Here is a 112,723-nt window from a genome sequence, read left to right as displayed (position 1 = left end):
TTCCTGGGCGAAGGCCGTGGTGGCCAGAGCGAAGACGAAGGACGCGAGGACGATCTTGTTGTACTTGGTCATGATGAACACTCCTGGGGTTATTTGGCCGACCCGCTGCCGTTCTGGGCAGCCGGGCTGAGGCGACGAAGGGGGTTGTAGACGGGGCTGGTCTCGTTGTTGAACCCGGTGGGGTTCAGGAACTCCACCATGTGCAGACGGAGCGGCTGGACGATGTGGCCGATCAGGGTCAGCGCCAGCACGAAGAAGTGCAGCGCCGCGCCCAGCAGGACGCCGAGCAGGATGCCGATCACACCGATGTTCTCGTACAGGCTCCAGCCCAGATCCGTGCACAGTTTCGCCAGGATGGCGGACACCAGGCCGACCGCGAAGATACGGGCGTAGCTCATGACCGCGCCGCCCTGGGACAGCAGTTCGATGGGAAGCATGGGGTACTTGCTGATGATGCGCAGGTACCCGATCAGGAAGGCGGCGAAGCCGGCGTACATCAGCAGGACGCGGGGGTCGCTGAAGTTGGAGAACGCGGCCCCGATGTCCTTGCCCGCACGGCTGGTGAAGGCCAGCATGATCAGGGCAAAGACGCCGCCGAACAGCGCGATGCCTTCCCAGGTGTGGACGGAATCACGGTGCCGGATGCCCTGCTGGATGCGGATGGCCCAGCCCCACAGCACCTGGAGGATGCCGAAGAGCAGCGCGAACACCAGCGCGACGTTGCTGAAGTAGCCGGTCTCCAGACGCGGGAACAGGATGGGGATCAGGCCATAGTGCTTGACGCCCTCCTCTTCCGGGTAGCGGATACCGGTCCAGCTCCACAGGTTGTTGAGCAGTTCGGGATTGATGTAGAAGACGTGCAGGTGCTCGAGCAGGGTGCCGAAGAACTCGCCGGTCAGGACACCCCACACGATGCTCCACGCCGCCATGACCAGCGTGACGAAGCTGAGATCCCGCAGGGTGGCGGGCGGCACGTACGCGCCGAAGAAACTCAGATCCCAGCCCTCGTTGCGGCGGGCCTTGCCGCCCAGCCACAGGCCGAACAGCGCGAACAGCAGGCCGTAGCCGATGTCCGCGATGATGATCCCGAAGAACAGCGGGAAGAACAGCGCGATCACCCACGTGGGGTCGAAGGTACCGTAGCGGGGCGGACTCATCAGCCCCATCACGGTCTGGAACGGCCGCACATAGCCGTTGTTCTTCAACTGCACCGGAATGCGGTCGTCGTGGTGCTCGTCGACCGGATGCACCTCGAAGGTCACGGCGTCCCCGAAGGTCGCCAGGCTGCGGCGCAGGGCGTCGAGCCGCTCGGCGGGCACGTAGCCGGCGAGCGCCATGCTGTACTTGCCCCGCGCCGAGATGGCCCGGACATCGTGGATCGCCACGCGGTCTTTCAGGGCGTCGCGCACGGCGTACAGCTGCGGGCCGTGTTCCTGGGCCAGCCGGTCGCGCTGGGCATTCAGCTCACGCTGCCGCGCCTCGCCGCCGCGCTGGATCTCCTGCATCTGGGCCGCCGCGTCCGACAGGGCCATGCCGTCGAAGCGGCCCGGCAGGCGCAGTTCGCCCAGCCGCGCCTTGCTCAGGGCCGCGCGGGCCGCGTCGCGCTCGCCGCGCATCGTGGCGATCACGCCCACCCGGTTCTGCCCCACGCTCTGGGTTGCCAGGGCATGGCGCTCGGGCAGCGTCGCGGCAAGCGCAGCCTCCAGCTCGCCCGGCGTGTCGGTGGGCTGGAGCAGGAAGGGCACGACACTCAGCCGGCGGCTGCGGTCCAGCCCACCGGTCAGTCCGGCCAGCGCCCGCACGGCGTCGCCGTAGGTCGACTCGGCATCGAGATCCGCCTGGAGTTCCTGCCGCTGCCGCGCCAGCACCGAGACGGGCTGGGCCGCACGCTCGATCACCTCGGCCCAGTCCGCTGCGGCGGGCAGGGTCGCGGGGCCAGGACGGTACGCTCCCAGTTCGGCGATGGTGCTCTCGGCGCGGGCCAGCAGCCGCTCGTCTTCCCGGCGCGACTGGGCGTCGTCGCCGGCCACCGCACCCGCCGTCAGGGGGCTGTCGGTGATCGGCCGCAGGTGCAGCACCCCGACGTCCTGCAGCGCCGCGATGACCGTCTCGCTGTCGCGGCGGCGCAGGGCGATCACGACCTGCTGCATGGGGTTGATCACGGAAGCACCGCCCTCATGATGGTTTCCACCGCCTGATCCAGCCGGGCCTGCGCCCGGTTCCGCGTCTGCTCGGCATGGGCACCGGCCTCGGCGTGCGCGCGCTGGCGGATCTGCTGCATCTCGGCGGCCAGCTTCTGCTCGTGTTCGGTCTGCATGGCCCGGACCTGGGCTTCCGCATCCCGGATGATGTCGGCAGCCTGCGCCTGCGCAGCGTCCACGGTCGCCTTCGCCTGTTCGCGAGCCGCTTCGATCTGCGCGTCCAGCGCCGCCTCGCGGCTGGCCAGTTCACTTAAGACTCGACTTGAGACGTCCAAAACCCACTCCTCCTTTCCCGACTGTCTCCCTGATTCCGCTCCAAAATCCTCATCCTTGGGGGATGAGGTCAGGGTGGGGACTCAGGGTTTCCGGTGGCCCGACCTACTTGTAATAATTGCGTCAGACTCAGCACCCATCGTAACACAGCACCGAAATGGAACCGCCGGGGCAAGGGTCCCTGTGTGCACGTGCCCCGGCGTCACCCGGCGCGGTACGGCGACCGCAGCACCTGGGCCGGGCCGAACCTCCCCCTCCGATCTGCCCGTATGCTCGTGCCATGAAAGACGTCATCCAGACCCCGGACGCTCCCGCTGCCATCGGCCCGTACAGCCAAGCTGTCACTTTCGGCAACCTGGTCGTGACCAGTGGCCAGATTCCCCTGACCCCGGCCGGCGATGTCGTCGCGGGGGGGATCACGGAGCAGACCGAGCAGGTGATGGCCAACCTCCGGGCAGTGCTGGCCGCCGCCGGAACGGATCTCGACCGGGTCGTGAAGACCACGGTGTTCCTCGCCGACATGGCCGAGTTCGCTGCCATGAACGCCGTCTACGAGGCGCACTTCCAGGCCCCCTACCCGGCGCGCAGCACCGTGCAGGTCGCCCGCCTGCCCCGCGACGTGCGCGTGGAGATCGAGGTGCTGGCCGAGCGGCACTGAGAGGATGCGGAGCAGACGTCAGAGAGCGGAGCAGTACAGGCCCTGTGCCCTCGGCGTCTTTTGTGCCCCACCTCTCGACGCTCCCGTTCGGCGCGTGCCATGCTGCACCCCATGGTCGTCCTGCCCGTCCGCTTCGAGCGCAGCCCGCGCCTCCACTCCATGCAGAGTGAGGAGGCCCACGCGGTCGGCACGAAGGTCGTGGTGCAGGGCAAACGCGGCCCGGAGGTGGCCACCGTACGCGGAGAGCCCAGCGCCCCGCGCCCGACGGAACGGTACGGAGCCGTCCTGCGGGCTGCCACGACAGAGGATCTGGAGCGCTGGGAGGAACTGCACCGCGCCGGCGAGGATCTGAAGTGGCTGCTGCGGGCCCGGGCCCGGGAGCGGCAGCTGCCGGTCAAGCTCGTGGCCGTGGAATTCACGCTGGACGAGAGTCTGGTCACGGTCAGCTACAGCGCCGATGAGCGCATCGAGCTGACCGGCCTGATCGGCGAGGTGAGGGCCCACACCCGGGCCCGCGTGAATTTCGCGGCGATCGGCCCGCGCGAGCAGGCGCAGATGCTGGGCACGCTGGGGGCGTGCGGGCGGGAGAACTGTTCCAGCACGCATCTTCAGGAATTCGCCCCGGTCAGTATCCGCATGGCACGTGACCAGCAGTTGCCCCTGAATCCAGAAAAACTGTCGGGGCCGTGCGGTCGGCTGCTGTGCTGCCTGCAGTTCGAGCACACGCAGTATGTGGACCTGCTCAAGAACCTGCCGCGCAAGAACGCCAAGGTGTGTCATGACGGCAGCGGGGCGTGTGGCAAGGTCACGAAGCTGCATCCCCTGTCGGGCACGGTGGACGTGTTCACGGAGCAGGGCATGTTGCTGGGCGTGCCCGCGACCGAGCTGCGCCGGGCGCCGGACGAGGGAAGCACCCGCGCTGCGGGCGAGCGGGGCCACAAGTCCGCCCGCCCCCCCGGCCCAGACGCCTGAGCGTCTCCGGGGGGCGGCGCGGGAACCGGTACACTCCGGGCATGACTGCCACCGTGGACGCCGTCGAAGTCAAGCTTGCCGTGCCGGAGCGCGCGGGCCACTGGGACGCCTACGCGGCCCGCTTTCAGGCCCTGCTGGACACGCCGCTGACGCCGGCAGACGTGCCGGAGTGGCTCCGCCGCTGGAGTGCGCTGGCCTCCGAACTGGCCGAGGTGGGCGGAAAACTCGCCACCCACTCGGATCTCCACACGGATCAGCCGGACGTCCAGGAGCGCTACCAGACGTTCCTCGCCAGCGTGATGCCCCACGCGGAGCGGGCCGACCAGGCGCTGCGGGAGAAACTGCTGGCCGTGGAGGGGTATGTGCCGGACGACAGCTTCGCCCTGACCTACCGCCGCTTCCGGGACGCGGCGGCGCTGTACCGCGAGGCGAATGTCGAGCTGGCCGTCGTGCACGAGCAGCAGAAGAACCGGCACTCGGTGATCACCGGCAACCAGACCGTGAGTCTCGAGGGCGAATCCCTGACCATCCCCCACGCACGGCAACGGCTGGACAGTCCGGACCGTGCCGTGCGCGAGGCCGCGTGGCGGGCGCTGGCGACCAGCAACATGAGCGTGTCGGGGGCGCTGGACGGGGTCATGCTGGATCTGCTCGGCACCCGCCGGCAGCTGGCGCGCAACGCTGACGAGCCGGACTTCAGGGCGTACCAGTGGAAGGCCCTCGACCGCGTGGACTACACCCCCCAGGACTGCCGGGACTTCCATGACGCCGTGCGCGATGAAGTCGTACCGGTGCTGACCCGGATGGTGCAGGACGTCGCGGACACGCTGGGGCTGGACACCGTGCGGCCGTGGGACTACAGCCGCACGGCCCTGCTTGACCCGGAGGGCGGGGCCGCCCTGGCCCCCTTCAACGGGGCCGCCGAGCTGGAGGCGCTGGCCGCCGGTGTGTTCGGGCAGCTGGACGCCGATCTGGCGGCCCGCTTCAACTACATGCGTGGCCATGGCCTGCTGGATCTGGAATCCCGGCCGGGCAAGATGACGCACGCGTACTGCCAGTACTTCCCCACCCACAACGAGCCCTTCGTCCTGATGAACGTGGTGGGCAGCGCCGAGGACGTCCGCGTGCTGTTCCACGAGGTCGGGCACGCCTTCCATGGGTTCTACAGCGGTGAGAGCCAGGAGCTCGTGTGGAACCGCTGGAGTCCCACGGAGTTCGTGGAGATTCCCAGCATGGCCATGGAGTTCCTGACGCTCGACCACCTGGAGGGGGCCTTCGGGCCGGCCGGACTGGCCCGCTACCGGCGCACGCAGCTCCAGGGGGTGGTCGCGTTCCTGCCGTGGGCCGCGCAGATGGACGCCTTTCAGCACTGGCTGTACCACGAGGCCCCGCAGGACGTGACAATCCCCGATCTGGACGCGAAATGGCTCGAACTCGACCGCACCTTCCACCCCTTCGTGAACTGGGATGGCCTGGACGAGCGTGTCCGCGCCAAGGGCTGGCAGTACTACCACATCTTCCAGGTGCCCTTCTATTACATCGAGTACGCCATGTGTTACCTCGCGGCGGTCGGCATCTGGCGGGCCGCCCGCACGGACGCGGCGGCGGCCCTCACCGCCTACAGGGCAGCCCTGCGGCTGGGCAGCGCCACGAGCATACCGGAGCTGTACCGTGCGTCGGGTGTGGAATTCCGCTTCGACCGCGAGTACATCCGGGGTTTGACCGCCTTCCTGGACGGTCAGCTCCGCCAGGACGCGGCGGACTGACCGTGGACACGCCGGCGACTCCTGTGCGTGGGAGTCGCCGGCGTATCCGACCCTGCGGCAGCCTCAGTACTGGTAGGTGGTCGTCTCGCTGACGTTCACGCGCACCGTGCGGCCCACGCCACGCTCGACGGTGACGGTCACGCTGCTAGATCCCTTAACCAGCACGCCCTGGAAGCCGCTGGGCGTGGTCACGCTCTGCTGGAGCGCGTAGCCCTGGCGCTGGAGATCCGCGACCTTCTGGTCGTAGGCGCTGCGGGCCGGATCCTGCATCTGGGTACCGGCGATGGCCCCCAGCAGGCTGCCGATGAAGTCCAGCACCGGCGTGGCGCTGCCAGCAGGCGTGACGGGCGGCACCGGGCGGGGCTGCGGTACGGGCGCCGAGATCTGCTGGGCCAGGTCGATATTCAGCGTGCTGGTGGTGCCGCCACGGATCGAGACGGTGGTGGTGTAGTCCCGGAAGCCGGGGGCCTGCACCCGGATCGGGAAGTTCCCGGCCCGCAGGTTGGAGTACGTGACGTTCGCCCCGCCCAGCCGCTGGCCGTTCAGGATCACGGTCGCGTTGGCCACGTTGGTGCCGATGAACAGGCTGCCGGTCGCGACCGGGTTCACGGCCGCCACGGTGTAGAACGCCGTGTCGCTGACCCAGCTGTTCTGCGGCAGCGGCGTGACCACGATGCTCAGCGCCTGCGCGAGGCCAGCCTGGGTCTTGGCGTTCACGGTGGCGAACTGATCCTGCTGGGTCTTGAAGGAGCTGAGCTGGTCGAGGTTCAGCGGCGTCAGGCTGGCCAGGGCCAGCACCTTGTTCTGCCCGATGGGGCCGGCGACGGTGTACTTGAAGTTGTCGCCCTCGGCCGGGAAGGACTTGGTGGTGTTGGCCTTGACGAGGTTCTCGGCACTCAGGCGGTTGGGGAGGATCTGGTCGACGGTGCCGTCGGGGTTCACGTTGAACAGGTAGACGTAGGCGTCACGGTTCACGGTGGCGCTCACGGTGATGCCGTCCCCGACCTTGTACGCGGGGTTCTGGGCACCGCTGGCGTCCCGGTCGACCTGCACATTCACGCTCAGATCCGGCGTGACGGGGTTGACGATGATGCTCTGGGCGCTGACCCTCGGCTGGGCACCGGCGGTCGAGAGGGCGGAGGCGGCGGTCAGAACCAGCACGGAGGACAGGGTCGTCTTCATGGGTCGCAGTGTGCCGGCCCCGGTTGACGGCGTGCTGATTGTTCCTGACGACACACTCATCATCCGGGGGTGGTTCAGGCCGGAGTGGACGACAGCCCCTGCAGCCACGCAGCGGTGAGTTCCGCGTCCTGGGCGGTGAGTTCATGTCCGGCGTCCAGCACCTGCTCCTGCACGGCCGCGCCCACTGACCGCAGGTACGGCACGACCGGCGCGGCGAATTCGTGGTACGGATCGCGGGCACCGCTGGTCACGAGCACCGGCAGGCCCCTGACGTCCAGCCCTGGCGGCTCGTCCATGGGCATGACCGGGCGCAGCAGCACCGCCCCGGCCCACGCCCCCGGATGATGCGCGAGGCTTGCCAGCGCGATATTCGCCCCATTGCTGTAGCCCAGGGCCACGACCCGCTTCGCGTCCAAGCCGTACTCCTGGGCCGCCTCGGTCACGAACTGCGCCAGGGCCTCGCCCTCGGCCAGCAGGTGGGGCTGGTCGTATTTGGTGGCCGTGAAGCGCCGGAAGAAGCGCGGCGAGCCCTCCTCCAGCGAGCGGCCGCGCACGCCCAGCAGCGTGGCCGTGGGCGCGACCTGCCGCCCGAACTCCATGAGCTGCATCTCGTTCCCGCCGGTGCCGTGCAGCAGCAGCAGGGTCAGGGAATCGGTACCGCGTTCGATGTGGTGAATCCAGTTCATGGGGTCTCCTTTGGAGAGGCAGAGGGCAGAGAGCAGAGGGCTGAACATCGTCTGGCTCTCTGCTCTCTGCGCTGTGCATCAGTCGATGGGCTTCAGGTTCGCCACGATCTGCTCGCGGCGGGGTTCGAGGAAGGGCGCGAGGACGATCTTGTCGCCCAGGGTGGCCATGTCCTCGTCGACGCCGAAGCCGGGGCCGTCGGTGGCGATCTCGTACAGGATGCCGCCGGGCTCGCGGACGTACAGGCTGCGGAACCAGTAGCGGTCGACCTCGCCGCTCGTCTGCAACCCGAAGTGCCGGAAGTGCTCCGTCCAGCCGTGGTATTCCTCCTCGTTCGGGGTGCGGAACGCGACGTGGTGCACGCCACCCGCGCCGGGCGTGGCGGGGGCCAGGTCGGGGCGCACGGCCACATGCAGTTCCGCGTGCGGGCCGTCGCCCGCGCCCATGGCGTACACGTGCACGGTGTGCGCAGGGCTCTCCGGATCCGGGTACGTGCGCACGGGGCGCAGGTTCATGACCTTCTGGAGCACCAGGTCGGTGTTGCGCAGGTTCGCCACCGTCATGGTGATCGCCCCCAGCCCGCGGATCTGGTGCTCGGCGGGCACGGGGCTCTCCGGCCAGGGGGTCGGCGGGTCGCCCGCGCCGCCGTCGGTCACGAGCATCAGGCGCTGGCCCTCGTGATCCTCGAAGTCCAGCACGTGCCGGCCGTCACGCTCCACGATCTCGCCGTGCGTCACGTTCAGGGACGTCAGACGATCTTTCCAGTACGTCAGGCTGGCGTCGTCCCGGACGCGCAGGCCGGTGCGGGTCACGGTGTGGTTGCCGCGTCGCTCGCGCGGCACGTTCCAGTCGAAGAACGTGATGTCCGTGCCAGGGTGCCCCACGTTGTCGGCGTAGAAGAGGTGGTACGCGCTGACGTCGTCCTGGTTCACGCTGCGCTTGACGAGGCGCATGCCCAGATCCTGCGTATAGAAGCGCTTGTTCTCGCGGATGTTGCCGGACACGGCGGTGAGGTGGTGGAAGCCGGTGAGGTTCAGGGTCACGGGAAGCTCCTTTGGGGTCGGACGCGATCAGACGGTGAGGGGGCGGAGGTGCGCCTCGATGGTGGCGCGGCGCGGTTCGAGGAAGGGCGGCAGGGCCAGCCCCGCGCCGAGGTCGTCTACCGACTCGTCGGTGGCGAAGCCGGGGCCGTCCGTGGCGATTTCGATCACGAGGCCGTTGCCGTCGCGCAGGTAGATGGAGCGGAAGTAGTGCCGGTCGACCAGACCGCTGTTCCCGAAGCCCTGCGCGGCGAGGTGCAGCAGCCAGCGGGGCATGTCGGCCTGCTCGTGGACGCGCAGGGCCACGTGGTGCACGCCCCCGGCTCCGGGTTTCGCGCGCGGCAGGTCGTCGCGGACGGTCACGTGCAGTTCCGCGTGCGGGCCGCCCGCGCCGAGCTCGTAGACGTGGGTGGGGAAGCCGCCGTCGTCGTACACCCGGCCCTCGGTCAGGCCCAGGCCGCGCGTCAGGAGGTCGTGCGTGGGGGCCAGGTCGGCGACCGTGAACGCGCTGTACCCGAGGCCCTGGATCTGGTCGTCCTCGGGCACGTCGGTGTGCGGGTTCGGCTCGCCGCGCGGGCCGTCTCCCCCGTCGTCGATGAGGGACAGGCGGGTGCCGTCCACGTCCTCCAGATCGAGGTGCAGGCGGCCGTCCCGGACGTGCACGTCGCCGTGCGGCACGGCGTGGTCGTCGAGCCGGGCGGCCCACGCGCTCAGGGCGGCCGCGCCGGTCAAGCGGAAGGTGGTGCGCGTGATCGCGTCGGTGCCGCGGTGCTCGCGGGCGGCGCGGGGGAAGTCGAAGAAGGTCATGTCGGTACCGGGGCTGCCCACGCCGTCGGCGTAGAACAGGTGGTACATGCCGGGCGAGTCCTGGTTCACGGTCTTCTTCACGAGCCGCAGCCCGAGCACCCGCGTGTAGAAGTCGTGGTTCGCGGCGATGTCGGCGCTCAGCGCGCTGACGTGGTGGAGGCCGCCGAGGGGAGCGGGAATCATACGGGATCCTCCTGGAACCGCGGCCACAGGCCGGCGAGCAGTTCGGTCTCCTGCGGAGACAGCTTGTCAAGGAAGCGGCGGCGCACCTCGCGCAGGTGCCGGGCGTGGATGCGGCGCAGTTTCTCCTCGCCCACCGACGTCAGGTAGACCTCCCACCCGCGCCCGTCGTCGGGACAGCGGCGGCGGCCGATCAGGCCCTGCTGCCGGAGCTTGTCGGCCAGCCGGGTCAGACCCCCGCCGGAAAAGCGCAGGGTGCGCGCGAGCTCGGTCATGCGCATGCCGCTCAGGCCCGCCTCCTGCAGCGCGGTCAGCAGTTCGTACGCCGGAAGGTTCAGGTCGTCGCGGCCGAGCTCGGCGTCCAGGCCCTTCCACAGCGTGTCGTGGGCGTGCAGGAAACCGCGCCAGGCGAGTTTTTCGGTGGGGGTGAGGTTCAGCATCGGGGCACTCCTGGCCGGGGCAGAGGGGTCGTCCCGGCAGTGATCCGATAGTACTTGCTTTGCAAAGCAATTTGATGAGTAAACGTCGAACGGTTGGGCAATGGGTTGACATCCACACGTCGTTTGTCGCATTGTCTCAATGGTATGAGACAAGATGACGCGCGACAGCAGGGCCTGCTTCTGTGGCTCAGCACGACCATCGATCCGCATAGCGGTCTGCCCGTGTCGCTCCAGCTCCAGTCGGCCCTTGAGCGCGCCATTGAGCGCGGCACCCTCCGACCCGGCGACGCCCTGCCCACCATTCGCACCCTGGCAGCCCACCTGCGCCTGGCCCCCAACACGGTCAGCAAGGCCTACGCCGCCCTCCAGCGCAACGGGTATACCGAGAACCGGGCCGGAGCCGGCACCACAGTCATCTCCCTCCCCCAGACCGCGACCCCAGGGCAGGCAGGTGCCCTGGGAGAGCTGCGAACCCTGCTGCTGGAGCTGCTCCGTGCCGGCGTCTCTCCTGCCGACCTCCACGCGACCCTCGAAGAGGTGCTGCACGGCGACAGGCTCTCGGAGAACGCCCAGTGAACGCCCTCGATGTGCTCGATGTCCATGCCAGCCGGGGCCGCCAGACGGTACTGAGCGGCGTTTCGCTGAACCTTCCCACAGGTTCCATCACCGCTCTGCTTGGCCCCAACGGCAGCGGCAAGACCACCCTGATGCGTGTCCTGGCCGGCCTGTTGACACCGGATCGAGGTCAGATCCGCAGTCCTGGGATCGGTGACCCCACCACAGCGCACTGGCGCAGGCACGTGGCGTATGTCCCCACGGGCGGAACCTTTCTGGAACAGGAGACCGGCCACGCCCACTTCGCGTTCGGTGCCCGCGCCTACCCCGCGTGGTCTCAGTCGCACGCCCTGGAGGCGGCGCACGAACTCCACGTCCCGCTCCAGGCCCGTGCCTCGCGCCTGAGCACCGGGCAGAGGATGGGGCTCGCCCTGGCCTACGCCTTCGGCTGCCGCGCCCCCCTCCTGTTGCTCGACGAGCCCAGCAACGGCCTCGATCCCGAGCACCGTGCCCTGCTCGCCCGCGCCGTGGCCCTGTTCGCCGCCGACGGCGGCACGGTACTGCTCAGCTCCCACGTCCTGCCGGAGATCGAGGGGCTGGCCGACCGGGGCGTCTTTCTCCAGCGCGGCGCGGTAAAACTCCAGGCCGATCTGGATGATCTGCGGGCGGCCTCGACCACCCTTCAGGTCATCCTCCCAGACGTGCTGCCCGCCAACGTGCTGGACGACCTACGGGCACTGCCCGGTGTCAAGGGTATGGGTCTGGACGGCCGCACCCTGAGCCTGCACCTGAGCGGTGCTCACGGCCCGGTGCTGGCCGCGCTCCAGACACTGCGCCCGCTCGACATCCAGTCCCGGCCCTGCCCCCTGGCACAGACGTACGCCGAGCTGATGACCGCCTCCGATATCCGGGGGGCGGCGTGACGCGCTGGCCCGTCTCCCGCTCTGCGCTGGGCTGGCTGGAGTGGCGCTCCCTGCGGGCCGCCCTGCCGATCACTGTGGGCCTGACTGCGGCGGCAGGATTCTTCGCGGGTGCCACCATGAAAACCCTGGGGCCGACGGCATGTGGTGGCTGGGCCGTGAGTATCGGCCAGCCCTACCACGTCAGCGTCGATCTGGCCGGGTTCTGGTTCGGCAGCGTGGGTGCCCTGCTGATCCCGGCAGTGGGCGCGTGGGCCGGGTCACGCTTCCGGCAGGACGAGGCATTTCTGACCCTGGCTCCGCTGTCACCGTGGGCGGTGTTCCGTGCACGCCTGACCAGCGGCCTGAGCCTCGTGCTGTTGGCCGTCGCGTGCTCGGGCATCGTGCTGGCGCTGCAAGGACTGAACACCGTGGACTGGTGGCTGGAACGCGACCTCTGGGCCAGCTACGGCGCGGCCCTGGGCCTGCTGTGGCTGCGCGGGGTCGCCACACTGGCGGTGGCCGCCGCGCTGCGCCGGTGGCTGTCGCCCGTCCTGAGCCTGCTCGGTGCCCTGGGCCTCAGCGTCGGTCTGGGCTTCGTGTGGCAGGCCGGTGGAGCCGGAGGCGCACGATTCATCGCAGATCCGTTCCTGCTGCAGTTCCAGGCACTGTATTCCAGAGAGACCTTCCAGCCGGTGGCACAGACGGGCCTGGACTGCGCCGCGATGCAGAACTTCGTGGCGACCCACACGCCGGATGCCCTGCTCAGCGCCCCCGATCCTGCCCGTCTGACGGTTGCTGTGCTCGCCACGGCGATTCTGCTGGGTCTGGCGGCGTGGCGATGGAGTCCTGGACATCGTTCACACGCCGTATCGGCGTCGAAGTAGGTCTGGAACGGACGACGGAGGCGCAGCCCACTGGCGGCCATATGCCCTACCACTACACCCGCTGCCCGCGGCTCGACCCGCGCGTCGTGCCGCCCGCGATGAGGTGCGCGGCGCGCAGCGGTTCGGGGATACGGCCGGTGACGGTCAGGGCCGTGAGCGCCTGCGCGGCGTCCTCCAGATTCAGGCCCGCGCGCTGCACCCACACGCCCGCGCACGCTTCCATCTCCCCCGCCGCCTGCACCAGCCGCCACTTCTGGGCACCCCCAGGCACATGCGTCAGCAGGGCCGTCCTCACCGCGTCCAGCCGGGGCGCGCGGCGGGCGACGACGAGCACCGGGCGGCCGGTCGCCGCGTGCAGGGCGTGGATGTCCACGACGTTGAAGCCCGCGAGCGCGATGCCCTGGAGCAGCACGAGGCGCACGTGCTCTCCCGCCGCGGTGGTCAGCCGCGCGAGTTCGGCGGTGCTGTTGCGGCCGTCCCGCCGCACCCGGCCGGACACCACGCCGTGCAGCGTGCGGCCCGCGTAGGCGGCACCGAACACAGGCACGTCGCCCCGCCACGCCCGGTCGAAGGGCGCGTCGTCGAAGCCGAGTGCGTGCAGGCCGGTCATGTGCGCAGGGTATCCGCCACGTGGCCGATGCGCCGCAGACGTGCGGAGGTCACACTGCGTCCATGATGACGATTCCCGACGTGACCCGGGTGGACGTGACGCCCTTCGATCCGCGCTCAGCCACGCCGGAGCAGCGTCTGGCGGTGGGGCAGCTGCTGGCCGACGCCTTCGCCTTCGCAAACCCGGACGACCCGCCCCTGCTGCCGCAGCACGAGGCGGTCAACCTGGGACAGCTGAATCCGGACGAACGTGCGGATCACGTCGTCGTGTGGGATGGCGGGCGGGCGCTCGCGTGGGGCCGGATCGGGTACGACCTGAAACAGAACACGCACGCCGCGTCGGTGCGGCTCTACGTGCATCCGCAGGCCCGCCGCCGGGGCCTGGGCACCCGCGTGTGGGCGGCGCTGCGGGTGGTCGCAGAGCGTGAGGGCCGGCGGGTGGTCATGGCCGGCACGTCCAGCCGCAGCCCGGCCGGCGAGGCCTTCGCCCGCTCCCTGGGAGCCGAGGCGGCGCTGCCCAACCGCCAGAGCCAGCTCGACCTGAGCGCCCTGGACGAGGAGCTGCTGGCCCGCTGGCAGATCCGCCCGGACGGCGACCCGTACCGGCTGCACGTGTGGCGCACCATTCCCGACATGTACCTGGACCGCATGGCGGACATGATGATGGTCATGAATACCGCGCCCCGCGGCGACCTGGACGTGGAGGACTGGACGATCACGCCTGGGATGATCCGCGCGTGGGACGCCATGCTCGACGAATCCGGCGAGGTGCGCTGGCTGATGTCCGTCGAGGACACCCGCAGCGGGCAGCTGGACGCGTTCACCGAGGTGTTCTGGCAGCCGGAACGGGCCACCCTGCTGTACCAGGGCGCCACCGGCGTGCGCCCGATGGCCCGGGGCCTGGGGCTGGGCAAGTGGGTCAAGGCGGCCATGCTGGATCACGTGCGGGCCGCGTGTCCGGGAACCCGGTTTGTCCGCACCAACAACGCCAGCGTGAACGAGGCCATGCTGGGCATCAACGTGGCGCTCGGCTTCACCGAATGGGCGACCTTCATGGAGTGGCAGCTCAGGCTGCAGTGAGCGTGGATGCCGGTGCCTGTGGCCGGGCGGCTCAGCCGGGCGGCCGGCGCCCGAGCAGCCGCGCCACCGACGTGATCAGCGACGGCGCCGCCCGGGGCGCGTCGTCCTCTTCGACCACAAACACGGAACCATGGGTCAGGTCGACCGGTGCCCTCAGCACGGGTTCGTCGAGGGTGACCTCGTCCCATTCCATGACCCGACGGACATGTCGGCCATACTCCATGCTGGTCATGCCTCAGCTTGGACACCACGACCTGTCTTAATTCTTACACCGGCGCCGGTCGCCTCCCCGGTCTCGCTGTGACAGCGCTGTCAGACGTGGCAGTTCCGGAGTGCCCGGCGAACGCGAGAGCAAAAAAAAGCCGCTCTGAGGCGACGTTCTGGGTAATTCTGGATCACTGCATGGTGGAGTGTGCTCAGCCGGCCCAGCTCAGGTGGCTGCCGCCACTGAAGGGCCGGGGACGGGACGCGGCCGGCCGCCCGGCCGCCGGGACAGGCTCCACGCGGAGCGCGGAGGTCGTCGGGAGCAGCGGGGAGCGGGGGACGTTCATGCCTCCAAGTGTGAAGGAGCACGCCGACGGGTGGATGATCCCCCCCTTTAGGTAGCGCCCAGTGAGGATTTAGGAACGGGTCAGAAATCGGGGGCGTGTCCCCCCCCATGGAGGCCCGGAAGGCGGCAGGCCGGCCCCGGCGCCGGCACACAGCAGCCGGGCTCAGTTCAGGATCTCGATGAAATCGTCGTCCTCGGCATCGGCGGCCAGAGGAAGGTTGAAGTAGAAGGTGGCGCCCTTGCCACGCTCGGACTCGACCCAGATGGTGCCGCCGTGTTCCTCGATGGCGAGCTTGCAGAACGCGAGGCCCATGCCCGTGTCGAAGCGGCCGTGCAGCGTCAGGCGGGACTGCTCGAAGGCCGCGAACAGGTTGGGGATGTCCTCGGCGGGAATGCCCTCGCCGTCGTCGCGGACGGCCACCTGCACGCCGTCGGGGACGGCACGCACCAGCAGGCTGATGACCCCGCCGGTGGTGGTGTGTTTCATGGCGTTGCTGAGCAGGTTCGCCAGCACGCGCCGCAGGATCTCCGGATCCACGCTGGCCGGCGACAGATCCTGTTCGACCTCCACCCGCACATGCCGGTCGCGCAGGCCACTGCCCACATCGCCGCGCGCCTGCTCCATGATCTCCTCGAACATCGGGCTGAACACCAGTTCCCGCCGCAGGTTCATCTTGCCCGCCTGGATCTTGCGGACATCGAGCATGTTCACGGCCAGATGCAGCAGGTGCTGGGTCTCGTCGCGGGCGACCTTGATCAGCTCACGGCTGTCCTCGGGCACGCGGTGATCCTCGTACACGATCTCCAGCAGGCCCATCACGGCTGCGATGGGATTTTTCAGGTCATGGACGAGCATGTGCACCAGCTGGTCGCGCACCCGCTCCTCGTGCTCCCAGGTGTCCATCCGGCGTTGCAGGGACGCGATCCGCCCGTGCATGTCGTGGTGCTGCGTGGCGCGGCCCAGCATGGTGCGGATCTGCAGCACCAGCGCAGCGGTGGGCGTGGTGTCGCCGATCAGGGCGTCCGCGCCGGCACTGAGCATCTCGCCCAGACCGGTCGACCCCACCGCCAGCCAGCGTGTGCCGGCCAGTTCGGCCCGCTGCCGCAGCATGGGCAGCACCTGCCACAGCGGCACGCCGGGGGTGTCGGTGTACAGCAGCACCACGTCGGGCGGGGTCACGTGGGCCTCGCGCAGCAGGGTCTCGGCGTCGGGGACGGGAATGACCGTCACCTGCGGCAACGCCGGGACGAGCGTGGCTGAGCGGGCCGGGTCGGCCGCGACAACAAAAACCGTGGGGGGATGTGCGCTCGCCATGCTTGGATCGTCAGTCTACCCCGCATGGCGGGCGGTGTTCCTTCACCCACTGTGGGCCGGGCCGCAATGACCGTGCGCCGTGGCGAAAGTCACGGCGCACGGTCTACAGCTTGGGGATGCCTACCAGACTGGAGGAGCGGATCGTCCCGGCCGGGTTCAGCCCTTGACGCTCCCGGCCAGCAGGCCACGCACGAAGTAGCGGCCCAGCAGGATGTACACCAGCAGCGTGGGCAGCGCGGCCAGGATCGCCCCGGCCATCGGCAGGTTCCACGACACGGCCTGCCCGCCCGACAGCTGCGACAGCGCGTAGGTCACGGGCTGCGACGAGGTGTTGGTCAGGGTGGCGGCGAACAGGAACTCGTTCCACACCTGCGTGAACTGCCAGATGATCACGACCACGAAGCCCGGAATCGAGATCGGGAAGATGACCTTGCCGTAGATGCTCCAGAAGCCCGCGCCGTCGATGGTCGCCGCCTCGATCAGGGCGTCGGGCACGTCGGCGTAGAAGTTCCGGAAGATGAGTGTGGTGATCGGGATGCCGTACACGACATGCGCCAGGATCAGGCCCCAGATCGAGCCGTACAGGCCCAGCGATTTGATGAACTGGAACAGCGGGATCAGCACGGCCTGATACGGAATGAACATCCCGAACAGCATCAGCGCGAACAGGGTGTTGGCGCCCCGGAACTTCCACTTGCTCAGGGCGTAGCCGTTCACGCTGCCGAGCATGGCGCTCAGGATCGTAGCGGTCACGGCCAGGAACAGGGAGTTGCCCAGGTTGCCGCCGATCTTGGCCCACGCCTCGGAGAAGCTCGCCCAGTTCAGGGCGGCGGGCCAGTGCCACGACGTGGCGAGGTTGATCGCGTCCGGGCTCTTGAGCGCCGTGGCGAACAGCAGGTACACCGGCACCAGGAAGAACAGCGCGGCCACGACCAGCAGGAGGTACATCAGCACACGGCCAGGGGTCACGGGGGCGCGGGGCACGGTGGTGGGGGCGGTCTGTGCGGGCGTGGCCGTCATGCGTGGCCCTCCTCGGTGCGGAACTGCGAGGCCAGGTACGGCACGATGATGAACGCCACCAGGATCAGCAGCACCGTGCCGATCGCGGCCCCCAGTGCGAACTGGTTCTGCCGGAAGCTGGTCAGGTACATGTTCAGCGCGGGCACGCTGGTGTTGATGTTGTCCGGGCCAGCCATGGCGTACACCAGATCGAAGATCTTCAGGCTGATGTGCCCCAGGATGATCATGGCTGACAGCGTGATCGGCGAGAGCAGCGGGAAGATGACGTGGCGGTACATGCCGTAGTCGTTCGCGCCGTCCACCTTGGCGGCCTCGCGCAGTTCCTCGGGGATGCCGCGCAGGCCCGCGAGGTACAGCGCCATGGTGTAGCCGCTCATCTGCCACACCGCCGCGATGATGATGCCGATCAGGGCGAGGTTGAAGCCGTGCAGCTCGGGAGCGGGCAGCATCTTGACGTTCGGGCCGACGAACAGGGCCCACACGAACAGCAGGGCCGCGCACACGCCCGCGACCAGGGTGCGCCGGCGGTCACCAGACTGCGCGGCGCGAACGGCCAGCACGGTCAGCACCACGCCGACGACCCCGGCGGTGAGCAGCGGCAGCACGTTCCAGTCGAACTTCAGCACGCTGTCGGTGCTGCTCAGCCACCCGAAGGTGCTGGGGGGCGCACCGGCCAGCGTGGGGGCCATGTTCACGCCGCCCGCCGGCTGCAGCATCCAGCGCCAGATGGTGCCGGTCACGATGAACGACAGGCTCATGGGGAACAGGAAGATCGTGCGCCACAGCCCCTCCCCTTTCGGGTTGCGGTCGAGCACCAGCGCGAGGCCCAGCCCCAGCCCCAGGCAGCCCAGGATGAAGAACACGGTGAAGAAGATGGTGCTGACGAGCTCCTGCCGGAAGCGGCCCTGCAGGAAGCCCGTGAACAGCTCCTGGTAATTGGCGAGGCCCACCCAGCGGATGATGGGATCCAGGGCCAGCGCCTGCGCCGGGTCGTTGCCCCAGTCGGTCATGCTGACGTACACGCTGCGGGCGATGAAGCCGTACACGAACACCGCGATCAGGATGATGCTGGGTGTCAGGACGGCGATCGACCACAGGCGGTCTTTGCTCAGGCCTTTCATGGTGCCGGCCTCCTTTCTTGGTCAAGGGGAGAGGTGTGGGTGTGGGGCCCGGCCCCACCACCCACACCCCACATCAGGTGCGGCCCGGTTACTTGCCGATGCCGGCGCGCACGGCGAGCTGCTGCGCGGCAGCGGCCGCAGCAGCGCTGTTCTTGCTGGCGACGAAGCCGTCGATCACCGCGCCGAAGGCGCTGGTGAAGCTCTCGGGAGCCACGGCGCCGTGCACCAGCGAGCCCACGATCTTGCTGGACTTCCAGTCGGTCGCGGCGCTCTTGGAGTAGACGCTGTACTTGCTCAGGTCAGAGTCCGTGCGCGCGGCGATGGAGCCCTTCAGGGGATTGAAGGCGTCCTGGCCTTCCTTGCTGCCCAGCAGCTTGAGCCAGTTCATGGTCTCGGTCGAGTTCTTGATGCCCTTGGGCAGACCGAAGGAGTCGGCGAGCATCACGAAGGTCTTGGTGGTACCGGGGGCGGCGGCCCAGCCGAAGCCGGTGCCGGGGGCGAGCTTCTTGGTGGTCGTGAAGTACCCGGCCGCCCAGTCGCCCATGACGTTGAAGGCGCTGGTGCCGTCGATCACGCGGTCCGTGGCCTGCTGCCAGCTCAGGCCCGAGGCGTCCTTGTTGGCGCAGTCCATGACCTTGCCGTAGGTGGTGAAGGCACCGACCACACGGGGATCGGTGAACTTCAGCTTGCCGCTCCACAGGTTCTCCCAGCTCTGGGCACCCAGCGTGCCGATCATGACGCTCTCCCACAGGTGCTGCTGGGTCCAGTTCTCACCGACGACCAGCGGCGCGGCCACGCCCTTGGCCTTCAGGGTGGCGCAGGTGGTCAGGAACTCGGGCCAGGTCTTGGGCACGCTAACGCCCCAGGCCTTGAGCTTGGCGGGGTTGTACCACAGGACGTTGGAGCGGTGAACGTTGACGGGCACGCTCCAGATGCCGCCCTTGCTGGAGATCAGCTTGACGAGGTCCGCCGGGAAGACCTTGCTCCAGCCCTGGCTCTTGAACAGCGGGGTCAGGTCCTGCATGCGGTTCGCGACGACCCACGTGCCGATCAGTTCCTGGCCGGCGTGCGCCTGGAAGGAGTCGGGGGGCGTGCCGCCGAGCATGCGGGTCTTCAGGACGGCCTTGGCGTTCGTGCCGGCGCCGCCGGACACCGTGGCGTTGTCCACGACGACGCTGGGGTACTTGGCCTTGTACAGCTTGACCAGGGCCTCCAGAGCGGGACCCTCGTCGCCGGACCACCACGAGAAGATCTCGAGCTTGCCGGCGGCAAGGGCGCTGGAGGAGACGGCAAGGGCAGTGGCAATCATCAGGGCTTTCTTCATGGTGATCCTCCGAAAGGAACGGGATGGTGCGGGGTCTGGGTAACGCCAGGAGCAGGTTTATTAAGCGAAGGTGATGATAGTCCTCCGGGAGGCGGGGCGCGACTCTCCACCCCCGGTGGGTCAACCAGCCTGGACACGCGGTACAGCTGGGGCAGGCCGCGCGGGGTGAGCAGGGCCCCCAGCATCATCGCGCCGGCCCCCAGCACGCCGGCGTGCCCACCCAGCGTGCCCAGGTCGATGCGGGCACGGTCGGCATTGATCCGCATGGTGCGCCGGTCGGCGCTGGCGCGGATGGCACCGATCAGCACGTCGCCCGCCTGCGCGAGCCGGCCGCCGATCACCACCGCATGGGGGTTGAAGAGGTTCAGGGTCGTGCTGACGGCCACGCCCAGGTGGTGGCCCACCGTCTCCCAGACGGCCCGGGCCAGTGGGTCGGTGTTGGCATGCCGGATCAGATCCTCGACGGTCAGGGCGTGCATGGTGGTGGGTGTGCCCTCGGCGTGCAGCCGCGTGGCCAGTGGCACCAGCACCTGCGCGGCAGCGTAGCTCTCCAGGCTGCCGGGGTTGCCACTGCGACCGACCGGCCCGTGCTCGTTGATGCTGATATGCCCGATCTCGCCGGCCCCGCCCCGGGCCCCACGGTGCAGCCGGCCGCCCAGCAGCACGCCCGCGCCGATCCCGGTGGCGAGCTTCACATAGATCAGGTCGCTCACGCCCCGGTGGGTGCCGAACCTCGCCTCGGCCAGGGCACCCAGATTGGCGTCGTTCTCGACTAGGACATCCACGCCCAGCAGGTCGCGCAGGTGGGCCCCCACGTTCTCTCCGTCCCAGCCGGGCATGTTGGGCGGCTGCACCACGCGGCCGGACTCGTGATCCACCGGGCCGGGCACCCCCACCCCGGCGATGGCCACGTGGGCGATGGGCACGCCGGCGTCGTGCAGCACATGCCGGGCGAGTTCGCACAGCAGCGCGTACGTGGCCTGCGGGCCGGCCTGGATGTCGTGCGGTACGGTCGTGGTCGCCAGCGTGCGGCAGCGCAGGTCGAGCACGTCCACGCGGGCGTGACTGGCCCCCAGGTCGATGGCGAGCATGGCCGCCGCGCGGGCGTTCAGGTGCAGCAGGGTGGCGCGGCGGCCCACACCGGTACCGCTGCGTGCGCCGGCCTCCTGCACCAGCCCGACCTCCATGAGTTCGGCCACGATGTTGCTGATCGCGCTGCGCGACAGCCCCAGGTCGCGGGCGATGTCCACGCGGGCCCGGTCGTCCTCCCACAGCAGCCCCAGCAGCAGCAGGGTGTGGCGGCACCGGATGGCCGCCAGATCCAGCGTGTCGTGGCTGTGCAGGGTCTGGTTCACGGGTCGTCCTGTCCCTGCCTTCAGGGAGCCGCCTGCCGCTGCGGGCAGGGTCAAGGGAGCATCACGGTGTCCGCGCCGGGACATTGAGAGGGAGGTGCGAGGGCCATGCTGCACCACCCGATATTTGTTTGTCAAATGGACGAATGAACTGAAACGATACACATGCGGCGGCGACGGCGTCGTCCTGCACTGTCATTTTCAGGCCATGACCACCAGAGCCGGCCAGGTCACCCCGGCCGGCCCAGCGGCGGACGCTGCGGACGCTCAGGTCGTCGCGGCCGTGTCCTCCGTGCTCGCGGCACCTTCGGGGCGCAGCAGCGGGAACAGCAGGACGTCTCGGATGCTGTCACTGTCGGTCAGCAGCATGGCCAGCCGGTCGATCCCGATGCCCAGCCCCCCCGCCGGGGGCATCCCGTACTCCAGCGCCAGCAGGAAGTCCTCGTCCTGCGGGTGGGCCTCGTCGTCGCCGGCGGCCTGACGCGCACTCTGGGCCTCGAAGCGCTCGCGCTGGTCGAAGGCGTCGTTGAGTTCCGAGAAGGCGTTCGCCAGCTCGAAGCCCGAGCAGAACACCTCGAAACGCTCGGTCACGGCGTCGGTGCGGGTGCGGTGGCGCTTGGCGAGCGGGCTGATCACCGCCGGGTGATCCATCACGAACGTCGGGTTGGTCAGCAGCGGTTCCACATACTCGCCAAACAGCTTGTCCAGCAGCTTGTACGCCGGCACCCCCTTCCACTGGGGATAGCGGGCGTCGCAGAAGGCCCGCAGCCGATCCAGATCCAGCGGGTCGAAGTCCAGCTCCGGCACGTGCTCGCGCAGCCCGCCGATGTAGTCCACCCGCGCGAAGGGCGGCGTGAAGTCCAGCGCCTTGCCCTGGTACTCGAAGGTGTACGAGCCGTGCACTTCCATCGCCAGACCGCTGAGCAGATCCTCGACCAGCTGCGCGATATCGCTGTAGTCCACGTAGGCCCAGTACAGCTCCAGCATGGTGAATTCCGGGTTGTGTGTCCGGTCGATACCCTCGTTGCGGTACACCCGGCCGACCTCGTAGACCTTCTCGAAGCCGCCGACCAGCAGCCGCTTGAGGTACAGCTCCAGGCTGATCCGCAGCTTGAAGTCATGCGACAGCGCGTTGTGGTGCGTCATGAACGGCCGGGCCTCGGCCCCGCCGGCCGTGACCTGAAGGGTCGGCCCCTCGACCTCCATGAAGCCCCGGTCGTCCAGTTCGCGGCGGATGAAACGGATCATGCGGCTGCGGGCCTGGAACTTCTCGCGGGCACCGTCGGTGACCATCAGGTCGAGGTAGCGCCGCCGGGCCCGCAGTTCCTCGTCCTGGAGGCCGTGGAACTTGCTCGGCAGCGGGTGCAGGCTCTTGACCAGCGGCTGCCACCCCGTGACCTTCAGCGTGAGCTGCCCGGTCTTGGTCACGAAGGGATGCCCGGTCACGCCGATGATGTCGCCCAGGTCGATCTTCTTCGTGGGATCGAAATTCTCGGTGTCCTGCTTGCTGAAAAACAGCTGCAGCTTGCCGAACTCGTCCTGAAGGTCGAGGAAGGCCGCCTTGCCCATGTGGCGCAGCAGCGTCACGCGGCCCGCCAGGGCGTACACCTCGTCCGGCCATTCCTGCCCCGGCTCCAGCCTTCCCTCGGCGTCGGCCGGATGGGCGGCGAGCACGTCGCGGGCGTGGTGGGTGCGCGGGTACGAGTAGGGGTGTGCCTCGAAGCCGGCCGCCACCTGCGCGTCCAGGTTGTTCAGTCGGGCGACGGTCTGCTCGTGCAGGCCCTCGGGGCGCGGGGAACGGGGGGAACCGTCGGTCATGGGGGGAAGTATAGGGATGCAGAGGGCAGAGAGCAGAAGGCAGACGGCTAAACATCTCTTGCCGTCTGCCCTCTGCTCTCTGCGATCAGTACTCGATGCTCTTGACCTTGTATTTCATCTGCTTGCCGTTGTCGAGGTTCACCACGAAGGCGTCGCCCTTCTTGCGGCCCATCAGCTCCTTGCCCACCGGGCTGTCCTCGCTGACGCGCGGCAGGCTGCCGCCGGTGACGGTCGCCTCGGGGGCGGACACGACCTGCACCTTCATGTCCTTTTTCGTGGTCTCGTTGCCCAGCACGACGATCGCGCCCAGCTCCACGCGGCCCTCGTTCTCGTGATCCTCGATGACGGTGGCACGCGCCAGGGTGTCCTCGAGTTCATCGATGCGCGCCTCGATGTTCATCTTCTCGCGCTTGGCGTCCTCGAGGCCCGTGTCCTCGGTGTCGGAGCTGGTCTCCATCTGCTCCTGGAGGATGCGGGTGGCCTCGGCCAGACGGGCCTGCTCCTGCGCCAGCGTCTTCTGGAGGCGTTCGAAGCCCTCCCGTGTGAGTTTCACCTGTCTGCTCATCGCTTGCGCCACTTCGGCCTCCGAACCTGCTTGGGTGTCCCTGTGGGGACGGGTGTGGGTAGATTGGTGAGAATCAGCGCGCATTCTGCCACACGCCCCACCGGCTGGCAACGCACACCCACCGGCTCATGCCGGAAAACGGGCGTCCGTGCCGACACGCACGCGCCGCACGCGCAGCGTCACCATGACCAGCACGCACAGGGCGATGCCCAGTCCGGTCAGGATCACGGGCACGGCGACCGGCCCACTGCGGGCAAAGCCCAGCCCGATCCCCCACGGCACCAGGATGCCGCCCACGCTGCCCGACACCAGCAGGAACGGCACGAACCGCACCGGCAGCACCTGAGCGGCCCAGACCATCGCCGTGCCGAAGACCGGCCCCAGAGCCAGACCCGCCAGCGGGTACGTGTACGGTGCCAGCGCCGGAACCGTGCCCAGCACGGCCGCCACGGTCGCCAGGGCCGCACAGCCCAGCACCAGCGGCCCCGGCTGGAAGCGGGCCCCGAAGGCGCTGGCCAGGGCCCGGCCCAGCGTGAATCCGCCCCAGTACAGGCTGACGATCAGCGCCGCCTGCCCCACGCCGATGCCGGTCATGTGCTTGCCGCCCCACGCACCGAAGCCCACTTCCAGCCCCACGTAACAGATCAGCATGACCACGAACAGGGTCATGGAGCGGCCCACCCGGTGCATGGGGGCCTGCGCCTCCGGGCGGGGCATGGCCGGCACGCCCCAGATCCGCGCCGCCAGCAGCGACACCGTCGCCAGCCCGGCCACGACGACAAAGGGCCACATCAGGCCCTGCGGCGCGAGCCACGCCGCGACCAGCGGCGAGAGCATGCTGGCCAGCCCGAACAGGGCGTTGGCAAAGTTGATGGCCCGCGTGCCGGCGGCAGCCAGGTACGCGTTCACGGCGCTGGACAGGCCACCCTGCGCCACCCCGCCCACCACCGCCGCACCGACGGCCAGCGGCCAGCTGGGCGCAAAGCCCACCAGCAGCGCCGCCACGGCCAGCAGCAGCAGGCATGCGACCACGACGCGGCGCGTGCTGATCCGCGTGAGGATCACGCCAGCCAGCGGCGGTGAGATGGCCGAGCCCACGAAATGGGCGCTGGCGATCACGCCGACCGACGCGGTGCTCACCCCGAACTGCTGCTGGAAGAAGGGAAACAGGGGGCCGTACATGGGTTGCAGCACGCCCAGCGCGAAGAACGCCGCACCACCGGCCCCCAGCAGACGCAGCGAGAGTGGGGCCGGCGCGACAGTCACGCCTGGGACGCTAGCACCTGTGCCGCCCTCCTGCATGGGACTGTCCACCGGCCGTCCAGACGTTGTTCAGCCGGGCAGGACGAAGGTCAGGGTGCTGCCCTGTCCCGGCGTGCTGGCGACCTCCAGCTCCCCACCCGCCAGTTCCACGCGCTCGCGCAGGCCGAGCAGGCCCAGGTGACCCGCCTGGGCCTGCGCCTCGGCCTGCTCGGCCGTGAATCCCCGGCCGTCGTCGCTGACCGCCACGCGCACGTGATCCTCCCGGAAGGCCACGCGGATCGCGGCGGTGTGCGCCTGCGCATGCTTGTCGACGTTGTTCAGCGCCTCCTGCGACAGCCGGAACACCGTGAGCTCCGCTGTCGGACTCAGGCGGCGCTCCTGTCCGCTGATCTCCAGGCGGGTCTCGGTCTGGGCCTGCGAGGCCAGCCACTCCAGCGCGGGCAGCAGCCCCAGGTCGTCGAGCACGCTGGGGCGCAGGTTGCGGGCAAAGCGCCGCACGCTCTCGATGGCGGCGTTCAGGTCACCCAGGATGTCGTCGGCGCGGTCACGCTGCTCACCACCCAGATCACGGGCCAGCCTCGCCACGCGGCGGGTCGTGGCCGTCAGCACCTGCGCGGTGTCGTCGTGCAGCTCCCGGCTGATGCGCCGGCGTTCCTCCTCCTGCGCCTGGGTGAACAGCGTCAGGTAGGTGCGCAGCTCGGTCTGGCGACTGGTCGCGGCCTCCAGGGCCTGCCCACGCCGCGTGATCTCCTCGGCCAAGGTCTGGAGTTCCGACAGGTCGCGGGCGACCAGCAGGACGCCCTCGCCGGCCCCCACGGCACTCAGGCGCACTTCCAGGCGGTATGGGCCGACCTGGATCTCGGCGCGTCCCCCCGCCAGACTGGTCGCCGCCGCCATCCACGCCACGCGCAGCACGTCCTGGGTCGCCGGGGTGGGCAGCGCCAGCACCGGCGACCCCACCAGCGGCCCCGTCAGCGGCTGGAGCAGCCGCACTGCTGCCGGGTTCGCGTAGGTGATCCGCCCACGCACGTCGGCGCTCAGGATCAGGTCGTGTGCACCCTCGGCCAGCTGGCGGTAGCGGGCTTCCTCGCGCTCCAGAGCGGCCAGCAGGCGCTCGCGGGTCAGGGTCAGGGCCATCTGGTCGGCCACCGAGCGGGCCAGCGCCAGCACCCGGTCGCTGGGCGGATCGGTGCCGGGATCGTCGGCGTACAGGAAGCCCAGCACCCCACGGCCGTCACCCTCGCCGCCGTGCAGCGGCACGATCAGGCCGCTGCCCGCCACCGGCAGACATGCCCGGCGCGTCAGCGGGCGCGGCCCCCGCCCCAGCTGCGACAGCAACGATGCCAGCTCCTCGGGGCGGGGCGGGTGGAGGTTGTACGTCGCGCAGCGCACCACCACGCCGTATTCATCGGTCAGGGCGATCAGGCCGCGCCCCCCGTTCATGGCCAGGGTCGCCAGCCGCGCCGCCTCGGCCAGGGTCTCGTCGCCCTGATCCTCGCCCAGCAGACGGCCCACGTTCAGCAGCACCGCCGATTCGCGCTCGCGGCGCAGCTCTTCCTCGTACAGGCGGGCGTTCTCGATGGCCAGCGAGGCCTGCGCGGCGAACACGCCCAGCAGCGCCTGGTCGTCGTCGTCGAGCGGCAGCACGCCTTCCCAGTACAGGGTCAGCACGCCGAACACGCCCGCCCGCGTGACCAGGGGCAGGCCCACCACGCCCTTGTAGGGGTACTTGCCCTGTGCCAGCAGCTGCCGGGTGTAGCGGCTGCCGCCCCCGTAGTGCTCGGTGTTCAGGTCGCGGGCCGCCACCACCTCGCCCCGCTCGGCGGCGCGGCCGGTCACGCCCGATCCCACCTTGGCCCGCACGCGCAGCACGTACTCGCTGGGCAGCCCCACCGCCGAGCGGATGTTGAGCGTCCGGCCGTCGGGCTGCTGCTCGTAGACCGCCGCCGCGTCGGCGCGGAACAGCGTCATGGCGCGCTCCAGCACGCGCGGCAACGTGTCCGAGAGGTGCAGGCTCCCCGCCAGCGCCGCCCCCGCCTCGCGCAGCGCCTCGGCGGCCTCGCGTTTGCGGGTCTCCAGGGCGTACAGCCGCGCGTTGTCGATGGCCAGCGAGGCCTGCTCGGCCAGCGCCAGCACCAGCCGGCCATCGTCCTCGGTCGCGCCCGCGCCCGGCGAGCGGGAATCCACATACAGCAGGCCCAGCGGTCGCCCCCGCGCACTCAGCGGGGCCAGCACCGCCGCCTCCGGCCCGAGTTCCGCCAGACTGGCGGCAAAGGGCGTTCCCGCGTCCCTCACGCGCTCGTAGCGGATCGCCTCGCCCCGGTTCATCAGCCGCTCGAAGGTCAGCGGCCCCACGCCGATGCCGCCGGTGAACGACTCGTCGAAGCCGTAGGTATAGACCTCGCCGGTGCGGGCCACGCCCTCCACGACCTCGTCGAACAGGCCCACGAAGGCCCGCGAGAAGCCCAGCGCCAGCGCCGCACTCTGCGCGGTCACGGTCAGCACCTGCGGCAGTTCCAGGCTCCCGCCCAGCCGCCGCACCAGCCCCTCGACCGTCTCCGCGATCCGCCCGTGCCCGCGCCGTGCCTCGCGGGCCTGCACCCCCTCCAGCGCCAGGGTCAGCAGCGGCGACACCGTCAGCAGCGCCGCCATCCCGTCAGGCCGCGCCCCCACGAACTCGATCACGCCGCAGCCGAAGGGCAGGGCGGTCAGCATGCCGTCTTCCAGCAGCACCCCCTCTGACAGGGCCCGCCCAGCCAGCGTGCCGTCACTGAGCCCCAGGCCCCGGCCCTCCTCGGCGACCACCTCCAGATGCGCGTCCTGCACCACCCACACCTGCACGCCGTGGGCCCCGGCCACCTCGCACGCGAACCCCGCCAGCGCCGCGCCGAACTGGGGAACGGTCGAGGCGTTGGTGAGGGGGATGGGCAGGGGGGGCAGAGTTGTCATCTTTGGCTTTTCTCGCGTGCGGGCGACTTGAAGAGCTGGGGAGCAGAAGAGAGGGACGCACGTGTTCCGTGACACTGCTCACTCAGCTGGCAACGAATCTTGATGCCATTCCGAATGGTCACACGCCCCCTCACCCCGACCCTCTCCCCTGGTGGGAGAGGGAGTAGAGCTCACACCATCTTCGGGTCGATCCAGCCTCGCTTAATCCCGTACAGCACGGCTTCCGTCCGGCTGCCGACGCCGAGTTTGGAAAAGATGTTCGCCAGATGCACCTGCACGGTGCGGGGGCTGATGTCGAGGTCGCGGGCGATCTCCTTGTTGGTGCGGCCGGTGGCGGCCACGCGCAGCACCTCCAGTTCGCGGGGGCTCAGGTCGTCCTCGGGCGGGGTGGGGGTGGTGTTGGCGCTAAAGCGTTCCAGTACCTTACGGGCCACGCTGGGGTGCAGGGCACTTTCACCCGCCGCCACCGCCCGCACGGCCCCCAGCAGGTCGTCCTCGCTGGCGTTCTTGAGCAGGTAGCCGGCCGCGCCCGCCTCCAGCAGGGCGAAGACGTAGGCGTCGTCGTCGTAGCTGGTGAGCACGAGCACGCCCACACCGGGCTGCTCCTTCTTGATGGCGCGGGTGGCCTCGATGCCGTTCATACCGGGCATGGACACGTCCATCAGGATCACGTCGGGTGTCAGGGCGCGGGCCCTGGTGATGGCCTCCTCGCCGCTGCCGGCCTCGCCGACCACATGCAGGTCGCTCTCGCCCTCCAGCAGTTCGCGGGTGCCCTTGCGCACGACAGGGTGGTCGTCCACGAGCAGCAGGGTGATGGCGCGGGACGTCTCCGATTCCGTGTCGAGCATGGGCACAGGATACGGCGGGGCGAGTGGGAGTTACGGTGCGGGTGGGGATGGGAGTGACGGTGGGGCGGCGGGCGAACGGCTAACCCCTTCGCCCCCAAGGGGAGGCAACGAGCACATCATCGGCTCCCCCAGGGGAGCTGGCGGCGAAGCCGACTGAAGGGTCGTACGCCGCCTCACCGCACAGTCCCAGACAGCACACACCCCCACACCGCCTGGCGCGGGTGGGGGTGCAGGTCAGAAACGGTGCTCAGCTCTTGCTCAGATCCTTCCACAGGGTGCCGGTACGGAAGGCGACCATGGGGTTGAAGGTGTCCTTGCTGATGCCCTTGACGGTATCGCGGTACGCGATGATGCCGGGGTTGCTGGGCAGCAGGATGTAGTACGCCTGATCGAGCGCCCGCTCGGCCACCTGCTTGTACAGCTCGTTGCGCCGGGCGGTGTCGGTGGTGCTGCGGGCCTCGGTGATCCACGTGTCGATCTGCGAGTCGGTCACGTTGATGCGGGGATTGTAGTACCCGGTGCTGGCGTAGAAGGTCGTGATGAAGTTGTCGGCGTCGGCGTAGTCGGGTGCCCAGCCGGTCATGACCATGGCCTCGGTGCCCTGGTTGCTGCCCTTGATGATCTCGCTCCATTCCTTGGAGACGATGTTCACGCGGAACTTCGGGTTCAGGGACTCGATGTTCTTCTTGAGCATCTCCATGCCGGTCTGCGCGGACACGCTGCCGGCGCGGTACGACACGTTCACGGTGAAGCCCTGCTGCCACACCTGACCGTCCCAGGCCTGCTGGAAGGCAGCTCGGGCGGCGTCCAGATCGAACTTCGCGCCGCTCAGCTCGGTGTCGTAGCCGGGGAAGCTGTCGGGCAGGAGGACGTTGCGGGCGTCACCCTGGCCACCCTGCACCTGCTTGATGTAGTCGGGCACGTCGAAGGCGGCGACGAAGCCGCGCCGGACGTCCGCGTCGCTGAAGAAGTTCGCGGGGATGCCCTGCCCGTCCAGCTTGCCGCTGCCGATGGCATTGCCCTTGATCGCCTGGTTCATGCTGATGCCGAAGGCACTGGTATCGGGCAGGCCGTCCAGGATGGCAATCCCGTCCTTGCCGCGCAGCTGGGCCTCGATCACGGGTCGGCCGCCGGTCTCGATCAGGTCGGCGTCGCCCTTCTCGAAGGCCTGGAGGCGGGCGGCCTGTTCGGGCACCTTCTGGATCAGGACGTTGGTGATGGAGGGCTTGTCGCCCCAGTACTCGGCAAAGGCGGTGGCGGTGACGGCGGCGCTGGTCTTCTCGACGAGCTTGTACGCGCCGGTGCCGCTGGGCTGCTGCGACAGCGGGCTGCCGGTCAGATCCTTCCCGACGGCGGCCTTCCACGTGGCCTCGGTGCCGTCCCACTCGCCGATCTGGGTGGCGTGCTTGCTGTCCACGATGCCCTGGCCGGTGTAGGCCAGCTTGGCCAGGAACGCGGGGTCGGCCTTGGGCAGTGTGAACACCAGCGTCTCGCCGTCGCACTTCACGGCGTCCGTGATGCGCTGCCACGTGATGCTCTGGTCGTCGTTGGCGTTGCTGGCGGTGCCCAGCAGGCTCTCCGACAGGAACCAGTTGCCGCTGTCGGCCGTGTTGGTCACGAGGTTGCGGCGGAAGGTGTATTCGGCGTCGGCGCAGGTGAAGGCATTGCCGCTGTGGAACTTGACGCCGTCGCGCAGCGTGAAGCGGTACTCGCGCCCGCCCTGGTTCTCCTGCCACTCGGTGGCGAGCAGCGGCTCCAGGTCACGGATGGAGTTGCCCTTGTAGGTCAGCAGCGTCTCGTAGAGGTTCTCGACGATCTGACCGCTGCCGGTGTCGTACGAGGTGCCGGGATCCAGGGTCGGGATGTCGGCACTCTCCTGGACGACCAGGGTGCTGGCCGTGCCGGCATTCGTACCGCCGCCGCACGCCGCGAGCGTGAGCATGAGGGTGGTCAGGCCGAGGGCCGTGCGGATCTGGGTGGACGGACGCATGAGGACTCCTATATCTGACGCAAGAATGACGCGTCTGGGAGAGGGAAAATCGAGAATTCTTGAACCCGGTTCAATCTCCGGGGTGCCCTGTAGCGTAGTGAGCGCAGATGAGAGGGCGCTGGCAGTCCGCTGAAGTCTGCCCGGCACGCCGCCAGATTCGGATCAGCCACACGCCACGTGTCCAGGACTGTCGGCCAGCACACCGAACACCCGAAGTGAGAGGCCACCCACAGCCCCCGACCAGGGAACCGGGTAAGGTCGTGCTCATGTCCGAGACCGCCCCCCCCACCTCCTACCTGCTGCGCGGCACGGCGGCCGGGAGCACCCTGAGATTCATCGGCATGGACTCGACGCGCATCGTCGAGGACGCCCGCCTCCGCCACGACCTGAGCAAGACGGCAACCGCCGCGCTGGGCCGCACCCTGACCGCCTCGGCGCTGCTGAGCGTGGTGCTGGGCAAGCGCCACGACAGCCGCGTGACGGTGCGTGTCGAGGGCGATGGCCCCGTCGGCTGGATCGTCGCCGAGGGCAGCGCCGACGGGCGGGTGCGCGGCTACGTGCGCCAGCCGCATGCCGACCTGCCCCTGCGCGAGTCCGACGGCAAGCTGGACGTGAGCGGCATCGTCGGGACGGATGGCGAACTCGCGGTCACGCGGCTGCTCGACAACGGCGAGCCGTACACCGGGAGCATCCGGCTGGTCAGCGGCGAGATCGCCGAGGACGTCAGCGCGTACCTGGGTGTCTCCGAACAGATCCCCAACGCCGTGCTGCTCGGCGTGTACGAGGAGGGCGAACGCGTCACCTCTGCGGGCGGCCTGCTCGTCCAGGCCATGCCGGGCGCGACCGACGAGACCCTGTCCCGCCTGGAGGCGAACATCCGGGCGATCGGGCAGATCACGACCGCGCTGCGCCAGGGCGGTCTGCTGTCGGTCATGGAGCGCGCCGCCGACGGCCTGGATCTGACCCTGGCGGCAGACGCGCAGGACGTGCGCTTCCAGTGCCGCTGCTCACGCGAGAAGGCCAGCGACTCCCTGAAGTTCTTCAGCGCCGCCGAACGCCAGGAGATGATCGACGACGGCGGCCAGGAGATCGTGTGTCACTGGTGCGGCGAGAAGTATCACATCAGCCCCGACGAGATCGCGGCGCTGGACGCGACGGAGACGCACGCCCGGGCGTAGGGGACAGGGATGACGGGATGGGGCTGCGGAATAACCCCTCAGTCGGCTGCGCCGCCAGCTCCCCTCAAGGGAACCCAACGAGCAACATCCTTGCCTCCCCTTGAGGAAAATCGTAGAGCTGCGGAGTAGAGGTGCCCCAAACGGGCGGAGAGGTTAGGACGCCGCCCCGCCGAACTCTCCCCTACTCATCCCCATCCCTCATCCAGCGCCTCCACCCACCCATGCCCCGGCCGCGTGCGCTCCAGCGCCCCACGCAGCCACGCCCGGGCCGCCGTGTCCAGCATGGGCAGAACCCGCTCGAAATCCGACTGATCCTTGCCGCGTGGCTCCCGGCCGGCGGATCCGGCCTTGAACAGCAGCACGATCTCCGGGGCGAGGTACGGCAGGCCGTGCGGCCCCACGCGCCGCGCCTCGGCCAGCGGGCGGGTGATGGCCGGATCGCGGCGGTAGTGCCACAGGCCGCCGCTCAGGTCGGTCAGCATCAGATCCACCATCAGCACAGCGGGCAGGTCCGGGTGCCGGGCGTGGATCTGGTGCGAGGGCGGCTCCAGGGGCGGGCGGAACGGCTGATAGGCGCCCTTGACCGAGGCGTCGAGACGCCAGCCGCGCAGCACGTCTGGGAGCTGCCCCTGCGCCTCACGGGGAATCTCGATGTCGAGGTCGTCGTGAACGCGGGTCACGTGCCCGGCGTGCAGATCGAGCGCGTAGCCGCCCGCGACCGTCCACGGAGCGTCCAGCCCGGCCAGGGCGTGGGCGGCGAACTGAAGGGGTGAGAAGCCGATCCGGCGGGCGTCATGCTTCAGCGCAGCCGGGAGGAGCGCACCGTCGGCCGCCAACCGGCCATGACGCACATAGATCTGCCGGTACGCTGCCGAAGCGCGTGGATCGTCCGTCAGCAGCCGGCGCAGCGCAGACTGGGCGGCCCGCCAGCCCGCGCTGTGGTCGCAGACGACCAGCCGGTGGCCCGCCGGATGCCGCCACGTCTGCCCCGATTCCGGCACGTAGCCCAGGGCACCCAGCGCCGCCCGCTGCGCGTCCGTGGGCACCTCCGGCAGCAGATCCAGGTGCAGTTCCGGTGCGTCCAGGTCGGCCAGGGCAGGCACGCTGCCGGGGCCGCCCACCTGCACGTGAAAGACCCCGTCCTGGCGGTCACGCTCAAGGAAGTCCCCCAGGGCACGCCGCAGGTCGGCCGCTGCCATATCGAGATCGGGCATGGGCACAGCTCAGCACGGCGGCCCGCGCCCTGCATCGGCCATGTGGCGCAGGCATGGCAACGCGCAACCAATGCTCAAGTCACGACGGGCCGCCGGTGGGGATAATGCACTCATGAATGGCAGAGTCGGCGCGGTCATCCTCGTTCTCGTGGGTCTGGGGCTGGGAGCCACGCTGCTGCGTGATCAGGTGCCGCTGGGCACCTCGCAGACGGCTCCAGCCGCCGCACCGGCCCAGAACCCCGTGGCGGCTGAGGCGGGCGCGAAACTCCAGAACGAGCAGAACACCATCGACGTGGTCAGCCGCTTCGAGCCGGGGCTGGTGTTCATCAGCACCGAGTCCGAGGTGGTCAGCCAGAACCCCTTCGGCATGATGTTCGGCCAGCCCGACACACAGGTGCAGCAGGGCGTGGGCAGCGGCTTCTTCGTGAACGACGCCGGCGACATCCTGACGAATTACCACGTCGTGGCGGGCGAGTCCAGCTCGGGTGCCGCGCAGAAGATCAGCATCCGGGTCATGGGGCAGGATCGCAGCGTACCCGCCCGCGTCATCGGCCTCGCGCCGCAGTACGACCTGGCGCTGATCCGCCCCGAGGGTCTGGACGCGAAGTTCATCCGGCCCATCCCGCTGGGCGACAGTGACACGCTGAAGGTCGGGCAGAAGGCGATCGCCATGGGTGCGCCCTTCGGCCTGGATTTCAGCGTCACCGAGGGGATCGTGAGCAGCACCGCGCGGCAGATCCCCATCGGTTTCGGCGGAGCGGGCGGGCAGGGCATCACCCAGAAGGCGATCCAGACCGACGCCGCGATCAATCCCGGCAACTCGGGCGGGCCGCTGCTCGACAGTGGCGGGCGCGTGATCGGGATCAACACGCAGATCATCAGCCCCGGCGTGCAGGCGGGCGGCACCGGCCAGAGCGCCGGCGTGGGCTTCGCCATTCCGGTGAACGCGGCGAAGAACCTGCTGCCCCGCCTCCAGGCGGCGAAGGGCGGAATCATCACCGCGCCCCGCATCGGCGTGGTCGCGGGCCTCCAGGTGCAGGGGCAGGGACAGAACATCCCGGTCGGCCTGAGCGCCCTGAGTCCGCAGGGCAAGGAACAGCTGAACCTCCCCGAAAGCGGGCTGGTCGTCGGGGAGGTCACGCCCGGCTCACCCGCCGCGAAGGCGGGGCTGAAAGGTGGCACCGACACGCAGGAGTTCCGGGGCGGGCAGATTGCACTGGGCGGCGACGTGATCACCGCCGCGAACGGGAACCCCGTGGACGGCGTGGAGGATCTCCAGGCCGCCCTGATCGACCGCAAACAGGGCGACACCGTGACCCTGAAGGTCTGGCGGGCCGGGCAGACGCGCGACGTGACGATCACCCTGGACGCCAGCTCGTTCCAGTAACGGTCCGTCCGCTGGGCATACTGAGCCCATGAGCGTTGACCTGACCACCCGGATCTGGTCGCGGCTGCGCCCGGACGACCGGGCGTGGCTGGAGTCGCTGGCCCGCCTCGCCGGCCCGGACGCCCGCGTGGCCCTGGTGGGCGGAGCCGTGCGCGACGCGCTGCTGGGGAGCACGCCCCTCGATCTGGATGTGGTGGTCGAGGGCGTGGACATTGAGGCCCTGGCCCGTGCCGCCGGCCTGCCGCTGACCTTTCATCCCACCTTCCAGAACGCGACCGTGACCCTCCCGGACGGCCGCACCGCCGATCTGGTGCGGGCACGGCGCGAGACCTACCCGGTGGCCGGACAGAACCCGGTGCCCACCCCCGGCACCCTGGAGGACGACCTGCGCCGCCGCGACTTCGGCGTGAACGCGCTGGCCCTGACCGTCTCCCCTGCTGGGCCGGTGGCTGTGCTGGACGTGGCGGGCGGCCTGGACGACCTGCACGCCCGCACGCTGCGGCCCCTGCACCGGCACTCCTTCTCCGACGACGCCAGCCGGCTGGTGCGCGGGGCACGGCTCGCCACCCGGCTGGCCTTGGAGGCCCATCCCGAGCTGCTGGCCCAGGTGCCGGACGCACTGGAGCTAGCCGATCGGACGCCGCGCCTGTGGGCTGAACTGAAGCTCCTGCTGGCCGAGCCACGTCCGGGGGCCGCGCTGCACACCATGCGGGCGTGGGGCGCAGGATCGCTGCTGCCGGACACGCCGCTTCTGGACGCGCTGGACGACCTGCGTGGGCAGGGACAGACGGTCACGCCACAGACCTACGCCGCCGCCCTGCTGCACGCCTCGGCCGAGCCGGACGCGCTGGCCGCCCGCCTGGAACTCGGAGACCGGCCCGCCGCGCTGCTGGCCCGCGCATGCTCGGACACCTTCTACCCGGACGGCACACCCGAACGGCAGCTCCGTGCCCTGCTGCGCCCCGACGCCCACGTGCCGCTGACCGGGAAGGACGTGCTGGCGCTGGGCGTGCCGCCGGGCCGGGCGGTGGGCGAGGCGCTGGCGCATCTGGCGGGACTGCGGCGGGCGGGACAGCTCCACAGCGAAGGCGACGAACGGGCTGAACTGCGCTCATATCTGGCAGGCAAACGCCCACGGCGCGGCCCGTAGAATGCCGGTCATATGGGCCTCATCAACCTCCTGACCTCGAACCCGCTGGCGTTCGTGATCATCGCGGCGGCACTCGTGCTGTCGCTCGCCTTCCACGAATTCGCGCACGCCTACGTGGCCGACCGGCTGGGCGACCCCACGCCCCGCCGCTATGGCCGCGTGACGCTGAATCCCATCAAGCACCTCGATCCCTTCGGCACGCTGCTGCTGCTGCTCGCGGGCTTCGGTTTCGCCAAGCCGGTGCCGATCAATCCGAACAACCTGGGCCGCTGGGGCACGCTGTGGGTGGCGGCCGCCGGGCCGATCAGCAACCTGCTCATCGCCGTGCTGACGGCCGTGCTCATGAAGGTCTTTGCCGGGAACTTCCTGGCCGTGCAGATCCTGGGGATCGTGCTGGGGATCAACGTGGTGCTGGCCGTGTTCAACCTGATTCCCATCCCGCTGCTGGACGGCAGCCGCATCCTGGGAGCGCTGGTGCCGTCGCTGGGCCGCAGCTTAGCGCAGTTCGAGGCCCAGCCCTTCTCCTTCCTGATCGTCATGGCCTTCATCTATCTGGCCCGCGACCCGATCGGCGTGATCATCAACAACGTGCAGAACTGGGTCGAGCGACTGATCGGGGTGTAGGCAGGTCAGCACGGGGGGCAGGGGCGGACATCCGTTCCTGCCCCCTTCGCTGTCAGCGCAGGTTGAACATCATGGCGACGTGGGCGCCGGTGCCGCCCAGCACGAAGAGGTGCCAGATCTCGTGAAAGCCGAACACACCCGGGCGCGGATCCCAGCGCTTCGTGCCGTACACGACGGCGCCCAGCGAGTACAGGACGCCGCCCACCGCCAGCCAGACAATCGCGCTGGATGGCAGGTTCCGGGCCAGCTGCGGGATGAAGGCCAGGGCCAGCCAGCCCATGCCCACGTACAGCAGCGTGCTGATCCAGCGCGGCAGCCGCATGGTGACCAGCTTCAGGACGATGCCCGTCAGCGCGATGCCCCAGATTACCCACAACACCCCGTCCCGCCACGCCCCCTGGAGACCGAAGTACGCGACCGGCGTGTAGCTCCCGGCGATCAGCAGGAAGATGCCCGCGTGGTCGAGCTTGCGCAGCCACAGCAGACCGCGCTCGCTGGGAAAGAACGAGTGGTAGCTGGCGCTGGCGGCGTACAGCAGCGTCATGCTGACCACGAACACGACAAAGGGCCACAGGGCCAGCCCGCGCGCGTGTGCCCACCACAGCAGCGGCCCCAGGATCAGCAGCGCCGCCACCACGCCCGCCCAGTGCGTCAGGGCGTTCACGGGTTCGCGGGGAGTGGGGAAGCGGGGCGGCATGGGGGCAGGGTACTCCGCGCACGGGTGGCGAGCCGTCAGCGCGGTGGGGATTCAGACGGAGCGCGTAGTGCACTCCAGCGCGAGATGTCGTCTGACCACGATGACCGGTTTACCGAAAATCGCTGATCTTGAAGCGGGAAATACCATCGTGGTGGCCCACGAGAATCGTCTGACCGTCGCGCGAGAAGGACAGTTCGGAGGTCTGCCCCGAAACCTCAGTCATGTACTGGAGTCCCTTAAGGCTTCCCTTCTTGAAATCGACAAGGTAGAGATAGCCGTAGTCGCTGAACACAGCCAAACTCCCGTCTCCGTTGAGCGCAGACGACAGCGTGTCGGCAGCAGCATCCGTACTGAAGGCGTCTACAGAATCCAGCGAGCCGGGCAGCAGATAGAACGCATTCTCTGTACCCGTCACGAGAAACGAGCCTGAATCCCCACTTTTCGCAATGCTTGTGACGTATTTCTCAGTCTCGAATTTCTTCACGACTTTGCCGGACACCACGTCAATGACCTGAACTCCGCCCATGCATGAGGCAGCAATGACGCGCTTGCCGTCACGGCTGTATTCCAGAGAATTCGCATCAGCCTGTGTACAATCCCCGATTTCCCGGATCGCCCCCGTGTTCAGATCAACAACATTCACTCCACCGTCTCCGAATACAGTGAGCGTTCCTCCGTCCGGTGAGAACCTCACGCCCTCATAGGACGTCGCCACCCTGAGCGAACGGATGCGCGCCCCATCCTTTGGACTGAGCAGCGCCAGACTATTTCCGTCCCGAATGGCGATGAGCTTCCCGTCCCGGCTGCTGTCGAACGCGCCATATGCCGCATCGGACAGCTTGACCTGCCATTTCGGCTTCCACGTTGCCAGTTCATAAGCGAAGAGAGTCGAGCCGCTCGTGAAGTACGAGACACCATTGACCGGATCGCTGCGAACGCCATCTGTGTGGCTTACAGGAATGCTCTGTAGCTTACCCAGGAGCTTGACCTGTGCGGCCAGCGCAAATGAGGAGGCCAGAGTGAGAGCCGTCGTCACAGCCAGAACACACACAGTGGACGTGCGGGCAGAAAATATCAGCTTCATCGCCGCCAGACTACGTGCCGCCCCGTGTCCTCCATGCCGCAGATGCCAGATTCAGCGCCCCCCATAATTGGGGGCTTCCTTGGTGATCGTCACGCCGTGGGGGTGGCTCTCGATCAGGCTGGCCCCGGTGATCCGTACGAACTGAGCCGTGTCGCGCAGGGTCTGGAGATCGGGCGCACCGCAGTAGCCCATTGAGCTCTTCAGGCCGCCCACGAACTGGTAGATGACCTCGCCGGCCGTGCCCTTGTAGGCCACGATGCCCTCGATGCCCTCGGGGACGAACTTGCGGCTGCCCGACTGGAAGTAGCGGTCGGCGCTGCCCTGATCCATGGCGCCCAGCGAGCCCATGCCCCGGTAGCTCTTGTAGCGGCGGCCGTCGCGCAGGATGGTCTCGCCGGGGGCCTCGTCGGTGCCGGCGAGCATGCTGCCCATCATGACGACGCCCGCGCCGGCCGCGATGGCCTTGGGCACGTCGCCCGTCTGCTTGATCCCGCCGTCCGCGATGACGGGAATCCCGGCCTCCATCGCGGCGCTGCTCGCCTCAAAGATCGCGGTGATCTGCGGCACGCCCACGCCCGTAACGACGCGCGTGGTGCAGATGCTGCCGGGGCCGATACCGACCTTCACGGCGTCTGCACCGGCCAGGATCAGGTCGCGGGCACCGGCACGGGTGGCGACGTTCCCGGCGATCACATCCACGTCGAAGTGCTCCTTGACGCGGGCCAGCGCCTGGAGGATGCCCTGCGAGTGCCCGTGGGCGCTGTCGAGCACCAGCACATCCACCCCGGACTGCACCAGCGCGCCCGCCCGATCCATCAGATCGGCGCTGACGCCGATGGCGGCGGCCACCCGCAGGCGGCCCATGCTGTCCTTGGCGGCGTTCGGGTACTTGATGCGCTTGCTCAGATCCTTGATGGTGATCAGGCCGCGCAGCATGTTCTGGTCATCGGTGACGAGCAGCTTCTCGATGCGGTGCATCTTGAAGATCTCCTGAGCCTCGTCGAGCGTGGTGCCGACCGGCACGGTGATCAGGTCGTCGCGGGTCATGACGTCCTCGATGGGCACGTTCATGTCGTCGATGAACCGCATGTCGCGGTTGGTGATGATGCCCAGGAGTTTCCCGGTGGGGTCGGTGATCGGCACGCCGCTGATCCGGTACTCGCCCATCAGGCGGTCGGCCTCGGCCACGCTGGCGTGTGGCGGGAGGGTGATCGGATCGACGATCATGCCGCTCTCACTGCGCTTGACCTTGCGCACCATCTCGGCCTGAGCCTCAACGCTCATGTTCTTGTGAATGACCCCGATCCCGCCCTCGCGGGCCATGGCGACGGCCATCCCGGTCTCGGTGACGGTGTCCATGGCCGCCGACACGAAGGGAATGTTCAGGCGCACGCGGCGGGTCAGCTGGGCCTCGATGTTGACCTGATGGGGCAAGACCTGCGAGTGCCGGGGCTGGAGCAGCACGTCGTCGAAGGTGATGCCCTCCTGTCCGAACTTGTACGCGTAACGATCCCCGGAGTCCGGGGTCGCGGTCGGGGCCGGCGTGGCGGGCGCGCTCATGCACGCGAGTGTAAACCTTCATCCTTGGGCGCAAGGTGACCGTGTCCGGACGTGCCCCGTACCCTTGCAGGACACCGGGCCGCGTGGTAGATTCCCTCTCGCTCGTGGGGCCATAGCTCAGCTGGGAGAGCGCGTCGTTCGCAATGACGAGGTCAGCGGTTCGATCCCGCTTGGCTCCACCACAGAAAACCCGCCTTCAGTGGCGGGTTTGACCTTTTGGGTGCAGTTGTCCCGGCATGGATTCAGAGCCGCCTGGCCCTCGACCGGGCTGGTTCGGGACGTCAATCCCACCCTGGGCGTTGCGCTCCATGATGCCCGCACCGAGCCGTTCGTCTCCTTTCCACGCTCGGCGGGTGTTTGCGTAGGCCACGCTCCGGACGACCCTGCTTCCCCCCGGTCATCCTCGCGATGACCGGGGGGCGGCGTGGAGCCGGGATCAGGGCGATCTGAACCGGGGCGGGGCGCAGGCTCCGGCTACAGCGCCTCGGCCATCGTCCGCATCTGAATCTCGATGATCCGTGAGTTCGCCGACTGGGTGCAGGCCAGCAACACTGCCCCCGCGACGTCCTCCGGCTCGAGCATCCCCGAGGCGGCCACGCTCTCCTCGGTGCGTCCGCGTCCGAGCGCGAACTCGGTCTTCACGCCACCCGGGCAGATCACCCCTACCTTGATGCCCTGCGGCCGCAGCTCCCGGTCGAGTGCCTGAGCAAATCCGACCTGCGCGAACTTGGTGGCGCAGTACACCGCTTCCCCCGCGAATCCGTACAGGCCGGCCATCGAGGAGATCATCAGCAGCGTGCCCGAGCCCTGTGCCTGCATCACCGGGACGGCATGGCGGGTGAACACGAAGGTGGAGCGCATGTTCGTGTCCATCATGTCGTCGTACTCCGCCGCGCTCGTGTCGACGAGGTTCTTGTAGTTCCCGGTGCCGGCGTTGTTGACGAGGATGTCCAGTCGACCGCCCGACCGGGTGGCCGTCTCGACGGCGCGCTGGGCCGTCTCCTCCTCGCGGGCGTCACCGGGAACCACCCACACCTGCGTGCCGCCGCCCTGAAGTTCGGAGGCCAGCGCCTCGAGCCGCTCCTGACGCCGGGCGGTCAGCACCAGGCTGGCCCCTTCGGCCGCAAGACTGCGCGCCACGGCGGCACCAATTCCGGCGCTGGCTCCGGTGACGATCGCGACTGTTCCGCTCAGTTTCCCTGGCATGCTTCCTCCTGACGTGTGTTGTGCTGCGGGCTGGTGGCAGCAGAAAGCATACCGCTCCGTCAGCACGACACCGGATCCACAGTGTGCGCCATCTACCCGGTGACATGTTCCTCGGGCGGTTGCCAGCGCGCTCCAGTGCCGGAGCTGGAAGATCCGGCTGTCCCGGCGTGTGGCGTGATCCGGGCCTCAGTTGATTGAGGGGTTTTCGACGGAACAGCCTGTCATGCTCGGCCATCAACCTGGTTCCGTATCCGACCTCCATACCTCAGTACTCGTACACCCCGAACTCCGCTTTCAGGCGTTCGGCGGCCTCCAGCTGCCCGCCGCCCATCTCGCGGGCGACCAGCGAGGCGATCAGCGAGGTGACGCTCAGGAAGGGGGCGAGCGAGGCGATGACCTCGGAGCCCTGGGTGGGCAGGCGGATGCTGTGGTGGGCGAGGCGGCCCAGCGGCGAGGCCCCCTGATCCGTGAGCAGCAGCACCCGCACGCCGCGCTCGCGCAGGGCGGTCGTGACCTGCGTGGTCGCGCGGCTGTAGCGGCGCAGGGTGTACACCAGGACGGCGTCGTCGGCGGTCATCTCCAGCAGGTGCTCGGGGCGGCCACACAGCAGGTCGGCGCTGTAGGCCTGGACGCGCGGCCGGAACGAGGACAGCATGTATTCGGCGGTCAGCGCCAGCCCGTGCGACGACCGTGCCCCCAGCAGCCACACCTGCCGCGCCGAGGCGATGGCCTGCGCCATGGCCAGCAGCTGGTCTTCCGGGATGGCCTGCAGCCCGTCGAGGTTGGCCCGCTCGCTGACCCAGTAGCGGGCGACCACCGCGTCCTGCCGGCCCGGCCGCCCCAGGCCCAGGGTGGCCCGCAGTTCCTGGCGCACCGAGCGTTGCAGGTGCGGGTAGCCCTCGAAGCCCACGCGCTGGCTGAACCGGGTGATCGCCGCGCCGCTCACGCCCAGCGCCTCGGCGATCTCCCCGGCACTCAGGAAGGGCAGCTCCTCGAAGTGGTCGATGAAATGGCGGGCAATCTGCCGGTCACGCGGCCCGAAGCTCTCCAGACCGGCACGCAGCAGTTCGGCAGCGGTGGCGGGCGGGGCGGACGTCATGGCGTCACCCTAGCCCACCTGGGCGGCGTCCGTCGCCGGGGCAGAGGGGCCGGGCCGCCCGGCCGCGCCCGGCCCGTACAGGCGGCGGCCCGGCCGTGCCCGCGTGTGCGTCCCGCCTGCGAGCACCCGCACGCCGTTGACCCACAGGTCGCGCACGCCCCCCGAGAGCTGTTCGGCGTGGGCGTAGGTCGCGTGATCGCGCACGTTCACAGGATCGAAGATCACCACGTCGGCGAAGTGATCGGCCTTCAGCAGACCACGCCCCTCCAGGCGGAAGTGCGCGGCGGGCAGGCCGGTCATGCGGTGGACGGCCTCCTCCAGGCTCAGGACACCGCGCTCGCGGACGTACACGGCCAGCAGGCGGGTGAAGTTGCCGTACGAGCGGGGATGGCCGCCCAGCTCGTCCTCCGTGAGCAGCGTCGGGTCGGAGCCGGCCGCGTCCGAGCCCAGCATCACCCAGGGCTGGCGCAGCTGGAGTTCGATGTTGTCCTCGGACATCAGGTGGTACAGGCTGCCCACCCGCTGCTCCTCGGCCTCCAGCAGGTCGAGGGCGGCGTCGATCCAGTCCTGGCCGCGCTGCGCCGCGATCTGCGCCAGCGAGAGCCCCCGGTACGCGCGGTGATCCGGGTGCTTCAGGCCCACGGGCATGATTCCCTCTGGCCCCGCCAGGTTGCCCAGGGGTTCCCAGGTGCCGTCCGGGTCGAGGATGGCCGCCCGGATGCGGGCCCGTTCGGCGGGGTCGCGTAATCTCTCGACCAGCCGGTTGCCCTCGCTGGCCCACGGCGGCGTGACCGACGACAGGCCGGTGCCCCCGGCGGTGTACAGGTACAGGTCGGCGTGGATGTCACGGCCTGCGGCCCGCTCGGCGTTCACGCGGTCGATCACCTGCGGCATCTTCGGCCACGCGGGGCGTCCGGCCGCCTTGAGGTGGTACACGTGCAGCCGCGCCCCGGAGCGGGCGGTGATCTCCAGCGCCTCCTCCAGCCCCTCCAGAATCGCCTCGCCCTCTGAACGCATATGCGTGATGTAGATGCCGCCGAACGCCGCGACCTCCTCGCACAGGGCCACCAGCTCATCGGTGCCGGCGTAGCTGCCGGGCGGATAGATCAGCGCGGTGGCCAGGCCGTAGGCCCCGTCCTCCATCGCCTCGCGCACCACGCGGCGCATCTCGGCCAGCTGTGCCGGCGTGCTCTCGCCCTCGGCGTAGCCACGGGCGGACTCGCGCACCGTGGCCCCGCCGATGAAGGAACCGAAGTTCACGGCGGCCCCGACCGCCTCCTGGGCCGCCAGCCAGTCCCCGAAGCGCGTCCAGCCCCTGGAGCGCCCGACCCACGCCTCGTCGCCGCCGGGCAGGCCGTGGACGGGAAAGCCGTGGGGCTGTCCGGGCACGGCCGGGGCGGGCGTCCAGCCCTCGCCCATGATCTCGGTGCTCACGCCCTGCGTGACCTTGCCCACGCTCAGGCCGTCATGCAGCAGGGTCGAGACCGAGTGGCTCATCACGTCGATGAATCCGGGGGCCACGACCATACCGGCGGCGTCCACGACCTCCGCCCCGTCGGGCACGGGGCCGCCGGCAACCGCGATCCGGGCGATCCGGTCATCCTCGATCAGCACGTCGGCCGGGCGGCCGGGAGCCCCGCTGCCGTCGATCACGGTGCCCCCGGTGATCCACACCCGGTTCATGCCGGCCGCCCGCGAGTCCGGGCCGTCCCGTGGTCAGATCGGGATGGCGTTCCACCGCTCCAGTCCGACATGGGGCGTATCGCCTCGCTGGGGGTCGGTTGCGACTCATCCGAGTCCCGTGTCATACCTGCGACACGACCTCGGGGGTGGGCTGGGTCTCGTCCGGCTGGGACTCGACAGGCGCGTCCTCCACGGCGGCCTGCGCCTGGCGCGGGTAGATGCGGCCTCCGAAGCGCATGAAGTCCACCAGCCCCTCCGCGTTCCGCAGGAACTCCACGCCCAGGCCGGCATAGTTGCCATCTGCGATGACGGCCCGCTCCGGCTCGATGAAGTTCAGGCGCAGGTCGATGGTGCCGCCCGAGGCCGGATCGGGCATCTGGACGACCAGCGAGCCGGCCTGGGCACTGACGCCCAGCGTGTACGTCTGGCCGACCACGTCGTACACGCCCACGAAGTCCGCCAGACCGGCCTCGTCGTGCTCGTGCGACCCGAGTTCGGGGGCCGAGAGGCCCAGCACCTCGCGCTTGACCCACTCGCTGAGCTGGCGGTTCAGGGCGTGGCCGTTGCTGCCGTTGGTCATCGAGATGAAGCCCACGCGCCGGTCCGGCGACACCCAGAAGTCCGACTGGTGGCCGATCGTCGTGCCGCCGTGGCTCAGGATCGTCGTGTGGCCGTAGTCGTCCACGAACCAGCTCTGGCCCATCTGCCCGCTCTCGCCGGGAAAGCCGTTGAAGGCGTTCCCGATGGGAATGCGGGTGGCCCACAGGCTGTGACGATCCACGGCCCCGAGCAGGGGTTCGGCGGGCGTGTCGGTTCCGTCGGCCTGGCCCGACTCCTGACCGGCCTTCGCCGCCGGAACCGGCAGCGGGTTCATGGTGCCGTCCATGATGTAGTGCGCGTATTTCGCCATGTCGATGGCGGTCGAGGAGCACGTGCTGCCGGCCGGGGCCGCCGAGCGCATCATCATCCACGGGCGCTGCGTCTGGAACTCCTCGCCGACCTTGTTGTAGCCGACGGCGAAGCGGTGCGTCATGATCTGGTTGGCGAAGAAGAAGCTGTGATCCATGCCCAGCGGCGTGAAGACGCGCTCGGTGACGGCCTGTTCCCAGGTCTGGCCGGTGAGCACCTCGATGATCCGCCCGGCCACGAAGAAGCCCGCGTTGTTGTAGCTCCAGTGGCCCCGCAGCGGCACCATCTGCGGGGAGTCGGCCAGCTTGTCGAGCCCGCGTGCCAGCGCGTCGTCACCGTCGCCGGTGTCCTCGAAGAGGTCGCCCAGCCAGCCGCCCTGGTGGGTCAGCAGGTCGCGCACCGTGGCGTGCCCGGCGGCGTGCTCGTCCTGAAGCCTGAAGTCGGGCAGGTACGTGCGCACGGTGGCGTCCAGGTCGAGTTTGCCCTCGGCCACCAGGGTCGAGCACACCAGCGAGGTCAGGGTCTTGGTCGTGCTGCCGATCTGGAAGAGGGTGTCCTCGGTGACGGGCTGCTGCGTCTCCAGGCTGGCCACGCCCAGGTTCACGAAGTAGTCGCCGCCCGGCAGCAGCAGGGCCAGGCTCACACCGGGTGTCCGGAACTCACGGTGCAGGCGTCTGGCCTCGGCCTCGAAGGCGGCGGCGAGCTGGGCGCTGGAGGCGGTCGTGGTGGGTGCAGTCATGGTCGGGCTCCCTGGGGAAAGAGGCGGGGACATGGGGTGGGACACGGAACGGGCGTGGGCGGCCTACTTCGACAGCCGGCTGAACAGGTTGGTCTTGTTGAAGTCCTCGAAGCCCCTGAGGTCGGCGGCCGTGGCCCCGAAGCCCTGGGAGACCTGGAGCGGGAAGCCGTAGGCCTGCTGGCCGACGTAGTTCAGGATGGTGCGGTAGATCGGCTTGCGGGCAGCCTGGCCCACCGTGTCGCGGCCCTGGTCGAGCAGGGTCTGGAGCCGGGTGTCCTTGATGCCCAGCGCGGTGGACAGGATGCCGTCACTGCCATACAGGCCGCGCAGCACGGTGTCCGGATCGGCCCCGCCCCACGTCAGCGGCACGACCGTGAGCTTGCCGCCCAGCAGCGAGGCGTTCAGCGAGCTGAGTTCGCCCGTGGTGACCTGCACGTGGAACTTCGGATTGATCGCCTCGATGTTCTGCTTGATGATCCCCGAGACGACCTCACTCAGCCCCTGGCCGGTGATGGTGATGGCCGGCAGCGTGAAGCCGGTCGTCCACAGCTTGCCGCCGAAGGCCAGTCTGAACTCCGCCTCGGCGGTCTTGAGGTTGAAGGCGGTGGGCCGCAGGGCCGGGTCATTGGCCCAGCTGGTGTAGGGCAGCGACGAATTCAGCGCCAGCCCCTTGCCCTGGAGGGCGTCGCGCACGAAGGTCTGGGTGTCGAAGGCCGCCGCGAAGGCCCGGCGCACATGGATGTCCGAGAAGAAGTTGACGGGCACGTTGTTCTCGGCCAGCTGCCCGGCCGGCAGGCGACCGCCATCCTGGATGTTCTGGTTGAACATCACCATGGTGACCACCTGCGACTGCAGCTGCAGCGGCAGGGTCTCGTAGACCTTCACGCCCGCCACGCCGCGCAGCCGGGCCAGGGTGTCGCGGTCGGGCACGGCGATGATGTCGGCGTCGCCCTTCTGCACGGCCAGCACGCGGGCGGTGTCGCTGTCCACCTTCTGGAGGATCACGTTTTTCAGCGCCGGTGCGCCGCCCCAGTACCCCGCGAAGGCCCGGAAGATCAGCCGGCTGGGGTCGCGCGACACGAAGGTATAGGCCCCGGTGCCGCTGGGTTTCTGCGTCAGCGCCGAGTTCGACACGTCCTTGCCCACCCACGCGCCGAAGTCCCGCGCCGTGCCGCTCCAGTCGCCGGCCGCCACCAGCGCCTTCATCGGCACGACGTAGGCCTGCGACACCGCGTCGATCAGGCTGGGAACATTGCGATCCAGCGTCAGGACGAGCTGTCCGGCCGCGTTGCACTTCACGGTGCTGGCGAGTTTGGCGAAGGTGAAGGTCTTCCTGATCTCCGGGGTGAAGCCCCCGATGCCCAGCACGCTGGCGCGGATCTGCGCGGCCTGCGAGGTCTCGTTGCCGACCAGCAGCGTGCGCCGCAGCGAGTACTCGGCGTCCATGCAGGTCATGGACGAGCCGTCGTGGAATCGGACGCCCCGGCGCAGGGTGAAGGTCGTGACCCGGCCGTCCTTGCTCTGGGTGTAGCCCGTGGCGAGCTGGGGCTTGTAGCTGCCGAACTCGTTGCGGTACAGCGCCTCGTACATCTGCTGCACCACCAGCACGTCGTAGCCGGTGACCGCCTGCGCGGGCTCCAGGGCCGCGATGGCCGAGGGAATCTGGTACACCAGCGTGTCTTTGGGCGTGGCCAGGGCGGCGGAGCCGCACAGGCTCAGGGAGAGGAACAGGGCGCGTCGGTTCATGGCAGGACCTCCAGAAGGGGGGCAGAGGGGGGCGGGTGGCGGGGTCAGCGGTTGCGGGGATCCAGACCCTCGCCGAGGGCGTCCCCGACGAGGTTCCAGCCGAGGCTGTAGAGGGCGATGCACACGCCGGGAAAGAGGGTGACGTACCAGTACGCGAAGGGCTGCCCGGCCGGCCCCTGGATCCACGGCTGCGCCAGGGCGATGAGCTGGCCCCAGTCGGCGAAGCCCGCCGGCGTGCCCAGCCCCAGGAAACTCAGGGCGCCGGCCACGATGGGCAGCCCGCCCATCTCCAGCACGACCAGGCTGGCCAGCGGCCCCAGTGAGCCGGGCAGCACGTGCCGCAGCGCGACGCGCAGGGGACTGGCCCCCACGCTCCAGGCCGCCGCGACGTACTCCTGCTCGCGCACCCGCAGCACCTCCGCGCGCACCACCCGCGCCAGCGCCGTCCACGACACCAGACTCAGCGCCAGGATGATGTTGCCCAGCCCCGGCCCCAGCGCCGCCACGAGCACCAGCACCAGCACCAGGCCGGGAAAGGCGAAGGTCACGTCGGTCACGCGCATCAGCAGGTTGTCCATGACGCCGCCGAAGAAGCCTGCCAGCAGGCCCACGGCCCCGCCGATCAGCACGCTCAGGCCGACCACCGTGACGCCCAGGAACAGCGCCGTGCGGGTGCCCCACACCAGGCCGTAGCGGATGTCGTAGCCGCCTACCCGGCCCAGCGGCGCGTCCGGGGCCGGTGCCCTGGGCTGCGCGGCAAAGCCCACGCGGGGCATCTGGAGGCAGCTGTCCGGCGGGCGCAGCACCTCGCGCACGTAGGCCAGTGGGCCGGGATAGACCTGCCCCGCCGCCAGCCCCAGGTCGCGCCGGCAGTTGCCCTGCGGCGGGGCCAGCAGCGGAGCGAGCAGGGCCACCAGCACGTACAGCCCCACGACGACCGCCCCGACCCGCGCGGGGACACTGAGGCGTGGCCGCCACACGCCCACGCGGAACCGGGTGGGCGCGGCCGGGCCAGCCGCGCGGCGCACGGCGCTCACGTGTACCGCACCCGTGGATCGACCAGCGTGTAGGTCAGGTCGGCCAGCAGGTTCACCAGCACGACGACGGTGGCCGTCAGCAGGGCGAAGCCCAGCACGCCCGGCAGGTCGCCCTGCGCCGCCGCCCGCGCCGCCCAGCCCGCCACGCCGGGATAGCCGAACAGCGTCTCGGCCAGCACCGCGCCCTGGAGCAGCCCCGACACGCTCAGGGCGACCAGGGTGGTCACCGTGAGCAGGGCATTGCGCCGGGCATGCCGGCCGATCACCTGACGCTCGGCGACGCCCTTGGCGCGGGCGGTGCGGATGTAGTCGCTGCCCAGGGCCTCGATCATGCTCGCGCGGGTGCCCTTGATCAGCCCCGCGCTGCTGACCACCAGCAGGGTCAGCACCGGCAGGACAAGGTGCAGCAGCGCGTCCCAGAACACGGTCAGCCGGCCGTTCAGCAGGGCATCGACGGTGAGCAGGTGCGTGTAGCGGCGCATGGGGTCCGTGGCCAGCTGCAGCGAGATGTCGTTGCTCTGGTTGCCGTTGCCGGGCAGCACGCCCAGCGCCCCGTAGAAGATGACCAGCAGCCACACCCCCAGCACGAAGCTGGGAATGCTGTAGCCCAGCACCGCGAAGACCCGGATGACGGTGTCCGGGGCGCGGTTGCGGTGCACCGCCGCGTGGCCGCCCAGCCACACGCCCAGCGCCACCAGCGGAACGAGCGCGAACAGGGCCAGCTCCAGCGTGGCCGGGAAGTAGGTGCGCAGGGTCTCCAGCACCGGCAGCCCGCTGGTGCGCGAGAAGCCCAGGTTGCCCACCGCGGCTTCCTTAAGCCACAGCCCGTACTGCACGAACACGCTGCCGTCCAGGTGGTTGGCCCGGATGATCTCGGGCACGCGGGACAGCTGCTCCAGGTTCACGGCGTAGGCGGCGGCCCGCTGCTCAGGCGGGATGAGCTGCATCACCAGCACGATCAGGAACGTCACCGCCAGCAGGATCAGCGGCAGGGCCAGCAGGCGGCGGGCGACGTAGGTCAGCATGGTGCCCTCACCCGGCAGTACTCCGGCGCAGCAGGTAGCGCTGGCCCGGAAGATCCACATCCACCAGCCGGTGGCCCTGCGCGAACAGCCGGGCGAACAGCGGGCCGCTGGCCGCCCGCCACGCCCGGGCGTGCGCAAGATCCTCGCGCCGCAGGCGGGAGTAGTCGGCCGGCACGCGTACGGTCACGGCGTCCGGCACCGTGGCCGGCAGCTCGTCCCGCAGCGGGTGCAGCGCCTCGCCGGCTGGCCACAGTTCGCGCACGCCCTGCTGCGCCCGGTCGCCGTCCAGCACCCACACGGCCTCGAAGCGGTCCGAGGGCACGCCGGCGTTGATGCCGGCCATCTCGCCGTAGTAGTCCGGCAGGTAGGTGTCCACGGTGGCCCCCAGGCGGCGCACGTTCAGGTGCGCGTTGGCCAGCAGCAGGGGATCGAAGGTCCACGTCACGCGGGTGATGCCCCGCGCCACACACCACTGCCGCTGGAACGCCTTGAGGCGCTCGCCCAGCCCCTGTCGCCGCCACTGCGGGTGCACGCCCAGGCGGTGCGAGTGCTGCACGCCGGCCTCGCGGGTCGGCAGGCCCACCAGGTAGGCCCGCAGCTGCCCCTGGGCATCGAGCGCGCCGGCCACCAGCCCGCCGGCGCGGTGCAGGACGTGCAGCAGCACCGGATCCTCCGGCGTGTCGGTCTCGCCCCACACGGCGCGGGCCAGGGGCGGCGTGAGCGCCAGTTCCGGCAGCCCGCTCAGCTCGCGCAGCGTCACGGTGGGCGGCGCAGAGGCGATGTCCGTCATGGGGCGCTTCCGGCGGCGATCCGCGCCGGAGCACCGATGTCCGCCCGCCAGCGCGTCACGCTGTCCAGGAAGGGCACATCCAGCGTGACGCCGATCCCCGGCCCCGGCGGCACCGGCATGATCCCACCCGTGGTCTCCAGCGGCTCGTTCACGATGTCGCGTGCCCAGTAGCGCGAGGAACTGCTGGTGTCGCCGGGCTTCGTGAAGTTCTCCAGCGTGGCGAGGTGGATGTTGTGGGCGCGGCCCACCCCGCTCTCGAGCATGCCCCCGCACCACACCGGGGCGCTGAACGCCGCCGCAACGTCGTGCACCCGCCGCGCCTCCAGGTGGCCGCCCACCCGCCCGACCTTGATGTTCACCAGCCGGCACGCGGCGGTCTCCAGCGCCTTGCGGGCATCCTGCGCCGTCGTGATGCACTCGTCCAGGCACAGCGGCGTGTGCATCAGCGCCTGGAGCTTGGCGTGGTCGCGCAGGTCGTTCCACGCCAGCGGCTGCTCGATGTAGTCCAGGCCCAGGGTGTCCAGCTCGCGCAGGGTGTTCAGGTGGGCCAGCGAGTACGCGGCGTTGGCGTCCACCGTGACAGGCGTGTCCGGCAGCGCCGCCCGCACCGCCCGCACGACCGTCACGTCCCAGCCGGGCTCGATCTTGAGCTTGATGCGCCGGTACCCCTGCTCGGCGTGGCGCAGCGCCGTGTCCACGGTGGCCTCGACCGAGGGCTGGATGCCCAGCGACACGCCCACCTCCACGGCGTCCCGCGTGCCGCCCAGCAGCGTGCAGAGCGGCACGCCCAGGCCGCGGGCATGCAGATCCCAGCACGCCATCTCCAGCACCGCCAGCGCCATGCGGTTGCCGCGCAGGCCCGACAGGTGGCGCACCAGCGCCTCGGGGTTGGCCCACTCGCGGCCCAGCACCTCCGGCAGCACCGCCTCCTGGAGCAGCGCGAGCGCCCCGGCGATGGTCTCCTCGCGGTACTGCGGGCGGGCATCCATGACGCCCTCGGCCACGCCCTCCAGCCCGTCACCGAACACGCGCAGCAGCACGAAGGTCTTGTCGGCCACCACACCGAAACTGGTGCGGAAGGGCCGCAGCAGCGGCAGCGAGACCACGCGCAGTTCCGCCCGGTCAAGCCGCATGCGTCACCTCGGGGCCGGCCGTGGGCGGGGAGTGCAGCGAGGGAATCAGGGAGCACCGCTTGTTCGGAAAGAATCGCAAGGAATCACCGCCGGGCCAGGAGAAGGATGTTGTAGTTGATTTTGCAACACTGTAGGCGTCTGTAGAAACATTTGCAAGAGCAGTGCGGACGCGCCGGCCGCAGTCCGCCACCGGCACGGTGCCGGTGGCCTAGACTCCGGCATGACCATCACCACCGAGGCCGAACTCCAGGGCATGCAGCGCGCCGGGCAGGTCGTCGCCGAGACCCTGCGCACCCTGAGGGCGGCGATCCGTCCCGGGATCACACCGGCCGAACTGGACGCCCTGGCCGGGCGGGTCTTCCGGCGGCACGGGGCCCGGTCGGCCCCACGGATGACCTATGGCGCCCCGGTCAACGTCTTTGTCAGCGTGAACGACGACATTGTGCACGGGCTGCCCACGCGCCGCCCCCTGGCGGCCGGCGACGTGGTGAGCCTGGACGTCACGCCCTACGTGGACGGATTCGTCGCCGACGCGGCCGTGACGGTGGCCGTGCCCCCGGCATCCCCCGTGGCGCTGCGGCTGATCGAGTGCACCGAGGCGGCGTTCGGGGCCGGCATGGCGGCGGCCAGGGCCGGGCAGCCCGTCCATGCCATCGGGCGGGCGGTCGAGCAGGAGGTCACGCGGCGCGGCTTCACCGTCCTGCGCGAGCTCTTCGGCCACGGCGTCGGCCGGGCGATCCACGAGGAGCCGAACGTGCCGAACTACTACCGGGCGCGCGACCGCCAGAAACTCCACGAGGGGCTGGTCATCGCGGTGGAACCGATGGTCTCGACCGGGAAGTCGCCCCGCGTGCGCACCCTGCGCGACGGCTGGACGCTGAGCACGACCGACGGTGGCCTGGCCGCCCACTTCGAGCACACCGTCATGATCACGGCCGCGCAGCCGCTGATCCTGACGGCCTGAACCGGGCCGCCCCACGCTCGCTGCCCCGGATGACCGGGATCCGTCTCATGCCCGCAGCAGGGGCGTCTGCCCAGGATCGGCCCGGAGCCCGTCCGGCCCAACGCCCCCGTTTTCGTGGAGTACGATGGGCCACAGCACCGGACATGCTGAATGACGGCCAGGACACCCACGGCCGGGGCCGCCCCGGAGGGATCCAGGCCCGCCGGACACGGAGGTGAGGAGTGCGCTGGACGAACACGCTGGTCATCCTGCCGACTGCGGTGGCGGTCGCCATGGCGGTGGTGCTGCCCGATGCCCTGCGGGCCAGGGTCACGGCCAGTGAACCGGCGCTGCATGGTCAGGGGCCGGTCACCCTCCCCGCGCCGTCGGGCCAGCGCACGGACAGCCCGGCGCGTGGCCGTGTCCCCGTGATTCCTGCTCCGCTGTTCCGGCCGGCCGAGCCGGCAGCGACCGGCACCGTTGCCCCGCCGGTCCGGCCAGCACCTGTCCGGGCACCCTCAGTGCCCGTTCCCCGGATCAGCGTGATCCGACCAGCCACCGCGCGACCGGCCGCAGTTTCCGGTGCCAGACCGGTCGCCGGACGAACCGTGGGAGCCGTGACCAGACCGGCTGCCGGGCGCGCCCCGGCAGGATCGGCGGTTCGCCCGGCCGCACCCCCGGCCCCGGTGCGCCGAGCCGTGAAGGCCAGTGCCCGCCCGGCAGCGGCCCCGACCCCCGCCCGGGCCTCCACCGCCGCCATCCGTGCCTCCCGCGCCGCCTCCACACGGGCCGTCGCGGCCATCCTGCAGGCCCGGCGCGAGGCCGCGGCCCGCCAGCAGCCTCCCTCCGGCGTGGCCGTGCGCCGTCCGGCCCCGGGCACGCCGGTCACCTCGCCCCGCCGGACACCGGTGACGCCTCCCACGACCGTGACCCGCCCGGCGACAGCCGCGACCGAGGCCACGCGCTCCGAGTGGGTCAGGGACATTGCCGCGCCGGTGCCCACGCCGGAACGCGCCCAGCCCGGCGTGTCCAGCCCCGCCCCGGTACCGACGCCGGTGCCCAGGCCAGTGCCCGCTCCCGTGCCACCGGCGCCCCCCACCCCGCCGCTGGCGCCGGCGCCGATTCCCACGCCGGTGCCCCGGCCCGACCCCACGCCCACGCCGGTCAGCAGCCCGCCGCCCGCCTCGGAGACCCGACCGGGCCGATCCGACCCGCCGGGACAGGGCCGGCGCGGAGACCGCGACAATGACCGGGATCAGGGCACCCGGGGGAAGGGGGGCGAGGCGAAGGGCAGCGGGAAGGACGGGCGCAGGGGCACGGGGCGCTGACGGTCGGTCGCCGGTCGCCATACACCCGCGTATGGCGACCGGCGGTTCATGCCTCCCGGTCCAGCGGTGCCGGTTCAGCGCGGCAGGATGTCCGGGAACTCCTTGCCCCGCGTCAGGGACACCAGCGTGGGCAGGTTCAGGGGGAAGGCCGTGACCTGCCCCGCCCGCGTCAGGGTCAGGGCCGGTGAGGGCCGGTTGACCAGGGCCGCCTGCATGCCCGGCAGCGCGGCCAGTTCCGCCACCGACACGTAGGGCTGACCACCGAACAGACGCACATTGACGGGGACGCGCTGAGTGCCCAGTTCCAGCGTGGCCGTCCGGACACCCACCGCCCGGACGGGCAGGCGCAGGGCCGCCGCCGTGTCCTGCACCGGCAGGAACACCTGCTGATCCTGCACCTTCACCACGGTCACCGCCCGCGCCGCGAGCTGGGCCGGAGTGAGGGCGGGTGCTGTCGGCGGGGTGACCGGCGCAGGCCGGAGGGCCGAACCGGGAGGCGTAGTCGCCACCGGAGACGCCGGAGATGGTGCCGGGGACTGAGGCGCCGAAGTCGTCGGGGCCGGTCTTGTCGGGGCTGGCCTTGTCGGAGTCGGGGCGGTCGCCACCGGTGCCGGCGGCGTCAGGGGCCGGAGCTGGGCCACCGGCGCACTCGCGGCGGTGCGCCGGGCCTGGGTGAGCGCCTGGGTGTCCTGGGGGCTCAGGGCACGGCCCCATCCGTCCGGGCGGGCATGGAAGGTCGTCCACGGCCCGACGGCCAGCGGCCGCTGCTTCGTGATGATGTTCAGGGCGCCGCCCTGGGTCACGAAATACAGGCTGCCCTGGTTGCTCACACTGACCCCCACGTCGATCTTCTTGCCGGTGGGAATTGTCCACAGGGCCTGACCACGGGCGTTCAGGGCGTGCACCGTTCCCCCCAGATCCGGCACGATCACAGTGCCGTCACTGAGTTCGGCAGCCGACGCGGCGATGGGTTGCCCGGCCACATACGACCACACCGTCTGGCCGGCCGCGTTCAGGGCGTACAGCGTGCCGTCATAGCTGCCGACCACGATCAGCCCGGCACGGGTCACGATGGGGCTGGCGTTCACGAACAGCCCGGTGGGTACCGTCCACAGCGGTGTTCCGGCCGGCGACACCGCATGGACGCGCCGGTCGCTGGAGCCAAAGTAGATGTTGCCCTGCGCGTCGAGGGCCGGTGAACTGAACACCAGCGAGCCGGCGGTGTACGTCCACTTCGGGGTGCCGGCCGGACTGAGCGCGTACAGGCGGTTGTTCTGCGCCCCGAAGTAGATGGTGCCGTCCAGCGCCAGGGCGGGGGAACTGAAGACCGGCGCCCCCACCTTGTAGGTCCACAGCGCCCTGCCGTCCGGGCCGATGGCGTACACGGTGCCCCCGGCCGTGGCGACGATCACGCTGCCGTCGGAGCGCAGGGCGGGAGTGGCGTAGATGTCCCCGTCGAGCTTGAGCTTCCACTGCAGTTTCCCGGCGGCGTCCAGGGCATACACGGTGTCGTCATAGGACGCGGCGATCACGCCCCCCTGCGGGGTGATGACGGGATACGCGCGGCCCAGATCTCCGACCGGGTAGGCCCACTTCTCGCTGCCGCTGGCGTCCGTGCGGTGGATCTTCGCGTCCGAGCCGACGAACACGAGGTCGCCGGTGTCGGTGACACTCACGCCGGAGATCACGCGCAATTCCTTGAAGACGTCGATCTTCGGGGCGACAAAGGTCGGTGGGGCCTGCGGCGCGGGCGCTGTGCTCTGGGCGGCCACCCCCGGCATCAGGGCCGCTGTCATCAGCAGAAGGAGGGGCAAGTGTCGGGCAGTCCTCATGTGAAGGTGAGCTCCTTTACAGTCCCTTTACGGTAGGGCCGGTGTCGCGGGGATGAGATGGACGCTTGCCAGGGTACGGCCTAAGATGCGAACTGTTATGAAGAAGATTCTCATGCTGACCGCCTTCGCGCTGGCAGGCCTGGCCGCCGCGCAGGACACCACGCCGCCTGCCGCTCCCGCCGACACGGCGGCCCCCGCCGACACCGCCGCTCCGGCTGACACGGCGGCTCCTGCCGACACCACGGCGCCGGCCGACACGGCGGCCCCGACCGAGACCACTTCGCCCGCCACCATGAGCGCCAGCGACAACTTCGCCCGTGCACAGGAGTTCGCCGTGCAGGCCGACGTGGCCTACCCCGTGCCCTTCTACGACCGCACCCTGTGGAAGGCGTCGGTGGATCACGCGTACTACGCCGCCGCGATGGAAGCGGGCAACCGCGACTACAACGCCTACCTGGCGCAGCTCTACACCAAGACCCAGTGGTGGATCAACGCCTACAACGCGTGGGGCCGCCTGACCGACCTGAACGACACCGAGAAGCAGTGGGCGTCCCTGAGCGCCGCGAAGCTCGCCTATCTGGCCCTGCAGCGTGGCGACACCACCATGGCCCGCACGTATGTCGAGAAGGGCATGGCCTGGGCCGACAGCGCCAGCCTCCAGGCCATCATGAAGCGCCTGCCCTGAAGATCTGATCTGTGGACAGCCCGGTTGCGGCCGGGCTGTTTTTGTTGTGCCCCACATGAGTAAACGCGCCGTCAGATGATTTCAGCCGCCTGGGCATCCGGACGCCTACCCTGGGGGGATGAAGACGGCGAGGTGGTCGTGGGCGATGGTGGCCGCCCTGAGCGGAGCGCTGGTGGCGTGTGTGCCCGCTCCGCTGCGGGCACAGGCGGGGGCACAGGTACAGGTCGGCGTGCGGCTGTCGGCTCCAGCGGTCACGACGGTCACGGGCGAGACGCTGTACCGCCCGCCGGGGCCAGGGGCACTGCTGGTCACGACCGACCGGGCCGCCTACGTGTCCTCGCTGGTGCTCACGGCCGGGCAGCCGGTGCAGGTGGTGACCGTGGGCGCGGTGGGGGCCGCCACCGAGGTGCCCGTGCGCCTGCCGCCCACCGGCGGCTTCACGCAGGTGTTCACGGTCGCCAGCGTGGTGCCGCTGGACGTGACCGGAGCGCAGGGGGCCCGCACGCTGGACGACGCGGGCCGGGCGGTGCAGGCGGCGGCAGCGAGCTTGCCGGCCGGGGCCTACACGGTCACGACCACGGCGTTCACGGTGGGCCGCTTCGGGACGCTGCGCGTCGTGGCCTCCGTGCCGGGGGCCGAGGTGCGGGTGGACGGCCGGCTGGCCGGTTACGCGCCCGTCACCATTCCGGACGTGCCGGTGGGCAGCGTGACGGTCAGCGTGTCCGCACCGGGCCTGGCCGACCGGTCGCAGCGCGTCACGGTGACCGAGAACGGCGTGGTCGAGGTGCGGGCCGTGCTCGCGCCGATCACCGGCACCCTGAGCGTCTCGTCGGACGTACCGGCGCAGGTGCTGGTGGGGGGCAGCGCAGTGGGGCAGGTCGCGGGGGTCGGCCAGCCCCTGCGCGTGAAGGTGCGGCCCGGCACCGTGGGCGTGAATGTCCTGCCGATTAACCCGGCGCTGGAACCGCAGAACCTGCTGGTCAGGATCACCGCGTCGCAGGTCACCTCTATCCGCTGCGGCACCGAAGCGGGTGCGTACACCTGCAAGACGCCCTGAGCGCAGCCCAGCACACCCCAGTGCGGGCACTGATCATCTCGGATACGCATGGGCTGCTGCGCCCGGAGGTGCTGCCGCTGGCCCGCGCCGCCGATGTGATCCTCCACGCCGGTGACGTGGGCCGGGCCGAGGTGCTGGACGGTCTCCGGACGGTCTCCCCTGCCCCGATCCACGCCGTGCGCGGCAACGTGGATCGTTCGCCGCCGCTGTCGTCACTGCCCGAGACCGTGCTGGTGGAGCTGGGCGGCGTGTCGGTGTATGTCCTGCATGACCTCACGGCCCTCGAATGCTCGCCCACGGCAGCCGGAATCGGCGTGGTGATCAGCGGGCACACGCATGCGCCCAGGCTCGAGGAACGCGACGGCGTGATCTTTCTGAACCCCGGCGCGCTCGGCCCCCGCCGCTTCCGGCTGCCGGTCGCGTGCGCGTGGCTGCACGTGGCGGACGGCGCGGTGCGGGTCAAGCCGGTGGTGCTGGAGCCCTGACGTGTTCCGCGCCCAGGAGCAGGGCGGCCCGCCGGGCGGGTGCTAGCCTCCGGGCATGACCGACGCCCCGCTGCTCACCCCCGTGCTGGGCTCGCTGCACGCCCTCCAGGTGCCGATTCCGTACCCGATGAAGACGGTCACGGTGCTGGTGGACGTCCCCGCACACGGCCCGGTCACCATGATCGACACGGCGCTCGACACGCCCGAGGCACGGGCGGCCATCGAGGACGGGCTGACGGCGCTGGGGCTGCACTGGGTCGACATCGAGCGGGTGATCATCACGCACCACCACCCGGATCACTACGGACTGGCAGGGGTCGTGGAGGAACGCAGCGGCGCGGCGGTGCACATGCTGGATGTCGAGATCGGGCGCGGGGAGCGCTACTGGCACCTGTGGGAGGAGTGGCTGCCGGGGCACCTCAAGCACATGCGCGACCACGGCCTGCCGCGCGACTCCCTGGCCGAGATGGGAGCCGACAACCGCCGGGGCCGTGACCGCGTGCATCCCGCCAGCCGCGTGCAGCCGCTGCGCGAGGGGCAGGACGTGACGCTGGCCGGCAGCGCGTGGGAGGTACTGTGGCTGCCCGGCCACGCCGACGGCCACCTGGGCCTGTGGAACGAGCACGACAGCATGCTGATCGCCGGTGACGCCATCCTGCCGCGCATCAGCCCGAATGTGGGTCTGTATGCGTACACCCGGCCTGATCCGCTGGGCGACTACCTCCAGACACTGGGCAAGCTGGAGGCCCTGAATCCCCGCCGGGCGGTCGTGGGGCACCACGGGCCGGTCATGGAGGGCGTGCAGGCCCGCGCCCGCGAGCTGCGCGCCCACCACCACGAGCGGCTGGATTTCGTGAAGGCCGAGGCCGATCAGGCACCGCGCAGCGCCTACGACCTGTCGCTGGCGATGTTCCCGCGTGACCTGAACACCAGTGGCCGCCGCTTCGCCCTGGCCGAGACCCTGGCCCACGCCGAACACCTGCGCCTGCTGGGCCAGCTGTACCGCACGTGGGACGAGGCGCGGGAGGTGTGGATCTACCACGCGTGACCGCCCCCCGCCGGCGCCCGCGCCTCCCCCACCGGGGGCAGATCTCCGCCTTTGTCTGCAATCGGCACGGAGACCGGGCTCTATACTCCCCGGCATGACGGCCTCGCAGACAGAGTTGCAGCGTATCGTCACGGCGCTGCAGGACAGCGGCATGACCGTCGAGCCCGTCGAGGACGGCGCACTGATCCGGCACGGCGAGACGCGCGTGGCGCTGTTCGCCGAGCGGGATCACCAGGGGGGCGTGATCGTGCGGCTGCACCTCGACCTCGACCTGTATGTCGAGGAAGACAGCCTGCCGGACATCCTGATGGGCATGAACCTCCTGAACCAGGGACTCGACTACGGTGCCCTGAACCTCGACCCGGTCGAGACCGAGGACGAGGAGGACGACGAGGACGCGCCCACGACCTTCGCGGTGCTGGGCCGCAGCGTGCTGTGGCTGCCGGAGCTGAACGCCGGCGAACTCGAGCGCCTGCGCGAGCACCTGGGCCGCTTCGAGACCGAGATCACCGAGGCCGTGGAGCGCACCCTGCACGGCAGCAAGGGCATGAGCGCATAGGGGGAGCCCCCAATACGCCGCCGTCGATCCGGTCGTGCTGGCGGCACGGATCTCCGACCAAGGTCTGATGGTGTGAGCCGGATTGCGGTACCGGGCTCGTGGCGCCCGTACGCTGCGGGCACCTGAGTTCCGATCCGGCTCCGCGTCACGGCCACCCGACTGACTGCCCGGACGGCGTGCCCCTGGGTGCCCGCCCGGCCGACACTCCCGGAGGCATCATGCCGCAGCACAGCGCGCGTTCCCCGCACCGTTCGCCGTTTGACCACTTCACCCTGCTGGGCCGTGGGCGGGTCTACGGGATTTTCATGTCCCTGGACGACGTGCAGGCCTGCACGTCCCGCCTGCTGGATCTGGGGCTGGCCGACCGCGCCGTGCAGGTGCTGATCGGCGAGGACGGCGAATTCGCCCTGGACGACGACGGCCATCGCCACGGCGTGTGGGGGCGCTTCCTGCGGATGCTCCAGGGCATGACCGACGAGCGGCAGCACGTGGAGCAGTACGCCCGCGCCCTGTGCCGGGGCGAGGTTGTGCTCAGCGTAGAGGTCGGCGGCGTGAGCGGTGGGGTCACCAAGGTCGCCACAGCATTCCGCGAGAGCGGCGCACATTTCGTGAACCACTACGGCACGTGGGTGGTGGAACCCCTCAGCGCGTAGGCAGACAGAGGCGAGGGCAGAGAGCCTCAATCAGCGCTCTCTGCCCTCGCCTACCTGCGTCTATTGCCGGTCTTGCAGCTTCGTGTAGTGCGCGTCCGTGGCGCCGGTGTACTGCGCGTCGGGGCGCAGCAGGCGGTTGTCGCGCGAGTACTCGATCACGCTGGCGCACCACCCGGAGATCCGGGCCAGGGCGAAGATCGGCGTGAAGTATTCCTTGCGGATGCCCAGGTCGCTGTACACCGTGCCCGAGTAGAAGTCCACGTTGGGGTAGATGCCCTTGGAGCCGATCCGGTCGACGACGACCTTCTCGATGGTCTCCAGGATCTGGTAGTACGTGCTCTTGCCTTCCTTGCTGGCCACGTGCTCGGCGTAGTCGCGCAGCACGCGGCTCCGGGGGTCGAAGTACTTGTACACGCGGTGCCCGACACCCATGATCTTTTCCTTGTTGTCGAGCTTCCTCGTGATGTAGGCCTCGGCCTGATCCGGCGTGCCGACCTCGTCGAGCATGTCCATCACAGCCTCGTTGGCGCCGCCGTGCAGCGGCCCCTTCAGGGCGCCGATGGCCGACACGATGCAGGAGTACATGTCGCTGATCGTGCTGCTCGTGGCGATCGCCGTGAAGGTGCTGGCGTTCATGCCGTGGTCGGCGTGCAGCACCAGCGCGATGTCGAACAGCCGGGCCTGCTCGGTGGTGGGCTCCTTGCCGGTCAGCATGTACAGGAAGTTCCCGGCATGCGTGAGGTCGCTCCGGGGCGCGATGACCGGCTGGCCTTCACGGGCGCGGGCGATCGCCGCGATGATGGTGGCGAACTGCGCGATCATCCGGATGCTGATGGCGCGGCGGGCGTCCTCGCCGGTCTCCTCGGCCTGCGGATCGAACAGGCCCAGGTACGACACGGCGGTGCGCAGCGCCTGCATGGGGTGCACGGTCTTCGGGAAGCTGGCGATCTCCTCGGCCAGCTTTTCCGGGATGGCGCGGTTGGCCTTCAGGTGCGCATCGAAGGCCGCGAGTTCGGCCGCCGTCGGCAGCTTGCCGTCCAGCAGTGCCAGGGACAGTTCCTCGAAGGTGCTGTTCTCCGCCCACTCCTGGATGGGAATGCCCAGATGGGTCAGGATCCCTTCCGCCCCGTTGATGAACGTCAGTCTGCTCTCGGTAAAGAGCACACCTTCCAGACCCTTGGCAATCGTCGTCATGTTCTTTCAAGGATACCATCGGACAGGTTTGGATCAGGTGCCGGGCACGTTCCTGTACAGGTGACACTTTGGCGTCCGCCGCCCCGTACAATGCGCCGCGATGCCGCACGCGGACGCCTCTTCTGTCACCCTGCCCGTCACGCTGGCGCTGGATACGGCCACGCCCCACCTGACCGTGGCCCTCGCGTGGCCGGACGGTCAGCTGGCCGAGTCCGTGGAGGTCGGCCGGGCCCACGCCGAGCGCCTTCCGGCGGCCGTGCGCGAGGTGTTCACCCGCGCGGGCCTGCCCTTCCAGGCCCAGACCATCGTGATCGGAACCGGGCCGGGCTCGTACACGGGCGTCCGGGTGGGGGCCAGCTACGCCCTGGGGCTGGCCGCGGTCTGGGGCGCGCGGGTTCTGGGCGTGTCCACCCTGGAGGCGCTCGTGATCGGCGACGGGCCGCAGGGCGTGTCGCTGGACGCCCGCAAGGGGCACGTGTACGGCGCGGTCTACGACGTGCATGCCGACACGGTGACCGCCACCCGGCACGCCCCGGCCAAATTCACCCTGGACGGATTCACCGCCCTCCTGGGCGACCTGCCCCACCGTCAGGACACGCCTCCGGATGGCCTGGCCCTGCTGCGGGCAGGACTGGATCACGGCGCACCGGACTGGGCGCTGGCCTACCTGTGAGTGCAGACCGGAGACCGTGAGAACAATGAGTTTTCGATAATGACGACAACCTCACGAACATGACCTGCCGGACGGTCTACACGACAGGCGCGAAAGATGAGACATGAGGGCCGGGGTGATGTGCCCTTCACATGCTGGCCCCATCTACTGACCGGTGATGAACCGCCGACTCCCCCTGGCTGCCGCCACCCTGGCCCTCGTCCTCTCCGCGTGCGGACAGGGCCCCACCTCCCTCTCCGCTGATCCGTCCGGTACGCTCGCGACCATGACCGGACAGGCAACCGCGGGCACGACCACCCTGAGCGTGGGACAGACCCGGCAGTTCACCGTCACGGTGGGTGGCCAGCCCGCGCAGCCTGGCCAGCTCACCTGGACGACGGCCAAGGCCACGGTGGCGACCGTCACCCAGACAGGCCTGGTGACGGCGAAGGCGGCGGGCACCACGACCGTCCGCGCCGCGCTCACGAGCAGCCCGAGCGCCTTCATCGACTTTCCCATCGTCGTGCAGGCCACCACGACCACGCCGCCGCCGACCGGCAGCACCCCCACCGGCACCTTCGCGCAGCGGGTGCTGGAACTGACCAACGCCGCCCGGGCCCAGGCCCGCACCTGCGGCACCACCAGCTACGCCGCCACCACCCCGCTGACCTACAACGCCGCGCTGGAGAAGGCCGCGCAGGCCCACGCGACGGACATGGCCACGAAGAACTATTTCAGCCACACCAGCCAGGACGGCCGCACGTTCTCCCAGCGCGTCACTGCCGCCGGGTACACGTGGACGCGCGTGGCCGAGAACATCGCCGCCGGACAGACCACCCCCGAGAGCGTGGTCGCCGGGTGGCTGCAGAGCGCCGGGCACTGCGCGAACATCATGAATCCCGCCCTGAAGGAACTGGGCGTGGGCTATGCGTACACCTCGACCAGCACGTACAGGCACTACTGGGTGCAGGACTTCGGCACACGCTGAAGCACATCACAGGGGCGGCCACGCAGATGTCGTGGCCGCCCCTCTCCGTTTTCCTATCCCAGCGCGATGCGGAAGTCGCGCAGTTCGTAGCCCTTGATGACCTCGTTGTACGTGACGGTCGGTTCCTTGACGATCCGCAGGTCGTTCCAGATCAGGAGCCGCCTGAGCAGCACGTCGCTCTCGCGGATCGCCAGGAACGCGCCGGGGCAGCGGTGGGCCCCGTCGCCGAAGGACAGCACAGGGGCCTGCACGCCGCGTGGCAGGGGCCGGGCCGGGCACAGCTGCGCGGCGTCACCTCCGGCCACCGCAGGATCGGCGTTGGTGTTGGACACGTTCAGCGCCACGACGCTGCCCTGCGGGATGACCTGCCCGCCGACCTCCAGATCGGCCTGGGTGCGCCGGTACAGGGTGTTCACGACCGGTTCCAGCCGCAGGATCTCGTGCAGGATGGCGTGGCGCTCGGGTTCCGTGCCGTGTACGTAGTCGGCCCGCAGATCCGGGTGGCGCAGCAGGTGCCATGCCGCCACCGAGATGAACTCGCGGGTGGTGACCATGCCGGCCGTGCCGTAGGTCAGGCACTCGGTCAGGATCTCCAGATCGCTGTACTCCTTGTCCAGCAGGTGGCTGATCAGGTCGTCGCGGCGCGCCCGGCGGCGGGCCTGGATGGCCGGCCGCACGTCCAGCGCATAGAACAGCGGCACGTCGACCATCTGGTGCAGCCGGGCGGCCAGCGTCTGGCGGTTCTCGGTGCCGGGCTCACTGTCGCCCTCGCCCTCGACGAAGGCCATCACGCGGCGCTGCAGGCCGGGCAGGGCGCTGTCGGTCAGGCCGACCACCTGGGCCGCCACCTGCACGGCCATGGTCAGGCTCAGGTCATCCAGGTTCCCCTCGCCCCGGCGCAGCAGGTCGCCCACGAGCTGGTCGGCCAGCCCCGCAATGAAGGGATGGTACGCGGCCACGGCGGTCGGCGTGAAGTAGCGGGCCGTGTCCCGGCGCATCTCGTGGTGCTCCTGGCCCTCGGTGTACAGCACCGGCTGGTGCTTGAGGTTGCTGAGCTGCGTGACCATGTCCGCGCCAAAGCCGGCCTGCACCGCCTGTTCGCTCCGGAGAATCTCGCGGGCCGCGTGGAAGTCGTGGATCCGGTAGATGCCCCGGTCGTCGCGTTCCAGGGGACTGCCGGGCTGCGTGTCCAGCTCCGGCTTGCGGGTCAGCGAGGCGGCACCGTGGCCGAAGGGGCAGCCGCCGGTCGAGGCAGGGTCGGGTCGTGGGGCACTGGTCATGGGGTCTCCTGTGGGGCGGGATACGAGAAGGCAGCGAGGTGCTCCAGGCTGGCGGTCAGGGGTTCCAGGCGCGACCCCAGCGAGGTCAGGGCGGGATCGACGGTGGCCGTCACGGCCTGGAGGGCCGCCTCCCACTGCGCCCGACCGGCCGGCGTGACATCCAGGCGGCGCGAACGGGCACTCGTGGGGTCGAGTTCACGGGTGATGGTGCCCAGCGCGGTCAGGCGGTCGAGGATGCGCGTCATCTCGTAGCGGGGCACGTCCAGCACGCGGGCGAGTTCCCCCGGCGAGGTCGGGCTGCCCTGCACGTAGCTCAGGGCGATGAACGACCGCAGGTCGAGGCCATGCGCGGCCAGATCGGCGTTCGCACGGCCGGACATGGACTGCCACACGCCCCAGTACGCCGTCAGGAAGCGCAACGGCTGCGCGTGCAGATCGCTGTCCGGGGTGACCCCAGGTGTGTCCATAGTTGCAGTATGCAACAGTCGGATGGAATCGAGGTGAACACCTCGGGCGGACACCTACACTGATCACTCAGGAGGACACATGACGGAACGCCGCCCCGCTGGTCTCTTCTCTCCGGACATCCTGGCCGACCCGTATCCCACCTACGCCGGACTGCGTGCCCAGGACGGCGCGTTCTGGCAGCCGCACCCGCAGGGCAGCGGGGGCATGTGGATGTTCACGCGCTACGCCGACGTGGAACAGGCCCTGAAGGACACGCGCCTGACCAAGGACGCCACGAAGGTGCGCGAGATGACCGGGGACGTCATGCCGGGCAACATGCTCGACCGCGACCCGCCGGACCACACCCGCATGCGCGGCCTGGTCGCGCACGCCTTCACACCGCGCGTGATCGAGCGGCAGGAGGCGCACATCCGGGAGATCGCCCGCGAGCTGCTGACCCGCGCCTCACCCGGCGAGCTCTTCGAGTTCATGCGCGGCTGCGCCATGCCCCTGCCGGTCATCGTGATTGCGGAACTGCTGGGCGTGCCCCCGGAGGACCGCGAACGCTTCCGGCAGTGGTCAGGCGATTTCATCGACGGCAGCGACTTCGCCACGGCCACGCCGGAGTCGGCGCAGCGGGCGCAGGCGGGGATCACGGCGCTGGGGGAGTACTTCGCGGGCCTGATCGAGACGCGCCGCGCTGCCCCGCAGGACGACCTGATCTCCTCGCTGCTCCACGCCGAGGACGAACTGGGGCAACTGCGCCCCGGCGAGCTGATCTCCAACTGCATCCTGCTGGTCATCGCGGGGCACGAGACGACGGTGAACCTGATCGGCAACGGCCTGAAGGCGCTGCTCGATCACCCGCCGCAGCTCGCCCGCCTGCGGGCCGACCCGGCGCTGATGCCCACCGCCATCGAGGAGATGCTGCGCTACGACCCGCCCGTGCAGCGTGCCCTGTTCCGCGCGGCGCTGGAGGACGTGCAGATCGGCAGCCAGACCGTGAAGAAGGGCGAGCAGGTCAGCGCCGTGATCGGGGCCGCCAACCGCGATCCCGACCAGTTCCCGCACCCCGACGCCTTCGACATCGCCCGCAGCCCCAACCGGCACCTGTCGTTCGGGCGCGGCCTGCACTTCTGCCTGGGCGCTCCGCTGGCGAAACTGGAGGCCAGGGTCGCCTTCGAGGAACTGCTGGGTGCGTTCCCGCACATGGAGCTCAGGTCGTTCACCCGCCGCCCCAGCACCATGTTCCGGGGGCTGGGGGAGCTGTGGGTCACGGATCGGACGGCGTAGGGGACGCGTCCCTTCCTACCGCATGACGTCAAGCACGATCTTGCCTACCGTCCGGCCGGTCTCGATGGCCCGGTGGGCCTCTGCGACCTGTTCCAGCGCGAAGGTCTGACTGACGTGCGGGGTCAGGCGGCCGGCCGTGAATTCGCCTGCCAGGAACTCCAGCTGTGCCCGCGACGGGTGCACCAGGATGCGCTCGGCGGTGATGCCGCGCTGCGCCGCGGCCTCCGCAGGGGCCTGCGCGGCGATGGTCACGAGGTGCCCGCCCGGCCGCACCACGCCCACCGAGCGCGTGGTGGTGTCGCCGCCCACCGTGTCCAGCACGGCGTCCACGTCCGACACCTGCTCCTCGAAGGGCCGCGCGCGGTAGTCCACGATCTCGTCTGCGCCCAGGCTCCGCACGAAGTCGTGGTTCGGGGCCGATGCCGTGGCGATCACCCGCGCCCCCCGCGTCTTGGCGAGCTGCACCGCGAAATGCCCCACCCCACCGGCCGCCGCGTGGATCAGGATCGTCTGCCCGGCCTGGAGTTCCAGCCGGTCGAAGGCCTGCACCACTGTCAGCGGGGCCAGCGTCATCGCCGCCGCCTGCGCGTGCGACAGCCCCGCCGGCTTCCGTGCGATGTCCGTCACGGGCGCAGTCACGTAGTCCGCGTAGGCGCGGCCCTCGGCGGGAAAGCGCACCATGCCGAAGACCTCGTCCCCCACGGCGAAGTCTGTCACGCCCGGCCCGAGCGACTCGACCACACCCGAGACATCCCAGCCCAGCACCACCGGGAAGGTCTTGAACGGGCCGCCGCGCCGCCACTTGGTGTCGACCGGGTTCACGCTCACTGCATGCACGCGCACGCGCACCTCTCCGGCTGCGGGCTCCGGCATGGGCAGATCCATGGGCTGAAGGACGTCGGGATCGCCGTACTCGTGGATGACCATCGCTCTCATAGGGTTCCTCTCCTCTGACAGATGTACTGGGGTAACGGAAGTGCCTGACGCCGACATGCCCCTACCGGCACCGCGGTTCCGCCGGCTCGGAAGGAGCATCATCACCTCGCGGCGGCGCAGCGATCATCAACCCAGTCCCACTCTCTATAATCCCGTCTTCGCCCCGGGGCGTGGCAAGTTCCATCTCAGCAGTCACGGCGTCCGGCCGCGCCGTGTCGATCACCGTGCCTTCTGGAGCGAACCAGCGAAACTGCATACACTCTCCGCGCACCCAGCGGTCCGCCGGCGTTCCCCCATCCGTCAGCAGTCGGCACTCGATCAGCTCTGACATGCGAGACGCTGCCACATCCGTCATTTCGGCCGCGAGTCCTGAGTGGAGCGACGGCAGAGCGACGAGGGTCACGATAGTGGCGGCTGCCCGGCGTATGGCCGATGTCCGGAACGCACGGCACACGGAAGTCTCCATGTTTCCTCCTTACAGCGGGATGTTCCCGTGCTTCTTGTACGGCCGCTGCTCCTGCTTGCCCCGCAGCATGGTGAACGTCTGGATCAGGCGGTGGCGGGTGTCCTCCATGGGGATCACGTCGTCGATGTAGCCCTTCGCGGCGGCGATGTACGGGTTGTCGAAGGTCTCCTTGTACTGTGCGACGAGTTCGGCGCGGGTCGCGGCAGGGTTCTCTGAGGCCTTGATCTCGTTGCGGTACACGATGTTCGCCGCCCCCTCCGCGCCCATGACGGCGACGGCGGCGGTGGGCCACGCGTACACGACGTCCGCGCCCATGTCCTTGCTGTTCATGGCGAGGTACGCGCCGCCGTAGCTCTTGCGGGTGATCAGCGTGACCTTGGGCACGGTGGCCTCGGCGTAGGCGTAGAGCATCTTCGCGCCGTGGCGGATGATCCCGCCGTATTCCTGCTGCGTGCCCGGCAGAAAGCCTGTGACATCGACCAGCGTCAGGATCGGGATGTTGTAGCAGTCGCAGGTGCGGATGAACCGGGCGGCCTTGTCGCTGGCGTCGATGTTGAGGGTGCCCGCCATGACCTTGGGGTTGTTCGCGACGATGCCCACCGGGCGGCCGTCCAGATGCGCGAAGCCCACGATGATGTTCTTCGCCCAGTCCGGCTGGATCTCCAGGAACTCGCCGCTGTCCACGAGTTCGTGGATGACGTCGTGCATGGCGTAGGGCCGCCGCTGGTCCGGCGTGACGAGCTCCAGCAGGCGCTCCGTGCGGCGGGTGGCGGGGTCGTGGTTCTCGCGCACGGGCGGCTGCTCGCGGGCGTTCTGCGGGAGGTACGTGAGGAGGTGCCGGATCCCGTCGAGCACGGCCTCATCACCGTCGTAGGCGAGGTGCGCGACGCCGCTGCGGCGGGTGTGCACGTCCGCCCCGCCCAGGGTGTCGAAGGTCACGTCCTCACGCGTCACGCTCTTGATGACCTCGGGGCCGGTGATGAACATGTAAGAGCTGCCCCTGGACATCAGGATGAAGTCCGTCAGGGCCGGCGAGTACACCGCGCCGCCCGCGCATGGCCCGAGGATCGCGCTGATCTGCGGCACCGCGCCGGAGTAGATGGCGTTGCGGTAGAAGATCTCGCCGTAGCCGGAGAGCGAGTCCACGCCCTCCTGGATGCGCGCGCCGGCGGAGTCGTTCAGGCCGATGACGGGGCAGCCGGTCTTGGCCGCCAGATCCATGATCTTGGTGACCTTCGCGGCGTGGCGCTTGCCCAGCGAGCCGCCCAGCACCGTGAAGTCCTGCGAGAACACGTAGACCTGCCGCCCGCCGATGGTGCCCGATCCGGTCACCACGCCCTCGCCCGGGGCCTCCACGCCGTCCATCAGGCGGTTGCGGGCGTGCTGCACGAAGGTGCTCGTCTCCAGGAAGGAACCGGGATCGAGCAGGTACGCGATGCGCTCCCGTGCGGTGAGCTTGCCGCCCTCGCGCTGCTTGCGTTGCCGGGCCTCGCCGCCGCCCGCCTCGACCTTGGCGCGGCGCTGTTCCATGGCGGCGATCAGTTCCTGCAACTCCACGCTGGGCTGGGTCATACTCACAATCTACCCAAACGGGCGTTAGGGGAACGACCCCCCCTGCCAGACCATCTTCATATTGCCGCAGGTGCGGCCATTGAACGTCGAAACGTTTGCCACACTGCCGTGTGCTGTCCAGCGACCTCGCCTCCCGCCCTGACGACCTCCTCTGGCCCCGGTACGACGGCCGGAGCCTCGTGAACCTGCTCGCGTCCGTGTCCCGCCATTTCGGCGTCGATACCGGGCACGCGCCGCTCGCCACCCGGCTGCCCCTGGCCGGGGCTCAGACCATCGTGCTGATCGTCGCAGACGGCCTCGGTCACTTTCCGTTGAAACGGCATCTGCGGGCCGGCTCCCTGCCGCATCTGGAGACCCGCATCTCGGACGGCGAGGCGACGTACGCCACCATGACCTCCACCTTCCCGTCCTCGACCATGACCGCCATGACGACCATCCACACGGGCGCGAGCCCCGCTCAGCACGGCTGGCTGGGCACCAGCATCCACCAGGGCAGCACGGTGATCGATCTCCTGCGCCAGCAGGATCTGCTGGGTGGCGAGACCACGCACCTGCCGCCCGCCGTGGGCACCGTGTACCGCCGGCTCGCAGACGCCGGCGTCACCGTGCAGGCCGTAACGCCCGCCGCCTTCCAGGGCAGCGTTCTGAACGGGTGGTACTACGACGGCGCGCAGGAGGTGCCGTACGAGACCCTGGCCGACTTCCCGGACGCCATCGCCCGCGCCGCGGCGGGTGGAGGGCCACGGTACGTGATCGCCTACGCCCCGGACTTCGACACGGTCAGCCACGACCACGGCCCGTACTCCAGGCCAGCAGCAGACACGGCCCGCGCCCTCGACACCGCCCTGCACGCGCTGCTGTCCCGCCTTCCGGATGACGGCTCCGTGCTGGTGCTCCTGACCGCCGACCACGGCCACAGCGACACCCCCGCCGACCTGGCCGTGAACCTGAATGCACCTCTGGACGGCCTGCTGGCAGGCCCGCCCGCCGGGGAGGTGCAGGCGCGGTTCCTGAACGTCCGGCCCGGAGCCGAGGATGCCGTACAGGACGCGCTGGCAGACCACGCCACCGTGATTCCGGCGGCCGACGCCTGGGCCGACGGCCTGTTCGGCGGCCCCCCCGCGCAGGAGACGTTCCGGGCGCGGACGGGCACGCACCTCGCCGTGGCACGGCACGGCCGGCAGCTCACGTGGGACTACCCGGCCAGTCCAGCCGTCTCGAAGACCGGCATGCACGGTGGCCCCGTGGCCGAGCAGATGGCCGTGCCGCTGGTGATGATCCGGCCGTAGCCTCCCCTACTGCCCCGCCACCACCACGATGCCCTCGGCTTCGCTCATGCGGACGATGTTCGCCAGCGTGTGGATCGGCACGTTCAGGTCAGCCAGGTGCTCGCGGCCCTTCTCGAATTCCTTCTCCACCACGCAGCCCAGGCCCAGCAGGGTCGCGCCGCTCAGCTCGATCATGCCGGTCAGGGCGCGCAGGGTGCCGCCTGACGCCAGGAAGTCGTCGATCACGATCACCCGGTCATCCGGCCCGAGGAACTCGGAGGAGATGAACAGGTCGACATTCCCCCCCTTGGTGCGGCTGACCGACGACGCCGTGAAGGCCGGTTCCTTCATGGTCAGGGGCTTTTTCTTGCGGGCATAGACCATCGGCACATCCAGTTCCATGGCGGCGGCGATGGCAGGCGCGATACCGCTCACCTCGATGGTGAGCACCTTGTTCGGCCGGAGCGGCGCGAAGTGCTGCGCGAAGCGGACGCCCATCTCGCGGGTCAGGCGGGGCAGCAGCTGGTGGTTGACCAGCCCGTCCACTTTCAGAAAACCGCCGGGCAGGATCACGCCCTGTTCCCGGATTGCCTGCACCAGAGAGTCCATGGCGGCGAGTGTAGCGGGATGGGCTGGCCGCACGGGGGCAGTGCCCGGAACCCTCACCCCTCAGAGCCCACAGCCTCCTACAGCTCGTTGATCTCCGGCCGGAAGCCCACCTGCCGGATGTAGTCCAGATATTCGGCCTCGGTCAGGGCCGCCTTCTTGCCACTCAGGGCGACGAAGAATGCCTCCAGCACGTTCGTGGCGAAGTTGCGGGAGCCCATGCGGGGCGTGGTCGTGATGAGTCTCGCGACGCCCCGATCCTTCATCCACCCGCGGTCGGCCTCGGTGATGGTCTGGGTCAGGATGGTCTTGCCGGTCAGGTCGGTCGGGGCGTAGCGCTTGGCGTAGTGGGTGTCGCCGGCGATCACGTCGGCCCAGGCGTAGTATTTCGTGCCGTTGCCCTGCACGCTGGTCTCCTGCTTCGCGCCGGTCGGGTAGAACCAGTCCTGCGGCAGCTTGGTGATGACCGGCAGCACCAGCTTGGCGACGCGGCGCAGCGAGGTCAGGGAGCGCAGCGGGCGGTCGATGTTCAGCCCGAACACCAGATCACCGTATACGACATCCGCGCCCGCCTGCGACAGCGCCTCGGCCATGCCGAAGCGGTCGACCGCCGATACCATCAGGACTTTCTGCGACCGCCAGTTCAGCACGGGATCGAGCTGCGCGATGGCGTCGCGTTCCAGGGTGTTCTTCAGGCCGCTGCCGTCGAGCACCGGTGTGATCCTCGCGCCCGCCACGAGCTTCCGGATGTTGCCGAACATGTACCGCTTGCCGTCCGCGATCACGTACAGGTCGGCCCCGCCCAGTCCGAAGGCGTCGACCCGGCCGTCGAGTTCGGTGAACATGGCGGCGGCCCTCTTCGCGTCGGCGTCGGTGCCGATCCGTTCAAGGATGAACGGCTGGCCGAGCACCGTGACCTCCTCGCGGGCGTTGCGCTTGCTGCTGCCCAGGGACACGCTGACCACGTGCTTGTATCCGGCGGGAGCGGGCTGCCAGCCATCGAGGACAGACGTCATATGCCGGGCATTCTAGGCCTGGGGGTGGCGCTGACCGTCACGCGGGCGGCAGGTCCTGCTGCTCGGTCAGGCTGACCAGCCACTGGAACAGCTGGATGAACGCCAGGGCCAGCGCGGGCAGGCCGGCGAGCATCATGATCCACCCGGAGATCTGCTGGTTCTGCAGCGGCGTCAGGTTCCACAGGCACAGGGCGTTCACGAAGGGCTGGTACAGCACGCGCGGCGAGTACAGCCACACCGACGCGACCGCCATCATGGGCAGCGCCGCCAGCAGGCCGAACCACCCGCGAGAGCCGATCGTGGCGGGCTGCACGGCGGGCAGGGGGCGCAGGATGACCGACCACACCAGCAGGCTGCTCAGCAGGTACAGCCCCGGCAGCAGGGCGGCAGCGGTGTTGGCGACCACGGACGCATTGAAGCCCGCCGGGACGTTCCAGAAGATGATCACCGCCGTCCACACCGCCAGCGCCAGCCACGGATCGAGCAGCACGTTCAGCACCCGCCCCACGCCGCGCCGGGGGTCGAGGGCCACCCCACGTGGAATGCCCAGCACCAGCAGGGGCGGCACGACCTCGGCCAGGAGCATCAGGCGGGTCATGTACAGCGCCATGCTGCTCTGGGTCAGGGTTGCGGCGCGGCTCTGGGTGGTCAGGAGCAGCAGCACCCAGCCCAGTGCGAACAGCGCGGCCCGCCACAGCGGCCAGCGGGTCCGGCCCTGCGGCGTGCGCTGCGCCTGCATGAAGCGCCAGCCGTACCACGCGCCCACCACCAGCGTGGGGAGCAGGAGCGCGGGCTGTACGTGCAGGGTCAGCAGATCGGCCAGCGTGGGATTCAGGTCGATCCCGCCGGACGGCGCGCTCACGGGTGCTCCATGACGTACTGCACGTCGGCCAGGACGCGGGACACCTCGGGGAGCTGGGTGTAGTCCCACAGCACGCGGATCCTGCCGGCCGCGTCGACCAGGTACGTGGCGGTCGTGTGGTTCATCTGGTACTCGGCCCCCTGGACATCGGCCTTCTGGTACGCGACCCCGTAGGCACGGGCGGCCTGGCCCAGCGCAGGCTCGGCCATACGCAGGCCGGTGCCGCTGCCGAAGTACGACACGTACTCGCCCAGGCGCTGCGGTGTGTCGCGGGCCGGGTCGATGCTCACGAACAGCACCTGGAAGTTCCGGCGCTGCCCCTCCGGCAGGGCCTGACGGACCTTGTTCAGGTACGACAGGGTCAGCGGGCAGATGGTGGCGCAGTGCGTGAAGCCGAAGAACAGCGCCGTGGTCTGACCGCCGGTGCCCGGCGTGAAGGTGTAGGGTTGCCCGTCCTGCGCGGTGCCGCTCAGGGGCACGGCCGCCGCACCCCGGTACGCCGTGCCGTAGAACGGGTATGGACTCTGCCAACGGGCATAGGCCCACGCCGCCAGCAGCAGCAAGGTCACGCCCACGGCCGCCAGCAGCGCCGAGACGTACCACGGCCGGCGGGGCACGGCGGGCTCCAGGACGGGCGTGACGTCGGTCATGGGCTCAGGGTTTCCACACGGTGGCCCGGACGGTCAGCGTCCGCCCGGCGCGGTCACTCAGGATCACGGGCACGGTCTCGCCGGGCTTCAGGGCGCGTTTCAGGCCCATCAGCATGACGTGCGGCCCGGCGGCGCTCAGGGTCAGGGTACGGCGGGCAGGCACCGTCAGGGTGGGGGTGGCCGTCATTCCGGTCACGCCCCGAGCGTCCGTGACGGTCTGCATCAGCATGGCGTGGGCCGCCAGCGGGGAGCGCACGCCGGTCAGGACGACGGGCGTCGTCCCGGCGTTGGCCAGCGTGACGAACATGCTGGTCTCGGTGATCGTGGGCGGCACCGACACCACGCGGGCCTGCGTGGCCTTCAGGGCCAGCGGCGCCGCGCCCGGATTGGGCACCGGTACGGGGTGGTGGGCCGTATGGGCCAGCGCAGGGGCGGCCAGCACAGCCAGCCCCAGCAGCAGGGCACGGACAGGACGACGCGGAACATGGAAGTGGGACATGGACTGGCAACTCCTCGGGGGCACCGTTGCCCCCAGCCGGCAAGCGTCCGCAGTCTAGGCGCGGGCCGGGGGCCGGATTGTCCCCTGACCCGGGCGGCCCTGCGCACGCTCCGCCGCCGTGTGCGGGTGGCGGGCGCTCTGCACCGATCCCGCCCGGCGCCACCCCCATCTGACCAGCCGTGGAACCCGCTTCCACCATCCGGGGTATCCTGCACAGAAATCATGCGTAAACCCACCATCCAGGATGTGGCCCGTCAGGCCGGTGTCGGTGTCGGCACCGTGTCGCGCGTGCTGAACAACCATGCCGCCGTCAAGGGCGCGACCCGTGAAACCGTCCTGCGAGCCATTGCCGACCTGGACTACACGCCCAACCCGCACGCCCGCCGGATCGCCGGCGGCAAGAGCTACACCATCAGCGTGCTGCTGCCGGTGCTGACCACCGAGTTCTATGCCCGCCTGATGGACGGCCTGGAGAGCGCGTTCCAGGAGGCCCGCTACGACGTGGCGATCTTCCCGCTGCTCGACCGCTCCCGGCTGGAGCGCTACCTGGGCTCGCACACCCTCGCGTATCAGGCCGACGGCCTGGTCATGGCGACCTACAACCTGACCCAGATGTTCCACGAGCGCCGCCTGCGCACCCAGCAGCCCACCGTGCTCGTCGACGCACATGCCGACAACGTGGACTGCTCGTACATGGACAACGTGGTCGGCGGGCGGCTGGCCGGCGAATACGCCACGTCCCTGCCCGGCCCGCTGTACGCCATCTGGGTCGAGACGGAACTCGATCAGCTCTTCACCACCCGCGTGTTCGAGGATCGCCGCGCCGGCTTCCTGGGCGCGCTGTCCACGGCGGGCCGGCCGGTACAGGCCGAGTTCACGTCCAGCTTCGATACCCTGGCCGCCCGCAACACGGCCTCCTCCCTGCTCGACGACGCCCAGGCCACGCCAGACGGGTTGCCCTGCACGGTCTTCGCCTCGGCGGATCTGCTGGCCGGAGCACTGCTGGACGAGGTCAGTGCCCGTGGTCTGGTTCCCGGCCGCGACGTGCGGATCATCGGGTTCGACGACCAGCCGTGGGCTGCGGCGCGGGGCCTGACGACCCTGCACCAGCCGGTCGAGAGCATGGGCTACGAGGCCGCCCAGCTGCTCCTCACGCGCCTGAGCGGCTTCAAGGGGCCGGCGCGCGCGCGCCGCTTCGAGCCGCGTCTGGTCATCCGCAGCACGGCGTGACCGGGGTGTTCAGGGAGACGCCGAACCCGTGGCGGCGTTCCTGAGCAGCAGATCGGGGAGCCGCACCACCCCGCGCACCGGCACCCGGTCGGCCCAGCGCTGGCCGCTGACCCGCACCTCGACCGGGCCGGCCGGCAGGGTCGCGAAGCCGTAATAGCCGTTGCCGTCGGTCACTGCGCGGGCGACCAGACGGCCACCCTGCCACGCCTCGACGCTGCGCCCACCGGGCACGGGCGTTCCCGTCACGCGGCCCAGCACGCCGCGCACGGTGGGCGGCGCGTCCGTCCAGGGCGCGGGCACGGCCAGCGCCGCGCCGGGCGCGGTCAGCACGCGCCGCACCGTCTCCAGACCCTGGGCACCGGTCTCGCGCTCGCCGTACACGGCGGCAGTCGGCGTGCGGTACGAGTAGCCCACCCAGCCCAGGCCGGCGGCCACCGCCCGCTGGGCCTGAGCAGCTGTGACCTCCGGCGCGTTCAGGTACATGGCGCTGCCCGCCGCGACCCGCGCCCGCTCGCCGTCGGGCCGCGCGCTCATGCTCTGCGCAAACGTGTTCCAGCCGTCGAACCACGCGCCCTGCGACTCGATCGTGTCGCGCTTGTAGTTCATCAGGACGTTCAGGTCGAGCAGGCCCTCGTTCATCCAGGTGGGCCAGTCCTGCAGGACGTCCCAGTACGTGCGGGTGCGCCGGAACGACACCAGATCGCCCGCGCGCGGCGGCTCCAGGTACGTGATGGTCGCCGCGCTGATCCACGCGCTGGAGCGCACCGCCTTGACCTCCAGCGCCACCCGCCGCACGAGGTTCGTGACCTGCTGGCGCTTCCAGTCCGCCCACGCGGGATCGTCCACGGCGGGCGTGCCAATCGCTCCCGTCTCGGCGCGGTAGCGGGTGAGCACGCGGGGGTCGTAGCCCCACACGTCGCCGTCGGGGTAGCGGATCCGGTCGAGCTGCACGCCGTCCACCGCGTAGTTCCGCACCAGGCTGACCATCCCCTGCGTGACGTAGTCCTGCACGGCCGGCAGCCCGACGTCCAGCCAGCCGTCGCGGCCCTCCTGCCACGTGCCGTCCGGGCGGCGGGCCATCCACGACTGCGCCCCGGCGTCCGGGCCGTGCGTGCGGAACACGTGGCGGGGATCGGTGTTCGGCGCATTGGTGTTGAAGGCCCCGGTCACGCTGACCCACGCGATCACCCGCAGCCCCCGGGCATGCCCGAGCTTCACCATGACCGCCAGCGGGTCGAAGTTCTTCTCCAGATCGGGATCGGTCACCGGCGGGTACGTGGACTTCAGGCACAGGCAGTCGCCGCGCCGCACGGCCTGCACGAACAGCGTGTTCACGCCCATCCGGACGGCGTCGTCCACGGTGCGCTGCGCCTGGGCACGGGTCTTCAGACCCGGCCCGAAGGCATCGATCCACAGGCCGCGCAGGGTGCTGGATGGCAGCGGTGCGGGCGCGGCGGGGCGTGGGGACGGCGGGATCTCCTGCGACAGCCCGCTCCCGGTCAGCAGCAGGGCACAGAGCAGCGCGCGGCGCAGGGCGGGGTGGGTCATGGGCTGGGGCGCAGGCTAGCGCATGGGTCTGGCGGGAACGTGAATGCTGCAGGTCAGCCGGTCACTGGTCGGCGTCGTCCTCGCCCGCGTCGTCATCGGCCGGCGCGGCCGGCACCGAGCGGTTCTTGCCGATCTCCTTGACGCGCCCCGAGAAGCGGCCCTTGATGTCCTCGTACATGGGGTGGGCACGGATGTCGCCCACGACACGGGCCGGGGGCCGGGCCGATGACTGGGCCGGCGGGGTCGCGGCGCGGGCCGGGGGCGGAGCGGACGTCGGCGCAGGGCGTTCCACGCTCAGGTTCGCGAAGGGGGCGTCCTCCAGGGTGGCCGCCACGTCCAGCGGCAGGGCATCGACCGGCCCGCCGATGTCGTCCCAGTCGGGTTCCTCGGTGATGATCTCGCCCAGATACAGTTCGCGCGGCGCGGCGGGTGGGGGCACGCGGTCGCCGCCCTGGGCGTCGGCCGGGGCCGGAGCGGGATCGGCCGCGTGTTCCAGCTCCCACGCCGGCGCGTCCGGCTCGGGCAGGGGGGCCGCCGCCCGGTCGTCGGGGCTGGCCGGCGGCACGTGCACCTCGGGCGGTTCCAGGGTCGCCACACGGGCCACCGGGCGGGGCGGCGGACGGTCGGACAGCGGAGCAGCGCTCGCCTGGGGCGGCTCGGGCAGCGGGGCCAGGGCGGGGGGGCGCGCCGGAGCCCGCCTGGGAGTGGGGTCGAACGCGGGAACGTCCACGGCCGGAGCCTCGGCCACCGGGGCCGGGTCTGGTCGCCGGGCGGGGGCAGGTGGTGGGGTGGGCGCGGCGGCCGGGGCCCCAGCGGCCGGAACCGCTCCACCCAGTTTGACCTTGCGGCCCCCCTCGGGCACGATCAGCTCGAAGACCACCGGGCCGAACACCTGCTCCACCAGCTTCCCGAGGTCGTCGAACTTCGACACGACCTGCTTGGCATGGAAGGCGTTCTTGCCGTCGTAGGTCAGGCTCACGTAGCCGGCCTCGGCGTGCATGCGGGCGGGTTTCAGGAAGGCCCGCACCTGCATGCTCGCCTGCTTGACCACGTCGGCCCAGTTGCCCTGCACGGGGGCCGGGGCCGGCACGTCCGCTCCCACGCTGGCGGCGACCTGCGCCACGACCTCGCGGGCGGGGGCCGGGCCACGGCGGGCGGCAGGGTCGAAGTCCGCCACCGGCGCGGCGGCCGGTCGCGCCCCGCTGGCACGGAGGCTGGACAGCTCCTTCTCCAGCCGGTTCAGCCGCTGCACGAGGTCAGCCGGCACAGCCGCGCCCCCGCCACTGCCCACGCTGCTGCCGTGCCCCCCACCGTCGGCGGCGAGCAGGGCGTGCGTCAGGCTCAACTCCAGGCTCTGCTGGTCGGCCGAGCGGGCAAAGCGGGCCTCCTGCTCGTCCAGCGCGGCCTGGAGCTTCAGCAGGCGGGGCACGTCGGCGCCGTCCAGACGCCCCTCCTCGCTCAGTCCCAGTTCCGCGTGCAGCGCGGCCCCAAACGCGGCCACGAGGCCCTCGACGACCGTGCGTGCCGCGAAGCCGTCACGGTACAGCTGTGCCGCGCCGGACAGGGCCGCGCCGGCATCCCCGGTGACCAGCGCCGCCGCGATGCTCCGCACCCGCTCGCCGGGCGGCAGGCCCAGCGCGTCCTCCACGCCCGATCGCGTGATCGCGCTGCCGGCGGCCAGCATGCGCTCGAGCAGGCTCTCGCCGTCGCGCATGGCGCCGTCGGCCAGCCGGCCGATCAGCTGCAGGGCAGCGGGCTCGGCACTCACCCCTTCCTGCGCGGCCAGGCCGGCCAGTTTCCCGGCGACCTCCTCCGGCGTCAGGCGGCGGAAGCGGTAGTGCTGGCAGCGGCTCAGGATGGTCGGGATGATCTTCTCGGGCTCGGTGGTCGCCAGGATGAAGATGACGTGGCCCGGCGGCTCCTCCAGGGTCTTCAGGAGCGCGTTGAAGGCCGCCCGCGACATCATGTGCGCCTCGTCCAGGATGTAGATCTTCTTGCCGCCGCGCATGGCTGCCAGACTGACCTTCTCGCGCAGGTCGCGCACGTCGTCCACGCTGTTGTTGCTGGCCGCGTCGATCTCCATGACGTCCGGGTGCGACCCGGCCCGCACGCTCAGGCAGCTCTCGCACTCGCCGCAGGGCTTGGGCAGCGGCCCGGTGCAGTTGGCGGTCATGGCGATCAGGCGGGCGGTCGTGGTCTTGCCCACCCCACGCGGCCCGCTGAACAGGTAGGCATGCCCCACCCGTCCCTGCGAGAGCGCTGCCTGCAGCACGTCCTTGACATGTTCCTGCCCGACCACCTGATCCCAGCGGATCGGCCGGGCACGCTGATAGATGGCGCTCACGGGGTGTCCCTGTGGGGTGCAGATGGCAGGTGGCAGGTGGCAGAGGGCCGACAGACGGAAGCGGACGCCTGGGCCTGCGTCCTGTGGGTGGCGTCTGGATGGTTCCAGCCTGCGGCCTGGGTCACCTGCCCAGTCTAGTGCCGCCCGGCCCTGGCCGGAGTGAGCCGGGCACGTCCGTCCCTGGGCCGGTTGTCCTATTGACGGAATGCGTCCTCACCTGTACAGTTCTGTGGTGCCGGAAACGGTGCCCCTTGAAAGGCAGTCCGCGGAACGCCCCTGACCCCAGGAGCCGAACGCGACAACTGAAGTGGTGTGGCCCCATCGTCTAACGGTTAGGACACTACCCTTTCAAGGTAGCGATACGGGTTCGAATCCCGTTGGGGTCACCAGTGAACGCCTCCGCGAAAGCGGGGGTGTTTTCGTTGTGGTGGGACGACAGCCGTCTGCCTGGCTGCAAGGGCTTACCGTGACCTCCTTGAAAGAAGCCAGAGACCCACCACATGGCGACCGGTGATGTATGGCCCGTTCGCAATGTCACTCCAGCTCAAGTTCGCGCGGAGCCAGCAGGTCACTCCGGTCATCCTCAACGGCAGCGGGCCCGTACCGACCGACTTGCAACACTGCCTGGATGGCCGCACTCCGGGCAACGACGCCCTCACCGGTCTCGGCATGAGACGCAGGCGCGTCAGTGGAATTTCCCGGATGGTCTGAGGGTGGGGACACGTGGGCTCACCTCCGGTCACGTCAGCCCGGTCAGCCTGGCGGATCACTGGGCAGGATGCTTGCGGTGAGTACAGGCCGCTTGTGGTGTGCTGTCCCCCTGACAACGGTGTTCAGTTCCGCCCCGGGGCTGTGATGATGCCCCAGGGCTCCACGGAGGCCGCTGCCCTGTCCGGGACTCGCTCCGCTCGGTTCAGAGGCCGTGAGGGCATTCCTCACGGCCTCTGAACTCTGCTGTGAGACCTCGGGGCACCCCACCGGGGGGCAACTCCGTACCCCTGTGCTACCCTGGGCAGACCGCGTCTGCCTTCCCGCTCCGGGTGAAGGTCAGCGACACAACCGCACCACCTGGCCGCACCGTCTGGGCCACCCGCCTCATTCAAGACATCCTGGCCATGCTGTGGCGGGCCGGGGACACGGAGTACCACATGACCCAAGACAACAAGGCCCCGGACGGGGCGACGCCTCATCTGGAAGTGATGCCGCTGGGCGGCATGGGCGAGATCGGCAAGAACATCACCGCGTACCGCTACGCCGACGAGATCATGATCGTGGACGGCGGTCTGGCGTTCCCGGACTCACACCAGATGGGCATTGACCTGATCATCCCGCGCATCGACTACCTGCAGCAGAACGCGGGGCTGATCAAGGGCATGATCCTGACCCACGGACACGAGGACCATATCGGCGGCCTGCCGTACATCCTGCCGCGGCTGCCGAAGATGCCGGTGTACGGCGCTCCCCTGACGCTGGGCCTGGTGCGCGAGAAGCTGGCCGAGTTCGGGATCAAGGAAGCCGACACGGATCTGCGCGAGATCGACATCGACAAGAACGAGAAGGTGCGGATCGGCAAGCACTTCCACGTGGAATTCATCCGCATGACGCACTCGATCCCCGACAACGCGGGGTACATCCTGACCACGCCGGTCGGGCGCGTGCTGCACACCGGCGACTTCAAGCTGGACGAGGAACCCAGCGACGGCAAGCTCTCGGATCTGGCCAGAATCGAGCAGGCCGGCAAGGACGGCGTGCTGCTGCTGATCAGCGACTCCACCAATGCCGAGCGGCCCGGCCGCACGGTCAGCGAGATGGAGGTCGCCCGCAATCTGGAAGAGGTCATCAGGAACTGCAAGGGCCGCGTGTTCATGACGACCTTCGCCAGCAACGTGCACCGCATCCAGAACACGCTGAACGTGGCACACCGCTGCGGACGCCGGGTGGTCATGGAGGGCCGCTCGATGCTGAAGTACGCGCAGGTCGCCACGCAGCTGGGCTACATGGAAGCGCCCGATCCCTTCCTGACCAGTGAGGACGTGGGCCAGCTCCAGGATCAGCAGATCCTGTTCGTGTGCACCGGTTCGCAGGGCCAGCCCATGAGCGTGCTGTCGCGCCTGGCGTTCGGGAACCACGCCAAGATCGCGCTGCGCCGCGGCGACACCGTGATCCTGAGCAGCAACCCCATCCCGGGCAACGAGGAGGCCGTGAACCTCGTCATCAACCGCCTGTACGAGATCGGCGTGGACGTCGTGTACCCGCCGACGTACAAGGTGCACGCGTCCGGGCACGGCTCGCAGGAGGAACTGGCGACCGTGCTGAACCTCGCGCGGCCCAAGTACTTCCTGCCGTGGCACGGCGAGCCCCGCCACCAGATCAACCACGCCAAGCTGGCCCAGACGCTGCCCCGCCCGCCCAAGCGCACCCTGATCGCCAAGAACGGCGATGTGGTGAAGCTGGCCGCCGACGAGTTCAAGGTCACGGGCACCGTGCCGGCCGGCGCGGTCTACGTGGACGGCCTGGGCGTGGGCGACATCGGGGACGACGTGCTCCTCGACCGCGTGAACATGAGCCAGGAGGGCATCCTGATCATGACCGCCGTGCTGCACCCCACCCCGCACGTCGAGGTCGTGTCGCGCGGCTTCGTGCGCGCCAACCGCGACCTGGACAACCAGATCCGCCGTGTGGCCCTGGAGTCCATCGAGACCGGCCTGCGCGAGAAGAAGCGCCTGGAGGACGTGCGCGACGACATGTACGGCGCGGTTCGCCGGTTCGTCCGCAAGGTCACGGGCCGCAACCCCGTCTTGATCCCGATGATCGTGGACTGAAGATCAGCAGACCTACGCCGCCGCTCCCAGGTTTGGAGCGGCGGCGTTCGCATGATCCGACTCAGCCGGAGGCCGGTGCGAAATCGATGAAGCCGATGATCTGCCGCATCCGCCCGCCGTCCAGCACGACGACATCGGTGCCCCCCGCAACAGCAGTGTCCGCATCCGGGCCGAGCGCCCAGGAAAAGCGCATGGTGTCATGGTGGGTCTCGACCGAGCCCCGCAGACGGAAGCTCAGGCCGGGGAGCTGCGTGCGGGCCGCGCCGATCATCTGCCCGATCCCGTCCGGGCCGTGGCCGGTCATCTGCGGATCGGTGTAGGTGGCGTCCGGGGTCAGGAGCCGGCGCAGCTGCGCGTCCCGCTGCTGGGCATCGGCCTCGTTCCAGGCGTCGAGGTACTGCTGGGCCAGGGTGTGCTGCTGGGTCATGGTCATCCTCCGGTGGGTGCCCGTCTGGGTCACCTGCGCGCATGGTGCGCCCGCTGCGGCCAGTACGCGATAACGCCGCAGGTCATGGGCCGTGGGACAGGACACGCAGCCGCTCGGCCGTGGCGCGGTCGGCCGGGAAGAAGGACTCGATGGCGAGTTCCGACAGGGTCACGTCCAGCGGCGTGCCGAACACGGTGGTGGTGCTCAGCAGATTGAGCCCACCCGCCGGCGTGTGGAGCCGCAGCGGAATCACGATCGGGGGCCGTTCCGCGCCGTCCGGGACATGGCGCAGGCTGCCAGGTGGAGCGGGAAAGGCCACCAGTTCACGGTGCAGGTCATGCAGGGCACCGTCCGGGCTGAGGTCGGCCTCGCGGCGCAGCCGGGCCAGCAGGTGTGCCCGCCACTCACTGTAGTTCTCGATGCGTGGAGCGAGGCCCAGCGGGTGCAGGCTCAGGCGCAGGACGTTCACGGGAGCGCTGAGCAGCTCCGCGTGCACACTGGCCATCAGCCGCTGGGCCGTCGGGTTCGCCGCGTGCAGATTCCACAGCCGGTCGACCGCCAACGCCGGGTTGGGGTCGTGACCGCTGAGCACCGTGTCGATGGCCTCACGCGCGGCCCTCAGGGCCGGGTCGTCGAGCGGGCGCTGCGCGTAATGGGGAGCGAAGCCGGCGGCCAGCAGCAACTGGTTGCGCTCGCGCAGCGGCAGCCCCAGCGGTTTGCTCAGCCGCAGCACCATCTCACGGCTGGGGGCCGCCTTCGAGGTCTCCAGGTAGCTGAGATGCCGGGTCGACACCAGCGCCTCGGCCGCGAGGTGTTCCTGACTCAGGCGGCGGCGGGTGCGCCACGCCCGCAGCAACCCACCGAACGACGATGGTGCCGGGAGTGAAGTGGTCATGCCCGCAGTGTAGAAAGCGCCGTGCAGACGTTCCATGACCTCACAGGTCAGGAGACTTCGGCACCGCCGCGCTCAGCCCTGTTCGTCCCAGTTGCGCACGTCTGCGCCACCGAAGACCACACGCCGCAGCTCCGGGCTGAAGAAGGCCCCAGCTGGCGCACTCGCCGCGTCCAGCGTCCCGAGCTGGGCCGGCGTCAGTGTGATCTCCAGCGCAGCGAGATTGTCCTGAAGCTGCGTAAGTCTGCTGGCCCCGAGGATGGTCGAGGTCACGCCGGGCTGCGCGGTCAGCCACGCCAGCGCCACCTGCGCGGGTGGGCGCTCGACCTCGGCAGCCACCTCTTTCAGAGCCTCAAGAATGGCCCAGTTGCGCTCGGTGAACTTGGTGAACGGCCCCTGAAAGGGGTTCGCGCCGCTCAGGCGGCCCTGACCGGTCACGCCCGCTGTGCCCTGTTCATATTTCCCGGCCAGAAAACCGCCGGCCAGTGGGCTCCACGGCATCAGGCCCAGGCCACCGTCGCGGGCGGCAGGAAGGTGCTCGGTCTCGATGTCGCGGGCCACCAGCGAGTATTCGAGCTGCATGGCGATGGGGCCGGGGACGTGGTGAGCCTGCGCCAGCGCAGCCATCTTGGCGGCGTACCACGCGGGCATGTCCGACAGGCCAAAGTAACGGATGTGCCCGGCCCGCACGAGATCGCCCAGGGTCTGCAAGACCTCTTCTACCGGCGTGACCATGTCCCACACGTGCAACCAGTACAGGTCGATATGGTCGATCCTCAGGCGGCGCAGCGAGCCCTCCAGCGCGGCGCGGATGTGCTTGCGGCCGTTGCCGCCGGCGTGCGGGTCGCCCCGTCTGGCGTTGAAGCCGAACTTGGTCGCCAGCACGACCTGATCGCGGATGCCGCGCTCGGCGATCAGCTGGCCCAGCAGCTCCTCGCTGCGCCCGCCGGAGTACACGTCGGCGGTGTCGATCACGTTGCCGCCGGCCTCCAGGTAGGCGTCGAGGATCTGGGCGGAGGCCTCGTCGGGGCTGCCCCACGCGGCGTTGCCGAAGGTCATGGTGCCCAGCGCGAGCGGGCTGACGATCAGGCCGGAGCGGCCCAGGGTACGGTAGTCGGTGAGGGTCATCGTGGGTCTCCTGATCCGGCCTGCCGGAGCGTCTGGACGGTCATACCGAATTCAAACGATTCCAATCTATGCCGTGGAAAGATCGGCATAGATTTCCATCGTCCCAATCGGTATCTCTCTCATGCTCGCTTCGCTCGCCGCTCGTCTTCGACGCACCTGAGTTCCATGTCATACGCGCGACTGCCGGAGCTGCTCGGCGCGGCCGGCGCTCCAGAAGTCCAGCATCCAGCCCGGATATTCGGCGGGCAGGCGGCTGGCGGCGTCCAGCCTGGACAGGTCGTCAGTGCTCAGCTCGATGGCCGCCGCGCCCAGATTGTCGTCCAGCTGCTCGATGCGGCGGGTGCCCAGAAGGACACTGCTGACCTGCGGCTGGTGCAGCAGCCACGCCAGGGCCAGCTGCGCCACGCTGGCCCCGCGCTCCGTGGCGAGTTCCTGCAGCACGTCGATCACGTTGTAGGCCCGCTCCATCTCGACTGGCGGAAAGGCCACGGCAGCGCGGCGGCTGCCCTCCTGCGTGGGCTGATCGCGGCTGACCCTGCCGCTCAGCAGGCCACCGGCCAGCGGACTCCACGCCAGCAGGCCCAGGCCCTCGCTGGCGGCCATGGGCACGATCTCGCGCTCCACGTCGCGGGCGGCCAGGGTGTAGTACGTCTGCACCGAGGCGAAGCGGGCCAGCCCCCGCCGCGCCGCGATCCCCAGCGCCTGGCTGACCTGCCACGCGGCCCAGTTCGACACGCCGATATACCGCACGAGCCCCTGGCGCACGAGATCGTTCAGGGCCTCCAGGCTCTCCTCGACGGGCGTGGCCGGGTCGAAGCCGTGCAGCTGGTACAGGTCGATGTGATCCACGCCCAGGCGCTCCAGGCTGGCGTGGGCCCCGTCGAGGATGTGGCCCCGCGACGAGCCGCGTGCGTTCGGCCCCCGGCCCATCTCACCGAACACCTTCGTGGCGATCACGATCTCCTCGCGCCGCACGCCGAGGTTCTTCAGGGCCTGCCCGGTGATGCGTTCGGACGCCCCGGCCGAGTAGGTGTCGGCGGTGTCGATCAGGGTGATGCCCGCCTCCAGGGCGTGGGCCAGCAGGCGGTCGGCCTCGGGCTGCTGCACGCTGCCCATGGCCTCGAAGCCGTCGCTGCCACCGAAGGTCATGGTGCCGAAACTGAGTTCCGAGACGAACAGGCCTGTGGTACCGAGTCGGTTGTAGCGCATACGTTCTTGCCTCCAGGGATGGGAAGGTCAGAGGCCCAGAGCCTCGGAACCAGTTGCAGAACACAACCGGTTGAATCGTAGGCGAACCGGTGCAATAATGCAATCGGTCAGAGGATCATGGAGGCCCAGTGAGCAAGCACGGCAAATCAGGCTGCCCGGTGAATCTGGGCCTGGAACTCTTCGGCGATCCGTGGACCCTGCTGATCGTCCGTGACCTGATGTTCGGCGGCAAACGGCACTTCCGCGACTTTCTGGAATCCGAGGAGCACATCTCCTCGAACATCCTGACGGATCGGCTGCGGCTGCTCACGGCCCAGGGCATCGTGACCCGCAGCGAAGACCCGGCCCACACGCAGCGCGTGCTGTACCACCTGACCGAGAAGGGCATCGCGCTGCTGCCGATCCTGATGCAGATCAGCGAGTGGAGCTACCGCTACGCGCCCGTAGACGAGAAGTACCGCCCCGCCGCCGTCCCCAGAGCGGACGGGGGGGCCGACACCGAGGCGATGATGGCAACCCTGCGGGCGCAGCATCTGGGCGAGCAGCATCCGAGTGCCTGACACACGGCAGTCCCGGCCAGCCGCCCCGAGCACGGCGCTTCACGGCGCGCTCCACCCGTCCAGCGGTGTATCCCGCCTTTCCATCCATTCCCCGTGTTGACCGGGCCTATAATCGCCCGCATGGGCATCATTCCTTACGTGATCGAGCAGACCGGACGCGGCGAGCGCAGCTATGACATCTACTCGCGCCTGCTGAAAGACCGGATCATCTTCGTGGGCACGCCCATCGAGTCGCAGATGGCCAATTCCATCGTGGCGCAGCTGCTGCTGCTCGACTCGCAGAACCCCGAGCAGGAGATCCAGATGTACATCAACTGCCCCGGCGGCGAGGTGTACGCGGGCCTGGCGATCTACGACACCATGCGCTACATTAAGGCCCCGGTCAGCACCATCTGCGTGGGCATCGCCATGAGCATGGGCAGCGTGCTGCTCATGGCCGGCGACAAAGGCAAGCGCCTGGCGCTGCCGAACTCGCGGATCATGATCCACCAGGGCTCGGCGGGCTTCCGGGGCAACACGCCGGATCTGGAGGTGCAGGCCAAGGAGGTGCTGCATCTGCGTGACCGCCTGGTGAGCATCTATCACAAGCACACGGATCTGCCGCACGACAAGCTGCTGCGGGACATGGAGCGCGATTACTTCATGTCGGCCGACGAGGCCAAGCAGTATGGTCTGATCGACAGCGTGATCGAGAACACGCGCGAAGTGGATCTCGTGGGGGGGAACGCATGACCAAGTCAGGGGGAGACCGCTGCTCGTTCTGTGGGCGGCAACATCCGCAGATCGCCCAGCTGATCGAGGCGCCGGGCCGCGCGGCGTTCATCTGCAACGAGTGCACGGACCGGGCCCACGAGCTGGTCAAGCAGAACAAGAAGGCCGGCAGCGAGTTCCGGCTGGAAGAACTGCCCAGCCCGAAGGAGATCAAGGCGTACCTCGACGACTTCGTGATCGGTCAGGACGAGGCCAAGAAGGCGCTGGCGGTCGCCGTCGTGAGCCACTACCAGCGCCTCGCGCACCCCGACGTGAACCTCCAGAAGTCGAACATCCTGCTGATCGGCCCGACCGGAACCGGCAAGACCCTGCTGGCGCAGTCGCTGGCCGAGATGCTGGAGGTGCCGTTCGCCATCGCCGACGCCACCACCCTGACGGAAGCCGGCTACGTCGGCGACGACGTCGAGAACGTAATCGTCCGGCTGCTGCAGGCCGCCGAGTACGACGTGGCCGCCGCCGAGCGCGGGATCATCTACATCGACGAGATCGACAAGATCGCCCGCAAGTCCGAGGGCACCTCGATCACGCGCGACGTGTCCGGCGAGGGCGTGCAGCAGGCCCTGCTGAAGATCATCGAGGGCACGGTCGCGCAGGTGCCGCCGCAGGGCGGGCGCAAGCACCCACAGCAGGAACTGGTGCAGGTGAACACGAAGAACATCCTGTTCATCGTGGGCGGGGCCTTCGAGAGCATGGCGGACATCGCGCGCAGCCGCACCAACGTGCGCGCCGTGGGCTTCGGCGCGGAACACAAGGGCGAGGAGAAGACCGAGATCCGCTTCCTGCCGGAAGACCTCGTGAAGTTCGGGCTGATCCCGGAGTTCGTGGGCCGCCTGCCGCTGGTGGTGCAGCTCCAGGATCTCGACGAGGACGCCCTGGTGCGGATCCTGACCGAGCCGCAGGGCGCGATCATCAAGCAGTACCAGGCGCTGTTCGGTTTTCAGAATGTTGATCTGAGCTTCACGGAAGGAGCGCTGCGCGACGTGGCGCACCGCGCTCGCGAGCGCAAGACCGGAGCCCGTGGCCTGCGTGCCGTGCTGGAAAAAGCCATGACCGATCTGCTGTTCGAGCTGCCCGTGGAGGGCCTCAAGGAGCTCCGGTTCGACGCGGCGCACATCGACTCTCCCCTGGGGTTACTTGAGTCAAAGGGACTCAAGAAGTCTGCCTAAACGCAACAGAGATTACAGCACCCTCACCCCCCCGCCCCTAGACTGCCGGTGTACCCGGTGGCCGGGGGTGTTGTTCGTTCCCCCGGCCTTGTTAGACTTTCGTATTTCCGCGCCCTGATTCCGAGTGTCACGAAGGGCCGCGGCCCGCAAGGAGCAAGCATGATCTGGGAACTTCCCGTCGTCGCACTGAGAAACATCGTCATCCTGCCCGGTGTCACCATGAACGTCGATGTCGGGCGCCCCAAGAGCAAGCGTGCCGTCGACGAGGCGCAGGCCAGCGACCGCCGCGTCCTGCTGCTGACCCAGCGCGATGCCCGCACCGACGACCCCACCCGCGCCGAGCTGTACGAGATGGGTGTGCTGGCCGTGGTCAAGCAGGTCGTCCGCATGCCCGACAACACCTACCAGGTGCTCGTCGAGGCCCAGGAGCGTGCCCTGGTCACGGACGAGGTGCCCAGCGCCTACATGCGCGTGCGGGCCGAGACCCAGACCGTGGCGGCCGACGACAGCCGCGAGCTGACCGTGCTGGTGCAGGAGGTCAAGTCGGCCTTCGAGGAGTATCAGCGCCAGAACAAGAACCTGCGCCTCGACAACTACCAGCTCGAGGGCCTCAAGGCGCTGAACGACGCCGGTACGCTGGCCGATCAGGTCACGCACCACGCGACGTGGACGCCCGAGGAGAAGCAGGAAGTCCTGTCGGCCGTGGCGCTGCGTGCCCGGCTGGAAGCCACCCTGAAGTTCCTGTCGCGCGACACCGAGCGCTTCAATCTGGACAAGAAGATCGCCGGACGCGTCAAGGAACAGATGGACGCCAACCAGCGCGAGTACTACCTGCGCGAGCAGATGAAGGCCATCGGCAAGGAACTCGGCGGCGGCGAGGACGGCCCGGTCGAGGTCGAGGCGCTGCGCGAGAAGATCGAGAACGCCGGCATGCCCGACAGCGTCAAGGAGAAGGCCCTCAAGGAACTCCAGCGCCTGGAACGCACGCCCGGCGGCAGCCCCGAGAGCACCGTGGTGCGCAACTACATCGACTGGCTGGTCGACGTGCCGTGGAGCAAACGTGACGAGGAGATCCTCGACATCGCCCGGACGCGCGACATCCTGAACGACGACCACTACGCGCTGGACGACGTGAAAGACCGCATCCTGGAATTCCTGGCCGTGCGTCAGCTGACCCACAAGGACGGCGAGACCGAGGAGGCCCGCAAGGAACGCACCGCCGAGGAACGCACCGACGACGCCGAACTGCGCGCCCCGATCCTGGTGCTCGTCGGCCCTCCCGGCGTGGGCAAGACCTCACTGGGCAAGAGCATCGCCCGGTCGCTGAACCGCAAGTTCGTCCGCATGGCGCTGGGCGGCGTGCGCGACGAGGCCGAGATCCGGGGCCACCGCCGCACGTACATCGGCAGCATGCCCGGCCGGATCATCCAGGCCATGAAGAACGCGGGCGTGACCAACCCGGTGATCCTGCTGGACGAGATCGACAAGATGAGCAGCGACTGGCGCGGCGACCCCAGCAGCGCCATGCTGGAAGTGCTCGACCCCGAGCAGAACCACACCTTCCAGGATCACTACCTGGAAGTGCCGTACGACCTGTCGCAGGTCATGTTCATCACGACCGCGAACACGCTGCAGACCATTCCCCGGCCGCTGCTCGACCGCATGGAGGTCATCCAGATCCCCGGTTACACGCAGGTGGAGAAGGTCGAGATCGCCAAGCGCTACCGCGTGCCCCGACAGGTCAAGAGCCACGGCCTGACCGGCCGCGTGGAGATCACGGACGCCGCCCTGAACCGCATCGTCGAGGAGTACACGCAGGAGAGCGGCGTGCGTAACCTCGACCGGCAGGTCAGCAAGCTGGCCCGCAAGGCGGCCCGTGAACTGCTCGAGAAGCCCTGGGAGGACGTGAAGGTCATCGACGCCGCGCAGGTGCCGGACTACCTGGGCGTGCCCATGCACCGCCCGGACAAGATGGAGAAGGAGCCGCAGGTGGGCGTCGCGCAGGGGCTGGCCTGGACGTCGGTGGGCGGCACCATGCTGCTCGTCGAGGCGCTCGCCACGCCCGGCACCGGCAAGGTCGTCATGACCGGCAGCCTGGGCGACGTGATGAAGGAGAGCGTCGGTGCGGCCATCGCGTACCTGCGCGCCCATGCCAACGAGTACGGGGCCGACCCGGACTTCCACAAGACCATGGATCTGCACGTCCACTTCCCCGACGGGGCCACGCCCAAGGACGGCCCCAGCGCCGGGATCACGATCGCCACGGCCGTCATCAGTGCGATCACCGGCCGCCCGGTGCGCATGGACGTCGCCATGACCGGGGAGATCAGCCTGCGCGGCCGTGTCCTGCCCATCGGCGGGCTCAAGGAGAAGCTGCTGGCCGCCCACCAGGGCGGGATCCGCGAGGTCATCTTCCCGCACGACAACGAGGTGCACCTGCAGGACGTGCCCGAGTCGATCCGCGGCGAGCTCAAGATCCACGCCGTCGAGCGCGTGGGTGAGGTGCTGAACCTGCTGCTGCTGCCCCGCCCCGACACTGCGCAGCCGACCATCCCGCCGGCCCAGGGCAGCAAGCCCACCCAGCCGGGCGCGTAACAACGCTCATCCGACCCTCTCCCCACCGGGAGAGGATTTTTTATGCCGCTATGACCGCGCCGCCCCCTGGGTTCTGGGGGGCGGCGCGGGTTGTGGTGCTCAGCGGCGACCGAAGGACGTCGAGTTGCTGGAGGGCGGCGTGGTCGGGCGAGCCGGCTCAGCCGGGCGGGCGCTGGCCCCGTACCCGCCGGCCTGTCCGCCTGCCATGGCGGGGCCAGCGGCGGGAAGGCTGCTGCCCACGGTCGGGTCGTTGGCCAGCCGCGCGAACTCCTTGGGGTCGACGGCGCGTTCCACGCCGATGTCGAAGGAGATCAGGCGGCGCCGGTACAGGTTGGCCAGGTAGGCGTCCATGGTGATCATGCCCTCGCGCGCGCCGGTCTGCATGACCGACACGATCTGGTAGGTCTTACCCTCGCGGATCAGCGAGCGGACGGCGGGGTTGGCGACCAGCAGTTCGTAAGCCAGGATGCGCCCGCCGCCGTCAAGTTTCGGTACCAGCTGCTGGGTCATGACCGCCACGAGGTTGTTCGCGAGCTGCACGCGGATCTGCTCCTGCTGTTCCTCGGGGAATACGTCCACGATTCGGTCGATGGACTCGGGGGCGCTGTTCGTGTGCAGGGTGCCCATGACCAGGTGCCCGGTCTCGGCGGCGGTCACGGCGGCCTTGATGGTCTCGTAGTCGCGGAGCTCGCCGACCAGGATGACGTCCGGGGCCTGGCGCAGCACCGCACGCAGCGCGTTGTTGAAATCCAGGGTGTCGGAGCCGACCTCGCGCTGGTTGATGATCGACTGCTTGTGGGTGTGCATGAACTCGATCGGATCCTCGATCGTCATGATGTGCATCTTCTTGTTGGCGTTGATGTGGTCGATCATGGCCGCCAGCGTCGTGGACTTGCCCGAGCCGGTGGGGCCGGTCACGAGCACCAGCCCGCGCGGCGCCCCCGCGATGTCGATCACGTTCTGCGGCAGGCCCATCTCCTGGGCGCTCTTGATCTTGGTGGGGATCAGACGCAGCACGCCGCCCACGTTGCCACGCTGCATGAACGCGTTCACGCGGAAGCGGGCCTTCTCGCCCAGCGCGAAGGAGAAGTCCAGCTCGCGCTTCTCCTCGAAGGTGCGCTGCTGCTTCTCGTTCATCATCGAGTACATCAGGCGGCGGGTCTCGGTGCCCACCAGTTCCCCGAAGCCCTGGGAATCGTAGACGCCGTGCAGCTTGAACTGCGGCGGCAGTCCGACCGTCAGGATCACGTCGGACGCGCCCTTCTCGGCGGCGAGACGCAGGATGTCGGTGATGTCGGCGCTGGATGTGTTCATGCAGGAACCTCGGTGGGGAGTGGGGCGCTTACTTGCTCGTGACGGCGAGCACTTCTTCCAGCGTGGTGATGCCCTGGAGGGCCTTGGCGATGCCGTCCTGGCGCAGGGTCTTCATGCCGCACTGGTTGATGGCGACGTCGTTGATCTCGCTGGCGTTCTTGCCCGAACCGATGGCGACGCGCAGCGGCTCGTCGATGACCATCAGCTCGTGAATGCCCATGCGGCCCTTGTAGCCGGTGCCGCCGCAGCGCGGGCAGCCTGCGCCGCGCATCAGCTGGGCGCCGCGCAGGTCGCGCTCGGTGATGCCCAGGCGGCGCAGCACGTCGGGGTCGGCGTTGGTGGGGGCCTTGCAGTCCGGACAGACCTTGCGCACCAGGCGCTGCGCGACCACACCCACCACGGCCGCGCCGATGTTGAAGTGCTCGACGCCCATCTCCTCCAGGCGCACGATCGCGCCGGGCGCGTCGTTGGTGTGCAGCGTGGCCAGCACCAGGTGACCGGTCAGCGCCGCTTCCACGGCGATCTTGGCGGTCTCGGTGTCACGGATTTCCCCCACGAAGATGATGTCGGGGTCCTGACGCAGGAAGGCGCGCAGGGCACGGGCGAAGGTCATGCCGGCGACCGGGTTCACCTGCGACTGGATGATCCCCGGAATCTCGTATTCGACCGGGTCCTCGATGGTGGTCGTGTTCTTCTCGGGCACCGCGATGCGCTTGAGGGTGGAAAAACTGGTGAAGGACTTGCCCGACCCCGTGGGGCCGGTCACCAGAAAGATGCCGTTGGGCTTGTGGATCACGTCGAGATAGCGCTGGTAGTTGTGTTCACTGAAGCCCAGCTGCTCGACTTCCGGGATGTTGCTCGCCTTCTGCAACAGACGCATGACGGCCTTCTCGCCGTACACGGTGGGCAGGGTGGACAGTCGCAGGTCGAGGTCGATGCTGCCCTTCTTGAAGCGCACGCGGCCGTCCTGTGGGATGCGCCGCTCGCTGATGTCGAGCTGGCCCATGATCTTGATACGGGCCAGCATGCTCTGCGCGGCTCCCTTGGGCAGCGAGTTCTGCTCGCGCAGCACGCCGTCGACCCGGTAGCGCACCCGGACATCGTGTTCGGTCGGCTCAATGTGAATGTCCGAGGCCTCCTGCAGCGCCGCCTCACGGATCAGGTTGTCCACAACGCGCACCACGGCGTTGTCGTCGAGCCCGGCCGAGATGTCCACGTCGTCGGCACGTTTGGCATCCTTGTCGCGCTTGTTGCTCTCCTGCACCAGGCGCTGGTTCAGGTCGGCCATGTCCTTGTTGCCGAAGTAGCGCTCGATCAGGCGGATGATGTCCTTCTCGGCCATGACCGCCGGCAGCACCTCGCGCCCGGTGATCAGCTTCAGGTCGTCCAGCGCGAAGACGTTGCGCGGATCCTTCATGGCAACGATCAGCGACTCGCCCTGGAGCCGCACCGGCACCACGGCGTAGCGGCGGGCAGTCGCCTCGGGAATCATCAGGGCGACCTTGGGATCCGGCGGGTTCTGGACGGGATCGAGGAACTCGTAGCCGAGCTGCGCGGCCAGCGAGCGGGCCAGCATCTCCGGGGAGAGCTTGCCGGACTGGACCAGGGTGTCCTCCAGGCGGCCCCCACCCGAATTCTGCTTCTGCAGGGCGGTATCGATCTCGTCGGCACCGGCGAAGCCCAGCTCGATGATCACCTCGCCCAGCGGCTTGACCCGCCCCTCGCGGGCCTGCACCTGCAGCGCCTCGCGCAGCTGGGCGCGGGACAGCGTGCCCTGCTGCACCATCTGCTCGCCCAGCCGGCCGCGCTGGGGATAGTACTTCTCGATCAGGGACTCGACGTCACGCGGCTTGGCGAGCAGAAACTGCACGCGGCGGCCGATCAGCGCCTCGATGTCCTCGCGCTTGCGGGGATCAGAGGCGACCACCGTGACGCTGCCGCCGCTCTCGTCGACCGGTACGGCCGAGAGCCGCAGGGCGTCGGCCCGCAGCATGGTGCCCAGCACCTCGTCGGTGGGTTTGAAGTCGCGGGGATTTTTCAGGTACACCGCGCCGATCTGGTCGGCCAGCACCTCGTACAGCTGGTCCTCGGTGATGGCCTTCTGCGCGTACAGGGTGGCCCCCAGCGGCTCGCCGGTCTGCTGCTGGGCATCGAGCGCCACCTGGAGCTGGGCGTCGGTGATCAGGCCGCGCGAGATCAGTCGCTGGCCGAGCTTGCCGCCGCCGCCCCCCTCGGCCACTGCTTCAGGCATGACAGGGGTCAGACCCAGTTCGGGGTAGTGCGTGGCGATCGCCCAGTTGATCTCGTCGCGCAGGGCCTGGTAGGGCTCGATCATCAGGCCGCTGTCGTCCTCGAGCGCCTCGATACTGATGCTCGACAGCGGATCGACCAGGGCGACCCGCAGCGTGCCGCCCTCGATGGCGAAGGGGAAGGCCAGGGAGCTCAGGGCGGTCTGGGCCCGCACCGCCATGACCGCCTGGGCGTCGGGCTGCACGACCATCAGGTTCACCAGCGGAATGCCCAGCGCCTCCTCGATGGCCCGGGCGATGCGTTTCTCGCCGACCATGCCTGCACCGATCAGGATCTCCGCGAGCCGCCCCCCGACCTCGGCGTGGCGCACCAGGGCCTTCTGGAGATCCACATCGTTCACGTAGCCCTGTTCGAGCAGGATCGCGCCGAGGCGCCGGTCACCGATTGAGAGAGCCATGATGTTCCTCCTTGAGCGGATGGTGGTGCGGCCGGACAGGCCAGAGAAGACGGGAAGGATCGGGAGCAGGGTGGTGGGCACCGGGGGCCGCGGCGCGGGTCACGTCATGTCCTCCAGTCGTGGCCGTAGCGGCGCAGCACGAGGCGTTCCAGGTGGCGGGCGGCGCGGGTGTGCAGCAGCGCGTTGCCCTGGAGCGGCCGCACCAGGACGGTGTGCAGCCCCGCGAGGTTGCCGCCCAGCACGTCCGTGAACAGCTGATCCCCGACCATGCCGACCTGCCGGGGCGCGAGATTCAGAGCGGCCAGGGCACGGCGGTACGCACGGGGATTGGGCTTGCCCGCCAGGCCCACGCCGTTGAATTCCAGACGTTCGAGCCAGTACGCCGCCCGCCTGCCGGTGGCATTGCTCAGCAGGTACAGGCCGGTGCCGACCTGCTGCAGATCGCGTGCCCAGCGGATGATCGCGGCGGCTTCCTCGTCGGCGTAGCTGCCGTAGGGCACCAGGGTGTTGTCGAGGTCGATCAGCAGCCCGTGCAGGCCGCGCACGCTCAGGAAGTCCGGCGTGATGTCCGTGACGTGGTCGATCACGTCGCGCGGCTGGAGCAGGCTCATCCGTGCCCTCCGGCACCCAGGCCGATCACGGCCCACATGCGCCCGGTCACGCCGGCGTCGCGCCGGTACGAGTAGAAGTCGACCTCGGTGGAGCAGCGTCCGCTGAGCCAGATGTTCGTGGCCGGAACGCCGGCGTCCTCCAGCACGGCACGGTTCGCCCCCGCGAGGTCCAGGTGCGGCTGACCCGGACGGTCGAGCACGAAGTCCCCCAGCCCGGCCTGCCGGAACTGCGCGGCGAGGTCGTCGCCGACCCCGTAGCGCTCGCCACAGATGCCCGGGCCGACGGCGGCACAGATCCGGCCCGCCTCGGCTCCCAGCGCGGTCATGGCCTGCACCGTCTCCCGCGCGATGCGGCCCAGCGTGCCCTTCCAGCCGGCATGCGCCGCGCCGACGACCCCGGCCGCCCGGTCGTGCAGCAGCAGCGGGTAGCAGTCGGCCGTGCCGATGGCGAGCAGGAGGCCCGGCGTGGCCGTGACCAGGGCGTCGCCCTCCCACACACCGGGCTGTGTGACGGGCACCACCTGCGTGCCATGCACCTGATCCAGGCGGGCGAAGGCCGCCGGACCAGCACCCAGGGCCCCGGCCAGCCGGGCACGGTTCTCGGCCACGGCCGCCGGATCGTCCTGGCGGTCGTCAAGGTTCAGGCCCCGGAACGCCCCGACCGAGACGCCGCCGCTGCGCGTGGTGAACGCATGCGGCGCCGTCAGGTTCGGTGCGCGGAGCAACATCAGGTGTGTAGTATCCCCCGTCATCTCTCACCGGATTCTGACGGTCTGACCTGAGATGTCCCTCAGGTGACGCCCGGATGACCGGCCGGGCACCGGCTCCTTGCACCGGCTCCAAGCGCGGACGCCCGGCGGTTGCTAGAGTCCCGTCATGAGTGTCAGCGTGGATCTTTCGGACAAGACGGCCCTGGTCATGGGTGTGGCGAATGCCCGCAGCCTGGGCTGGGCGATCGCCGAGCAACTGCTCGCGGCCGGGTGCCGCGTGGGGTTCTCGTATCAGGGTGAGCGCCTCAAGGGCGAACTGGACAAGCTCCTGGCCGGCAGGCCGGGCGTGTGGTCGCAGCAGGCCGACGCGACCAGCGAGGCGGACCTGGCGGCGCTGTTCGCCCGCGTGAAAGACGAGTTCGGACACCTGGACTACGTGGTGCACGCGATTGCCTTCGCGCCGCGCACGGCGATGGAGGGCCGCTTCCTGGACACCACCCCGGAGGACTGGAACACCTCGCTGCACGTCAGCGCGTACACGCTGGTCGCGGCCTCGCGGCACGCGGAGCCGCTGCTGCGCGACGGCGGCAGCATCGTGAGCCTGACGTACCACGCCTCGCAGCAGGTCGTGCCCAAGTACAACGTGATGGGCGTGGCCAAGGCCGCCCTGGAGGCCGCGACCCGCTACCTGGCCGCCGACTTCGGCCCGCGCGAGATCCGTGTGAACACGATCAGCGCCGGCCCGATGCGGACGATCGCGGCGCGCAGCATTCCCGGCTTCGGCGGCCTGTACGACAAGGGCGCGCGCAACGCGAGTTTCGGCCGCAACGCCACGCCCGAGGAGGTCGGCAAGCTCGCCCTGTTCCTGCTGAGCGACCTCGGCAGCGGCGTGACCGGGCAGACCGTGTACGTGGACGCGGGCCTGAGCATCATGACGGTGAAAGAGGACTGAACGCTCTCCGCGCCCGGTGGGCGCGGGCATCGCTGGGGCCCGGGCGACTCCGACAGTCCCAGGCACGAGCTGGTCACCAGCGCCCATGGGAACGGGGCCGCCACACACCCGGGCCGAGGGCGTGACTCGCCTGACCGCGCCCCGACCCCAACTGAACACGCGGTCAGGCCGCTATGATCCGCCCATATGATCCTGACGGCCAGACCGGCGTCCAGAACGACCTCCAGCAGCACCGTTCTCCGTCACGTCCTGCGGGCGCGGGGCGTATGAGCCGCCCCACCATCGACCTGCCGTACACGCTGGACGTCCTGGTGCGGCTGCTGGACACGCCCAGTCCGACCGGATTCACCGAGCGGGCCGTGCGCGGGATCGAGGAGGAGCTGCGGGCACTGGGCATCACGCCGGCGCGCACCCGCAAGGGCGCCCTGACCTGGGAGGTCGCCGGTTCGGATCAGCGCCATGTGACCTTCAGTGGGCACGTGGACACCCTGGGCGCGATGGTCAAGCACATCAAGCGGACGGGCCGGGTGACCCTCTCCGCGCTGGGGGGCTACGACTGGGCGACCGTCGAGGGCGAGGACGTCCGGGTGCACACCCAGTCCGGCCGGGTCGTCACCGGCACCGTCGTGAACATCCGGCAGAGTACGCACGTGCATGGCGCGGCGCTGCGCACGCTGCAGCGCGAGCAGTCGGTCATGGAGGTGCGCCTGGACGAACCCACGTGGTCGGCCGACGAGACCCGCGCCCTGGGAATCGCGGTGGGCGACTTCGTGAGCTTCGATGCCCGGCCCCGCGTGACTCCGGCGGGATACGTCAAGGCCCGGCACCTGGACAACAAGGCGGCGGTGGCGGTGTTCCTGGGCGTGACCCGGGCCCTGCGGGAGCACCCGCCCACGGCCACCACCGCCTTCCACGTGACCACCTACGAGGAGGTCGGGCACGGCGCGGCGACCGGCATCCCGCCCCACACGGACGAGCTGATCGCGGTGGACATGGCGGCCGTGGGCGAGAACCAGCAGAGCAGCGAGCACCACGTGACGCTGTGTGTGGCCGACAGCGGCGGACCCTACGACCACGCGCTGGGCAACCGGCTGCGGGCCTCGGCACGCCGGGCGGGGGTGGCGCTGTGCGTGGACATCTACCCGTACTACGCCTCGGACGGCACGGCGGCGTGGCGGGCGGGCGGCGACTATCCGGTGGCGCTGATCGGCCCGGGCGTGGACGCCAGCCACGCCTACGAGCGCACCCACACGGACGCGCTGGTGGCGACCGGGGCGCTCATGCTGGCCCATGTCCGCGACGAGGACTGACCTCCGGAACGGCGCGGCCGCGCCGGATCACCAGCACGCCGCCACGTGAAGGAACGCGCGGTGTACAGGATCTGTCTTGTCCCTGTAGGCTGGACACGTGCTGTCCCTTCAGAAAGCGTCCACCATCCTGGGTGCCTTCAGCGCCGAGCAGCCCGAGTGGGGCGTGCGGGCGCTGGCGGCGCACCTGGGCGTGCCCCGGGCCACCGCACACGCCTACCTCGCTGGCCTGACCGAGGCGGGCTTCCTGCGGCGCACGCCGGCCGGCAAGTACCGCCTGTCGTGGCACCTCGCCGAGATGGGGGCCCAGCTGACGGCCGCCCTGCCGTGGTTCCCCGAGGCCCGCGCCCTGATCACGCGCCTGGCGCTGGAGGTGCGCTGCGTGGCGTTCCTGTGCATTCTGGAAGGCGAGGAGGTGGTCGCCACGATCCGTGAGCGGCACCCGGACGCGGACATCGACCTGCCCATGGACATCTACCTGCCGGCAACGGCCACCGCGAGCGGCAAGATCCTGTACGCCCACGCCGAGATCACGCCGCGCGCATTTGCCACCTGCACACCGAGCTCGATCACCTCCATGGACGAGTGGCGCACCGAGGTCGCCAAGGTGCGCCGGCTGGGCTACGCGTACTCCATAGAGGAATGGGTGCCGGGGCAGTGCACGCTGGGCGTGCCTTATCACGCGCCGGATGCCCAGCGTGGCGGCACGGTCGTGGCGGCCATCGGCGTCCAGATGAGTGCGGGCCGTTACCTGCGCGAGGAGCGGCAGGTGCGCGAGCGGGTGCTGAGCATCGTGCGCGAGGCCGAGGCACTGTAGCGGCGGCAGCGCGGCCCGGGTCAGGCGGTCGGTGCCGGCCCGGTCAGCTGCTTCATCAGGCCCGGCGTATCCCAGAGGTGCCACAGTTCCGCGCCGAGGCCCTGCTCGACGCGGATGAAATGCATGTGCCGGACATGCACGGAGCGCCGGGTGGGCGCCAGATCGCGCATCGGCCCCAGGTGGGTGCCGGTCATGACGGAGTGCATGGCGATGATGTCCCCGCTGGACATGATGTGCCTGATCTCAAAGTGCAGATCCGGGAAGGCCGTTCTGAGCATGACGACGACTTCCTTGAGATGCCGGGGGAAGTTCACGCCGGGCGCTTCCTGGTGATCGACGGCGGCGGGAAGCAGCAGTTCGTCCACGGCGCTCAGGTCACCCCTGTTGAAGGCCCGTTCGATCATGTCGCTCGCGATTCTCACGTCGGCGTCCAGCATAGCAGTCAACCTCCATTGAATAGAGTGGCACTACAGTGACTTACGTTATACTCCGATGAGTGAGCGAACGCAACACTTCCCCGCGACTGACCCATCGGCAGCGGCAGGCACAGGCCACCCGCAACCTGATCGTGCAGGCCGCGGCCGATTCCTTTCTGGAGACCGGATATGCCGGCACCACCATGGAGGCCATCGCCCTGCGTGCCGGGGTGGCTGTCAGCACCGTCTACAGCACCTTCACGAACAAGCGCACCCTGCTGGCCGCGATCCGCGAAGCCTGGCACCACGCCACCGGCCAGCGCGACACCTACCGGCTGGCTGGCGAACAGGCTCACATCGGTGACCGGCTGCGCCTCGCGGCCCACGCGACCCGCCGGCAGTGGGAGCTGGGGGCCCGCATGATGACCATCTACACCGCAGCGGCCGCGTCGGATCCGGAGGCGGCACAGGAACTGGGCACGGCGCTGCAGGGCCGGCGGACGAACATCGGCCGGATTGTCGGCGCGTGGGCCGAGGTCTTTCAGCTGGACGCCCCACGCTTCAGCGCCGCTTATCTGGCGCTGACCCGCGCGGAGGTCTATCTGGAACTCGTCGGCGAGTTCGGCTGGACTCCCGACGCGTATGAGGCGTGGCTGCTCAGCCACCTGAACGCCGAAGTTGAGCTGTGCCGCACGGCCGCTGCAGGCCCGGTTCTGCCGGACTGACCGCGGGATCTGCTCTCTCATGACGTTCAGGGCAAGGCGGCACCCCTGGAGGTTCCGTGAACCACGGTCTGTCACGACTCCCGTTGCTCTCGCTCCACAGGGATCGACGGATTGATCTATCCATTCCTGTGTTGCTGATAGGACGCCGGAACGCCGCGCCGGGCACATCGTCCGGCGCGGCGTTCCTGACAGAACAGTCAGCCCGGCTGGGCGGCCAGGGTCAGGGGCACCGGCGAGTTCGTGCGGGCACTCTCGTACGCCCCCAGCACCAGGCGGACGCTCTCACGGCCGTCCTCGCCGGTACACACGACGGGCGTACCGTGCTCGATCGACTCGATGAAGTGCACCACGCTGCGGACGTGCGCGTTGTCCACCGTGGCGAAGTCGTACCACGTCTCGTCGGCCGCGCCCCAGTCGGCGTAGCCGAACTCGCGGTTCAGGAACCGCAGCCGCGCCTTGCCCAGGCGGTTGCTGCACTCCAGCGCGCCCTGGGTGCCGTACACGAAGAAGCTCTCCTCCCAGCCGGTGGCCGTCCACGCGTTCTCGACGCTCGCGATCGCGCCATTCTCGAAATCCAGCGTGGCGACACTGGTGTCCTCGACCTCGATCTGGAATTTCAGGGTGGCCATGCGCGCGTAGATGCTCCGCACGTCGCCGGCGAAGTACCGCGCCAGATCCATCATGTGGCAGCCGTTGTCGAGCAGCGTGCCACCACCCGACGCCGCGAGGCTGCCGAACACGCCGCGCACCTGCTCCGCGCCGCCCCAGTCGTGCGCCTGCCGCAGCCGCATGAAGGTCACGCGCCCGATCCGCCCCTCGTCGATGAGCCGCTTGGCGGTGCGGGCCAGCGGATTGCTGCGCAGGTGGTGCCCGGTCTGGAGCACCGTGCCGCTGCGGCGGGCGGCAGCGATCATGGCGTCGCAGGCGTCCAGATCCAGCGACAGCGGCTTCTCGCACAGCACGTGGATGCCCCGGTCGAGCGCCATGATGGTCGCCGGCGCGTGGAAGGCGTTGGGCGTGCAGATACTGACCGCCTGCACGTCCTCGTTCGCCAGCAGCTCCTCGAAGGTGGCGTAGGCGCGCACCTCCCATTCCTTCTCGCGCAGCTGCCGGATCGCCTCGCTGGCATCCGCGATGGCGACCACGTTCACGCCGGCCTGTTTGTAGCCCTCGTAATGCCGCTTGGAGATGCCGCCCGCCCCGATGATCGCGGCGCTGACGACCTTGCTGGAGGCGGTCACTGGCGCTCCGGCAGGGCCTCGAGCGGCTGGCGGTTGCCGAAGGCGCGGGGCGCGCTGGCAGTCGGCATGGCCCAGCGGGCCGCGTTGGCGATGACCTGCCGCACGCCGGCGTGGAAGTATGTGGGATACGTCTCGTGTCCGGGGCGGAAGTAGAAGATCTTGCCGCTGCCCCGCCGGAAGGTGCAGCCCGAGCGGAACACCTCGCCGCCCGAGAACCAGCTCACGAAGATCAGTTCCTCCGGCGCGGGGATGTCGAAATGCTCGCCGTACATCTCCTCGGACTCGATCTCGATGAACTCGCCCACGCCCTGCGCGATCGGGTGCGAAGGATCGACCACCCACAGCCGCTCCTTGTCGTTCGCCTCGCGCCACTTCAGGTCGCAGGACGTGCCCATGAGCCGCTTGAAGGGCTTGCTGAAGTGCCCGGAGTGCAGCACGATCAGGCCCATGCCGTCCCACACGCGCTGCACGACCTTCTCTGCAATGGCGTCCGACACGTCGCCGTGCGCCTTGTGGCCCCACCACAGCAGGACATCGGTATTGGCCAGCACCTCGTCCGTGAGGCCGTGCTCGGGCTCGTCCAGGGTCGCGGTGCGGACATTCGTGAAGCCGTGGGCCTTCAGGCCGTCGGCCATCGCCACATGCATCCCCTGCGGGTAGACGGCGGCCACCTTCGGGTTCTCGTGCTCGTGACGGTATTCGTGCCAGACGGTGATACGGGGCTGCGTGGGCTGGGTCATGGGGTCTCCTTGCGCGGTGATCTGAATCGATTCAGCTTAGGACGTGACGATGAGGCCGGATGAACGTGTACAGGTCAGATGCGCCGCCGATGCTAGCGGAAAAACAGGGCGGGGTGAAAGCGCAGGGGTGGGCATCCAGCGGGGCGGGACATGGAGAGCAGTCTGGTCATTATGTAGAGGAACACATTCGTGCTGAGCTGAACGCACTGATGATCCGGGACGTCATTCCTTCGAACACGTTCGCCCAGAGAACGCCGGGGATTTCAAAATCATCCTCTGACTGGAGATCGGGCCTGAAGGAGAACACGCCTCGGACGCCTTCGACCTCTTCGTCTGCACACCCGAGTACCTGAAGCGGGAAGGTCAGGCAGCGACCTCGGGACGGGGTCTGCTGATCGTGCAGGACTCTGACCTGCCGAGAATCGGGGCAGTGGTTGAGCGGTATCTCTCCACTCTCCACAGTGCAGACTGGCCCGCGATCTCGGTACGGATCAACCTCGTTTCCCGCTGGGCATTCGAGACCCACCAGAGCGGGCCGACGTGACGACACCCTGGACAACAGTCCAGGCTGCCGCTGCACGACGTGGTCAGATCGACGAGCAGACCGTTCTACACCACACAGCAGAAGCGTTGGCCCGCATTCGTGAGGCTCAGCCCGCAGAGTCGTCTGAAGTCACAGCGTTGAGGCGGGATCACCGGAAGAAGACTGACCGCAGGGTTCAGGGGAAGTGCGGGGCATCAGTTCAGCCCCGGGGCGGAACTGAACACCGCTGTGACTGATCCTGGGGGAATGCTCCGAATTTCGAGGTGCGCTTCAGGACTGAGAGGCCCTCTCTCCCCTACCCCAGCCCCCCAACCTCGGCCTTCAATCCGTCCAGTTCGGCCCGCAGCGCCGCCGCCCGCGTCTGGGCCCCCGCCAGCCGCGCCTGCTCCTGCTCGGTGAATCGGGTGTAGGGGCTGATCGCGTCGCGCAGCCTAGCGTCGGCGCGTTCCTGCTCGCGCTCGTACTCGCGGCGGACGATGCGCTCCAGGGCCTCGCGCAGGGCGGCGACCTTCGCCCGCAGGTGTCGGTGGGCCTGCAACCTCTTGTTGGGCAGGACGAACAGGCCCAGGCTGCCCAGGGTCAGGCCCGCCAGGATGCCGCCCGTGAAATCCAGGGCGCTGGCCCCGATCAGGGCCCCGATGCCCGCGCCGATGCCGATGCCCCCGGCCAGCCCGCCCACCGCGCCCTTCATGGCGTCCTCGGCGTCCTGGGAGAGCTGGCGGCCCAGTTCCTGCTCGGTGGTGAGTTCCAGGTGTTCGCGGGCACTGCCGGCAATCCCCTCCAGCAGCGCCCCCCGGTCATAGGAGAAGCGCGTGCGGGCGACCTCGCTGCTGGGCTGACGGCGGATCAGGAAGGCCTGGACATCCTCCCAGAAGTGCAGGTTGGCTTCCACGAAGCGGTCGATCATGCTGCCGAACTGCCGGTCGATGGCGTCCGGAAGGTCGGCCACGGCCTCGCGGCGGAAGGCATCCTCCAGATCGCGGGGATTGATCAGGCCACGGATGTTGGAGAAGCGCAGCTTGTCGTCGATAAAGCGGTCGGCCCGCACCTCGAACTCGGCCAGCAGGCGCGACACGCGGTTGAGCTGCCCGTCGAGTTCGCCGTGCATGGTCTCGCGGTGGCGCTCGCGCTGGGCCTCCAGATCGCTCAGGATGACCAGATCCTCTTTCAGGGTGGTGCGGGCGGCGTCGGCGCGGGTCTCCTCGCCGTTCAGGAGTTCGGCGGCGGTGTTCAGCGGCCCCTGCAGCTTCAGACGGGTGCGCTCGGTCTCCGAGAGGCGCATCTTCAGCACCTCGCGCAGGGCCAGGAAGCCGGGGTCGCCTCCGCGCTGCTCGCCCCGCGCCGAGATCAGCAGCACCGGCGGCGTCAGGCCCAGCACACCCCGCGCCCCGGTCTCGACGAACTCGCGCACCTGGGTCTTCTGCTCGGGGGTCTCCAGCAGGTCGGCCTTGTTCACGACCATGATCACCGACCGGCCCCACCTCGCCGCCAGGCTCAGGAACTGGCGCTCGGATTCGGTGAAGGGGCGATCGGCACTGGTCAGGAACAGCACCAGATCGGCGCGGGGCAGGAAGCCCTCGGTGAGCGCCTGGTGCTGGCGGATGATCGCGTTCGTGCCGGGCGTATCGACCAGGGCCACCCCCTCCAGGCTGGGCAGCGGGTACGTCAGGCGGCTCACGAAGGGGTCGCGGGTGGGCTCCATCTGGCCGGGTTTCTCGCCGTGGACGAGCACGTAGATGCGGTCCGTCGTGGGCGTCACGCCCTCGGGAAGCACCTGGGCGCCCAGCAGGGCGTTCACGAAGCTGCTCTTGCCGGCATTGAACTCGCCGACCACGACCAGCAGGAAGGTCTCGTCCAGGGCGCGGGCGGCGGTACGGGCGTGCTCCACGACCTCCGGCGGAGCGCCCTGGGTGTCCAGAAAGGCCTGGATGTCGGCGAGCAGCGTGCGCTCGCGGGTGAGCAGCGCCTGCACGTGATCGGAGACGAGCATATGCCCGGCAGTGTAGAGCGTGCAGCGCAGACCGGACACGGCCGTCCGGGGAGGATCGTCCACACCGGGGCACTTTGTTTTCTACTGTATGGAGGTACAGTGGCGGACGTGACGTGGCTCATACCGGTGAACATCGACGCGGGTGCCCAGGCGACCTTCAATGAGTTCGTGCGCGACCTGGACGTCAGGCTGACCGATCCCGCCACGGATCGTGTGGTGCTGGCCCGCGAGATCCTCGCCGAGGCCATGTATGGCCGATCCTACGCGCAGCTCGTCGCCGACGCGCCGCTGGCCGCGCTGAACCTCGATTCCCGCAACATCACGTTCGAGGCCGAGTACTACATGGCGACCGATCAGGAGCGCTTCGCGCAGGTCAAGCCGCTGCTGTGGCTGTGGAAGACCCTGGACCTCACGCCGCTGGGACAGAATCCGGTCTTTGGCATTCCGGTGCGCCGCGTGCTGGCGGGCCACATCTTCCGGCGGGTGGGGCGGGACTTCAAGTGCTGGCAGAACGTGGAATTCTCTGTCGGGTACAACATGGAGGTTGGCGACAACGTGGTCGTGCACCGGGGCGTGCTGCTGGACGACATCGGCGGCATCGAACTGCACGACGACGCCTCGGTCAGCGACTACGTGAACATCTACAGCCACACCCACAGCGTGCTCGACGGCCCGGACGTGACCCTGAAGAAGACCGTGATCGGGCGCGGGGCGCGGATCACGTACCACAGCACCATCCTGGCCGGCGCGGTGGTCAGCGACGACGCCATGCTCGCCACGCACGCCCTGCTGCGCGACGACATTCCCCCGCACGGCATCGCCATGGGCGTGCCTGCCCGCACCAGCCGCTTCAAGGTGCGCCCCCCCCAGGACGTGCTCGTGGACTCGCGCACCTACCCGCACGACGCCGGGCGCAAGGCCAATCCCCAGTTCCCGCAGCCCACGCCCGGCCAGACCCGGCTGCCCGATGAGCGGGACGCGCCCATCACGCCGGGCAGCGTGGTCACAGGGCGCTGACGCGCCTGCAGAGAGCGGAGGGCCGAGAGCTGACAGCCACAACAACAGACTGAGCGGAGGGCAGGCACGGGAACTGGGTTCCAGGTGCCTGCCCTCCGCTGCGCGGCTCTTCGAGTCTGCCCTCTGCCCTACAGCTCCGTCGTCTCGCCCGGCTCCAGCACCCGCACGTCCACACCCTGCGCCTGCCCGGCCTGCGCGAACACCTGCGGGTCGCCGGTCAGGGCGGGGAAGGTGCCGAAGTGCATGGGAATGGCGACCTTCGGGCGCAGGAGTTCCAGGCAGCGGCCGGCCTCCTCGGGGCCCATGGTGTAGTGGTCGCCCACGGGCAGGATCGCGGCGTCCAGGCCTCGGTCACCGATCACGCGCATGTCGCTGAACAGGCAGGTGTCGCCCGCGAAGTACACGCGCCTGCCCCCCAGTTCAATGACCAGCCCCGTGGGCATGCCGCCGTAGGTGCCGTCTGGGAAGGAGCTGGAGTGCCACGCGGGCGTGAGATACACGCTGCCCCAGTCGGCGCGGTACGTGCCCCCGATGTTCATACCGACCGCCTGAGTCGCGCCGTGCTTCTGCGCGTAACCGCCGATCTCGGCCGTGCCGATGATGGGCACGCCGGCCTTGCCGAAGTCCAGGGCGTTGCCCCAGTGATCGCCGTGTGCGTGACTGATCAGGACGGCACTGAGCTTCCACTCCAGCGCCTGCTCCAGCGTGACTGGACTTTTCGGATTGTGCTCGATGAACGGGTCGATCAGGACGCGGTGCTCGCCGTCCTGAAGGAGAAACGTGCTGTGACCGAGGAAGCGGATGTTCATGTGTGACCTCCGGAGGTGAACGCTCCCGAGGCTAGGCCGGCCGGCTCCGCCGTGACTGGCAGCGGGCACACATCTTCGCGCCGTATAGTGGTCGCGCACGCCGCTGTCCCCGCCCTGTCCGACTCAAAGGAGCTGTCCTCCACCCCATGTCCACGGTCTTCGGTCTGGTGAGCCCAAGGGATGTTCTGGACATCCTGCTGGTCACCTTCCTGGTGTACCAGGGCTACCTGCTGGTGGCGGGGACGCGGGCCGTGAACGTGGTGCGCGGCATCGTGGTGTTCGCGGGGGTGTGGGTCGCGGCGCTGCTGCTGAACCTGACCACCCTGAGTGAGCTGCTGGGCCGGGCAGGCACGGTCGGGCTGTTTGCGCTGGTCGTGCTGTTCCAGCCGGAACTGCGGGCCGCGCTGGAGCGCGTGGGCCGCCCCAGGGGACGCGACCTGTCGGCCGGGGTGGCAGCCCTCCAGGCGGTGGTGCGCAGCATGGAACGCCTCGCCGAGCGGCGGATCGGAGCCCTGATCGCCATCGAGCGCCGCACGCCGCTGGGCGAGTACGCCGAGACTGGCGTGACGCTGGACGCCGTGGTGAGCGTGCCCTTTCTGGAGGCGCTGTTCGCCCGCAACGCCCCCCTGCACGACGGGGGCGTGATCATTCACGGTTCGCGGGTGGTGGCGGCCGGCTGCCTGTTCCCGCTGCAGTCCAGCGACGGCACGTACCGCCGATACGGCACCCGGCACCGCGCCGCGATCGGGCTGTCGGAGGTGACGGACGCCGTGGTGCTGGTGGTCAGCGAGGAACGCGGCAGCATGCGGATCGCCCTCGGGGGGCGGCTGGGGCCGGATCTGAACGGAGCCGAACTGCGCGAACAGCTCCGCACCCTGATCTATGACCGGGGCAGTGGGCTGGACACCCCCGAGCGCCCGGCGTCCGATCCGGCTGCGCCCGGCACCCCGGCCGACGCGCTCAAGGAGCAGGCATGAGCGTGTCGCCGTGGCGAGCGGCACTGGAGACCGGGCGGCGCTGGACGCAGCCGCGGTACGTGTGGGCACGCGCCGTGCACAACCTGGGGCCGAAGCTGCTGTCGCTGCTGGTCGCCCTGACCCTGTGGTTCCTGGCGACCTCGAACCGCCGCGCGAACGTGGAACAGGGCTTCGATGTCCCGGTGACCATCCGGGACACGACCGGTGGCCGTGGAGAGGGCACCCGGGCCTTCAGCGACCTGAACCCCGCCACCATCCGCGTGACCCTGTCGGGCCGTCCGGATCGGCTGCGGGAACTGCGCCCCGAGAGCATCGAGGCGATCGTGGACGTGACCGGACAGCCCGAGGGCAGTTTCAGTCAGCCCGTCACGGTCACCGCGCCGAGCGGCACGGTCGTCAGCCGCCGGACACCCGACCGGGTGCAGGGCTTCGTCGATACGCAGGCGACCCGGACGCTGCCGATCGTCCTGAGCGTGTCGTCGCCCCCGGAGACCAGCCTGCCGCGCTATCAGGTCACGCCCACCGACGCCAGCGTCCAGGGCCCCGGCCGGGTCGTCACGACCGTGCAGCGCGTGGTGACCAGCCCCACCCAGGTGCCCGCCGGCGAGGAACGGGAGACCCGACTGATCGCGCTGGACGGAGCCGGGACTCCGGTCGACGGGGTGGTCATCCGTCCGGAGACCGTGACCCTGCGCCGGCTGGACACCGGGGTGCTGCCGGTCAAGACCCTGAGCGTGGTGCTGAACGACCCGCCACCGACCCTGCGGGTCACGGCGGCCAGCGTGCAGCCCAGCACGGTGCGGGTGGTGGCCGATCCGGAGCTGCTGGGCCGCCTGCGCGAGGTCGCGGGCCGCGTCGACTACCGGGTCGGCACCTACACCGCCCCGGTCGCGCTGAGCGTGCCGGCGGGCGCCCAGGCCCTCGAGAGCGTCATCGTGCGCCTCACGGTCGAGGCCGCGCCGGCTCCCACCCCCCCGGCCCGGCCTGGCGGCACCCCCCCCGCGGCACCGTGACCCGCTGGATGAACTGTTCCTGAAGACGCCGGGGGGCACCTTCGGAACCCGGCCAGGCGGACAGATTCCAGGGTTCGGGCCGGGCGGGCGGACACCGGAGCACGCGGCAGCGTGACGAGACGATCAGACGAACGGAGAATCCGGGGAGTATATTCGGCACATGATGTGGGGAACTGACCACATGCCGCAGTGATTGCCTACGTCCTGCCCTCCGTGTCCAGCGCGGCCCTGACCGCGTCCGACTGGGGCTGGTGGGAGCAGCGCGTCCGACTGATGGTGCGCCCCCGGCGATACGACCATGTCCTGCGGGTCGCGGATCTTGCGGCGCGGATTGCCGTGAACAACGGTCTGGATGAGCAGCGCGCCTACGCCGCCGGGATCCTGCACGACATCGCCCGTGATCTGCCAGATGACGAGCTGCTGCGCCTCGCGCCGCCCGAGTGCGCGATCGACGCCGCACACCCGCTGGCCCTGCACGGCCGCGCCGCCCGCACCCTGCTGACCCGCTGGGGATACCGCGACGGCGTGGTGCTGGAGGCCGTCGAGGATCACACGACCGGCCCGCGCGGCGGCAACGACGTGTCGGCCTGCGTGTATATCGCCGACGTCTCGGAGCCGGGGCGGGGCGTGAACGCCGACATCCGCGAACTGGCCCTGCACGACCTGACGGCGGCGCTGGAACGCGCCATCGTGTCCAAGGTCACGTATCTCCAGGGCAAGGGCATCCAGGTGCATCCGCGTACCCTGCGGGCCTATCATGCGCTGCCGTGCAGCGCCCACCCCACCCCGACATCGACCACCGGTTTCCCGACCCCCGGCGCGTGACGCAGCCCCCCAGTCCGCGGCAGCTGGCCGGCCTGCGCGCCCTCCAGGTGTTCGGCTTAAGTGTGGCGACGCTCACGCTGGGCGGTCTGGCCGTGGTGAGCACGGCGGGCGGACAGACGACCAGCGTGATCCGGGCGGTGCAGGGGCAGGCCCCGCAGTACACCGTGCTGATCGCCGGGCGCGACATCATCTACTGCTACTACCACCAGCCCTGCAAGGATCAGGGCCAGCGCGAGGGCCTGATCCAGCCGCCCAACACCGACACCCTGATGCTGGTCAAGGTGGACGGCGCGTCGGTGCAGGTGCTGAACATCCCGCGTGACACGAACGTCGGGGAGTTCAATCCCCGTCTGGGGATCGCGGCCCAGAAGGTGAACAGCCAGTATTGGGACGGCGGCCCGCAGGCCCTGATGCGCGCCGTGGAGACCATCACCGGCGAGCACGTGGACTCTTATGTGGTGGTACGGACGGACTACGTGGAGCGCGTGATCGACGCGCTGGGCGGCCTGGACGTGACCGTACCCGAGCCGGGCATCGAGTGGGTGGACAACGCGGCGGGCGTGAACCTGAAGCTCGCTCCCGGCGACCACCACCTGGACGGCAGGCAGGGCGTGCTGTTCCTGCGGGTGCGCAAGGGCTTCGGGGACGACTACGGCCGGATCGACCACCAGAAGCAGGCGCTGACCCAGCTGGCCGGCAAGCTCCGCACGCCGCAGGGCCTGGCTGCCCTGCCCACCATCCTGGGCGGCATCGGCAACGGTGTCGAGACCAACGCCGACCCGGATCTGCTGCTGGCCCTGCGGCCATACCTGGCGCGGCTCAAGCTGGCGTTCTCGACGCTGCCGACCGATCCCATTCCCGGCACCTTCAACCTGGCGGTCAACCGGGAGCGTCTGGCCGCCGTGTGGGGAAAGCCGGCGGCGATCTCGGTGCCGGATGTCCGCGTGCGCATCGTGGACGCCAGTGGTGACGGCCTGGGTGCGGGCCTCGTGCGGGCCTTGCAGGCCATGGGGTACCGTGACGTAGAGTTGAGTGCTGTGGCCGCGAGCCGTGAAGCCAGCCAGGTGTTCACGCAGCAAGAGGTCGCGCAGGCCGGCGCCCTGGCCGACGCCCTGAACCTGCCCCGGCTGCAGGGCGAACGCTTCCCGGTCGCGGCCGGCGAGGTCGGCATCCTGCTCGGCACCGACGCCGGCACGCACCTGGCGGCCCTGAACGACCTGAGCCCCACCCCGGAGACCCCATGACCACAGACCCCGAACGCACCCCCGCCCAGGCCCCCACCCGTCAGCACGGCACCCAGGCCCAGCTGCACGCCATCGTGGACGCTGCCCGCGAACGCCGCGCCGAGGATGTCGTCGTGCTCGACCTGACCGACGTCAGTACCACGCTGGACTACTTCGTGATCTGCACCGCCACCGCTGGCCTCCAGCTCAATGCCGTGCAGGAGAACATCCGCCAGAAGGCCCAGGAGGCCGGTCTGCCGCGCCCCAGCGTGGAAGGCCCCAGCGAGCGCTGGCTGCTGCTGGCCTTCGGCGGCAGCATCGTGGTGCACATCATGACCAGAGATGCCCGCGAGTACTACGACCTGGAAGGGCTGTGGAGCGACGCCCGCACCCTGGACTTCCCCGAAGCCGCGCACTGACAGCAGATTTCAGGGGCGCCCCGGGGTTCCCTCACTGCCCCTGAATCGAGCGGAGCGAGCACCTGGAGGAGACAGCGGTTGGACGTGGAGCCCTGGGGCATCTTCTCAGCCCCGGGGCGGAACTGAACACCGCTGTGAGACGAACTCCGATGGAATCCCGCTGAAAGTGGGGTGACATCCGACCGGAACCACAGAGCTGCGCAGCAGCGGAAGAGGGAGAACCGACGGACTCCGGGAGATGGACGTCCCTACCGGTTCTTGCCCGGATGGACGGGAATCGGACGGATTCCGTCCGATCCGTGTGCCGTGACCGCGCCGCCCCAGTGCCGGGCGGCGCGGTTCGTATCGTGGCCGGTCAGCGTGCTGCCGGCGCGTCTGCCATGGCCGCCGCGATCCCGGCGGGCAGCTCGCGCGCGACCCGCTCCAGGGTGCGTCTGGCGGCGGCCTGCACCATTTTCGAAAAGGCGTCACCGCCCCAGCCGCCACCGTCCGGCACGGCCAGGTGGGCACGGAACATGAACGAGAAGTCCAGGGCCGTCTGCACGCTGCCGGTGTCCTCGGCGCGGGCGCTGCCCTGCACCTCGACCCACGCCCGCTCGCCGCTCAGGGGCTGCGGCTCCAGCGCCGCGCCGTCCGCCGTGGGCACCACTCGGCTGTGAAAGGGCAGGTCGGCCTGGCCCAGCACCGGCAGCTGCACCAGCAGTTCCCCGCGCACGCCGCTGTCGTCGGCACGCAGGTGCCGCAGGAACTCCACGCGGGACAGTGCCCACGCCGGCGAGCGCACGAAGGCCAGGGCGCCGGCCGACGGCCCCGGAAACGTCAGCGTGAACGCCTGGGCCGACTCGATCACCACGCGTTCAGTCCACCCACTCGATCACGACCCGGTGTTCGGCCAGGGCGGCCTGGAGCTCGGCATCACCGGCGCTGCGCAGCCGGGCCAGATGCGCGAAGCGGGGCGTGGCCGACGCGAAGCCCAGCCGAACCACAATCTCGTCGCTGAGTTCGTCCTTGCCGATCCGCCACACCAGTTGCCCACCCAGCGCCTCGAGCTGCCGTGCCAGATCGGCGGGCAGCAGCGCCGGGTCGGCGGGCTCCGGAGCGTCGGGGTCGCCGGGCAACTCGGTCATGCAGGCATTGTACGTGGCGCGGCGGCAGCGGTAGAACAGGGCCATGACGACCCCACCCCCGCCGGGCCTGAGCTGGCGCGCCCTGGAGACCCGCGTGGGCCTCTTTGCCCTGCCCGCGTTCCACCGCGCGTTTCTGGCGTGGCGCGGCGTGGAGGGCACGGACGCCATGCCGCTGCGGCGCGTGCAGCAGCGCGTCGAGGCGGAACTCAACCGGCTGGTGCAGGCCGGGCAGGCCACACGGGACGGCGAGGACTGGACGCTCGTGCCCGGCACGCTGGACACCTTCCCGGCGTACGCGGCGCTGTCCTGAGCGCAGACCTCGCGCAGGCTGCATGGCTGTAGGCTGCACGGATGAGGACTGTTCTGTGAGCGTCAGGATTCTGGGCGGCACTGCCCAGGGCCGGGAGATGCGCGTGCCCGAGAGTGCGAGACCCAGCGGGGCCCGCATCCGCAAGAGCCTGTTCGACCTGCTGGCGGCCCGTGCCCCCGCCGCCCGCTTTCCCGCCTTCCTGGACATGCACGGGGGCAGCGGCGCGATCGGACTGGAGGCCGCCAGCCGGGGGCACGACGTGACCCTGGTCGAGACCGATCAGCGCGCCCTGAGGACGCTGGAGGCCAACGCCCGCGCGCTGGACCTGCGCGTGCGGATTGTGAAGGGCGATTCCGGCAGCCTGCTCCCCCGCCTGGGCAGCTTCGATGTGGTGTTCAGCGACCCACCGTACGAGGCCGACATCCCGGCGCTGGCCCGGCAGGTGCTCGGCAGCGCCGCGCTGAAGCCCGGCGGCCTGCTGATCTGCCAGCACCCGGATCGGCTTCACCTGCCGGATCACGTCGGCTTCGTGCGCGAGGAACGGCGATACGGCAGCAACAGCCTGACCGTGTACACCCGCGAGTCCGCCGACACCCCGGACGCCGGGCGGGATACCATTTCAGGCACATGAACGCCGTCTTTCCCGGCTCCTTCGACCCGATCACCAGCGGCCACATGGACGTGCTGACGCGGGCGGCCAAGATCTTCGACCGCGTCACCGTGACGGTCATGCACAATGCCCGCAAGCAGGGCCGACACCTCTTCACCCTGGACGAGCGCCTGGACATCCTGCGCGCCGCGACAGCACATTTCCCCAACGTCGGCGTGGACAGCTTCGGGGGGCTGCTGGTGGACTACATGGCGCGCGAGCCGGGCAGCGTGATCGTGCGCGGCCTGCGGGCCGTGTCGGATTACGAGTACGAACTCCAGATCGCGCACCTCAACCGCCAGATCGGGGACGCCGAGACGGTGTTCATCATGGCGGCCACGCGCTGGAGTTTCGTGTCGAGCAGCATGGTGCGGGAGATCGCCAGCTACGGCGGTGACGTCAGCGAGATGGTGCCGCGTGCCAGTGCAGGGGCGCTGAGGCAGAAGTTCGTGGAGGTCTACGCCGAGCGCGAGGCCCAGACGGCCGTGAGCGCAGAGCCGCGCTGAAGCTGGTTCATCAGAAAACCGGAACGAGAGGTTCCGGTTCCCGGGGGGGGGAGAGGGGGCGCGATCAGGCGTGTCCAGCTCCATGGTGACCATGGTCGTCGCCGGGTGGGTCGTCGGCGCCATGCCGGGCCAGAACAGGCAGCGCCGCAGCAGG

The 112,723-nt window shown here is 69.6% G+C and carries 107 protein-coding genes and 2 tRNA genes (2 of these 109 only partly in view); 45 read left to right on the top strand and 64 right to left on the bottom strand.

The genetic code is table 11. The features are described 5' to 3' along the window. The 3 genes in view from U2P90_RS04235 to U2P90_RS04225 are tightly spaced (at most 17 nt apart) and all read right to left on the bottom strand, a layout consistent with a single transcriptional unit that may run on beyond the window. Window positions 1-72, bottom strand: the beginning of a protein-coding gene (locus U2P90_RS04235) for a V-type ATP synthase subunit K (protein WP_322473929.1). 237 nt of this gene lie to the left of the window's left edge; 72 of the gene's 309 nt are visible here — the first part of the coding sequence; its start codon is at window positions 70-72; its stop codon lies off the left edge, out of view. Window positions 73-89: 17 nt separating this feature from the next. Beyond that, window positions 90-2,162: a V-type ATP synthase subunit I gene (locus U2P90_RS04230; protein WP_322473928.1), complete on the bottom strand. Its 2,073-nt coding sequence runs from the start codon at window positions 2,160-2,162 to the stop codon at window positions 90-92. Then, window positions 2,159-2,476: a V-type ATPase subunit subunit G family protein gene (locus tag U2P90_RS04225; RefSeq protein WP_295823534.1), complete on the bottom strand. Its 318-nt coding sequence runs from the start codon at window positions 2,474-2,476 to the stop codon at window positions 2,159-2,161. The genes U2P90_RS04230 and U2P90_RS04225 overlap by 4 nt, the downstream gene beginning before the upstream one ends. A gap of 278 nt (window positions 2,477-2,754) precedes the next feature. On the opposite strand from U2P90_RS04225, the gene U2P90_RS04220 reads away from it, so the two are divergent. The 3 genes from U2P90_RS04220 (at window position 2,755) to U2P90_RS04210 (ending at window position 5,870) form a co-directional block, all read left to right on the top strand. Continuing rightward, window positions 2,755-3,132 (top strand): RidA family protein, encoded by a 378-nt coding sequence (locus tag U2P90_RS04220; protein WP_295823535.1) that lies wholly within the window; start codon window positions 2,755-2,757, stop codon window positions 3,130-3,132. 111 nt (window positions 3,133-3,243) lie between these two features. Continuing rightward, a complete protein-coding gene (locus U2P90_RS04215) occupies window positions 3,244-4,104 on the top strand; it encodes a PSP1 domain-containing protein (protein WP_295823538.1) in 861 nt (286 codons plus the stop codon). Window positions 4,105-4,145: 41 nt separating this feature from the next. After that, window positions 4,146-5,870 carry a M3 family oligoendopeptidase gene (locus U2P90_RS04210; protein ID WP_322473927.1) on the top strand — a complete coding sequence of 575 codons (1,725 nt, stop codon included), beginning with the start codon at window positions 4,146-4,148 and terminating at the stop codon, window positions 5,868-5,870. Window positions 5,871-5,933: 63 nt separating this feature from the next. On the opposite strand, the gene U2P90_RS04205 is transcribed toward U2P90_RS04210, so the two are convergent. The 5 genes from U2P90_RS04205 to U2P90_RS04185 form a co-directional block, all read right to left on the bottom strand. Continuing rightward, window positions 5,934-7,052 (bottom strand): DUF4384 domain-containing protein, encoded by a 1,119-nt coding sequence (locus U2P90_RS04205; protein WP_322473926.1) that lies wholly within the window; start codon window positions 7,050-7,052, stop codon window positions 5,934-5,936. A gap of 74 nt (window positions 7,053-7,126) precedes the next feature. Continuing rightward, window positions 7,127-7,738 (bottom strand): alpha/beta hydrolase, encoded by a 612-nt coding sequence (locus U2P90_RS04200; protein ID WP_322473925.1) that lies wholly within the window; start codon window positions 7,736-7,738, stop codon window positions 7,127-7,129. A 78-nt stretch (window positions 7,739-7,816) separates the two neighbouring features. Beyond that, complete coding sequence (locus U2P90_RS04195) at window positions 7,817-8,779, bottom strand: ring-cleaving dioxygenase (RefSeq protein WP_380101328.1); 963 nt, start codon at window positions 8,777-8,779, stop codon at window positions 7,817-7,819. A gap of 27 nt (window positions 8,780-8,806) precedes the next feature. Continuing rightward, window positions 8,807-9,766, bottom strand: coding sequence for a VOC family protein (locus U2P90_RS04190; RefSeq protein WP_322473924.1), 960 nt, complete (start codon window positions 9,764-9,766; stop codon window positions 8,807-8,809). Then, complete coding sequence (locus U2P90_RS04185; RefSeq protein ID WP_295823128.1) at window positions 9,763-10,203, bottom strand: MarR family winged helix-turn-helix transcriptional regulator; 441 nt, start codon at window positions 10,201-10,203, stop codon at window positions 9,763-9,765. Before U2P90_RS04185 ends, U2P90_RS04190 begins: the two co-directional genes overlap by 4 nt. A 144-nt stretch (window positions 10,204-10,347) precedes the next feature. Here U2P90_RS04185 and U2P90_RS04180 point away from each other — a divergent pair, with 144 nt between their 5' ends. The 3 genes from U2P90_RS04180 to U2P90_RS04170 are packed head-to-tail and all read left to right on the top strand — an operon-like array spanning window position 10,348 to window position 12,544. Further along, entirely contained in the window at window positions 10,348-10,779 is a 432-nt protein-coding gene (locus U2P90_RS04180) for a GntR family transcriptional regulator (RefSeq protein ID WP_322473923.1), read from the top strand. After that, on the top strand, window positions 10,776-11,681 hold the full coding sequence (locus tag U2P90_RS04175; RefSeq protein ID WP_322473922.1) for an ABC transporter ATP-binding protein: 906 nt from the start codon (window positions 10,776-10,778) through the stop codon (window positions 11,679-11,681). The genes U2P90_RS04180 and U2P90_RS04175 overlap by 4 nt, the downstream gene beginning before the upstream one ends. Beyond that, on the top strand, window positions 11,678-12,544 hold the full coding sequence (locus U2P90_RS04170; protein ID WP_322473921.1) for a hypothetical protein: 867 nt from the start codon (window positions 11,678-11,680) through the stop codon (window positions 12,542-12,544). Before U2P90_RS04175 ends, U2P90_RS04170 begins: the two co-directional genes overlap by 4 nt. A 52-nt stretch (window positions 12,545-12,596) precedes the next feature. Here U2P90_RS04170 and U2P90_RS04165 read toward each other — a convergent pair whose 3' ends face one another. After that, on the bottom strand, window positions 12,597-13,154 hold the full coding sequence (locus tag U2P90_RS04165; protein WP_322473920.1) for a DUF99 family protein: 558 nt from the start codon (window positions 13,152-13,154) through the stop codon (window positions 12,597-12,599). Between the two features lie 62 nt (window positions 13,155-13,216). Between U2P90_RS04165 and U2P90_RS04160 the strand changes: the two genes are divergently transcribed. Further along, window positions 13,217-14,233: a GNAT family N-acetyltransferase gene (locus tag U2P90_RS04160; protein WP_322473919.1), complete on the top strand. Its 1,017-nt coding sequence runs from the start codon at window positions 13,217-13,219 to the stop codon at window positions 14,231-14,233. Window positions 14,234-14,264: 31 nt separating this feature from the next. On the opposite strand, the gene U2P90_RS04155 is transcribed toward U2P90_RS04160, so the two are convergent. The 13 genes from U2P90_RS04155 to U2P90_RS04095 all read right to left on the bottom strand — a co-directional run bounded on the left by U2P90_RS04155 (window position 14,265) and on the right by U2P90_RS04095 (window position 30,348). Then, entirely contained in the window at window positions 14,265-14,465 is a 201-nt protein-coding gene (locus U2P90_RS04155; protein WP_322473918.1) for a hypothetical protein, read from the bottom strand. Window positions 14,466-14,649: 184 nt separating this feature from the next. Then, complete coding sequence (locus tag U2P90_RS04150) at window positions 14,650-14,784, bottom strand: hypothetical protein (protein ID WP_295823133.1); 135 nt, start codon at window positions 14,782-14,784, stop codon at window positions 14,650-14,652. Window positions 14,785-14,946: 162 nt separating this feature from the next. Continuing rightward, entirely contained in the window at window positions 14,947-16,098 is a 1,152-nt protein-coding gene (locus tag U2P90_RS04145) for an ATP-binding protein (RefSeq protein WP_322473917.1), read from the bottom strand. Between the two features lie 156 nt (window positions 16,099-16,254). Then, the gene (locus U2P90_RS04140) at window positions 16,255-17,118 is read right to left on the bottom strand and encodes a carbohydrate ABC transporter permease (RefSeq protein WP_295821899.1); all 864 of its coding nucleotides are present in this window, start codon (window positions 17,116-17,118) and stop codon (window positions 16,255-16,257) included. After that, on the bottom strand, window positions 17,115-18,239 hold the full coding sequence (locus tag U2P90_RS04135) for a carbohydrate ABC transporter permease (protein ID WP_295821898.1): 1,125 nt from the start codon (window positions 18,237-18,239) through the stop codon (window positions 17,115-17,117). The genes U2P90_RS04140 and U2P90_RS04135 overlap by 4 nt, the downstream gene beginning before the upstream one ends. 88 nt (window positions 18,240-18,327) lie before the next feature. Then, window positions 18,328-19,563, bottom strand: a complete 1,236-nt coding sequence (locus U2P90_RS04130; protein WP_295821895.1) for an ABC transporter substrate-binding protein — start codon at window positions 19,561-19,563, stop codon at window positions 18,328-18,330. Next, window positions 19,560-20,918 (bottom strand): ROK family protein, encoded by a 1,359-nt coding sequence (locus tag U2P90_RS04125; protein ID WP_322473916.1) that lies wholly within the window; start codon window positions 20,916-20,918, stop codon window positions 19,560-19,562. The genes U2P90_RS04130 and U2P90_RS04125 overlap by 4 nt, the downstream gene beginning before the upstream one ends. Before the next feature lie 264 nt (window positions 20,919-21,182). Next, window positions 21,183-22,733 (bottom strand): lysine--tRNA ligase, encoded by a 1,551-nt coding sequence (lysS, locus tag U2P90_RS04120; RefSeq protein ID WP_322473915.1) that lies wholly within the window; start codon window positions 22,731-22,733, stop codon window positions 21,183-21,185. Between the two features lie 85 nt (window positions 22,734-22,818). Further along, window positions 22,819-23,298: a GreA/GreB family elongation factor gene (locus U2P90_RS04115; protein ID WP_295821889.1), complete on the bottom strand. Its 480-nt coding sequence runs from the start codon at window positions 23,296-23,298 to the stop codon at window positions 22,819-22,821. 126 nt (window positions 23,299-23,424) lie between these two features. Then, window positions 23,425-24,564, bottom strand: coding sequence for an MFS transporter (locus tag U2P90_RS04110; RefSeq protein ID WP_322473914.1), 1,140 nt, complete (start codon window positions 24,562-24,564; stop codon window positions 23,425-23,427). 66 nt (window positions 24,565-24,630) lie between these two features. After that, window positions 24,631-27,510, bottom strand: coding sequence for a GAF domain-containing protein (locus U2P90_RS04105; protein WP_322473913.1), 2,880 nt, complete (start codon window positions 27,508-27,510; stop codon window positions 24,631-24,633). A 170-nt stretch (window positions 27,511-27,680) separates the two neighbouring features. After that, window positions 27,681-28,358, bottom strand: coding sequence for a response regulator transcription factor (locus U2P90_RS04100; protein ID WP_322473912.1), 678 nt, complete (start codon window positions 28,356-28,358; stop codon window positions 27,681-27,683). Between the two features lie 247 nt (window positions 28,359-28,605). After that, window positions 28,606-30,348: an ABC transporter substrate-binding protein gene (locus tag U2P90_RS04095; protein WP_322473911.1), complete on the bottom strand. Its 1,743-nt coding sequence runs from the start codon at window positions 30,346-30,348 to the stop codon at window positions 28,606-28,608. 266 nt (window positions 30,349-30,614) lie between these two features. On the opposite strand from U2P90_RS04095, the gene hslO reads away from it, so the two are divergent. Next, window positions 30,615-31,526, top strand: coding sequence for an Hsp33 family molecular chaperone HslO (gene hslO, locus U2P90_RS04090; protein ID WP_322473910.1), 912 nt, complete (start codon window positions 30,615-30,617; stop codon window positions 31,524-31,526). 185 nt (window positions 31,527-31,711) lie between these two features. On the opposite strand, the gene U2P90_RS04085 is transcribed toward hslO, so the two are convergent. Next, entirely contained in the window at window positions 31,712-32,740 is a 1,029-nt protein-coding gene (locus U2P90_RS04085; protein WP_322473909.1) for a nucleotidyltransferase domain-containing protein, read from the bottom strand. A 112-nt stretch (window positions 32,741-32,852) separates the two neighbouring features. On the opposite strand from U2P90_RS04085, the gene U2P90_RS04080 reads away from it, so the two are divergent. Genes U2P90_RS04080 through U2P90_RS04070 form a run of 3 tightly spaced genes read left to right on the top strand, consistent with a single transcriptional unit; the run spans window position 32,853 to window position 35,901 of the window. Next, on the top strand, window positions 32,853-34,127 hold the full coding sequence (locus tag U2P90_RS04080; RefSeq protein ID WP_322473908.1) for a S1C family serine protease: 1,275 nt from the start codon (window positions 32,853-32,855) through the stop codon (window positions 34,125-34,127). Between the two features lie 28 nt (window positions 34,128-34,155). Further along, window positions 34,156-35,277: a CCA tRNA nucleotidyltransferase gene (locus U2P90_RS04075; protein ID WP_322473907.1), complete on the top strand. Its 1,122-nt coding sequence runs from the start codon at window positions 34,156-34,158 to the stop codon at window positions 35,275-35,277. 12 nt (window positions 35,278-35,289) lie between these two features. Beyond that, window positions 35,290-35,901, top strand: a complete 612-nt coding sequence (locus tag U2P90_RS04070; RefSeq protein WP_322473906.1) for a site-2 protease family protein — start codon at window positions 35,290-35,292, stop codon at window positions 35,899-35,901. Window positions 35,902-35,953: 52 nt separating this feature from the next. Here the strand turns inward: U2P90_RS04070 and trhA are convergent, their stop codons facing one another. The 3 genes from trhA to guaB all read right to left on the bottom strand — a co-directional run bounded on the left by trhA (window position 35,954) and on the right by guaB (window position 39,242). Beyond that, window positions 35,954-36,598 (bottom strand): PAQR family membrane homeostasis protein TrhA, encoded by a 645-nt coding sequence (gene trhA, locus U2P90_RS04065; protein WP_322473905.1) that lies wholly within the window; start codon window positions 36,596-36,598, stop codon window positions 35,954-35,956. A gap of 109 nt (window positions 36,599-36,707) precedes the next feature. Further along, window positions 36,708-37,682, bottom strand: a complete 975-nt coding sequence (locus tag U2P90_RS04060; RefSeq protein WP_322473904.1) for a WD40 repeat domain-containing protein — start codon at window positions 37,680-37,682, stop codon at window positions 36,708-36,710. A gap of 51 nt (window positions 37,683-37,733) precedes the next feature. After that, window positions 37,734-39,242 (bottom strand): IMP dehydrogenase, encoded by a 1,509-nt coding sequence (gene guaB, locus U2P90_RS04055; protein WP_322473903.1) that lies wholly within the window; start codon window positions 39,240-39,242, stop codon window positions 37,734-37,736. A gap of 106 nt (window positions 39,243-39,348) precedes the next feature. Here guaB and U2P90_RS04050 point away from each other — a divergent pair. Then, window positions 39,349-39,424: transfer RNA gene (locus tag U2P90_RS04050), tRNA-Ala, on the top strand. A 292-nt stretch (window positions 39,425-39,716) separates the two neighbouring features. Here U2P90_RS04050 and U2P90_RS04045 read toward each other — a convergent pair. The 9 genes from U2P90_RS04045 to menC form a co-directional block, all read right to left on the bottom strand. Next, window positions 39,717-40,448 carry an SDR family oxidoreductase gene (locus U2P90_RS04045; protein ID WP_322473902.1) on the bottom strand — a complete coding sequence of 244 codons (732 nt, stop codon included), beginning with the start codon at window positions 40,446-40,448 and terminating at the stop codon, window positions 39,717-39,719. A gap of 265 nt (window positions 40,449-40,713) precedes the next feature. After that, window positions 40,714-41,547 carry a MurR/RpiR family transcriptional regulator gene (locus U2P90_RS04040; RefSeq protein ID WP_322473901.1) on the bottom strand — a complete coding sequence of 278 codons (834 nt, stop codon included), beginning with the start codon at window positions 41,545-41,547 and terminating at the stop codon, window positions 40,714-40,716. 9 nt (window positions 41,548-41,556) lie between these two features. Continuing rightward, on the bottom strand, window positions 41,557-43,230 hold the full coding sequence (locus U2P90_RS04035) for an N-acyl-D-amino-acid deacylase family protein (RefSeq protein ID WP_322473900.1): 1,674 nt from the start codon (window positions 43,228-43,230) through the stop codon (window positions 41,557-41,559). Window positions 43,231-43,351: 121 nt separating this feature from the next. Further along, entirely contained in the window at window positions 43,352-44,878 is a 1,527-nt protein-coding gene (locus U2P90_RS04030; protein ID WP_322473899.1) for a serine hydrolase domain-containing protein, read from the bottom strand. 63 nt (window positions 44,879-44,941) lie between these two features. Continuing rightward, on the bottom strand, window positions 44,942-46,624 hold the full coding sequence (locus U2P90_RS04025) for an ABC transporter substrate-binding protein (protein ID WP_322473898.1): 1,683 nt from the start codon (window positions 46,622-46,624) through the stop codon (window positions 44,942-44,944). Window positions 46,625-46,668: 44 nt separating this feature from the next. Further along, complete coding sequence (locus tag U2P90_RS04020) at window positions 46,669-47,661, bottom strand: ABC transporter permease (protein WP_322473897.1); 993 nt, start codon at window positions 47,659-47,661, stop codon at window positions 46,669-46,671. Next, a complete protein-coding gene (locus U2P90_RS04015) occupies window positions 47,658-48,686 on the bottom strand; it encodes an ABC transporter permease (RefSeq protein WP_322473896.1) in 1,029 nt (342 codons plus the stop codon). Before U2P90_RS04015 ends, U2P90_RS04020 begins: the two co-directional genes overlap by 4 nt. A 7-nt stretch (window positions 48,687-48,693) precedes the next feature. Further along, window positions 48,694-49,476, bottom strand: a complete 783-nt coding sequence (locus tag U2P90_RS04010) for a GNAT family N-acetyltransferase (protein WP_322473895.1) — start codon at window positions 49,474-49,476, stop codon at window positions 48,694-48,696. Beyond that, the gene (gene menC, locus U2P90_RS04005) at window positions 49,473-50,609 is read right to left on the bottom strand and encodes an o-succinylbenzoate synthase (protein WP_322473894.1); all 1,137 of its coding nucleotides are present in this window, start codon (window positions 50,607-50,609) and stop codon (window positions 49,473-49,475) included. The genes U2P90_RS04010 and menC overlap by 4 nt, the downstream gene beginning before the upstream one ends. A 220-nt stretch (window positions 50,610-50,829) precedes the next feature. Between menC and map the strand changes: the two genes are divergently transcribed. Together map and U2P90_RS03995 are read left to right on the top strand one after the other, a co-directional pair. Continuing rightward, window positions 50,830-51,573 carry a type I methionyl aminopeptidase gene (gene map, locus U2P90_RS04000; protein ID WP_322473893.1) on the top strand — a complete coding sequence of 248 codons (744 nt, stop codon included), beginning with the start codon at window positions 50,830-50,832 and terminating at the stop codon, window positions 51,571-51,573. Window positions 51,574-51,794: 221 nt separating this feature from the next. Further along, window positions 51,795-52,880 (top strand): hypothetical protein, encoded by a 1,086-nt coding sequence (locus tag U2P90_RS03995; protein ID WP_322473892.1) that lies wholly within the window; start codon window positions 51,795-51,797, stop codon window positions 52,878-52,880. A gap of 74 nt (window positions 52,881-52,954) precedes the next feature. Here the strand turns inward: U2P90_RS03995 and U2P90_RS03990 are convergent, their stop codons facing one another. Next, on the bottom strand, window positions 52,955-54,676 hold the full coding sequence (locus tag U2P90_RS03990; RefSeq protein ID WP_322473891.1) for a PQQ-binding-like beta-propeller repeat protein: 1,722 nt from the start codon (window positions 54,674-54,676) through the stop codon (window positions 52,955-52,957). A 133-nt stretch (window positions 54,677-54,809) separates the two neighbouring features. Between U2P90_RS03990 and U2P90_RS03985 the strand changes: the two genes are divergently transcribed. From U2P90_RS03985 to U2P90_RS03960, 6 genes are all read left to right on the top strand, one after another. Next, entirely contained in the window at window positions 54,810-55,397 is a 588-nt protein-coding gene (locus tag U2P90_RS03985) for a hypothetical protein (RefSeq protein WP_322473890.1), read from the top strand. Between the two features lie 118 nt (window positions 55,398-55,515). Beyond that, complete coding sequence (locus U2P90_RS03980; protein WP_322473889.1) at window positions 55,516-56,454, top strand: PEGA domain-containing protein; 939 nt, start codon at window positions 55,516-55,518, stop codon at window positions 56,452-56,454. Between the two features lie 20 nt (window positions 56,455-56,474). Continuing rightward, window positions 56,475-56,939: a metallophosphoesterase family protein gene (locus U2P90_RS03975; protein WP_322473888.1), complete on the top strand. Its 465-nt coding sequence runs from the start codon at window positions 56,475-56,477 to the stop codon at window positions 56,937-56,939. Window positions 56,940-56,994: 55 nt separating this feature from the next. Further along, complete coding sequence (locus tag U2P90_RS03970) at window positions 56,995-57,987, top strand: MBL fold metallo-hydrolase (protein WP_322473887.1); 993 nt, start codon at window positions 56,995-56,997, stop codon at window positions 57,985-57,987. A 94-nt stretch (window positions 57,988-58,081) separates the two neighbouring features. After that, window positions 58,082-58,546 carry a hypothetical protein gene (locus U2P90_RS03965; RefSeq protein ID WP_295823470.1) on the top strand — a complete coding sequence of 155 codons (465 nt, stop codon included), beginning with the start codon at window positions 58,082-58,084 and terminating at the stop codon, window positions 58,544-58,546. A 218-nt stretch (window positions 58,547-58,764) separates the two neighbouring features. Beyond that, window positions 58,765-59,199 (top strand): hypothetical protein, encoded by a 435-nt coding sequence (locus U2P90_RS03960; RefSeq protein WP_295823468.1) that lies wholly within the window; start codon window positions 58,765-58,767, stop codon window positions 59,197-59,199. 60 nt (window positions 59,200-59,259) lie between these two features. On the opposite strand, the gene U2P90_RS03955 is transcribed toward U2P90_RS03960, so the two are convergent. Beyond that, window positions 59,260-60,393 carry a citrate/2-methylcitrate synthase gene (locus U2P90_RS03955; protein ID WP_322473886.1) on the bottom strand — a complete coding sequence of 378 codons (1,134 nt, stop codon included), beginning with the start codon at window positions 60,391-60,393 and terminating at the stop codon, window positions 59,260-59,262. A gap of 100 nt (window positions 60,394-60,493) precedes the next feature. On the opposite strand from U2P90_RS03955, the gene tsaB reads away from it, so the two are divergent. Next, window positions 60,494-61,066 (top strand): tRNA (adenosine(37)-N6)-threonylcarbamoyltransferase complex dimerization subunit type 1 TsaB, encoded by a 573-nt coding sequence (tsaB, locus tag U2P90_RS03950; protein ID WP_322473885.1) that lies wholly within the window; start codon window positions 60,494-60,496, stop codon window positions 61,064-61,066. A 265-nt stretch (window positions 61,067-61,331) separates the two neighbouring features. Beyond that, window positions 61,332-62,033, top strand: a complete 702-nt coding sequence (locus U2P90_RS03945; RefSeq protein ID WP_322473884.1) for a CAP domain-containing protein — start codon at window positions 61,332-61,334, stop codon at window positions 62,031-62,033. A 53-nt stretch (window positions 62,034-62,086) separates the two neighbouring features. On the opposite strand, the gene U2P90_RS03940 is transcribed toward U2P90_RS03945, so the two are convergent. Continuing rightward, window positions 62,087-63,313 carry a cytochrome P450 gene (locus U2P90_RS03940; protein WP_322473883.1) on the bottom strand — a complete coding sequence of 409 codons (1,227 nt, stop codon included), beginning with the start codon at window positions 63,311-63,313 and terminating at the stop codon, window positions 62,087-62,089. Continuing rightward, window positions 63,310-63,780: a MarR family winged helix-turn-helix transcriptional regulator gene (locus U2P90_RS03935; protein WP_322473882.1), complete on the bottom strand. Its 471-nt coding sequence runs from the start codon at window positions 63,778-63,780 to the stop codon at window positions 63,310-63,312. Before U2P90_RS03935 ends, U2P90_RS03940 begins: the two co-directional genes overlap by 4 nt. Window positions 63,781-63,859: 79 nt before the next feature. Between U2P90_RS03935 and U2P90_RS03930 the strand changes: the two genes are divergently transcribed. Continuing rightward, window positions 63,860-65,053 (top strand): cytochrome P450, encoded by a 1,194-nt coding sequence (locus tag U2P90_RS03930; RefSeq protein WP_322473881.1) that lies wholly within the window; start codon window positions 63,860-63,862, stop codon window positions 65,051-65,053. A gap of 15 nt (window positions 65,054-65,068) precedes the next feature. On the opposite strand, the gene U2P90_RS03925 is transcribed toward U2P90_RS03930, so the two are convergent. Both U2P90_RS03925 and U2P90_RS03920 read right to left on the bottom strand, forming a co-directional pair. After that, on the bottom strand, window positions 65,069-65,989 hold the full coding sequence (locus U2P90_RS03925) for an NADP-dependent oxidoreductase (protein WP_322473880.1): 921 nt from the start codon (window positions 65,987-65,989) through the stop codon (window positions 65,069-65,071). A 475-nt stretch (window positions 65,990-66,464) separates the two neighbouring features. Beyond that, window positions 66,465-68,027, bottom strand: a complete 1,563-nt coding sequence (locus U2P90_RS03920) for an acyl-CoA carboxylase subunit beta (RefSeq protein WP_322473879.1) — start codon at window positions 68,025-68,027, stop codon at window positions 66,465-66,467. Between the two features lie 110 nt (window positions 68,028-68,137). Between U2P90_RS03920 and U2P90_RS03915 the strand changes: the two genes are divergently transcribed. Then, window positions 68,138-69,316 carry an alkaline phosphatase family protein gene (locus U2P90_RS03915; protein ID WP_322473878.1) on the top strand — a complete coding sequence of 393 codons (1,179 nt, stop codon included), beginning with the start codon at window positions 68,138-68,140 and terminating at the stop codon, window positions 69,314-69,316. 6 nt (window positions 69,317-69,322) lie between these two features. On the opposite strand, the gene xpt is transcribed toward U2P90_RS03915, so the two are convergent. From xpt to U2P90_RS03890, 5 genes are all read right to left on the bottom strand, one after another. Then, window positions 69,323-69,904 carry a xanthine phosphoribosyltransferase gene (gene xpt / locus U2P90_RS03910; protein WP_322473877.1) on the bottom strand — a complete coding sequence of 194 codons (582 nt, stop codon included), beginning with the start codon at window positions 69,902-69,904 and terminating at the stop codon, window positions 69,323-69,325. A gap of 77 nt (window positions 69,905-69,981) precedes the next feature. Beyond that, the gene (locus tag U2P90_RS03905; RefSeq protein WP_322473876.1) at window positions 69,982-70,917 is read right to left on the bottom strand and encodes a quinate 5-dehydrogenase; all 936 of its coding nucleotides are present in this window, start codon (window positions 70,915-70,917) and stop codon (window positions 69,982-69,984) included. A gap of 37 nt (window positions 70,918-70,954) precedes the next feature. Continuing rightward, a complete protein-coding gene (locus U2P90_RS03900) occupies window positions 70,955-71,779 on the bottom strand; it encodes a cytochrome c oxidase assembly protein (RefSeq protein WP_322473875.1) in 825 nt (274 codons plus the stop codon). Next, complete coding sequence (locus tag U2P90_RS03895) at window positions 71,776-72,429, bottom strand: SCO family protein (protein WP_322473874.1); 654 nt, start codon at window positions 72,427-72,429, stop codon at window positions 71,776-71,778. The genes U2P90_RS03900 and U2P90_RS03895 overlap by 4 nt, the downstream gene beginning before the upstream one ends. A gap of 4 nt (window positions 72,430-72,433) precedes the next feature. Continuing rightward, complete coding sequence (locus U2P90_RS03890; protein ID WP_295820553.1) at window positions 72,434-72,928, bottom strand: copper chaperone PCu(A)C; 495 nt, start codon at window positions 72,926-72,928, stop codon at window positions 72,434-72,436. A 222-nt stretch (window positions 72,929-73,150) separates the two neighbouring features. Here U2P90_RS03890 and U2P90_RS03885 point away from each other — a divergent pair, with 222 nt between their 5' ends. Then, window positions 73,151-74,158: a LacI family DNA-binding transcriptional regulator gene (locus U2P90_RS03885; RefSeq protein WP_322473873.1), complete on the top strand. Its 1,008-nt coding sequence runs from the start codon at window positions 73,151-73,153 to the stop codon at window positions 74,156-74,158. A gap of 9 nt (window positions 74,159-74,167) precedes the next feature. Here the strand turns inward: U2P90_RS03885 and U2P90_RS03880 are convergent, their stop codons facing one another. Then, window positions 74,168-75,706 carry a glycoside hydrolase family 10 protein gene (locus tag U2P90_RS03880; protein ID WP_322473872.1) on the bottom strand — a complete coding sequence of 513 codons (1,539 nt, stop codon included), beginning with the start codon at window positions 75,704-75,706 and terminating at the stop codon, window positions 74,168-74,170. Between the two features lie 61 nt (window positions 75,707-75,767). After that, complete coding sequence (gene dnaX / locus U2P90_RS03875) at window positions 75,768-78,050, bottom strand: DNA polymerase III subunit gamma/tau (protein ID WP_322473871.1); 2,283 nt, start codon at window positions 78,048-78,050, stop codon at window positions 75,768-75,770. Between the two features lie 314 nt (window positions 78,051-78,364). Here dnaX and U2P90_RS03870 point away from each other — a divergent pair. Next, a tRNA-Glu gene (locus U2P90_RS03870) sits at window positions 78,365-78,439 on the top strand. Between the two features lie 759 nt (window positions 78,440-79,198). Further along, window positions 79,199-80,872 carry a ribonuclease J gene (locus tag U2P90_RS03865; RefSeq protein WP_322473870.1) on the top strand — a complete coding sequence of 558 codons (1,674 nt, stop codon included), beginning with the start codon at window positions 79,199-79,201 and terminating at the stop codon, window positions 80,870-80,872. 61 nt (window positions 80,873-80,933) lie between these two features. Here the strand turns inward: U2P90_RS03865 and U2P90_RS03860 are convergent, their stop codons facing one another. From U2P90_RS03860 to U2P90_RS03845, 4 genes are all read right to left on the bottom strand, one after another. After that, window positions 80,934-81,299 (bottom strand): nuclear transport factor 2 family protein, encoded by a 366-nt coding sequence (locus U2P90_RS03860; RefSeq protein WP_322473869.1) that lies wholly within the window; start codon window positions 81,297-81,299, stop codon window positions 80,934-80,936. Between the two features lie 82 nt (window positions 81,300-81,381). Further along, window positions 81,382-82,194 (bottom strand): helix-turn-helix domain-containing protein, encoded by an 813-nt coding sequence (locus tag U2P90_RS03855; protein ID WP_322473868.1) that lies wholly within the window; start codon window positions 82,192-82,194, stop codon window positions 81,382-81,384. A 72-nt stretch (window positions 82,195-82,266) separates the two neighbouring features. Beyond that, window positions 82,267-83,319 carry an aldo/keto reductase gene (locus tag U2P90_RS03850; RefSeq protein WP_322473867.1) on the bottom strand — a complete coding sequence of 351 codons (1,053 nt, stop codon included), beginning with the start codon at window positions 83,317-83,319 and terminating at the stop codon, window positions 82,267-82,269. 168 nt (window positions 83,320-83,487) lie between these two features. Next, window positions 83,488-84,528, bottom strand: coding sequence for an aldo/keto reductase (locus tag U2P90_RS03845; protein WP_322473866.1), 1,041 nt, complete (start codon window positions 84,526-84,528; stop codon window positions 83,488-83,490). 128 nt (window positions 84,529-84,656) lie between these two features. On the opposite strand from U2P90_RS03845, the gene U2P90_RS03840 reads away from it, so the two are divergent. The 4 genes from U2P90_RS03840 (at window position 84,657) to lon (ending at window position 89,620) form a co-directional block, all read left to right on the top strand. Further along, window positions 84,657-85,088 carry a winged helix-turn-helix transcriptional regulator gene (locus U2P90_RS03840; protein WP_322473865.1) on the top strand — a complete coding sequence of 144 codons (432 nt, stop codon included), beginning with the start codon at window positions 84,657-84,659 and terminating at the stop codon, window positions 85,086-85,088. A 120-nt stretch (window positions 85,089-85,208) separates the two neighbouring features. Continuing rightward, a complete protein-coding gene (gene clpP, locus U2P90_RS03835) occupies window positions 85,209-85,820 on the top strand; it encodes an ATP-dependent Clp protease proteolytic subunit (RefSeq protein WP_380101305.1) in 612 nt (203 codons plus the stop codon). Further along, complete coding sequence (clpX, locus tag U2P90_RS03830) at window positions 85,817-87,025, top strand: ATP-dependent Clp protease ATP-binding subunit ClpX (protein ID WP_295821675.1); 1,209 nt, start codon at window positions 85,817-85,819, stop codon at window positions 87,023-87,025. The genes clpP and clpX overlap by 4 nt, the downstream gene beginning before the upstream one ends. 159 nt (window positions 87,026-87,184) lie before the next feature. Then, complete coding sequence (gene lon / locus U2P90_RS03825) at window positions 87,185-89,620, top strand: endopeptidase La (protein WP_322473864.1); 2,436 nt, start codon at window positions 87,185-87,187, stop codon at window positions 89,618-89,620. A 99-nt stretch (window positions 89,621-89,719) separates the two neighbouring features. Here lon and U2P90_RS03820 read toward each other — a convergent pair whose 3' ends face one another. The 4 genes from U2P90_RS03820 to pgeF all read right to left on the bottom strand — a co-directional run bounded on the left by U2P90_RS03820 (window position 89,720) and on the right by pgeF (window position 94,980). After that, the gene (locus U2P90_RS03820) at window positions 89,720-90,934 is read right to left on the bottom strand and encodes a type IV pilus twitching motility protein PilT (RefSeq protein WP_322473863.1); all 1,215 of its coding nucleotides are present in this window, start codon (window positions 90,932-90,934) and stop codon (window positions 89,720-89,722) included. 28 nt (window positions 90,935-90,962) lie between these two features. After that, window positions 90,963-93,641 carry an ATPase, T2SS/T4P/T4SS family gene (locus U2P90_RS03815; protein ID WP_322473862.1) on the bottom strand — a complete coding sequence of 893 codons (2,679 nt, stop codon included), beginning with the start codon at window positions 93,639-93,641 and terminating at the stop codon, window positions 90,963-90,965. Window positions 93,642-93,745: 104 nt separating this feature from the next. After that, on the bottom strand, window positions 93,746-94,252 hold the full coding sequence (locus tag U2P90_RS03810) for a YqeG family HAD IIIA-type phosphatase (protein ID WP_295816422.1): 507 nt from the start codon (window positions 94,250-94,252) through the stop codon (window positions 93,746-93,748). Further along, window positions 94,249-94,980, bottom strand: coding sequence for a peptidoglycan editing factor PgeF (pgeF, locus tag U2P90_RS03805; protein ID WP_322473861.1), 732 nt, complete (start codon window positions 94,978-94,980; stop codon window positions 94,249-94,251). Before pgeF ends, U2P90_RS03810 begins: the two co-directional genes overlap by 4 nt. Before the next feature lie 148 nt (window positions 94,981-95,128). Here pgeF and U2P90_RS03800 point away from each other — a divergent pair, with 148 nt between their 5' ends. The 3 genes from U2P90_RS03800 (at window position 95,129) to U2P90_RS03790 (ending at window position 98,038) form a co-directional block, all read left to right on the top strand. After that, window positions 95,129-95,914 (top strand): enoyl-ACP reductase FabI, encoded by a 786-nt coding sequence (locus tag U2P90_RS03800; protein ID WP_322473860.1) that lies wholly within the window; start codon window positions 95,129-95,131, stop codon window positions 95,912-95,914. A 266-nt stretch (window positions 95,915-96,180) separates the two neighbouring features. Further along, window positions 96,181-97,224 carry a M42 family metallopeptidase gene (locus tag U2P90_RS03795; RefSeq protein WP_322473859.1) on the top strand — a complete coding sequence of 348 codons (1,044 nt, stop codon included), beginning with the start codon at window positions 96,181-96,183 and terminating at the stop codon, window positions 97,222-97,224. A gap of 97 nt (window positions 97,225-97,321) precedes the next feature. Continuing rightward, a complete protein-coding gene (locus U2P90_RS03790) occupies window positions 97,322-98,038 on the top strand; it encodes an IclR family transcriptional regulator (protein ID WP_295816426.1) in 717 nt (238 codons plus the stop codon). 20 nt (window positions 98,039-98,058) lie between these two features. Here U2P90_RS03790 and U2P90_RS03785 read toward each other — a convergent pair whose 3' ends face one another. Next, window positions 98,059-98,460, bottom strand: a complete 402-nt coding sequence (locus U2P90_RS03785; RefSeq protein WP_322473858.1) for an ester cyclase — start codon at window positions 98,458-98,460, stop codon at window positions 98,059-98,061. A 74-nt stretch (window positions 98,461-98,534) separates the two neighbouring features. Here U2P90_RS03785 and U2P90_RS03780 point away from each other — a divergent pair, with 74 nt between their 5' ends. Continuing rightward, window positions 98,535-99,179 carry a TetR/AcrR family transcriptional regulator gene (locus U2P90_RS03780; RefSeq protein WP_322473857.1) on the top strand — a complete coding sequence of 215 codons (645 nt, stop codon included), beginning with the start codon at window positions 98,535-98,537 and terminating at the stop codon, window positions 99,177-99,179. A 197-nt stretch (window positions 99,180-99,376) separates the two neighbouring features. Here the strand turns inward: U2P90_RS03780 and U2P90_RS03775 are convergent, their stop codons facing one another. Then, a complete protein-coding gene (locus tag U2P90_RS03775; protein WP_295816430.1) occupies window positions 99,377-100,420 on the bottom strand; it encodes a Gfo/Idh/MocA family protein in 1,044 nt (347 codons plus the stop codon). Further along, entirely contained in the window at window positions 100,417-101,160 is a 744-nt protein-coding gene (locus U2P90_RS03770) for a ThuA domain-containing protein (RefSeq protein WP_322473856.1), read from the bottom strand. The genes U2P90_RS03775 and U2P90_RS03770 overlap by 4 nt, the downstream gene beginning before the upstream one ends. Before the next feature lie 280 nt (window positions 101,161-101,440). Between U2P90_RS03770 and U2P90_RS20155 the strand changes: the two genes are divergently transcribed. Continuing rightward, the gene (locus U2P90_RS20155; RefSeq protein WP_380101339.1) at window positions 101,441-101,704 is read left to right on the top strand and encodes an Imm8 family immunity protein; all 264 of its coding nucleotides are present in this window, start codon (window positions 101,441-101,443) and stop codon (window positions 101,702-101,704) included. A gap of 295 nt (window positions 101,705-101,999) precedes the next feature. Here U2P90_RS20155 and U2P90_RS03765 read toward each other — a convergent pair whose 3' ends face one another. Beyond that, window positions 102,000-103,694, bottom strand: coding sequence for a dynamin family protein (locus U2P90_RS03765; RefSeq protein ID WP_322473855.1), 1,695 nt, complete (start codon window positions 103,692-103,694; stop codon window positions 102,000-102,002). A gap of 108 nt (window positions 103,695-103,802) precedes the next feature. Between U2P90_RS03765 and U2P90_RS03760 the strand changes: the two genes are divergently transcribed. Continuing rightward, window positions 103,803-104,711: an acyltransferase gene (locus U2P90_RS03760; RefSeq protein ID WP_295816434.1), complete on the top strand. Its 909-nt coding sequence runs from the start codon at window positions 103,803-103,805 to the stop codon at window positions 104,709-104,711. A gap of 128 nt (window positions 104,712-104,839) precedes the next feature. Here the strand turns inward: U2P90_RS03760 and U2P90_RS03755 are convergent, their stop codons facing one another. Further along, window positions 104,840-105,520, bottom strand: coding sequence for a metal-dependent hydrolase (locus U2P90_RS03755; protein ID WP_322473854.1), 681 nt, complete (start codon window positions 105,518-105,520; stop codon window positions 104,840-104,842). Window positions 105,521-105,666: 146 nt separating this feature from the next. On the opposite strand from U2P90_RS03755, the gene cdaA reads away from it, so the two are divergent. The 5 genes from cdaA (at window position 105,667) to rsfS (ending at window position 109,977) form a co-directional block, all read left to right on the top strand. After that, entirely contained in the window at window positions 105,667-106,497 is an 831-nt protein-coding gene (cdaA, locus tag U2P90_RS03750) for a diadenylate cyclase CdaA (protein ID WP_295816438.1), read from the top strand. Further along, complete coding sequence (locus tag U2P90_RS03745; RefSeq protein WP_295816441.1) at window positions 106,494-107,510, top strand: YbbR-like domain-containing protein; 1,017 nt, start codon at window positions 106,494-106,496, stop codon at window positions 107,508-107,510. Before cdaA ends, U2P90_RS03745 begins: the two co-directional genes overlap by 4 nt. A gap of 273 nt (window positions 107,511-107,783) precedes the next feature. Further along, on the top strand, window positions 107,784-108,335 hold the full coding sequence (gene yqeK, locus U2P90_RS03740; protein WP_295816480.1) for a bis(5'-nucleosyl)-tetraphosphatase (symmetrical) YqeK: 552 nt from the start codon (window positions 107,784-107,786) through the stop codon (window positions 108,333-108,335). Further along, the gene (locus tag U2P90_RS03735) at window positions 108,278-109,579 is read left to right on the top strand and encodes an LCP family protein (RefSeq protein WP_322473853.1); all 1,302 of its coding nucleotides are present in this window, start codon (window positions 108,278-108,280) and stop codon (window positions 109,577-109,579) included. Before yqeK ends, U2P90_RS03735 begins: the two co-directional genes overlap by 58 nt. After that, window positions 109,576-109,977, top strand: a complete 402-nt coding sequence (gene rsfS / locus U2P90_RS03730; RefSeq protein ID WP_295816444.1) for a ribosome silencing factor — start codon at window positions 109,576-109,578, stop codon at window positions 109,975-109,977. Before U2P90_RS03735 ends, rsfS begins: the two co-directional genes overlap by 4 nt. A 355-nt stretch (window positions 109,978-110,332) precedes the next feature. Here the strand turns inward: rsfS and U2P90_RS03725 are convergent, their stop codons facing one another. Both U2P90_RS03725 and U2P90_RS03720 read right to left on the bottom strand, forming a co-directional pair. Next, entirely contained in the window at window positions 110,333-110,830 is a 498-nt protein-coding gene (locus U2P90_RS03725; protein ID WP_322473852.1) for a DUF3809 domain-containing protein, read from the bottom strand. 4 nt (window positions 110,831-110,834) lie between these two features. Beyond that, window positions 110,835-111,104, bottom strand: coding sequence for a DUF3248 domain-containing protein (locus U2P90_RS03720; RefSeq protein ID WP_295816448.1), 270 nt, complete (start codon window positions 111,102-111,104; stop codon window positions 110,835-110,837). A gap of 43 nt (window positions 111,105-111,147) precedes the next feature. Between U2P90_RS03720 and U2P90_RS03715 the strand changes: the two genes are divergently transcribed. The 3 genes from U2P90_RS03715 to coaD are packed head-to-tail and all read left to right on the top strand — an operon-like array spanning window position 111,148 to window position 112,569. After that, window positions 111,148-111,414 (top strand): hypothetical protein, encoded by a 267-nt coding sequence (locus U2P90_RS03715; protein WP_322473851.1) that lies wholly within the window; start codon window positions 111,148-111,150, stop codon window positions 111,412-111,414. Window positions 111,415-111,469: 55 nt separating this feature from the next. Next, a complete protein-coding gene (locus U2P90_RS03710; RefSeq protein ID WP_322473850.1) occupies window positions 111,470-112,045 on the top strand; it encodes an RsmD family RNA methyltransferase in 576 nt (191 codons plus the stop codon). Further along, entirely contained in the window at window positions 112,042-112,569 is a 528-nt protein-coding gene (gene coaD, locus U2P90_RS03705) for a pantetheine-phosphate adenylyltransferase (RefSeq protein WP_295816453.1), read from the top strand. Before U2P90_RS03710 ends, coaD begins: the two co-directional genes overlap by 4 nt. 64 nt (window positions 112,570-112,633) lie before the next feature. On the opposite strand, the gene U2P90_RS03700 is transcribed toward coaD, so the two are convergent. Then, window positions 112,634-112,723, bottom strand: partial view of a hypothetical protein gene (locus U2P90_RS03700; protein ID WP_295816455.1) — the final stretch only. 135 nt of this gene lie beyond the right edge of the window; only the last 90 of its 225 coding nucleotides appear in the window; its start codon lies off the right edge, out of view; its stop codon occupies window positions 112,634-112,636.

The organism is Deinococcus sp. AB2017081 (assembly GCF_034440735.1).
Taxonomy (GTDB): domain Bacteria; phylum Deinococcota; class Deinococci; order Deinococcales; family Deinococcaceae; genus Deinococcus; species Deinococcus rufus.
This window is presented reverse-complemented; position numbering and strand designations above follow the sequence as displayed.

Coding starts and splice junctions, on each gene's coding strand:
- U2P90_RS03940 (WP_322473883.1), bottom strand. CDS start 63,313: ATGACCAGTGCCCCACGACCCGACCCTGCCTCGACCGGCGGCTGCCCC.
- U2P90_RS04140 (WP_295821899.1), bottom strand. CDS start 17,118: ATGACGGCCACGCCCGCACAGACCGCCCCCACCACCGTGCCCCGCGCC.
- U2P90_RS04085 (WP_322473909.1), bottom strand. CDS start 32,740: ATGCCCGATCTCGATATGGCAGCGGCCGACCTGCGGCGTGCCCTGGGG.
- U2P90_RS04115 (WP_295821889.1), bottom strand. CDS start 23,298: ATGAGCAGACAGGTGAAACTCACACGGGAGGGCTTCGAACGCCTCCAG.
- menC (WP_322473894.1), bottom strand. CDS start 50,609: ATGCGGCTTGACCGGGCGGAACTGCGCGTGGTCTCGCTGCCGCTGCTG.
- xpt (WP_322473877.1), bottom strand. CDS start 69,904: ATGGACTCTCTGGTGCAGGCAATCCGGGAACAGGGCGTGATCCTGCCC.
- U2P90_RS03905 (WP_322473876.1), bottom strand. CDS start 70,917: ATGACGTCTGTCCTCGATGGCTGGCAGCCCGCTCCCGCCGGATACAAG.
- U2P90_RS03815 (WP_322473862.1), bottom strand. CDS start 93,641: ATGGCTCTCTCAATCGGTGACCGGCGCCTCGGCGCGATCCTGCTCGAA.
- U2P90_RS04130 (WP_295821895.1), bottom strand. CDS start 19,563: ATGAAGAAAGCCCTGATGATTGCCACTGCCCTTGCCGTCTCCTCCAGC.
- U2P90_RS04030 (WP_322473899.1), bottom strand. CDS start 44,878: ATGACTGCACCCACCACGACCGCCTCCAGCGCCCAGCTCGCCGCCGCC.
- U2P90_RS04035 (WP_322473900.1), bottom strand. CDS start 43,230: ATGAACCGGGTGTGGATCACCGGGGGCACCGTGATCGACGGCAGCGGG.
- U2P90_RS04080 (WP_322473908.1), top strand. CDS start 32,853: ATGAATGGCAGAGTCGGCGCGGTCATCCTCGTTCTCGTGGGTCTGGGG.
- U2P90_RS04180 (WP_322473923.1), top strand. CDS start 10,348: ATGAGACAAGATGACGCGCGACAGCAGGGCCTGCTTCTGTGGCTCAGC.
- U2P90_RS03895 (WP_322473874.1), bottom strand. CDS start 72,429: ATGACCGACGTCACGCCCGTCCTGGAGCCCGCCGTGCCCCGCCGGCCG.
- clpP (WP_380101305.1), top strand. CDS start 85,209: ATGGGCATCATTCCTTACGTGATCGAGCAGACCGGACGCGGCGAGCGC.
- U2P90_RS03865 (WP_322473870.1), top strand. CDS start 79,199: ATGACCCAAGACAACAAGGCCCCGGACGGGGCGACGCCTCATCTGGAA.
- U2P90_RS04010 (WP_322473895.1), bottom strand. CDS start 49,476: ATGACGGACATCGCCTCTGCGCCGCCCACCGTGACGCTGCGCGAGCTG.
- lysS (WP_322473915.1), bottom strand. CDS start 22,733: ATGACCGACGGTTCCCCCCGTTCCCCGCGCCCCGAGGGCCTGCACGAG.
- U2P90_RS04075 (WP_322473907.1), top strand. CDS start 34,156: ATGAGCGTTGACCTGACCACCCGGATCTGGTCGCGGCTGCGCCCGGAC.
- U2P90_RS03925 (WP_322473880.1), bottom strand. CDS start 65,989: ATGAGAGCGATGGTCATCCACGAGTACGGCGATCCCGACGTCCTTCAG.
- U2P90_RS03945 (WP_322473884.1), top strand. CDS start 61,332: ATGACCGGACAGGCAACCGCGGGCACGACCACCCTGAGCGTGGGACAG.
- U2P90_RS03800 (WP_322473860.1), top strand. CDS start 95,129: ATGAGTGTCAGCGTGGATCTTTCGGACAAGACGGCCCTGGTCATGGGT.
- U2P90_RS03965 (WP_295823470.1), top strand. CDS start 58,082: ATGACGGCCTCGCAGACAGAGTTGCAGCGTATCGTCACGGCGCTGCAG.
- U2P90_RS04045 (WP_322473902.1), bottom strand. CDS start 40,448: ATGCCAGGGAAACTGAGCGGAACAGTCGCGATCGTCACCGGAGCCAGC.
- U2P90_RS04150 (WP_295823133.1), bottom strand. CDS start 14,784: ATGAACGTCCCCCGCTCCCCGCTGCTCCCGACGACCTCCGCGCTCCGC.
- U2P90_RS04200 (WP_322473925.1), bottom strand. CDS start 7,738: ATGAACTGGATTCACCACATCGAACGCGGTACCGATTCCCTGACCCTG.
- U2P90_RS04215 (WP_295823538.1), top strand. CDS start 3,244: ATGGTCGTCCTGCCCGTCCGCTTCGAGCGCAGCCCGCGCCTCCACTCC.
- U2P90_RS03810 (WP_295816422.1), bottom strand. CDS start 94,252: ATGAGCCTGCTCCAGCCGCGCGACGTGATCGACCACGTCACGGACATC.
- clpX (WP_295821675.1), top strand. CDS start 85,817: ATGACCAAGTCAGGGGGAGACCGCTGCTCGTTCTGTGGGCGGCAACAT.
- U2P90_RS03855 (WP_322473868.1), bottom strand. CDS start 82,194: ATGACCACTTCACTCCCGGCACCATCGTCGTTCGGTGGGTTGCTGCGG.
- U2P90_RS04025 (WP_322473898.1), bottom strand. CDS start 46,624: ATGAACCGACGCGCCCTGTTCCTCTCCCTGAGCCTGTGCGGCTCCGCC.
- U2P90_RS03770 (WP_322473856.1), bottom strand. CDS start 101,160: ATGACCCAGCCCACGCAGCCCCGTATCACCGTCTGGCACGAATACCGT.
- U2P90_RS04070 (WP_322473906.1), top strand. CDS start 35,290: ATGGGCCTCATCAACCTCCTGACCTCGAACCCGCTGGCGTTCGTGATC.
- guaB (WP_322473903.1), bottom strand. CDS start 39,242: ATGAGCGCGCCCGCCACGCCGGCCCCGACCGCGACCCCGGACTCCGGG.
- U2P90_RS04205 (WP_322473926.1), bottom strand. CDS start 7,052: ATGAAGACGACCCTGTCCTCCGTGCTGGTTCTGACCGCCGCCTCCGCC.
- U2P90_RS04165 (WP_322473920.1), bottom strand. CDS start 13,154: ATGACCGGCCTGCACGCACTCGGCTTCGACGACGCGCCCTTCGACCGG.
- trhA (WP_322473905.1), bottom strand. CDS start 36,598: ATGCCGCCCCGCTTCCCCACTCCCCGCGAACCCGTGAACGCCCTGACG.
- U2P90_RS04185 (WP_295823128.1), bottom strand. CDS start 10,203: ATGCTGAACCTCACCCCCACCGAAAAACTCGCCTGGCGCGGTTTCCTG.
- hslO (WP_322473910.1), top strand. CDS start 30,615: ATGTCCGAGACCGCCCCCCCCACCTCCTACCTGCTGCGCGGCACGGCG.
- U2P90_RS03755 (WP_322473854.1), bottom strand. CDS start 105,520: ATGAACATCCGCTTCCTCGGTCACAGCACGTTTCTCCTTCAGGACGGC.
- U2P90_RS03885 (WP_322473873.1), top strand. CDS start 73,151: ATGCGTAAACCCACCATCCAGGATGTGGCCCGTCAGGCCGGTGTCGGT.
- U2P90_RS03935 (WP_322473882.1), bottom strand. CDS start 63,780: ATGGACACACCTGGGGTCACCCCGGACAGCGATCTGCACGCGCAGCCG.
- cdaA (WP_295816438.1), top strand. CDS start 105,667: ATGTCCACGGTCTTCGGTCTGGTGAGCCCAAGGGATGTTCTGGACATC.
- U2P90_RS04190 (WP_322473924.1), bottom strand. CDS start 9,766: ATGATTCCCGCTCCCCTCGGCGGCCTCCACCACGTCAGCGCGCTGAGC.
- lon (WP_322473864.1), top strand. CDS start 87,185: ATGATCTGGGAACTTCCCGTCGTCGCACTGAGAAACATCGTCATCCTG.
- U2P90_RS03845 (WP_322473866.1), bottom strand. CDS start 84,528: ATGCGCTACAACCGACTCGGTACCACAGGCCTGTTCGTCTCGGAACTC.
- U2P90_RS04105 (WP_322473913.1), bottom strand. CDS start 27,510: ATGACAACTCTGCCCCCCCTGCCCATCCCCCTCACCAACGCCTCGACC.
- yqeK (WP_295816480.1), top strand. CDS start 107,784: ATGGTGCGCCCCCGGCGATACGACCATGTCCTGCGGGTCGCGGATCTT.
- U2P90_RS03980 (WP_322473889.1), top strand. CDS start 55,516: ATGAAGACGGCGAGGTGGTCGTGGGCGATGGTGGCCGCCCTGAGCGGA.
- U2P90_RS04095 (WP_322473911.1), bottom strand. CDS start 30,348: ATGCGTCCGTCCACCCAGATCCGCACGGCCCTCGGCCTGACCACCCTC.
- U2P90_RS04210 (WP_322473927.1), top strand. CDS start 4,146: ATGACTGCCACCGTGGACGCCGTCGAAGTCAAGCTTGCCGTGCCGGAG.
- U2P90_RS04100 (WP_322473912.1), bottom strand. CDS start 28,358: ATGCTCGACACGGAATCGGAGACGTCCCGCGCCATCACCCTGCTGCTC.
- U2P90_RS04015 (WP_322473896.1), bottom strand. CDS start 48,686: ATGCTGACCTACGTCGCCCGCCGCCTGCTGGCCCTGCCGCTGATCCTG.
- U2P90_RS03850 (WP_322473867.1), bottom strand. CDS start 83,319: ATGACCCTCACCGACTACCGTACCCTGGGCCGCTCCGGCCTGATCGTC.
- U2P90_RS04160 (WP_322473919.1), top strand. CDS start 13,217: ATGATGACGATTCCCGACGTGACCCGGGTGGACGTGACGCCCTTCGAT.
- U2P90_RS03820 (WP_322473863.1), bottom strand. CDS start 90,934: ATGAACACATCCAGCGCCGACATCACCGACATCCTGCGTCTCGCCGCC.
- U2P90_RS04040 (WP_322473901.1), bottom strand. CDS start 41,547: ATGACGTCCGCCCCGCCCGCCACCGCTGCCGAACTGCTGCGTGCCGGT.
- U2P90_RS04145 (WP_322473917.1), bottom strand. CDS start 16,098: ATGGCGAGCGCACATCCCCCCACGGTTTTTGTTGTCGCGGCCGACCCG.
- U2P90_RS03970 (WP_322473887.1), top strand. CDS start 56,995: ATGACCGACGCCCCGCTGCTCACCCCCGTGCTGGGCTCGCTGCACGCC.
- rsfS (WP_295816444.1), top strand. CDS start 109,576: ATGACCACAGACCCCGAACGCACCCCCGCCCAGGCCCCCACCCGTCAG.
- U2P90_RS03715 (WP_322473851.1), top strand. CDS start 111,148: ATGACGACCCCACCCCCGCCGGGCCTGAGCTGGCGCGCCCTGGAGACC.
- U2P90_RS03985 (WP_322473890.1), top strand. CDS start 54,810: ATGAAGAAGATTCTCATGCTGACCGCCTTCGCGCTGGCAGGCCTGGCC.
- pgeF (WP_322473861.1), bottom strand. CDS start 94,980: ATGTTGCTCCGCGCACCGAACCTGACGGCGCCGCATGCGTTCACCACG.
- U2P90_RS04220 (WP_295823535.1), top strand. CDS start 2,755: ATGAAAGACGTCATCCAGACCCCGGACGCTCCCGCTGCCATCGGCCCG.
- U2P90_RS04155 (WP_322473918.1), bottom strand. CDS start 14,465: ATGACCAGCATGGAGTATGGCCGACATGTCCGTCGGGTCATGGAATGG.
- U2P90_RS03990 (WP_322473891.1), bottom strand. CDS start 54,676: ATGACAGCGGCCCTGATGCCGGGGGTGGCCGCCCAGAGCACAGCGCCC.
- U2P90_RS04060 (WP_322473904.1), bottom strand. CDS start 37,682: ATGAAGCTGATATTTTCTGCCCGCACGTCCACTGTGTGTGTTCTGGCT.
- U2P90_RS03960 (WP_295823468.1), top strand. CDS start 58,765: ATGCCGCAGCACAGCGCGCGTTCCCCGCACCGTTCGCCGTTTGACCAC.
- U2P90_RS03920 (WP_322473879.1), bottom strand. CDS start 68,027: ATGACCCAGCCCAGCGTGGAGTTGCAGGAACTGATCGCCGCCATGGAA.
- U2P90_RS03745 (WP_295816441.1), top strand. CDS start 106,494: ATGAGCGTGTCGCCGTGGCGAGCGGCACTGGAGACCGGGCGGCGCTGG.
- U2P90_RS03720 (WP_295816448.1), bottom strand. CDS start 111,104: ATGACCGAGTTGCCCGGCGACCCCGACGCTCCGGAGCCCGCCGACCCG.
- U2P90_RS03880 (WP_322473872.1), bottom strand. CDS start 75,706: ATGACCCACCCCGCCCTGCGCCGCGCGCTGCTCTGTGCCCTGCTGCTG.
- U2P90_RS03795 (WP_322473859.1), top strand. CDS start 96,181: ATGAGCCGCCCCACCATCGACCTGCCGTACACGCTGGACGTCCTGGTG.
- U2P90_RS03955 (WP_322473886.1), bottom strand. CDS start 60,393: ATGACGACGATTGCCAAGGGTCTGGAAGGTGTGCTCTTTACCGAGAGC.
- U2P90_RS03890 (WP_295820553.1), bottom strand. CDS start 72,928: ATGTCCCACTTCCATGTTCCGCGTCGTCCTGTCCGTGCCCTGCTGCTG.
- coaD (WP_295816453.1), top strand. CDS start 112,042: ATGAACGCCGTCTTTCCCGGCTCCTTCGACCCGATCACCAGCGGCCAC.
- map (WP_322473893.1), top strand. CDS start 50,830: ATGACCATCACCACCGAGGCCGAACTCCAGGGCATGCAGCGCGCCGGG.
- U2P90_RS03860 (WP_322473869.1), bottom strand. CDS start 81,299: ATGACCCAGCAGCACACCCTGGCCCAGCAGTACCTCGACGCCTGGAAC.
- U2P90_RS03765 (WP_322473855.1), bottom strand. CDS start 103,694: ATGCTCGTCTCCGATCACGTGCAGGCGCTGCTCACCCGCGAGCGCACG.
- U2P90_RS04135 (WP_295821898.1), bottom strand. CDS start 18,239: ATGAAAGGCCTGAGCAAAGACCGCCTGTGGTCGATCGCCGTCCTGACA.
- tsaB (WP_322473885.1), top strand. CDS start 60,494: ATGCCGCACGCGGACGCCTCTTCTGTCACCCTGCCCGTCACGCTGGCG.
- U2P90_RS03930 (WP_322473881.1), top strand. CDS start 63,860: ATGACGGAACGCCGCCCCGCTGGTCTCTTCTCTCCGGACATCCTGGCC.